116 protein-coding genes and 3 pseudogenes (2 of these 119 cut by a window edge) are annotated in these 108152 nt (G+C 68.0%); 38 read left to right on the top strand and 81 right to left on the bottom strand.

Translation table 11 applies throughout. The features are described 5' to 3' along the window. The 4 genes from mrdA to AC07YZ_RS21605 all read left to right on the top strand — a co-directional run. On the top strand, positions 1-689 hold the 3' portion of the coding sequence (mrdA, locus tag AC07YZ_RS21620; protein WP_494796297.1) for a penicillin-binding protein 2. It extends 1288 nt beyond the left edge of the window; only the last 689 of its 1977 coding nucleotides appear in the window; its start codon lies off the left edge, out of view; it ends in the stop codon at positions 687-689. 463 nt (positions 690-1152) lie between these two features. Continuing rightward, on the top strand, positions 1153-1536 hold the full coding sequence (locus AC07YZ_RS21615; protein ID WP_494796296.1) for a hypothetical protein: 384 nt from the start codon (positions 1153-1155) through the stop codon (positions 1534-1536). Between the two features lie 11 nt (positions 1537-1547). Beyond that, positions 1548-2162, top strand: coding sequence for a hypothetical protein (locus tag AC07YZ_RS21610; protein WP_494796295.1), 615 nt, complete (start codon positions 1548-1550; stop codon positions 2160-2162). Between the two features lie 62 nt (positions 2163-2224). Beyond that, positions 2225-3850 carry a TrbL/VirB6 family protein gene (locus AC07YZ_RS21605; protein ID WP_494796294.1) on the top strand — a complete coding sequence of 542 codons (1626 nt, stop codon included), beginning with the start codon at positions 2225-2227 and terminating at the stop codon, positions 3848-3850. 67 nt (positions 3851-3917) lie between these two features. On the opposite strand, the gene AC07YZ_RS21600 is transcribed toward AC07YZ_RS21605, so the two are convergent. Together AC07YZ_RS21600 and AC07YZ_RS21595 are read right to left on the bottom strand one after the other, a co-directional pair. Further along, the gene (locus tag AC07YZ_RS21600; RefSeq protein WP_494796293.1) at positions 3918-5396 is read right to left on the bottom strand and encodes an alpha/beta hydrolase family protein; all 1479 of its coding nucleotides are present in this window, start codon (positions 5394-5396) and stop codon (positions 3918-3920) included. Positions 5397-5398: 2 nt separating this feature from the next. Then, positions 5399-6079 carry a hypothetical protein gene (locus AC07YZ_RS21595; protein ID WP_494796292.1) on the bottom strand — a complete coding sequence of 227 codons (681 nt, stop codon included), beginning with the start codon at positions 6077-6079 and terminating at the stop codon, positions 5399-5401. 222 nt (positions 6080-6301) lie between these two features. On the opposite strand from AC07YZ_RS21595, the gene AC07YZ_RS21590 reads away from it, so the two are divergent. Both AC07YZ_RS21590 and AC07YZ_RS21585 read left to right on the top strand, forming a co-directional pair. Beyond that, positions 6302-6496 (top strand): hypothetical protein, encoded by a 195-nt coding sequence (locus AC07YZ_RS21590; protein WP_226490937.1) that lies wholly within the window; start codon positions 6302-6304, stop codon positions 6494-6496. 12 nt (positions 6497-6508) lie between these two features. Further along, on the top strand, positions 6509-6709 hold the full coding sequence (locus AC07YZ_RS21585) for a hypothetical protein (RefSeq protein WP_226490936.1): 201 nt from the start codon (positions 6509-6511) through the stop codon (positions 6707-6709). A gap of 22 nt (positions 6710-6731) precedes the next feature. On the opposite strand, the gene AC07YZ_RS21580 is transcribed toward AC07YZ_RS21585, so the two are convergent. The 30 genes from AC07YZ_RS21580 to AC07YZ_RS21435 all read right to left on the bottom strand — a co-directional run bounded on the left by AC07YZ_RS21580 (position 6732) and on the right by AC07YZ_RS21435 (position 34850). Further along, positions 6732-7490, bottom strand: a complete 759-nt coding sequence (locus tag AC07YZ_RS21580) for a sulfite exporter TauE/SafE family protein (protein WP_494796291.1) — start codon at positions 7488-7490, stop codon at positions 6732-6734. 147 nt (positions 7491-7637) lie between these two features. Continuing rightward, the gene (locus AC07YZ_RS21575; RefSeq protein WP_494796290.1) at positions 7638-8981 is read right to left on the bottom strand and encodes a sensor histidine kinase; all 1344 of its coding nucleotides are present in this window, start codon (positions 8979-8981) and stop codon (positions 7638-7640) included. A 1-nt stretch (position 8982) separates the two neighbouring features. Further along, on the bottom strand, positions 8983-10440 hold the full coding sequence (locus AC07YZ_RS21570; protein ID WP_494796289.1) for a nickel-dependent hydrogenase large subunit: 1458 nt from the start codon (positions 10438-10440) through the stop codon (positions 8983-8985). A gap of 7 nt (positions 10441-10447) precedes the next feature. Next, entirely contained in the window at positions 10448-11443 is a 996-nt protein-coding gene (locus AC07YZ_RS21565) for an NADH-quinone oxidoreductase subunit B family protein (RefSeq protein WP_494796288.1), read from the bottom strand. Continuing rightward, positions 11440-11916 (bottom strand): hydrogenase maturation protease, encoded by a 477-nt coding sequence (locus AC07YZ_RS21560; RefSeq protein ID WP_494796287.1) that lies wholly within the window; start codon positions 11914-11916, stop codon positions 11440-11442. Before AC07YZ_RS21560 ends, AC07YZ_RS21565 begins: the two co-directional genes overlap by 4 nt. Beyond that, on the bottom strand, positions 11913-13433 hold the full coding sequence (locus AC07YZ_RS21555) for a Ni/Fe hydrogenase subunit alpha (RefSeq protein WP_494796286.1): 1521 nt from the start codon (positions 13431-13433) through the stop codon (positions 11913-11915). Before AC07YZ_RS21555 ends, AC07YZ_RS21560 begins: the two co-directional genes overlap by 4 nt. Positions 13434-13437: 4 nt before the next feature. After that, on the bottom strand, positions 13438-13965 hold the full coding sequence (locus AC07YZ_RS21550) for an NADH-quinone oxidoreductase subunit B family protein (protein ID WP_494796285.1): 528 nt from the start codon (positions 13963-13965) through the stop codon (positions 13438-13440). A gap of 61 nt (positions 13966-14026) precedes the next feature. Beyond that, on the bottom strand, positions 14027-14707 hold the full coding sequence (locus AC07YZ_RS21545; protein WP_494796284.1) for a 2Fe-2S iron-sulfur cluster-binding protein: 681 nt from the start codon (positions 14705-14707) through the stop codon (positions 14027-14029). Continuing rightward, complete coding sequence (locus tag AC07YZ_RS21540) at positions 14704-16527, bottom strand: NAD(P)H-dependent oxidoreductase subunit E (protein WP_494796283.1); 1824 nt, start codon at positions 16525-16527, stop codon at positions 14704-14706. Before AC07YZ_RS21540 ends, AC07YZ_RS21545 begins: the two co-directional genes overlap by 4 nt. After that, positions 16524-17984, bottom strand: coding sequence for a sigma-54-dependent transcriptional regulator (locus AC07YZ_RS21535; RefSeq protein WP_494796282.1), 1461 nt, complete (start codon positions 17982-17984; stop codon positions 16524-16526). Before AC07YZ_RS21535 ends, AC07YZ_RS21540 begins: the two co-directional genes overlap by 4 nt. Further along, positions 17981-19735 carry an enoyl-CoA hydratase-related protein gene (locus AC07YZ_RS21530; protein ID WP_494796281.1) on the bottom strand — a complete coding sequence of 585 codons (1755 nt, stop codon included), beginning with the start codon at positions 19733-19735 and terminating at the stop codon, positions 17981-17983. Before AC07YZ_RS21530 ends, AC07YZ_RS21535 begins: the two co-directional genes overlap by 4 nt. A gap of 7 nt (positions 19736-19742) precedes the next feature. Then, the gene (locus AC07YZ_RS21525; RefSeq protein WP_494796280.1) at positions 19743-20291 is read right to left on the bottom strand and encodes a hypothetical protein; all 549 of its coding nucleotides are present in this window, start codon (positions 20289-20291) and stop codon (positions 19743-19745) included. Positions 20292-20456: 165 nt separating this feature from the next. Beyond that, complete coding sequence (gene hypE / locus AC07YZ_RS21520) at positions 20457-21569, bottom strand: hydrogenase expression/formation protein HypE (protein ID WP_494796279.1); 1113 nt, start codon at positions 21567-21569, stop codon at positions 20457-20459. Next, positions 21566-22732, bottom strand: a complete 1167-nt coding sequence (hypD, locus tag AC07YZ_RS21515; RefSeq protein ID WP_494796278.1) for a hydrogenase formation protein HypD — start codon at positions 22730-22732, stop codon at positions 21566-21568. The genes hypE and hypD overlap by 4 nt, the downstream gene beginning before the upstream one ends. Continuing rightward, positions 22729-22968, bottom strand: a complete 240-nt coding sequence (locus AC07YZ_RS21510; protein WP_068169892.1) for a HypC/HybG/HupF family hydrogenase formation chaperone — start codon at positions 22966-22968, stop codon at positions 22729-22731. The genes hypD and AC07YZ_RS21510 overlap by 4 nt, the downstream gene beginning before the upstream one ends. Then, positions 22959-24107 (bottom strand): Kae1-like domain-containing protein, encoded by a 1149-nt coding sequence (locus AC07YZ_RS21505; protein WP_494796277.1) that lies wholly within the window; start codon positions 24105-24107, stop codon positions 22959-22961. The genes AC07YZ_RS21510 and AC07YZ_RS21505 overlap by 10 nt, the downstream gene beginning before the upstream one ends. A gap of 13 nt (positions 24108-24120) precedes the next feature. Beyond that, positions 24121-25098 (bottom strand): hydrogenase nickel incorporation protein HypB, encoded by a 978-nt coding sequence (gene hypB / locus AC07YZ_RS21500; protein WP_494796276.1) that lies wholly within the window; start codon positions 25096-25098, stop codon positions 24121-24123. Positions 25099-25117: 19 nt separating this feature from the next. Next, a complete protein-coding gene (locus tag AC07YZ_RS21495; RefSeq protein ID WP_494796275.1) occupies positions 25118-25465 on the bottom strand; it encodes a hydrogenase maturation nickel metallochaperone HypA/HybF in 348 nt (115 codons plus the stop codon). Further along, on the bottom strand, positions 25458-26678 hold the full coding sequence (locus AC07YZ_RS21490; RefSeq protein WP_494796274.1) for a hypothetical protein: 1221 nt from the start codon (positions 26676-26678) through the stop codon (positions 25458-25460). Before AC07YZ_RS21490 ends, AC07YZ_RS21495 begins: the two co-directional genes overlap by 8 nt. Continuing rightward, positions 26675-27217 (bottom strand): [NiFe]-hydrogenase assembly chaperone HybE, encoded by a 543-nt coding sequence (hybE, locus tag AC07YZ_RS21485; protein WP_494796273.1) that lies wholly within the window; start codon positions 27215-27217, stop codon positions 26675-26677. Before hybE ends, AC07YZ_RS21490 begins: the two co-directional genes overlap by 4 nt. Positions 27218-27392: 175 nt before the next feature. Then, positions 27393-27629 (bottom strand): rubredoxin, encoded by a 237-nt coding sequence (locus AC07YZ_RS21480; protein WP_494796331.1) that lies wholly within the window; start codon positions 27627-27629, stop codon positions 27393-27395. Between the two features lie 80 nt (positions 27630-27709). Next, a complete protein-coding gene (locus AC07YZ_RS21475) occupies positions 27710-28591 on the bottom strand; it encodes a hydrogenase expression/formation protein (protein ID WP_494796272.1) in 882 nt (293 codons plus the stop codon). A gap of 25 nt (positions 28592-28616) precedes the next feature. Next, the gene (locus tag AC07YZ_RS21470; RefSeq protein WP_494796271.1) at positions 28617-29117 is read right to left on the bottom strand and encodes a hydrogenase; all 501 of its coding nucleotides are present in this window, start codon (positions 29115-29117) and stop codon (positions 28617-28619) included. A 31-nt stretch (positions 29118-29148) separates the two neighbouring features. Continuing rightward, entirely contained in the window at positions 29149-29442 is a 294-nt protein-coding gene (locus tag AC07YZ_RS21465) for a HypC/HybG/HupF family hydrogenase formation chaperone (protein ID WP_494796270.1), read from the bottom strand. A 13-nt stretch (positions 29443-29455) separates the two neighbouring features. Continuing rightward, complete coding sequence (locus AC07YZ_RS21460; protein WP_494796269.1) at positions 29456-30127, bottom strand: HyaD/HybD family hydrogenase maturation endopeptidase; 672 nt, start codon at positions 30125-30127, stop codon at positions 29456-29458. A 20-nt stretch (positions 30128-30147) separates the two neighbouring features. Then, on the bottom strand, positions 30148-30474 hold the full coding sequence (locus AC07YZ_RS21455; protein ID WP_226490911.1) for a HigA family addiction module antitoxin: 327 nt from the start codon (positions 30472-30474) through the stop codon (positions 30148-30150). A gap of 5 nt (positions 30475-30479) precedes the next feature. Then, the gene (gene cybH / locus AC07YZ_RS21450) at positions 30480-31211 is read right to left on the bottom strand and encodes a Ni/Fe-hydrogenase, b-type cytochrome subunit (RefSeq protein WP_226490910.1); all 732 of its coding nucleotides are present in this window, start codon (positions 31209-31211) and stop codon (positions 30480-30482) included. A gap of 41 nt (positions 31212-31252) precedes the next feature. Continuing rightward, the gene (locus tag AC07YZ_RS21445) at positions 31253-31855 is read right to left on the bottom strand and encodes a HupE/UreJ family protein (RefSeq protein WP_494796268.1); all 603 of its coding nucleotides are present in this window, start codon (positions 31853-31855) and stop codon (positions 31253-31255) included. Positions 31856-31877: 22 nt separating this feature from the next. After that, positions 31878-33737 carry a nickel-dependent hydrogenase large subunit gene (locus tag AC07YZ_RS21440; RefSeq protein WP_494796267.1) on the bottom strand — a complete coding sequence of 620 codons (1860 nt, stop codon included), beginning with the start codon at positions 33735-33737 and terminating at the stop codon, positions 31878-31880. Positions 33738-33761: 24 nt separating this feature from the next. After that, positions 33762-34850 (bottom strand): hydrogenase small subunit, encoded by a 1089-nt coding sequence (locus tag AC07YZ_RS21435; protein WP_068170743.1) that lies wholly within the window; start codon positions 34848-34850, stop codon positions 33762-33764. 550 nt (positions 34851-35400) lie between these two features. On the opposite strand from AC07YZ_RS21435, the gene AC07YZ_RS21430 reads away from it, so the two are divergent. Together AC07YZ_RS21430 and AC07YZ_RS21425 are read left to right on the top strand one after the other, a co-directional pair. Next, complete coding sequence (locus AC07YZ_RS21430) at positions 35401-36750, top strand: ammonium transporter (protein ID WP_494796266.1); 1350 nt, start codon at positions 35401-35403, stop codon at positions 36748-36750. Between the two features lie 206 nt (positions 36751-36956). Beyond that, positions 36957-37391, top strand: coding sequence for a hypothetical protein (locus AC07YZ_RS21425; protein WP_494796265.1), 435 nt, complete (start codon positions 36957-36959; stop codon positions 37389-37391). Positions 37392-37401: 10 nt separating this feature from the next. On the opposite strand, the gene AC07YZ_RS21420 is transcribed toward AC07YZ_RS21425, so the two are convergent. The 7 genes from AC07YZ_RS21420 to AC07YZ_RS21390 all read right to left on the bottom strand — a co-directional run bounded on the left by AC07YZ_RS21420 (position 37402) and on the right by AC07YZ_RS21390 (position 42637). Further along, positions 37402-37662 carry a hypothetical protein gene (locus AC07YZ_RS21420; protein ID WP_226490907.1) on the bottom strand — a complete coding sequence of 87 codons (261 nt, stop codon included), beginning with the start codon at positions 37660-37662 and terminating at the stop codon, positions 37402-37404. A 94-nt stretch (positions 37663-37756) separates the two neighbouring features. Further along, a complete protein-coding gene (locus AC07YZ_RS21415; RefSeq protein ID WP_494796264.1) occupies positions 37757-38608 on the bottom strand; it encodes a dioxygenase family protein in 852 nt (283 codons plus the stop codon). A gap of 57 nt (positions 38609-38665) precedes the next feature. Next, positions 38666-39313: a dioxygenase family protein gene (locus tag AC07YZ_RS21410; protein WP_494796263.1), complete on the bottom strand. Its 648-nt coding sequence runs from the start codon at positions 39311-39313 to the stop codon at positions 38666-38668. A gap of 111 nt (positions 39314-39424) precedes the next feature. Then, entirely contained in the window at positions 39425-40603 is a 1179-nt protein-coding gene (locus AC07YZ_RS21405; RefSeq protein WP_494796262.1) for an ATP-binding protein, read from the bottom strand. Continuing rightward, entirely contained in the window at positions 40600-41322 is a 723-nt protein-coding gene (locus AC07YZ_RS21400) for a response regulator (protein ID WP_494796261.1), read from the bottom strand. Before AC07YZ_RS21400 ends, AC07YZ_RS21405 begins: the two co-directional genes overlap by 4 nt. Before the next feature lie 35 nt (positions 41323-41357). Continuing rightward, complete coding sequence (gene otnI / locus AC07YZ_RS21395; protein WP_494796260.1) at positions 41358-42176, bottom strand: 2-oxo-tetronate isomerase; 819 nt, start codon at positions 42174-42176, stop codon at positions 41358-41360. A gap of 35 nt (positions 42177-42211) precedes the next feature. Beyond that, on the bottom strand, positions 42212-42637 hold the full coding sequence (locus AC07YZ_RS21390) for an Lrp/AsnC family transcriptional regulator (RefSeq protein ID WP_226490901.1): 426 nt from the start codon (positions 42635-42637) through the stop codon (positions 42212-42214). A 199-nt stretch (positions 42638-42836) separates the two neighbouring features. On the opposite strand from AC07YZ_RS21390, the gene ocd reads away from it, so the two are divergent. From ocd to AC07YZ_RS21365, 5 genes are read left to right on the top strand one after another with little or no spacing between them, the layout of a single operon-like run. Continuing rightward, positions 42837-43961 (top strand): ornithine cyclodeaminase, encoded by a 1125-nt coding sequence (gene ocd / locus AC07YZ_RS21385; protein ID WP_494796259.1) that lies wholly within the window; start codon positions 42837-42839, stop codon positions 43959-43961. Continuing rightward, positions 43958-44908: an arginase gene (rocF, locus tag AC07YZ_RS21380; RefSeq protein WP_494796258.1), complete on the top strand. Its 951-nt coding sequence runs from the start codon at positions 43958-43960 to the stop codon at positions 44906-44908. Before ocd ends, rocF begins: the two co-directional genes overlap by 4 nt. Before the next feature lie 51 nt (positions 44909-44959). After that, the gene (locus AC07YZ_RS21375) at positions 44960-45724 is read left to right on the top strand and encodes an ABC transporter substrate-binding protein (protein WP_494796257.1); all 765 of its coding nucleotides are present in this window, start codon (positions 44960-44962) and stop codon (positions 45722-45724) included. Positions 45725-45760: 36 nt separating this feature from the next. Beyond that, on the top strand, positions 45761-46549 hold the full coding sequence (locus tag AC07YZ_RS21370; RefSeq protein WP_226490897.1) for an amino acid ABC transporter permease: 789 nt from the start codon (positions 45761-45763) through the stop codon (positions 46547-46549). Continuing rightward, complete coding sequence (locus tag AC07YZ_RS21365) at positions 46546-47289, top strand: amino acid ABC transporter ATP-binding protein (protein ID WP_494796256.1); 744 nt, start codon at positions 46546-46548, stop codon at positions 47287-47289. Before AC07YZ_RS21370 ends, AC07YZ_RS21365 begins: the two co-directional genes overlap by 4 nt. Before the next feature lie 31 nt (positions 47290-47320). Here the strand turns inward: AC07YZ_RS21365 and AC07YZ_RS21360 are convergent, their stop codons facing one another. Further along, positions 47321-48991: a GMC family oxidoreductase gene (locus tag AC07YZ_RS21360; protein ID WP_494796255.1), complete on the bottom strand. Its 1671-nt coding sequence runs from the start codon at positions 48989-48991 to the stop codon at positions 47321-47323. A gap of 7 nt (positions 48992-48998) precedes the next feature. Beyond that, on the bottom strand, positions 48999-49283 hold the full coding sequence (locus AC07YZ_RS21355) for a putative signal transducing protein (RefSeq protein ID WP_494796254.1): 285 nt from the start codon (positions 49281-49283) through the stop codon (positions 48999-49001). 146 nt (positions 49284-49429) lie between these two features. On the opposite strand from AC07YZ_RS21355, the gene AC07YZ_RS21350 reads away from it, so the two are divergent. Further along, positions 49430-50371 (top strand): LysR family transcriptional regulator, encoded by a 942-nt coding sequence (locus tag AC07YZ_RS21350; protein WP_494796253.1) that lies wholly within the window; start codon positions 49430-49432, stop codon positions 50369-50371. 33 nt (positions 50372-50404) lie between these two features. Here the strand turns inward: AC07YZ_RS21350 and AC07YZ_RS21345 are convergent, their stop codons facing one another. Beyond that, positions 50405-50791 carry a VOC family protein gene (locus AC07YZ_RS21345; protein ID WP_226490892.1) on the bottom strand — a complete coding sequence of 129 codons (387 nt, stop codon included), beginning with the start codon at positions 50789-50791 and terminating at the stop codon, positions 50405-50407. A gap of 625 nt (positions 50792-51416) precedes the next feature. Here AC07YZ_RS21345 and AC07YZ_RS21340 point away from each other — a divergent pair. Further along, a complete protein-coding gene (locus AC07YZ_RS21340) occupies positions 51417-52886 on the top strand; it encodes a hypothetical protein (protein ID WP_494796252.1) in 1470 nt (489 codons plus the stop codon). Between the two features lie 229 nt (positions 52887-53115). Continuing rightward, a complete protein-coding gene (locus AC07YZ_RS21335) occupies positions 53116-53598 on the top strand; it encodes a hypothetical protein (protein WP_494796251.1) in 483 nt (160 codons plus the stop codon). A gap of 118 nt (positions 53599-53716) precedes the next feature. On the opposite strand, the gene AC07YZ_RS21330 is transcribed toward AC07YZ_RS21335, so the two are convergent. The 4 genes from AC07YZ_RS21330 to AC07YZ_RS21315 form a co-directional block, all read right to left on the bottom strand. Further along, positions 53717-54142 carry a VOC family protein gene (locus AC07YZ_RS21330; protein ID WP_494796250.1) on the bottom strand — a complete coding sequence of 142 codons (426 nt, stop codon included), beginning with the start codon at positions 54140-54142 and terminating at the stop codon, positions 53717-53719. Beyond that, on the bottom strand, positions 54142-54720 hold the full coding sequence (locus AC07YZ_RS21325) for a helix-turn-helix domain-containing protein (RefSeq protein WP_494796249.1): 579 nt from the start codon (positions 54718-54720) through the stop codon (positions 54142-54144). The genes AC07YZ_RS21330 and AC07YZ_RS21325 overlap by 1 nt, the downstream gene beginning before the upstream one ends. A 10-nt stretch (positions 54721-54730) precedes the next feature. Beyond that, positions 54731-55204 carry an acyl-CoA thioesterase gene (locus tag AC07YZ_RS21320; RefSeq protein ID WP_068170750.1) on the bottom strand — a complete coding sequence of 158 codons (474 nt, stop codon included), beginning with the start codon at positions 55202-55204 and terminating at the stop codon, positions 54731-54733. Positions 55205-55346: 142 nt separating this feature from the next. Then, positions 55347-55997, bottom strand: coding sequence for a LysE family translocator (locus tag AC07YZ_RS21315; protein ID WP_494796248.1), 651 nt, complete (start codon positions 55995-55997; stop codon positions 55347-55349). A gap of 95 nt (positions 55998-56092) precedes the next feature. Here AC07YZ_RS21315 and AC07YZ_RS21310 point away from each other — a divergent pair, with 95 nt between their 5' ends. Continuing rightward, positions 56093-57067, top strand: coding sequence for a helix-turn-helix transcriptional regulator (locus tag AC07YZ_RS21310; protein ID WP_494796247.1), 975 nt, complete (start codon positions 56093-56095; stop codon positions 57065-57067). Positions 57068-57076: 9 nt separating this feature from the next. On the opposite strand, the gene AC07YZ_RS21305 is transcribed toward AC07YZ_RS21310, so the two are convergent. The 4 genes from AC07YZ_RS21305 to AC07YZ_RS21290 all read right to left on the bottom strand — a co-directional run bounded on the left by AC07YZ_RS21305 (position 57077) and on the right by AC07YZ_RS21290 (position 59784). Then, entirely contained in the window at positions 57077-58300 is a 1224-nt protein-coding gene (locus AC07YZ_RS21305; protein ID WP_494796246.1) for an extracellular catalytic domain type 1 short-chain-length polyhydroxyalkanoate depolymerase, read from the bottom strand. 142 nt (positions 58301-58442) lie between these two features. Further along, the gene (locus tag AC07YZ_RS21300) at positions 58443-58865 is read right to left on the bottom strand and encodes a CopG family transcriptional regulator (RefSeq protein ID WP_494796245.1); all 423 of its coding nucleotides are present in this window, start codon (positions 58863-58865) and stop codon (positions 58443-58445) included. Between the two features lie 187 nt (positions 58866-59052). Continuing rightward, positions 59053-59454 (bottom strand): DUF2251 domain-containing protein, encoded by a 402-nt coding sequence (locus AC07YZ_RS21295; RefSeq protein WP_494796244.1) that lies wholly within the window; start codon positions 59452-59454, stop codon positions 59053-59055. Between the two features lie 45 nt (positions 59455-59499). Then, the gene (locus tag AC07YZ_RS21290) at positions 59500-59784 is read right to left on the bottom strand and encodes a hypothetical protein (protein WP_494796243.1); all 285 of its coding nucleotides are present in this window, start codon (positions 59782-59784) and stop codon (positions 59500-59502) included. Positions 59785-59870: 86 nt separating this feature from the next. Between AC07YZ_RS21290 and AC07YZ_RS21285 the strand changes: the two genes are divergently transcribed. Further along, entirely contained in the window at positions 59871-60242 is a 372-nt protein-coding gene (locus tag AC07YZ_RS21285) for a hypothetical protein (RefSeq protein ID WP_494796242.1), read from the top strand. A 45-nt stretch (positions 60243-60287) separates the two neighbouring features. After that, positions 60288-60833: a DUF488 domain-containing protein gene (locus tag AC07YZ_RS21280; protein WP_494796241.1), complete on the top strand. Its 546-nt coding sequence runs from the start codon at positions 60288-60290 to the stop codon at positions 60831-60833. On the opposite strand, the gene AC07YZ_RS21275 is transcribed toward AC07YZ_RS21280, so the two are convergent. After that, complete coding sequence (locus AC07YZ_RS21275; RefSeq protein WP_494796240.1) at positions 60790-61614, bottom strand: DUF8758 domain-containing protein; 825 nt, start codon at positions 61612-61614, stop codon at positions 60790-60792. The genes AC07YZ_RS21280 and AC07YZ_RS21275 overlap by 44 nt on opposite strands. A gap of 190 nt (positions 61615-61804) precedes the next feature. Here AC07YZ_RS21275 and AC07YZ_RS21270 point away from each other — a divergent pair, with 190 nt between their 5' ends. The 5 genes and pseudogenes from AC07YZ_RS21270 (at position 61805) to AC07YZ_RS21250 (ending at position 64990) form a co-directional block, all read left to right on the top strand. After that, positions 61805-62134 (top strand): YegP family protein, encoded by a 330-nt coding sequence (locus AC07YZ_RS21270; protein ID WP_494796239.1) that lies wholly within the window; start codon positions 61805-61807, stop codon positions 62132-62134. A 68-nt stretch (positions 62135-62202) separates the two neighbouring features. Next, positions 62203-62784, top strand: a pseudogene (locus AC07YZ_RS21265) (HEPN domain-containing protein); the annotation flags it as partial. A 162-nt stretch (positions 62785-62946) separates the two neighbouring features. Next, positions 62947-63284 (top strand): annotated as a pseudogene (locus AC07YZ_RS21260) (YegP family protein). Between the two features lie 341 nt (positions 63285-63625). After that, positions 63626-64447: an AraC family transcriptional regulator gene (locus tag AC07YZ_RS21255; protein ID WP_494796238.1), complete on the top strand. Its 822-nt coding sequence runs from the start codon at positions 63626-63628 to the stop codon at positions 64445-64447. Positions 64448-64537: 90 nt separating this feature from the next. Beyond that, entirely contained in the window at positions 64538-64990 is a 453-nt protein-coding gene (locus AC07YZ_RS21250; protein ID WP_494796237.1) for a VOC family protein, read from the top strand. A 21-nt stretch (positions 64991-65011) separates the two neighbouring features. On the opposite strand, the gene AC07YZ_RS21245 is transcribed toward AC07YZ_RS21250, so the two are convergent. Beyond that, entirely contained in the window at positions 65012-65611 is a 600-nt protein-coding gene (locus AC07YZ_RS21245; protein WP_494796236.1) for a short chain dehydrogenase, read from the bottom strand. Between the two features lie 110 nt (positions 65612-65721). Here AC07YZ_RS21245 and AC07YZ_RS21240 point away from each other — a divergent pair, with 110 nt between their 5' ends. Beyond that, positions 65722-66615, top strand: a complete 894-nt coding sequence (locus AC07YZ_RS21240; protein WP_494796235.1) for a LysR family transcriptional regulator — start codon at positions 65722-65724, stop codon at positions 66613-66615. A gap of 28 nt (positions 66616-66643) precedes the next feature. Here AC07YZ_RS21240 and AC07YZ_RS21235 read toward each other — a convergent pair whose 3' ends face one another. After that, entirely contained in the window at positions 66644-67531 is an 888-nt protein-coding gene (locus AC07YZ_RS21235; RefSeq protein ID WP_226490875.1) for a LysR substrate-binding domain-containing protein, read from the bottom strand. A gap of 100 nt (positions 67532-67631) precedes the next feature. On the opposite strand from AC07YZ_RS21235, the gene AC07YZ_RS21230 reads away from it, so the two are divergent. Together AC07YZ_RS21230 and AC07YZ_RS21225 are read left to right on the top strand one after the other, a co-directional pair. Next, the gene (locus AC07YZ_RS21230; RefSeq protein WP_494796234.1) at positions 67632-68312 is read left to right on the top strand and encodes a Bax inhibitor-1/YccA family protein; all 681 of its coding nucleotides are present in this window, start codon (positions 67632-67634) and stop codon (positions 68310-68312) included. Positions 68313-68369: 57 nt separating this feature from the next. Continuing rightward, entirely contained in the window at positions 68370-68759 is a 390-nt protein-coding gene (locus tag AC07YZ_RS21225) for a TerB family tellurite resistance protein (protein WP_494796233.1), read from the top strand. A 64-nt stretch (positions 68760-68823) separates the two neighbouring features. On the opposite strand, the gene AC07YZ_RS21220 is transcribed toward AC07YZ_RS21225, so the two are convergent. From AC07YZ_RS21220 to AC07YZ_RS21180, 9 genes are all read right to left on the bottom strand, one after another. Further along, entirely contained in the window at positions 68824-69585 is a 762-nt protein-coding gene (locus AC07YZ_RS21220) for a sulfite exporter TauE/SafE family protein (protein ID WP_494796232.1), read from the bottom strand. A gap of 192 nt (positions 69586-69777) precedes the next feature. Beyond that, a complete protein-coding gene (locus AC07YZ_RS21215; RefSeq protein ID WP_226490871.1) occupies positions 69778-70086 on the bottom strand; it encodes a metal-sensing transcriptional repressor in 309 nt (102 codons plus the stop codon). A gap of 20 nt (positions 70087-70106) precedes the next feature. Further along, the gene (locus tag AC07YZ_RS21210) at positions 70107-71156 is read right to left on the bottom strand and encodes an SLAC1 anion channel family protein (protein ID WP_494796231.1); all 1050 of its coding nucleotides are present in this window, start codon (positions 71154-71156) and stop codon (positions 70107-70109) included. Positions 71157-71201: 45 nt separating this feature from the next. Then, positions 71202-71441: a YgaP family membrane protein gene (locus tag AC07YZ_RS21205; RefSeq protein ID WP_226490869.1), complete on the bottom strand. Its 240-nt coding sequence runs from the start codon at positions 71439-71441 to the stop codon at positions 71202-71204. Between the two features lie 107 nt (positions 71442-71548). Beyond that, complete coding sequence (locus AC07YZ_RS21200; protein ID WP_494796230.1) at positions 71549-74845, bottom strand: efflux RND transporter permease subunit; 3297 nt, start codon at positions 74843-74845, stop codon at positions 71549-71551. Between the two features lie 123 nt (positions 74846-74968). After that, positions 74969-76162 carry an efflux RND transporter periplasmic adaptor subunit gene (locus tag AC07YZ_RS21195; protein ID WP_494796229.1) on the bottom strand — a complete coding sequence of 398 codons (1194 nt, stop codon included), beginning with the start codon at positions 76160-76162 and terminating at the stop codon, positions 74969-74971. Positions 76163-76537: 375 nt separating this feature from the next. Then, on the bottom strand, positions 76538-77665 hold the full coding sequence (alr, locus tag AC07YZ_RS21190) for an alanine racemase (RefSeq protein WP_494796228.1): 1128 nt from the start codon (positions 77663-77665) through the stop codon (positions 76538-76540). A 239-nt stretch (positions 77666-77904) separates the two neighbouring features. Next, positions 77905-78927: a DUF6976 family protein gene (locus AC07YZ_RS21185; protein WP_494796227.1), complete on the bottom strand. Its 1023-nt coding sequence runs from the start codon at positions 78925-78927 to the stop codon at positions 77905-77907. 8 nt (positions 78928-78935) lie between these two features. Next, a complete protein-coding gene (locus AC07YZ_RS21180; protein ID WP_494796226.1) occupies positions 78936-79664 on the bottom strand; it encodes a hypothetical protein in 729 nt (242 codons plus the stop codon). 484 nt (positions 79665-80148) lie between these two features. On the opposite strand from AC07YZ_RS21180, the gene lplT reads away from it, so the two are divergent. Then, positions 80149-81432, top strand: a complete 1284-nt coding sequence (lplT, locus tag AC07YZ_RS21175) for a lysophospholipid transporter LplT (RefSeq protein ID WP_226490863.1) — start codon at positions 80149-80151, stop codon at positions 81430-81432. A 28-nt stretch (positions 81433-81460) separates the two neighbouring features. Here the strand turns inward: lplT and AC07YZ_RS21170 are convergent, their stop codons facing one another. Next, a complete protein-coding gene (locus AC07YZ_RS21170; protein ID WP_494796225.1) occupies positions 81461-82462 on the bottom strand; it encodes a response regulator transcription factor in 1002 nt (333 codons plus the stop codon). Positions 82463-82636: 174 nt separating this feature from the next. On the opposite strand from AC07YZ_RS21170, the gene AC07YZ_RS21165 reads away from it, so the two are divergent. The 9 genes from AC07YZ_RS21165 to AC07YZ_RS21125 all read left to right on the top strand — a co-directional run bounded on the left by AC07YZ_RS21165 (position 82637) and on the right by AC07YZ_RS21125 (position 88837). Then, positions 82637-83119: a glutathione peroxidase gene (locus tag AC07YZ_RS21165; RefSeq protein WP_226490861.1), complete on the top strand. Its 483-nt coding sequence runs from the start codon at positions 82637-82639 to the stop codon at positions 83117-83119. A 484-nt stretch (positions 83120-83603) separates the two neighbouring features. Beyond that, a complete protein-coding gene (locus AC07YZ_RS21160) occupies positions 83604-84005 on the top strand; it encodes a hypothetical protein (protein ID WP_494796224.1) in 402 nt (133 codons plus the stop codon). A gap of 2 nt (positions 84006-84007) precedes the next feature. Continuing rightward, positions 84008-84565, top strand: coding sequence for a GTP-binding protein (locus AC07YZ_RS21155; protein WP_494796223.1), 558 nt, complete (start codon positions 84008-84010; stop codon positions 84563-84565). Continuing rightward, the gene (locus AC07YZ_RS21150; RefSeq protein ID WP_494796222.1) at positions 84558-85958 is read left to right on the top strand and encodes a phosphatase domain-containing putative toxin; all 1401 of its coding nucleotides are present in this window, start codon (positions 84558-84560) and stop codon (positions 85956-85958) included. The genes AC07YZ_RS21155 and AC07YZ_RS21150 overlap by 8 nt, the downstream gene beginning before the upstream one ends. After that, the gene (locus AC07YZ_RS21145; RefSeq protein ID WP_494796221.1) at positions 85945-86352 is read left to right on the top strand and encodes a roadblock/LC7 domain-containing protein; all 408 of its coding nucleotides are present in this window, start codon (positions 85945-85947) and stop codon (positions 86350-86352) included. Before AC07YZ_RS21150 ends, AC07YZ_RS21145 begins: the two co-directional genes overlap by 14 nt. A 17-nt stretch (positions 86353-86369) precedes the next feature. Further along, positions 86370-86765, top strand: a complete 396-nt coding sequence (locus tag AC07YZ_RS21140) for a roadblock/LC7 domain-containing protein (RefSeq protein WP_494796220.1) — start codon at positions 86370-86372, stop codon at positions 86763-86765. A 7-nt stretch (positions 86766-86772) separates the two neighbouring features. Next, positions 86773-87882, top strand: coding sequence for a 2Fe-2S iron-sulfur cluster-binding protein (locus AC07YZ_RS21135; RefSeq protein WP_226490855.1), 1110 nt, complete (start codon positions 86773-86775; stop codon positions 87880-87882). A gap of 39 nt (positions 87883-87921) precedes the next feature. Beyond that, complete coding sequence (locus tag AC07YZ_RS21130; RefSeq protein ID WP_226490854.1) at positions 87922-88479, top strand: hypothetical protein; 558 nt, start codon at positions 87922-87924, stop codon at positions 88477-88479. Position 88480: 1 nt separating this feature from the next. After that, positions 88481-88837, top strand: coding sequence for a roadblock/LC7 domain-containing protein (locus AC07YZ_RS21125; RefSeq protein WP_494796219.1), 357 nt, complete (start codon positions 88481-88483; stop codon positions 88835-88837). Positions 88838-88847: 10 nt separating this feature from the next. On the opposite strand, the gene AC07YZ_RS21120 is transcribed toward AC07YZ_RS21125, so the two are convergent. From AC07YZ_RS21120 to glnK, 12 genes are all read right to left on the bottom strand, one after another. After that, entirely contained in the window at positions 88848-89558 is a 711-nt protein-coding gene (locus AC07YZ_RS21120; RefSeq protein ID WP_226490852.1) for a helix-turn-helix transcriptional regulator, read from the bottom strand. 5 nt (positions 89559-89563) lie between these two features. Then, the gene (locus AC07YZ_RS21115) at positions 89564-90169 is read right to left on the bottom strand and encodes a DUF6151 family protein (protein ID WP_494796218.1); all 606 of its coding nucleotides are present in this window, start codon (positions 90167-90169) and stop codon (positions 89564-89566) included. A gap of 200 nt (positions 90170-90369) precedes the next feature. Beyond that, positions 90370-90852, bottom strand: a complete 483-nt coding sequence (locus tag AC07YZ_RS21110) for an EVE domain-containing protein (protein ID WP_494796217.1) — start codon at positions 90850-90852, stop codon at positions 90370-90372. A 118-nt stretch (positions 90853-90970) separates the two neighbouring features. Next, positions 90971-91348 carry a VOC family protein gene (locus tag AC07YZ_RS21105; RefSeq protein WP_226490849.1) on the bottom strand — a complete coding sequence of 126 codons (378 nt, stop codon included), beginning with the start codon at positions 91346-91348 and terminating at the stop codon, positions 90971-90973. A 105-nt stretch (positions 91349-91453) separates the two neighbouring features. Further along, positions 91454-92224: an LrgB family protein gene (locus tag AC07YZ_RS21100; RefSeq protein ID WP_494796216.1), complete on the bottom strand. Its 771-nt coding sequence runs from the start codon at positions 92222-92224 to the stop codon at positions 91454-91456. Continuing rightward, positions 92221-92613 (bottom strand): CidA/LrgA family protein, encoded by a 393-nt coding sequence (locus tag AC07YZ_RS21095; RefSeq protein WP_494796215.1) that lies wholly within the window; start codon positions 92611-92613, stop codon positions 92221-92223. The genes AC07YZ_RS21100 and AC07YZ_RS21095 overlap by 4 nt, the downstream gene beginning before the upstream one ends. Positions 92614-92631: 18 nt before the next feature. Then, positions 92632-93048 (bottom strand): DUF3597 domain-containing protein, encoded by a 417-nt coding sequence (locus AC07YZ_RS21090; RefSeq protein WP_494796214.1) that lies wholly within the window; start codon positions 93046-93048, stop codon positions 92632-92634. A 158-nt stretch (positions 93049-93206) separates the two neighbouring features. Further along, on the bottom strand, positions 93207-94460 hold the full coding sequence (gene glcF / locus AC07YZ_RS21085; protein ID WP_494796213.1) for a glycolate oxidase subunit GlcF: 1254 nt from the start codon (positions 94458-94460) through the stop codon (positions 93207-93209). 6 nt (positions 94461-94466) lie between these two features. Next, entirely contained in the window at positions 94467-95600 is a 1134-nt protein-coding gene (glcE, locus tag AC07YZ_RS21080) for a glycolate oxidase subunit GlcE (protein WP_494796212.1), read from the bottom strand. A gap of 80 nt (positions 95601-95680) precedes the next feature. Then, complete coding sequence (locus AC07YZ_RS21075; RefSeq protein ID WP_494796211.1) at positions 95681-95935, bottom strand: hypothetical protein; 255 nt, start codon at positions 95933-95935, stop codon at positions 95681-95683. 161 nt (positions 95936-96096) lie between these two features. After that, on the bottom strand, positions 96097-97671 hold the full coding sequence (gene amt, locus AC07YZ_RS21070; RefSeq protein ID WP_226490841.1) for an ammonium transporter: 1575 nt from the start codon (positions 97669-97671) through the stop codon (positions 96097-96099). A gap of 30 nt (positions 97672-97701) precedes the next feature. Next, positions 97702-98040, bottom strand: a complete 339-nt coding sequence (gene glnK / locus AC07YZ_RS21065) for a P-II family nitrogen regulator (protein WP_056264790.1) — start codon at positions 98038-98040, stop codon at positions 97702-97704. A gap of 383 nt (positions 98041-98423) precedes the next feature. Here glnK and AC07YZ_RS21060 point away from each other — a divergent pair. Then, positions 98424-99344: pseudogene (locus AC07YZ_RS21060) on the top strand (YifB family Mg chelatase-like AAA ATPase); the annotation flags it as partial. Between the two features lie 255 nt (positions 99345-99599). On the opposite strand, the gene AC07YZ_RS21055 reads toward AC07YZ_RS21060, so the two are convergent. From AC07YZ_RS21055 to AC07YZ_RS21030, 6 genes are all read right to left on the bottom strand, one after another. Further along, entirely contained in the window at positions 99600-99950 is a 351-nt protein-coding gene (locus AC07YZ_RS21055; protein ID WP_494796330.1) for a putative Ig domain-containing protein, read from the bottom strand. 125 nt (positions 99951-100075) lie between these two features. Then, positions 100076-100927, bottom strand: a complete 852-nt coding sequence (locus AC07YZ_RS21050; protein WP_494796210.1) for an efflux RND transporter periplasmic adaptor subunit — start codon at positions 100925-100927, stop codon at positions 100076-100078. Beyond that, positions 100924-102993 carry a preprotein translocase subunit SecA gene (locus AC07YZ_RS21045; RefSeq protein WP_494796209.1) on the bottom strand — a complete coding sequence of 690 codons (2070 nt, stop codon included), beginning with the start codon at positions 102991-102993 and terminating at the stop codon, positions 100924-100926. Before AC07YZ_RS21045 ends, AC07YZ_RS21050 begins: the two co-directional genes overlap by 4 nt. After that, positions 102905-105052, bottom strand: coding sequence for a PqqD family protein (locus AC07YZ_RS21040; RefSeq protein ID WP_494796208.1), 2148 nt, complete (start codon positions 105050-105052; stop codon positions 102905-102907). The genes AC07YZ_RS21045 and AC07YZ_RS21040 overlap by 89 nt, the downstream gene beginning before the upstream one ends. Positions 105053-105058: 6 nt before the next feature. Further along, a complete protein-coding gene (locus AC07YZ_RS21035; RefSeq protein ID WP_494796207.1) occupies positions 105059-106912 on the bottom strand; it encodes a GAF domain-containing protein in 1854 nt (617 codons plus the stop codon). Beyond that, positions 106909-108152, bottom strand: the 3' portion of a protein-coding gene (locus AC07YZ_RS21030; RefSeq protein ID WP_494796206.1) for a TolC family protein. It continues 283 nt past the right edge of the window; 1244 of the gene's 1527 nt are visible here — the last part of the coding sequence; the start codon falls outside the window, past its right edge; its stop codon occupies positions 106909-106911. Before AC07YZ_RS21030 ends, AC07YZ_RS21035 begins: the two co-directional genes overlap by 4 nt.

Below are 108152 nucleotides of genomic sequence, written 5' to 3'. Positions count from 1 at the left end.
CCTGGAAACGCAGCACCTACAAGCGGCCCGAACACCAGCGCTGGTACGCGGGCGAAACCATCTCGCTGGGCATCGGCCAGGGCTACAACAACTTCACCATGCTGCAGCTCGCCCACGCCATGGCCACCCTGGCCAACGGCGGCACCAAGCACACGCCCCACGTGGCGCTGGCGATCGAAAACGTGTTGACGCGCGAGCGCAGCCTGCTGCCGGCCCAGGAGACCGTCAACCTGGGTTACAAGCCCGAGAACGTGCGCACCGTGCTGCGCGCCATGCAGGGCGTGACCATCGAAGGCACCTCCACGCGCGTGTTCGCCGGCGCCGGCTACGCCAGCGGCGGCAAGACCGGCACCGCCCAGGCCGTGACCATCGGGCAGAAAGACCGCTACGACGCGCGCAAGCTCGAAGAACACCAGCGCGACCACGCGCTCTACATCGCCTTCGCCCCGGTCGACAACCCCCGCGTGGCGATCGCCGCGGTGGTGGAAAACGCCGGTTTCGGCGCCGCCCACGCCGCCCCCATCGCGCGGCGCGTGTTCGACTACCTGCTGCTCGACCAGTACCCCAACCCGCAGGACCTGGCGGCGGTGCAACGCGGCGAGGCCAGCGCCCCCATCGGCACGCCGCTCAAGGCCAGCGCGATGCCGTGGCCGCCTGCGCCATTGGCGTCACCCGCCACGGCCCCATAGCGGCCCTCTCGCCAGGCCCGGGCGAGCGGGGTGTGGGTGGCGGCCCGGTGCCCGCTTCCGGCTCAAAATAGCAACAAAAAGTATTCTCTTCGCCGATCTCACCATCGGCTGGGATACGATCCTGCCCGGCGTCGCCATGACGTCGCACAGCCGCTGCACGACGGTTTCGATGCAGGGTTGCAGGGAGGAAAACGATGAAACGACCAAGCATGGGCGCGTGTCTGCGGGCGCTCGGCCCAGTGGCGCACGCTGCGGGCCCATGGGGCTGCGGCCGCCCCGTCGCACGGACAGCGGGCGACGCGGATCGCCCCACAGCGCCCCTTGGCGCTGATCTTCAGCACATGGCGCCCTCCCCGCCCATACCCGTCCAGAAACCCAGATGCGCACGCCGGTGATGGCGCGCGTCGGCACCCTGCTCTTTCGAACAACACCACCCATCCACACAACATCAGGAGGACTCACCATGGATCACCCAACCACCCGGACACCCCACCACCATCCCATCCACCGGCGGCAATGGGCGCGCCTGGCGCTCGCCGGCGCAGCGGCACTGGCGCTGAGCGCTTGTGGCGGAGGCAGTGGCGGAGACGACGGGGGGTCTTCGAGCAACCTGCGCGAGGCCTTTGACAAGCTGGAGCCGGGCATGCTGAAGGAAGACGTGATCGCGTTGGTGGGGTTTGCGCCATATAGCGGAAACACCGACTCCAGCGGCGGTGTCTTGCGCTGGCAAGCCGGCTCGGAGTTGCTCGACGTTAGCTTTGACGTACAGCAAGGTGACACGGTTGCCGTCATCACTTCCGCATATTGGGACAACCGCGCCAGTTCAGAGACGCGGCTCTTTGTTTGAAGGGGAATCTCATGTTGAAAACTCTGCTGCCCCTTTTGGCGCTGGTGGTGACTTCATCGGCATCGGCACAGTGGGCCGTCTATGACGATGCGGTCAAGAAAGAGCTCATCAAAATCAACAAGGTCGCATCCATCGGTGACAAGAAGCTTTCCGAGTTCGACAAACAGGCGATTCTGAGCGAAAAGTTCGAGACCAAGGCACCCACCGACCCCACCAAGTACATCGGCACCGTCGCCGACTGCGGCGACCCGAAGCTCAACGCCAACCACCACAACGCCTGCCTGGGCCTGCGCAACCTGCGCCTCAAGACCCTGGAACAGACCGAGGCCATCCTCGTCAAGATCGACGCACGGCGCACCGAGATCAAGAACCTGATCTCCGCATCGAAGGAAGCAGAGAGCGAAGCGGGTCGTCTCCAGCGCTACGAGTTCGAACTGCAGGGCCTGCAGGCCCACATGCAGAACGACGCCATGCAGCTCGAGGCCCTGCGCGACGGCTACCAGCAGCGCGAGAAGATGTACGAGATGCAGATGGCCGAGGCGCGTCGGGCCACCGATACCCGCCCGCCCAATGCCGCGGTCAGTTTCGGCGCGGTCCCCTTCGTCAAGCCCCCCAAAAGCTGGTGAGGGTACGGCCCGGCCGCTTCCACCAGATTCTCATACACAACAACATCAGGTGAGGTGATTCCATGACTTGTGGCGATGCCGCTGTTCCGGGTTTTTTGCTGGCGGCGCTGGGCCTGCTGGACCCCAAGTACGTCAAGATGATCGACGACGCGGTGTTCATGTGCAGCATCCGCGAGTACCTGATCGACGACATGTTGATCGGCACCTACCGCGAGCTGGTCGCGTCCCGGCTGGGAACGGCCCTGGCGTATCTGTCAACGGCCATCATGACGGTCTGGGTGATGGTCCAGGGGTTCACGCTGATTTCCGGCACGAATCGCCAGCCCGTCCTGGCACTGGCGTTCAAGACGGGCAAGATGGTGTTCATCCTGTCGCTGGTGACCCTGTTGGCCACCAAATCGCCCGTGATCGCCGACACCGTGCTCGATATCCAGGGGTTGATCACGGCGGCCATCGTGGGCGAAGGGAACGACGTCTACCAGATCATCGACTTCAACCTGGCCCTGGCGCAGGTGTTCAACGTGCTGGTGAACAGCCTGGTGGGCGGCCAGCAGGTGGGGGCGAATGGCAATGTGCTGACCTCCTTGTCCGGGATGATCGGCCAGAGCGGGCCGGCCATGCTGGTCTCGGTGCTGGCGATGATGGCGGAGATCTCGATCACGCTGGCCGTGATGCTGTCGCCGCTGTTCATCTTCTTCCTGCTGTTTCAGCAGACGGCCAGCATGTTCTGGTCGTGGGCGAAGTTCCTGCTGGGCACGATGGTGTCGCTGGCGGTGCTGGCCCTGCTCTCGGGCGTGCTGCTGAAGATGACGATGTTCTACGGCGGGTCGGTGCTGGCGGCCTTCTACATCAACGGCGCCCTGGGTGACGCGGGGTCGATCGATATGGCGAACAGCGCCTTGCGCATGAGCGCCATGGGCGTGTTGTCCAGCATGCTGGTGATGCTGATCCCGCCGCTGATCATGCAGTTCTTCAACTCGGGGGCGTCGTTCGCGGCCGGCGCGATGGCGGGTGCCATGGGCGGCGGCAGCGCCATGGCGGCGCAGACCTCACAAGGCGCGGGGCTGATGGGCGCGCTCGGTGGCATGCCGGGCGGGCAACCGGCCCTGGGGAATGGCACCCCAGGAAGCCGTGGCGACCACAACGAGACCGCGGGCCAGGGCAACTTTGCCGCCCTCAACAACCAGGAACTGCTTGCGCGCTCCAGAAGCCTGGCGGGGCCCGACGCCGAGGCCGGCGGTGGTGCCCGTTCGGGGGCGATGTTGGGCCAGGGCTTGCGGGGTCTGGCGAACCAGCCCTCGGACCACACGACGCTGGCGGGGCTGCATCAACGGCAAAGCACGAACGAATTCCGCGGCGGCGCATCCGGCGGCCGGAGCGAGTCCAGCCGGGTTTCGTCGGCGGACAGCATTGAAGATGCGGTGATCCGCGATCCGGCGCTCGGCAGCGGCGGGCATCTGGGCGTGCACGGAGGAGCCGGTGGTGCGAGGGCCCCGGCCCAGGCACCGGCGGGGTCCACGGCGACTGCGGCAGCCCCTGTGGGCCATCCGTCAACGGCCAGCGGTCCAGCATCCACGACGCCCGTGCATGCCACGCCAGCGACCCTGGCCCGGAACGCGAATCAGGCGTCGCCGCAGCGACCGAACATCCGCCACGCGCCGAACGTGGGGACGGTGCGCCGACCCTGACGCAGCGCCTCCTGCGGCCCCACACGATGCAAGGGCCCCTCAGGCCCTTGCCCGCGTTTGGGCAGGCTCACATCGCGCGCAACTGCGGTTCGTGAACAGGCGTCTGCGCCCAACCCGCTTGCATCCCGTTGCGGGGCTCCAGGCTGGCCTGCTGGTCCAGCACGGCCAGCCGCGACAGCGATTCGGTGGCCGGCGTGTTGGCCGCTTGCCGGGCGTCGAGCACGCCGTCCTTGAGCAGGCCGTGCTCGTGCTGGCCAAACCGGATCTGGCCGTTGTTCACCCGCAGCAGGTTGATGCCGCTCAGGCCGTTTTCCCGCGCGCAGCAGGCCAGCGAGCACACGGTGTTATCCAGGCCCCGGTCCCAGGGCAGGTGGTGGGTGGTGGCCAACCGGCGCACTTCGCGCTGACTGTCGCTCAGCAGGGCCTGGGAAACCCGTGAGAGCTCCGGCCCGGCGGCCAGGGTCCGCTGCTCGGGGACACCGGCCGCGGCTTGGCCTTCCAACGCCGGACCCTGGTCCACCGGGCCCGCAGCCCGGGGGCGGGTCACAGAGGGCGATGGCTGGGCCGACGGCGCATCGGTTTCGCGCTCGCGCCGGGCGGGCTCACCGGGAGGCAGTGGGCCACGCAGGGCGTCCACGGCATCCAGGGCGTTGCCCACGGGCCCTCGACCGACGGCGGTGATGACGCCGCGCATGCCCTGCACATCGCGCCGGTACTCGCCGATGCGCGTGGCGTTGTCCTGCGCGCGCTGCACGGTGGCCGGGTCTTCCAGCACAGAGCGGTCGGGCCGGCCTTGGGCATCCACGCTGGCGAAGTGGTGCATCTTGTGGCTGTCGGCCATGGCAATGGCGGCGGCCGTGGTGGTGGGCGGGGTGAATCCGGTGGCCAACTGGATGGGACCGCGGCCACGCAGGGGGTCGCTCCAGTGGGTCTTGTTGTCGTAGCCATGGGCGTCCAGGGTCTGGATCTCCTGGGGCGTGGCGTGAACCTTGACCTGGCCGTAGTGGGCGCTGGCGGCGCTGACCAGATCGCCGGCCATGACGTGGTTGGTGACCGAGTGGCCCCCGGCCGGGATGCGCAGGCCCAGGCTGGTGGCGCCGTAGGCGTTGAAGGTCTCTCCGCGCAGGTCGAAGTGGTGGGCTGTCACCTGGGCCAGCGTGCCGCCCAGGGAGTGGCCGGTGACGGTGACGGGGGGCGCGGAGCCACCTCCTCCGACTGCTTTTTCTTGCGCAAGCTGCAGCGCTTTACGGGTCAGCGCGATTGCATCGGAAGCCTGCAAATTGGAGCGGTTGAGCACCATGCCGCCGTCGGCCAGCAGTCCGTCTTTCAGGGCTTCGCGGTCGAACTCGGTGCCCCGGTGGGCGACGATGATTTCGTTGGTGTCCACCCGTTGGTAGATGCTGCCCTGATAGCCGGTGCGCGGGTTGTCGTGGTGCTCGAGGACTTTATATTGATGTCGCCCGATGGGCACGGGGTCATCGCGGTCGCTCACCTTGCGGCTGTTGTATGCATCTTTCGCAAGATCGGCATAGTCTTGACTGCTCATGCTCATGGCTGCACCTTTTTAGGCGTCAGCGTCATGGAGAAGAGGTTATCGCGGGCCTCCAATGCAAACTTCTCCCGCGTGTTGTTGCCCCACGTCCTGAATCCATCGGTCTTGCTTCGAGGGTAGTAGCCCTTCCAGTAAAACAACTGCACCGGTTGCTCAGCCACAACCTGATCCGGTTGCAAACTGGCTCTGAATGAGGACTCGGCAAGAGTTCCCGTTGCCATGACCCCCGCCCCCACCCCGACCATCTGCCACTGGCACACCCCATTGCCGTAGTAGTCCTCGTCGAGCATGGCGTCGAGGTAGACCGTGGCGGCATAGCTGCCGTCGGGCCGCTCGGTGAAGGGCAGGACCACCGTGTGTTCCGGCTCCCCCCGCACACCGGCGAAGTCGTTGACGACGTAATTGCAGCCCTTGGCCTGGTACAGCGCGCTCCAGCCCATCTTCTTGAACGGCCCCGGCGCGTCCTGGATGGTCAGCACGATCTCGTAGCCCTGTTTGGGCGTGGGGTTGAGGCGGTAGAGGTGTTGTTGCGCGGACTTGTCGTTCTTGCCTGCGCCGGGACTCGCTGGGACAGCCGGTGTCATCGTTGGCTCCGTGGTGGGTTGGGGTTGGCAGCCCGTGGCCCACAGCGTCAGGCTCAGGCACAGGGCGAGTGGCAGTCGGTGTTTGAACAACAAGGGGCCTCCTTTGAGAACTTTTGAACTCAGTCTACCTGTGTTCAGGAACGGCACCCGGGAAGGCCTGCTTAAAACGACGCCGGTGGCCACGCAGCCCTCGTCCCCTTTCATGCCTTGGGGAGTGGCACCCGATGCTCAATTAGCATGACTTATGACATTGGCTTTCATGGTGAAGATCTTTATGATTAGGGTAAACCCTAGTCCAATACAGAAAGAAGCATCATGAACACCAACACCGAATCCCTGTGGTCCCGCGTGACCCGCACCATCCGCGACTTTTTCAACCGCGCCACCGCCGGCACGTCCGACGAGTTGGAGACTTACCTCAGCACGGCAACCAGCCTCACCCAGCTGGAAGACATGCAGCGCCGTTGGGACCAAGCCCACTGTGGGCACAACAGTTCTGGTGCTTACTGAGCGAGAAATGCCATGCTGAACTTCCTCAAATCCCTGTTCGACACCAAAACGCCCCGGTTTACCACCGGAGCCCGCGTCAACCGCTTCAACAAAGGCAGCATCGACCGCCTGGACGGCCGCGTCATGGCCCAGACCGATGAAGGCGTGCTGGTCGACTGGCCGCGCTACGGTTCGGGCTGGGAGCAGCCCCACATGCTCTGCCAGCAGGTCTGAAGCCCCCACCGCTTCGCGCGGCCTACCTCATCCAGGCGTCGTAGCCGGTCTTCAGGATCAGCGCGGTGACCACCACGATGAAGGCCGCGCGCACGAAACCGCTGCCGTGCTTGAGCGCCAGCCGCGTGCCGAGCAGGCTGCCGACCACGTTGGCCACGGCCATCACCAGCGCGAAATGCCACCAGACGTGGCCCTTGGCCGCGAACAGGATCAGGGCCGCCAGGTTGGAAGTGGTGTTGAGCAGCTTGGCGCTGGCGCTGGCGTGCAGGAAGTCGTAGCCCAGCCAGCGCACGAACAGGAACACGAAAAAGCTGCCGGTGCCGGGGCCGAAGAAGCCATCGTAGAAACCGATGGTCGCGCCCAGCGTGGCCGCGGCAAAAGCCTCCTGGCGGCCGGTGAAGTGCGGCGTGTGGTGGCGGCCCAGGTCCTTGCGCGCCAGGGTGTAGGCCAGCACACCCAGCAGCACCAGCGGCAGCGCCCGGCGCAGGAAGTCGGGCGAGATCACCGTGACGGTCCAGGCGCCCAGCATGGAGCCCGCGAAACACACCAGCGCGGCGGGCCACAGCGCGCGCCAGGGCATCTGCACCCGCTGCGCGTACTGGACCGTGGCCACCCCCGTGCCCCAGATCGACGCGCCTTTGTTGACGCCGAACAGCGTGGCCGGATGGGTGTTGGGAAACACCGCGAACAGCGCCGGGACGAGGATCAGGCCACCGCCGCCGACGATCGAGTCAACAAAACCGGCGAACAGCGAAGCAATAGAAACGAGCAGCAATTCCATGCAAGGATTGTCACCCCCCTGCGCCGCTGCGCGGCTTCCCCCCAGGGGGACCACGCCCTTGGACCGGCGGAGCCGGATCTTCGGCGTGTGCTGGGTTCGGACACGTGCTCCGGTGAAGGGTTGGCTGCTGCCGTACGGCGTTCAGCGTCACTGCGCCTGGGGCAGCTCCAGCACGAACTCGGCCCCACCGCCCTCGGCGTTGCGCGCGCTCAGTCGCCCGCCGTGTTGCTCGACGATGCCGTAGCTGATGGACAGGCCCAGGCCCGTGCCCTTGCCGACCGGTTTGGTGGTGAAGAAGGGATCGAAGATGCGCAGCAAGTGTTCGGGCGGAATGCCCGGTCCGTTGTCGCGCACGCTCACCCGCACCGGGTCCGCGCCACCGACCAGGCTCACCCAGACGCAGGGCGACACCACCCCGGGGGCGCTCACGGCGTCGAACGCGTTCTGCAGCAGGTTCATCATCACCTGCTGCAACTGGCCCGCGCTGCCCATCACGGTACAGGGCGCGCCCGCCTGCCAGCGCACGTCCACCGGCGTCGGCCGGCCCTTCTGCACCCAGTGGATGGCGCGCTCGATCACCTCGACCAGGTTCACCGGCACACGTTCTTCCGAGTCCATCGCCGAAAAACGCTTGAGGCCGTGCACGATGTCGGCGGTGCGCTGCGCGCCCTCGAGCGTGCCTTCGATCAGCGAGGGCAAGTCGCTCATCAGGTGTTCGATGCGCAGCTTCTGCCGCAGCGCCTGCAGCACCGGCTCGGGCTCGTGCGCGTGCAGCGCGGCCATGTAAGTCTGCAGACGGTCGCAGTACTTGCGCAGCGCGTGCACGTTGCCGAGCACGAAGCTGATCGGGTTGTTGAGCTCGTGCGCCACGCCGGCCACCAGCTGGCCGAGCGAGGCCATTTTTTCCGAATGCAGCAGCTGCTGCTGGGTGCGCTTCAGGGCCTCGTGCGCGGCGCGCATCTCGTGGTACGCGCGCTTGAGCTCGGCCGTGGGCCGGCCCACCCACACGGTGCCCACGCGCCGGCCGTTGCCGCCGATGCGCGGCGTGCAGTTCGCGTCCACCGAGATCGCCTGGCCCTGCTGATCGAGCAGGTTGAGCTCGATCGCCTCGCCCGCGCGCGGCGCGTCGGCTTTCTCCATCGCCGCGCGCGCCGCGCCCACGCTGGCGTCATCGGCCAGCAGCTCGTAGAGCCGCGTGCCGCGCAACTGCTCCTCGGAGCGGCCCACCAGCTCACACAGCGCGGCGTTGGCCTGCTCGATCAGACCGCCCTCGTCGCACACCACCAGCACGTCCGACATGGAGGTGAGCACGCTGAAGATGAACTGCTGTGACTGTTCCAGCTCGGTGTTCTTCTTCTCCAGCTCCACCTCGTCGTCGATCAACCGGGTATAGACCTCGTCCATCTTCTGGATCACGTCCAGCCAGGTGGACTCGTCCACGCCTTCCATGGGGACGGTGGGCAAAGGACTGGGAGAACGGGGCTTGCTCATGTCAGTGCACCGTGCAGACCATGCAGGGGTCGAAGGAGCGCACGATGTGCTGCACCGCGACCGGTGTCTGTTCGCCGTCGCGCACCGGCGCATCCACCAGCGCCTGCTCCAACGCACCGGGGATGCCGGCGGCGTCGCGCGGGGAGAAATTCCAGCTCGTGGGCGCGACGATCTGGTAGTTGGCGATGCGCCCGCGCCGCACCACCAGCCAGTGGCCCAGGCTGCCGCGCGCGGCCTCGCTCAGGCCCACACCGTTGCCCTCGTCGGGCAGCGCCGTCGGCACGCAGAAGGCCTCGGTCGGCCGGATCGCCTGCAGCCAGTCTTCCATCAGCGGAACCACACGCGCGAGCTCGATCAGCCGCGCCAGCACGCGCGTGTAAACCGTGCCACCGTGGCGCGCCACCGCGTCGCGCACCAAGAGCATGCCGCTGGTGAGCTGGCGCGCGATGGCGCCGGTCTCGACCACTTCGCCACCCAGCCGCGGCGCCTTGTTCCAGGTGTAGGCGCCGGGCTTGTCGGGTTCGGGGCGGGTGATGCCGTGCAGCGGGTGCAGCGGCTCGCGCGCGTGGGCCAGCCAGGTGTGGGTGGCGTCTTCGGTGATGACGCGCGGGTTCAGCACTTCGACCTCGCCGGTCTGCGTGCGCCACACACCGCCGGGCAAGGCCCAGCCACCCCCGGGCTGGGCGTAGGCGCCGTAGCTCAGGTAGCGGCCCGGGCCAGGGCCCAGCGTGTCGAGCTGCAGGTCGCGCACGAGCGTGAGGAAGAAGCGCAGGTCGCCGCCCAGCGGGTCTTGCGCGTGCCAGTCCCAGAGCGCGGCCTCGGTCTCCAGCGCGGCCACCGTTTCGAGCGGCGCCGCGAACAGCTGGCGCTCCAGGAAGCCGCGGAACTCGCGCACCTTGGCCAGCAGGCGCACGCGCTCGGCCGCATCAATGGCGCGGGTGGAGCCCCCCGGTTCGACCGATTGCGTGTGCGGCCACTTGCCGCCCAGCGTGCCCAGCAGCGTGAGCCAGCGCTGGCGCGCCGCGGTGGCCGCGCGCACCTGTTCACCATGGTCGGGCGCGAAGCGGCGCACCGCTTCGGCGTGCCAGGGGTGGGCGGCGTAGACCGGGCGGGCGAAGTCCGGCATGAAGAACAAATAGAAGTGCGTCAGGTGGTCGGCCAGGTTTTCGGTCGCCAGGATCAAGTTGGTCGCGTGCTGTCCGTTGGCCGGCATGCTGATACCGCCCAGATCGGCCAGCGCACGCGCCGAGGCCACCGACTGCGACACCGAGCAGATGCCGCAGATGCGCGGCACATAGACCAGCGCGTCGTGCGGCGCCTTGCCCTGCAGGATCTGCTCGAAACCGCGGTACATGGTCGCGTTGACCTGGGCCGAGGTCACGCGGCCGTCGGCGATGTCGAGCGAGACTTCAAGATCGCCTTCGACGCGGTTGAAGGGTCCGACCAGCAAGCGGCTCATGAACGGCTCATTTCAAACGTGTCTTCCGTACGGCGGGCTTCACAACGAGATGGTCCGCCACCGCATTGTTCTTCACCCGCTTGGGCGTGGCGCTCTTGGAGAGTGATGCCAATGCCACAAACCAGGCCTTGGGCATGTCGGTCGGCAGGCCGATGGGGATGCCGGCGAGTTTGGGCGTTTCGTGGAACGGGTGGCCGGGCTCCTGGAAACCCGGTTCGGTGCAGGCGATGCAGGCGTAGCCGCCGCGCGTGCAGCTGCCCTCGCCGTTCCACAGGCGGGTGTTGCAGTCGGCGTGCACCTGCGTGCCCTTGCAGCCCATGTGTTCCATCATGCAGCCGAGGTCGGACGGCTTCTCGGCGCTAGCCTTGAACTCGTAGTACTCGTTGCGCGTGCAGCCGTGGTGCACCAGCTGGTCGGCGTAGAAACGCGGGCGGTTCAGCGGGTCGAGGTCGTCGGCCGCGAAGCCGTCGGCGGCCAGCGCCATGATGGTGTCGATCACCCAGCTCGGGTGTGTCGGGCAGCCCGCAATGTTGATCACTGGCAGGCCGCTGGTTGAGCGAAAGTCCGCGCCGAGCAGGCCCCCGAGGCGGTCGTCCTCGTACTGCAGGCCACAGGCGTCGGTGGGGTTGTCGCCGCCCGCGGTGATGCCGCCCCAGGCCGCGCAACTGCCCACGGCCAGCACGTGGTGCGCCTTCGCCGCGAGTTCGCGCACCCAATGGATCATGGGCAGGCCGGTGCCCGCGAGCATGTGGAAACGCCCCGTGCCGTGGGGGCCGCGCAGCAGCGAGCCCTCGACGCACAGTGCGTCGAGCCGGGTGCCACCGTCCAGCACCGAGTGCAGCAGCGCGATCACCTCTTCACCGCTCGCCATCGACAGCGAGGGGTGCCACAGCAGGTGCACGCCACCGTCGCGCAGGTGGCCCTGGAAATCGGTGGTATCGGCGCACAGCAGCGACATGCTGCAACCGCCGCAGCCGCCGCTTTGAAGCCAGAGCACGTTCATGCGGGGATCTCCTCGGGCAGCTGTGCCCACTCGGTTGCCCAGGCCAGGGCCAGGGCCAGATCGGCCAGCGCCTGTTCGCCTGGCGCCTCGCCGAGCTCGAAGCGCTGGGCGCGGATGGCGAGCAGCGTGCAAGGCGGCAGCTCGGCACGTTCGAGGTCGCGGTAAACCTGCAGCAGCGCCTCGGGCGGGAGTGCGTGGGTGGTGAAGCCAGCATTCGGTGCGGGCCTCACGGTACTCACTGCGAACGGGGTCTGCAGGCCGATGGCGGCGTCCACGAACAGCACCCGTTCGCGGCCGACGAGATCGAGCGCGTGTTCGACCTGCAGCTGGAAGTCGGTCAGGCATTCGAGCCGGCCCGACGACATCTGCCCCAGCCCGGCCAGCTGTTCGACCAGCAACGGGCCCAGCGCGTCGTCGCCCCGGCTAGGGTTGCCCCAGCCGAACACCAGCAGCGGCGCCACCTGGGAACTCATTGCGCCGCCTCCGCCGAATGCGGCCGGGTGCCGCGCACGGTGTCGCCGCGGGACGAGCGGTGCACGTGGTCGAGCACCTCGCCGCGGGCGTTGCGCAGCGTCACCGCCAGCGGCATCTGGCCCAGCGCGTGGGTGGCGCAGGACAGGCAGGGGTCGTAGGCGCGGATGGCGACCTCGATGTGGTTGAGCAGGGGTTCGGTGATGGTCTGACCGTCGAGGTACCGCAGCGCCACCGAGCGCACCGCCTCGTTCATGGCCTGGTTGTTGTGGGTGGTCGAGACGATCAGGTTGCAGCGCGTGACGAGGTCGTCGTCGCCCACTTCGTACTCGTGGATCAGCGTGCCGCGCGGCGCCTCGATGATGCCCACGCCGCCGCGCTGGTGCTCACCGGTGGCCAGCAGCGGTCCACCGAGGATGGCCGGGTCGTCCAGCAGATCGGCCACCACTTCCACGCCGTGCAGCAGCTCAATCATGCGCGCCCAGTGGGTGGCCAGCACCGCGTGCACCGGCCGGCCGCCGTGCGCCGCCACAAAGGCCTGGCGCCGCGCTTCGGCGCGCGGCGTGGGGATGAAGTCGCAGTTCTGCAGCCGCGCCAGCGGGCCGACGCGGTACCAGCCGGCGTCGGGCCCCAGGGCCAGGCGGTAGGGAAACTTCATGTAGGTCCAGGGCTTGACGCCCTCGCCGATCAGCTCGCGGTAACGCTGGTCCTCGAAGCAATCCACCGCCACGCGGCCGTCGGCCTCGCGCACACGCAGCGTGCCGTCGTAGAACTCCAGCGCGCCACCGGGACCGACCAGCGACATCATGGCCGCTGGGGTGTCGGCGAAGCCGACCAGGTGCTCTGGCAAGCCGGTGTGCAGGCGCTCAGCCAGATCCACCGCCGCCTCGGCCCAGGCCAGCACCTGGGGCAGCTGCGCGCGCAGGGTGTCGCGCTCGGTCGGGTCCACCGCGCGGTTCGTGCCGCCGGGCACCGAGCCCGTGCCGTGCACCCGCTTGCCCGCCGTGATGCGGATCACCTCCTGGCCGAACTTGCGCAGCATCACGCCCTGGCGCGCGGCCTCAGGGTGCGCCATCGCCACGCCGACGATGTTGCGCTGCGCGACGGCGGCGTCGAAGCCGAACAGCAGGTCGGGCGACGACAGGTGGAAGAAATGCAGCGCGTGGCTCTGCACGATCTGGCCGTGGTGCATGAGCCGGCGAATCTTGTCGGCGGCCTCGGGCACGGGCCAGCCGCCGACCACGCGGTCCAGCGCCTTGGTGGCGGCCAGGTGGTGCGAGACCGGGCAGATGCCGCACAGGCGCTGCACCATCACCGGCACCTCCCAGTAGGGCCGGCCGACGATGAACCGCTCGAAGCCGCGGAACTCGACGATGTGCAGGCGCACCTGCTGGATGCGGTTGTCGTCGCCCAGCAGCAGCGTGACCTTGCCATGGCCTTCCACGCGCGAGACCGGGTCGATCACGATGCGGCGCAGGCCCTGCGGGTCGGCGGCGGTTTCGAGAGAAGGGGTGGTCATGGTCTCAGTCGTAGCGGATCAGGCCGTGCGCGGGTTCGCGCCCGGCGATGAGGTCCTGCAGCAGATGCCAGAAGGCATCGGCCGACGGCGGGCAGCCGGGCAGCGAGTGGTCGATGCGCACCACTTCGTGGATGGGGTGCACCTTGTTGAGCGGCAGCGGGAGTTCGGGGTCGTCGGGCACGGTTCCGTACACGGCCTGCAGCATGTCCCCGACGTCGAGGTGGTTGCGCAGCGCCGGCAGGCCGCCCGTGATGGCGCAGGCGCCCACCGCCACCAGCACGCGGCAGTTGGCGCGGAAGGCGCGCAGCACCTCGACGTTCTCGGCGTTGCAGAGCCCGCCTTCGATCAGGCCGATGTCGCACGGCCCCACGGTCTTGATGTCGGTCAGCGGCGAGCGGTCGAACTGAATGTGTTCGATGAGCTCGAACAGGCGCTCGTCGATGTCGAGGAACGACATGTGGCAGCCGAAACAGCCGGCCAGCGAGACGGTGGCCACGCGCAGCTTGGCGGGGGCGGGGTTCGCGGTGCTCACTGAACAACCCTCCGTGCTGCGCACTGCGGGACTGAGCGCCTTCGGAACGGCCGGGCGGCGCTCATCCTCGTGTCTCCGCGTCGTCGAAGGTCCGCTGACCGATGGGCACCGCAAAGCCGACCCGCTTGGGCAGCAGCGCACCGACCGGGCAGATGTGGGCGGCGCGGTCGGTCACAGCCAGCGCGCTGTCGCCCAGCCGGCCGCTGGCGCTGTTGATCAGCAGATGCGTGGCTATGCCGTGGCCGCCAATGGCGAAGACCTGTTTGCCATCGAGTTCGTCGCTGGCGCGCACGCAGAGCTGGCAGAGGATGCAGCGGTTGGGCTCGAACAGCACGTCGGGGTGGCTGGCATCGACCGGGCGTTCGGGGTTGAGGGTCTCGTAGTGCAGGTCGGTCATGCCGGCGCGTTCGGCCTGGTGCTGCAGCAGGCAGTGGCCGCTTTTTTCGCAACCGGGGCAGAAGTGATTGCCCTCGACGAAGAGCATCTGCAGCAGGTGCAGCCGCTGCGCGCGCAGGTCGGCGGTGTGGCATTCCACGCGCTGCCCCGCGGCAGCGGCCGTGGTGCAGGCGGCCGCGGGCCGGCCATCGACCCGCACCGTGCAGACCCGGCACGATGCGCTGGACGACACCTCGGGGTGCCAGCACAGGTGGGGCACCTCGTGGCCGGCGCGCTGCGCGGCCTGCAGGATGGTGTCGCCGGGCTGCAGGGGAACGGGCTGGCCGTCGAAGCTGAAACTGCTCATGGCTTGTGCTCCGTGTGCAGGTGGGCACCGGCGTCGGTGCGGCCGGTCACGCGCCGGGCCGCCGAAAGCTCGGCGTCGAGATCGAACTCGGGCTCGAACTGCGGCGTGGCCGTGCGCGACGCGTAGACCTCTCCGAAGTGGGCCAGCGTGTCGCGCAGCGGGTTGCAGGCCGAGCTGCCCAGGCCGCAGTGCGTGCCACTGTGCAGCAGGGCGTCGAGCTCGTGCAGGCGTTGCAGGTCGAAGGCCGAACCGCGACCGGCGCCACGTACCAGGGCGAGTTTGTCCAGCCGCCGCACCACCAGCTCGGTGCCCACGCGGCAGGGCGTGCAGAGTCCGCAGCTCTCGTGCGCGAAGAAGCGGGCGAAGTGGCGCGCCACCTCGAACAGGTCGCGCGATGGGTTGAACACCATGAAGGCGCCGGCGCTGGGCACGTCGTCGAAGGCGATGCGCCGGTGGAACCCCGAGACGGGCACGCAGGCGCCCGAGGGGCCGCCCACCTGCACCGCCTGGGCGTCCATGGCGCCGCAGTCGGCCAGGATCTGTGCGATCGGCGTGCCCAGCGGGTATTCGTAGAGACCCGGTCGCTCGCAGTCGCCCGACACCGAGTGGATCTTGGTGCCGGTGGACGACGCGGTGCCGATGCCGGCCCACCAGGCGCCGCCGCGCCGCGCGATGTGGGCCACGGCACAGAAGGTCTCGACGTTGTTGACCACGGTGGGGCGACCGAGGTAGCCGCGCTCCACCGGGAACGGCGGGCGGATGCGCGGCGTGCCGCGTCTGCCTTCGAGCGACTCGATCAGGGCCGACTCCTCGCCGCAGACGTAGGCCCCGGCGCCGAGGTGGATGCGAATGTCGAAATCAAACCCGGCCAGGCCGGCGGCGTTGGCGCCGAGCAACCCGCTGGCGCGGCGGCGCTCCAGCACGGTCTGCAGATGCGGCAGCAGGTAACGGTATTCGCCGCGCAGGTAGAGCCAGCCCTGCTGTGCGCCGATGGCGCGCGCCGCGATGGTCATGCCGTCGAACACGGCGTCGGCGTGCTCGCTGAGCAGCGCGCGGTCCTTGAAGGTTCCGGGCTCGCCTTCGTCGGCGTTGCAGACCACGCAGCGCAGCGGGCCACTAGTGCTGGTGTCGGCGTCTCGGCAAGCCTGCCATTTGCGTGCGGTCGGAAAGCCAGCGCCGCCGCGCCCGCGCAGGCCGGCGCGGGCCAATTCGTCAATCAGCGCCTGCGGTTCACGCGCGAGCACTTCGGGCAAGGTCGGCGCGTCCGCCGACAGCCCGCTCAGCAGCACATCGGCGCGGAGCACCTTGTTGTCCACATGAAACCAGTCGGCGGGCCACTGGTCCGCCGGCACCTCGGACAGCATGAGCGCGGCGAGCGCGTCCACCCGCGCGGTATCGAGCCGGGTGATGACCTGGTGGTGGTTGATCAGCAGCGCCGGGCCCTGGTCGCACAGACCGGTGCACGAGCAACGGTCCACGCTGAACCGGCCCTGGACATCGGGCTGGCCCGGCGCCACGCCCAGGCGCTCGCAGAGCCGGGACAACAGGGCTTCGCTGCCGAGCAAACGGTCGGTGATGTTGTCGGAGAACAGCACCCGCAGGCGACCCACGGGCCGGGTGTGGAAGAAGCGGTAGAACGTGGCCACCCCCTCGACCTGAGCCAGCGGCAGGTGCAAGGCTTGCGCGATGTGGGTCAACAAGGCGCGCGGCAACCAGTGGGTCAACGCCTGCGTTTCGCGCAACACCTGCACCAGCGCGTGTGGGTCGTGGCCCCAGCGGGCCAACGTCTCGTCAGCGAACGCCTGGTGATCTGTGCTCATGGCTTGTCCAGTCCGAAGCGTTGCATCTTGGACCTGAGACCCACTCGCGAGAGTCCGAGTTCCTGCGCCGCGCGGGTCTTGTTCCAGCGGTGGCGCAGCAGGGTTTCGCGCAACAGCATGGCCTCGATCACGTCCAGCCGTTCGCCCAGCGTGCCGCTCTGCGGGATGGCGGCGGTGAGGTCGTCGGCCGAGCCCGCGGCGCGGCCCTGCAGCACGCGGCTGGAGAAGGCCGCGGCGTCCAGCCGGGTACCGTCGTGCAGCGCGAGCGCGCGCGCGATCTCGTTGCGCAGCTCGCGGATGTTGCCCGGCCAGGGGTAGGCCACGAGGCAGGCCATGGCTTCATCGGGCAGGGTCGAGCCCGGGTGCCCCAGTTCGGCGGCCACGTCCAGAACCAGCTGGTGCGCGATGGGCGGGATGTCGGCCACGCGCTCGCGCAGGGGCGGCACGGTGATGGTGATGCCGGCAATGCGGTAGTACAGGTCTTCGCGGAACAGGCCGTCGCGCACGCGCTGTTCCAGCTGGCGGTGGGTGGCGGCGATCACGCGCACGTCCACCGGCACCGGGCGCGCGCCGCCCACGGGCCGCACCTCACCCTCCTGCAACACGCGCAGCAACTTCACCTGGAACGCCGGCGAGGTCTCGCCGATCTCGTCCAGAAACACCGTGCCGCCATTGGCGCGTTGGAACAGGCCGGGGTGGTCTTCATAGGCGCCGGTGAAGGCGCCGCGCTTGTGGCCGAAGAGTTCGGATTCGAGCAGCGAGTCGGGGATGGCGGCGCAGTTCTCCACCACGAAGGGGCCGGTCAGGCGCGGCGAGGCGTAGTGGATGGCGCGCGCCAGCAGCTCCTTGCCGGTGCCCGACTCGCCTAGCACCAGCACCGGGATGTCGTAGCGCGCGGTGCGTTCGGCCATGGCGCAGACAAGGTCCAACGGACTGCCCGGCGCGCGCACGATGCGGTCAAACCCGAAGCTGCTGCGCGCCTGCGCCATCTGTGTGGCGGTGCGCTGGCGCAGCACGCGGGTGCTGGTGCGCAGCTCCAGGTCGAGCCGGCTGGTCTGGCGCTGCAGGGCCTGGGCCTCCACCGCGTTGCGCACCGAGTCCAGCAGGTGGTCGGGCGCCCAGGGTTTGAGGATGTACTGGTAGATGCCGGCCTCGTTGATGCCAGCGATGATGTCTTCGGAATCGGTGTAGCCCGAGATCACGATGCGCACGGTCTCCGGCCACTGCTCGCGCACCTCTTTCAGAAAGGCCACACCGGTCATGCCGGGCATGCGCTGGTCGCACAGGATCACGCTCACCGGCTGGCGCTGCAGCAGGCCGCGCGCCTCCTCGGCGCTGCTGGCGGTGAACACCGTGAAATCCTCGTCCAGCGTGCGGCGCAGCGCGTCCAGCGAACGCACCTCGTCGTCCACCACGAGCACGGTGGGCAGGGCTTCGGGAAGGAGGGGAGGTGTCACGGCCGGTGCACCGCGAGGTGCCTCGGGGTCCACGCGTGCGGCTGCTTGTGCACAAAGTGGTGGCGCGCCACGTGGTAGCTGGGATCGAAACCGTAGAAGTTGCGGTGCATGCGCGCCAGTTCCTGTTCGCGGTAATGGGCCAGCGGTCGGCGGGCTTCGTCCTGCTCGCGCCGGGCCTGTTTGGCCGCCAGCTGCTCGGATCGATTGTAGGAGCCGGCCAGGGCCAGCGCGCGTTCCAGACACCGTGTTTCGAAGCCCTCGCGCGGCCCCGCATCGTTGTGGTCGATCAGGCCGATCTGCAGCGCTTCGGCCGCCAGCAGCGGCAGGCGCTGCGCCATCAGCGCCTTCGCGCCGGCCTCGCCCAGGCGGCGCGGCAGCAGGTAGGTCCAGTACTCGGAGCCGTAGAGGTTGCCCATGTTCTTGTAGTGCGGGTTGAGCACCACGCTGCCGTGCGCCCACACCTGATCGGCCGCGAGCGCGAGAAACGCACCGCCCGCGCCCGCGTTGCCGCGCAGCACGCTGACCGTGAGCCGGTCGGTGGTCTGCAGCACACCGAGCGCCACGTCGTTCATGGCCTGGATGTTGCGCCACGAGGCATCGGCCGCGCTGTCGCCCGGACGGTGCGCGGCGGCCTCGATGCTGTTGAGGTCGATGCCGTTGCTGAAGAAGCCTTCACCGCCCATCAGCAGCAACACCTGCGTGTCGCGCTCGCGCACCTGTTGCAGCGCGGCGCGCAGGCGCTCGCAGCGCGCGGTGGACATGGCGCCGTTGTAGAAGTCGAAGCTCAGGCAGCCCACGCGCGCGCCCTCGGGGCCGTGTTCGGTGTAGCGCAGCTCGCCCCATTCGTCGGGCGAACGCTCCAGCGGCACGGGGCGCTGCGGCAAGCCCGCCGCTTCGTCGGCGAACAGCTCGGCCGCCACCTGCTTGAAGCTGCCCTGCACGGGCGGTGTGCCGGGCGGGTCGGCACGGCGGGCCTGGCCGATCCAGACGCCGCCGCCCACGGTGCGGCGCAGCAGCGCGCCGTCGCGCACGGCCAGCAGGGCGCCGGGGTCGGCATCGCTGAACTCGGCCATGCTCGCGGCACTGGCCGGGTGGGCGTCGCCCAGGTAACAGGGCTGGCCCCAGAGCGCGTCGAGCACGCCGGGCTGACCGTCGCCGCTGCGAATCTTGGCGAGCACGGTGGCGGTGTTGTCCTCGGCCCAATCGATCGCGCGTTCGCTCTGGCGCAGCAGCGGCTGCCAGCGGATCACCGGCGCCCCGTCGGTCCACGCCAGGGCTTCGCGCTCGCCACCGGCGAAGCGCTGCACGGCCTCCAGCGTGGCCTGCAGCGCGGCCTGCGTGACTTCGCGCCGGTACAGGCTGCCCTTGGCGGCCCCGCGCATGGGAAATACCGCGTGCGCCCAGACCGGGCCGGCGTCGAAATCGCCATTGGCCTGCAGCACCGTGACGCCCCAGTGCGGCTCGCCGCGCCGGACCGCCCAGTCCAGCGCCGACGGCCCCTGGTCGCCCGGCGGGCCGGGGTGCACCACGAGGCAGGTCACGCGCTGCCACACCGTGGCCGGGATGCGACGCTTGAGGAACGGCGCCAGCACCAGGTCGGGCCGGAACAGGGCCACGGCCTCTTCGGTCACGCTGTCGGCGATGTCGAGCTCCACGCTCAGGGTGTGGCCCGCCGCGCGCAGCTCGGCGAACAGCCGCTGGGTGAGGCTGTTGAAGCTGTGGCAGAGCAGGAGGATGCGCAAAGGGTTCATCGGGTTTTCAGAGGGCGGGGCGCAGCGCCAGCAGCTCGCGCGCGGCCTGCTTGCGCCCCATGTAGATGGCGAGTTTGGACTCGATGCCGTCCAGTGCCGCATTGAACTCGCCCACGCTGCGCGCGGCCAACAGGGCCTGGGCGACCAACGGCGTGTCGGGTCCGAAGTGGTTGCCCAGATGGGCCAGGGCTTTGCGGCGCAGGGCGTCGAGGTTCAGGCTGGCGGGCGCCACTTGCGCGGGCGCAGCGGCCGGTGTCGGCGCGGCCAGCGGCGCCTCGCTCGCGTGTGGTGCCACGGGCGACAACGCGACGGTCGGCGGTGGTGAAGACAAGGCCGCAGGCGCAGCACGCGCCACCACCGGCTCGATCAGCCCCAGCGCCAGCAACGCATCCAGATGCCCCTGCAGCTGCGACAGACCACGCGCCATCAGGGCCGACACAGCATCACTGCCATTGACCATGATCAGCACGGTGCGCGTGGCGGGCGACAGCCCCGCCTGACGCCGGGCGATCTCGGCCTTGCCGCTTTCGGTCTTTCGAAACACCTGACTCGACATGCCCTGTCTCCTCGTCTCTTTTTTTATGGCCCCGCGAAAACAATCACTCGTCCAACATGCCCTCTCCGAAGCGCGTGCAGCGCCCCACCCAGGACACCGCCGGGCCGGCTTTGCCGGACGGCTGGTGTCGCCCCCTGGGGGGTGACGCCGCAGGCGGCGCGGGGATCAACAGATCCTTGGCAATTGTTCTCCGCTGAGCCAGTCCACCACCCGCCGCCCGCCGAAGCGCGTGGCCATCTGCACGAAGTGGTGCGGGTCGGCCGTCACTTCGCCGATGCGCGCCGCGTCCTGCCCCAGCGGGTGCGCGCGCATCGCGGCCAGCACCGTCTCGGCCGCTTCGGCCGCCACCACCGCGATCAGCTTGCCTTCGTTGGCCACGTAGAGCGGGTCCAGGCCCAGCAGCTCGCAGGCCGCGTCCACCTGCGGCTTCACGGGAATCGCGGCCTCCTGCAGCAGCAGGCCCACGCTCGACTGGCGCGCGACCTCGTTGAGCGTAGTGGCGAGGCCGCCGCGCGTGGGGTCGCGCAGCACACGCACCGCGCCCGGGGCGGCCGCGAGCATGGCGGCGACCAGGGTGTGCAGTGCGGCGGTGTCGCTCTCTATCGTGGTCTCGAAGGCCAGCGACTCGCGCTGCGACAGCACGGCCACGCCGTGGTCGCCGATGGTTCCAGAAAGCAGCACCACGTCGCCCGGCCGTGCGTTGCGGCCGCTGATGGACACGCCCGGCGCCAGCACGCCGACGCCGGTGGTGCTGATGAACACGCCGTCGCCCTTGCCTTTTTCCACCACCTTGGTGTCGCCGGTGACCACGGGAACACCGGCCTCGCGCGAGGCAGCAGCCATGGACTGCACGATGCGCTGCAGGTCGATCAGCGGGAAACCTTCTTCGATGATGAAGCTCGCGCTCAGGTACAGCGGCTTCGCGCCGCTCATGGCCACGTCGTTGACCGTGCCGTGTACCGAGAGGCAACCGATGTCCCCGCCGGGAAAGAACAGCGGCGAGATCACGTGGCCGTCGGTCGCCATCACCAGCCGCCCCTCGGCGGGGTCGAAGGCCGGCAGCGCCAGCACGGCGCCGTCGTCGCCCTGACGCAGGAATGGGTTGTCGAAGGCCGCGAGGAACAGCTCCTCGATCAGCTGCGCCGCGGCCTTGCCGCCCGCGCCGTGGCCCATGTCGATGCGGCCGTGTTTGATGTCGAGCGGGCGGATGTAGTTTTTCTTCACGGGCTTGGAGGCGGGCGCCTCGCCGGCACCGGCCTGGTCGTGTTCGGTTCTCATGGGCTGACCTCTTCGGTGTTGGCGGAGGTGGCGACGATGGGGATGTCGCGGAAGCGCCCGTAGGTGTAGTGCGCGGCGCAGGCGCCTTCGCTCGACACCATGCAGGAGCCGACCGGGTTTTCCGGCGTACAGACGGTGCCGAAGATCTTGCAGTCGGTCGGCTTTTTCACGCCACGCAGGATGGCGCCGCACTCGCAGGCCTTGTTGTCGGCCACGGGCGTGTAGCTCAGGTCGAAGCGGCGCTCGGCGTCGAAGGCGGCAAAGGCCTCGCGGATCTTGAGCGCGCTGTAGGGCACCTCGCCCAGGCCGCGCCACTCGAAGCTCGGTCGCAGCTCGAACACCTCGGACACCAGGGCCTGGGCCTTGAGGTTGCCCTCGGGCGTGACGGCGCGGGTGAACTCGTTTTCCACATGGGCGCGGCCTTGATTGACCTGGCGCACGAGCATCAGGATGGCCTGCATCACGTCCAGCGGCTCGAAGCCGGCGATCACCACCGGCTTGCGGTACTCCTCGGCGAAGTGGTCGTAGGGCGCGGAGCCGATCACGATGCTCACGTGCGCCGGGCCGATGAAGCCGTCGATGGGCACGGTGCCGAGCTGGCGCACCTCGGGCGATTCGAGGATGTGGGTGATGGCCGAGGGCGTGAGCACGTGGCAGCACAGCACGCTGAAGTTGGCCAGGCCCTCGCGCGCCGCGTCGCGGATGGCGAGCGCCGTGGGCGGCGTGGTGGTCTCGAAACCGATGGCGAAAAACACCACCTCGCGCTGCGGGTTGGCGCGCGCGATGGCCATGGCGTCGGCCGCGGAATAGACCATGCGGATGTCGCCGCCGCGTGCCTTGGCCTTGATGAGCGACAGGCTGTCGCTGGCGGGCACACGCATGGTGTCGCCGTAGGTGCAGACGATGGCGCCACGCTCCAGCGCGAGGCGGATCGCGAGGTCGATGCGGCCGATGGGCAGCACGCAGACCGGGCAGCCCGGGCCGTGGATCATGCGCACGTTGGGCGGCAGCAGCTCCAGCACGCCGTAGCGGCTGATGGCGTGCGTGTGGCCGCCGCAGAACTCCATGAAACTGTAGTTGCGGTCCGGGTGCGCTTCGGCGGCGATGCGCGCGCCGATCTGGCGGGCGAGGTCACCGTCGCGGAATTCGTCGATGTATTTCATGGCTGAACCTCCGCGCCTTCAAGCGCCTGCATCTCGGCAAACAAGGCCAGGGTCTTCTCAGCTTCCTCCGGGTCGATGACGCCGATGGCGTGGCCCACGTGCACGATCACGTAGTCGCCCACCTGCACGTCGGCCACCAGGGCGATGGAAATTTCCTTGCGGATGCCGCCGAGGTTCACCACAGCCTGGTCGTTGGGGCGCAACTCCACCAGGAGTGCGGGAATGGCTAGACACATGGTTCGGTTTCCTTTGTGGTCTGTTCTTGTGGGGCAGTCACGGCCAGCTGCTGGGCCGCGACCCAGGCCTGGCCGAGCGCGAGGCCGGCGTCGCCGCAGCCTTTGTCGATGGGTCGGTGCACGCGCAGGCTCGCGGCCTGCAGGCGCTCGGTCACACGCTCGCGCAGGATGCGGTTGAAAAAGCAGCCGCCGCCGAGGCAGACGTCGCGGCTGCCGCGCTCGCGTGCGGCCTGCGTGGCCCAGTCGGCCAGTGCGTCGGCCAGCGCAAGGTGGAAGCCCGTGGCGGCGGCGTCCACGCCATCGGCGCGGGCGTCGAACAGCGCGGGCATGAGGCCGCGCAGGTCGAGTCGGTTCTGGGCGTCGATGCGCGCGCCGGGCAGCGGGGCGGTCTCGGGGTGCTGGGCGAGCCAGCGCGCAGCAGCGGCTTCGAGCGCGATGGCGGCCTCGGCCTCGTCGGTCTGGCGCACGCTCAGACCCAGCGCGCCGGCGGCCGCGTCGAACCAGCGGCCGGTGCTGCTGGTGGTTGGGCAGTTCAGGTTTTTTACCAGCATCTGCTGCACACCCGTCGCCACGGCCTCGCTGACCTGCGGCGCGAAACGGGTGGTGATCTCATCGCCCCGGCCGAGCGCGTGCAAGGCGCTCGCCGCCATGCGCCAGGGTTCGCGCGCGGCGCGGTCGCCGCCGGGCAAAGCGAGTGGCGTCAGGTGGCCCAGGCGCTGCCACTGTGCGCCGTCCACCCAGAGCAGTTCGCCGCCCCAGGCCTGCCCGTCTGTGCCCAGGCCCACGCCGTCGAGCGCGAGGCCGATGACGGGGCCTTCGATGCGGTACTCGGCCACGACGGCAGCGATGTGCGCGTGGTGGTGCTGCACGCCGATGGCGGGCACACCGAGCGAGGCGGCGAGTTGCACCGCGAGCTGGGTGCTGAAGAAGTCGGGGTGCAGGTCGTGCGCGATGGCCTGCACCGGCGCACCGGCTGCGTCGGCCTGGGCCAGCAGCGCCTGCACCGATCGCTCCAGCGCCTCACAGGCCGCCGGGTCGCTGAGGTCGCCGTGCACCGGCGACCAGTGCGCGCGCCCATCCAGCACGAGGCAGGCCGCGTTCTTGAGCCAGGCGCCGACGGCGAGCACGGTGGTGGACATGGCGTCGGTTCCGTCAGGCGGCCGATCCGGTCGTCAGCGCGGCTTGCGCCTGCGCCAGCTCGGCTTCGAGCTGCTGCACACGCTGGCGCAGCGCGGCCTCCTCGGACACCGGTTCATCGTGGTGGTGATGATGTGCACCCATCGCGTGATCGAGCCAGTGCAACCAGGCGTCCATGCCCTCGCCCGTGGTGGCCGAGAGCTGCAGGATCTCGATCGTTGGGTTCACACGCCGCGCGAGCGCTATGCAGCGCGCCACGTCGAACTTCACGTGCGGCAGCAGGTCGATCTTGTTCAGGACCATGAGCTGCGAGGCCGCGAACATGTCGGGGTATTTGAGCGGCTTGTCTTCGCCCTCGGTGACCGAGAGGATGGCGACCTTGGCGGCTTCGCCCAGATCCCACACGGCGGGGCAGACGAGGTTGCCCACGTTCTCGATGAACAGCAGGCTGTGCCCGTCGTCGTGGTGGCCGTGATGGTGATCGTGGCTGTGGTGGTCGTGGCTGTGCAGTTGCGCGAAGGCCTCGCTCACCATGGGCGCGTCGAGGTGGCAACCCTTGCCGGTGTTGACCTGGATCGCGGGCGCACCGGTGGCGCGGATGCGGTCGGCGTCGAAGCTGGTCTGCTGGTCGCCCTCGATCACCGCCACATGCAGATCGGGCGCATGTTTTTTCAGCGCCTCGATGGTCGCGCACAGCAGCGTGGTCTTGCCCGAGCCCGGGCTGGACACGAGGTTGAGCGCGGTCACGCCGTGCGCTTCAAAGTGGGCCCGGTTCTGCAACGCCACGCGGTTGTTGGCGCCGAGGATGTCGGTCTCCAGCTTGATGGCGCGCGCCTGGCTCATGCCGGGCACCGAGACGCGGGCCGCGCCGGCACCGAAGTGCAAGTCGCCGTTGCCGGGGTTCACCTGCACCACGCCGGCCTCGCCCGCATGGGTTTGTACATGCCGGGCATGGGCCGGGCTGTTGTCACTGCATCCGCAAACGACACACATGGTCTGTCTCCTGGTTCACTCAATCATCACTGACTTGCATGTCAATCACCCGAAGCTCCTGACCACCGGTCGGCTGCAGTTGGTAGCCGCCGCAGGCCGGGCAAGTATCGCCGCGCTGGGCGATGGCCACGGTCTGGGCGCAACCCATGCACCAGGCCTGGCCGGGCGGTTCTTCGATCTGAATCTCTGCACCTTCAAGCACGGTCCCGGGCGCGAGACTCTCCAGCGCGAAACGCAGCGCGCGCACGTCCACGCCCGCGAGCTGGCCGGCTTCGAGCCGCAGCGACAGCAGACGCGAAAAACCTTCGCGCACGGCCGTGTCTTCGACCAGTTGCAACACACCGCCGGCGAGGCTGGCTTCATGCATGGTGCACCTCCTGAACAGCGGGCAACGTGTGCGTCACGTCAAACGGCACGCAGGGGTCGAACGCGGCCATGAGCAGGCGCACGCGGCGCGCGGCGTCTTCGGCGGGCCGACCCGCATCCAGCGCGGCGATGCGCTGCGCCACCTCACCCTGCGGATGGAAATTCCATTCGGTGGGCGCGAGCACACGGCAGGCGGCCACACGTGCCGGCGCATCGCCCACGGGCGCATCGATCTCCACCTGGTGCACCAGCAGGCCACGCGCCATTTCCACCCACGCCAGACCTTGGCGCTCACCGGTGGTCAGCGCCCCAAACGACAACCAGCCCGCGCCGCTCTGGCCCGGTGCGTCGGGTTGGCACAGGCGCACCAGCTCGGCGATGCGGCCGCCCAGCAGCGCCCAGGGCGTGAGCGGCAGGCCAACGGGTTGGTCGTTCAGGCGTGTCCAGCTGCCGGTGTGCGCGCTGGCGCCCTGCCAATGCGGTTGCAGACAGAAGCCGGCCTCTTCCGCCATGGCGGCGGACAGGGTGCGGACATCCGAAGCCCCGGCGTGGACACGCAGCGCGTTGGCGGGTCTCAGCGGTCCCGCGCTGTCGGCCTCTCGCGCGGCGCGCAGCAGCGCGGGCAGCCAGCCCGCGTGGCGGCGGCTCCAGTCGTGCAACCAGTCGGCGCCACAGGCCTGCCAGGCGCGAAGCCAGGTGGCGGCCGGCATCTGCAGCAGCTGATCTTGCAGCCAGGTCAGCGTGTCGGGCCAAGGGTCGGCCACGGCGGTGGCAGCGGGCGCGAGCAGCGGGCAGGATTTCAGCGCGGCCTGTGCCTGGGCGGCCCACGGCCCCTGCGCGTCGGCGGCCAGCAGGCGCGGCCAGTCCAGGCCGATGCGGCGGATGTGTTCCTGCGCGGTCTCGGTGCGCAGTCGCTGCGCCACCTGCTGCGGCGCGGGCATCAGGCCGGGCGCGGCGGCGTCGATGGCGAGCATCGAACACAGGCGGTGCGCGTGGCCGCAGAGGTTGAACAGGCTGGCCATCAGGCCGGGCAAGGCGCTCACCGCCTGACCGCGGGCCAGGCGCGGCGCCCAGTCGGGGCGGCTGCTGTGCAGGGCCAGCGGCAGCGGCGCGCCCGGCGCCACGCGCAGGCAGCCGGCCAGCGAGGTGGTCATTGGCTCCACCCCACGGGTTGCGGTGCGGGCCCCCGTCGGAACGGTCGTGCGGGTGCTCATGCCGCCGCTCCCGCGTCTGGCCGGCGCGCCATGAAGAAGGCGCGACGCGCGGGCAGCGGCTCGGTCGCGATGGGCGCCACCGCCTCGGCTTCGGGCCGGGGACGGACCAGCGCCAGCGACGCCAGCGCGGTTTCGCGCGCCAGGTCCTGGCTGGTGAAACCGTTCATGGGTGAAAACAGCGCGCAGGTCTCGTGGTAGCCGATGGCGGGGTCGTGCGCGCCGATGAAATCGAAGCGCTCGCTGCCGAAATCGCGCACCGCCTTGCGCCCCACGCGGTTGCCGTGGGGCCCGTTCACCGCAGGCAGGCGCAACAGGCTCATGAACCAGGGGGTGATGAGCACGCCTTCGGCCACGGGTTCGGCACCCTCTTCTCCTTCGGTCCACTCGAAGCCCACGGCTTCGACATGCAGCGCTGGGTTGAGCAAGGGGATGCCCTGCATGCGCTCGGTCTGCACGTGGCGGTAGAAGTCCACCAGGGTTTGCACGCGCGCGGCCAGCGGGTTGGATGTGGTGGTGTCCATGTGGGCGAGCGGGCTCATGGCTGTTGTCCCTCGTGCGGTGCGCGATGGGTGACACCGGCCGCTGGGTTGGCGGGCCCCTCACCCCAGCCCTCTCCCCAGAGGGGCGAGGGAGTGAAGCCCCCTCTCCCGCTCGCGGGAGAGGGTTGGGGTGAGGGCCGTTGACCGCAACGGCGCAGGGTGTGAGCCATGTCCATCATTCCAGCATCAGGAACTGCTCGGCATCGCCGTCGCAGTTCGGACAGCGCCAGTGCGCGGGCAGATCGGCGAAGGGGGTGCCGGGGGCGATCTGCCACTGCGGGTCGCCGAGCGCCGGGTCGTAGACCCACCAGCAGATCTTGCATTCGAGGCGCGAGCCGGGTTTGAGCACGTCCCGGTTGCCCAGGTACGAGCCTTCAAAGCCCTCGGAACCTTTGGGGCGACCGGCGCTCACCCGATCCGGCGCCGGGCCGCCCCAAGCCGGATCAGCCCCCTCGGGGGGCAGCGACCCGCGCAGCGGTGGAGCGTGGGGGCTCATGCTTGTTCGAGATAGGTCATCACGTCGAGCAGGCGCTCGTGCGAATCGCGCAGGTCTTCGGGCGCGGCCATGGCCACCTCGGGCATGTCCACCACCTCGACCGTGTTGAGGATCACCTTGTCCATCGAGTTGTAATACACCACGCGCCAGCAGTTCGGCAAGCGCGTGTTGGAGATGCGGCAGTTGCCATAGCCGCGCGAGAGCATGAGCACGCGGCCGGTGCCCAGGTGGTGGTCGAGGAAGCCGATGTCTTCGGGCGTGACCGGCAGCAGCGTGAGGTTGACCACGTGCGACACCTGGCCGGGTTTCCATCCGGCGACCTGGTCGCGGATCTCTTCCACCAGCAGGGGCGCGTTCTGCACGTTGGGCGGCAGCGGACCGGCCCAATGCGGCATGGCACCCTGGGGCCACACGTCGTCGACCGCGATGGCGCGCAGCAGCGCCGGCACCGGGCCGACCTCGATCACGTCGTCGATCAGCGTGCGCTCGCCGTCCACGGTGCGGAAGGTGATGAGGCGCCACACGCCCGCGAGCACCGACTCCTGGATGCGCACTTCGAGCGCACCGTCTTCCTCGCGCACCAGAGCGCTGGCCTCGCCCTCACCCATGATCTGGTTGACCAGGCGCAGGTCGGCGGCGGGCAGCGCGGTCAGCGACACCTGGCCGCCGGGGCCACGCTCGGCCGTCCGGTCCAGCAGCGCCAGCACCTGGCCCAGCACCGCGCGGGCGGCGTCGCGGCCGGCCAGCTCTTCGGGCTCGGGCAGCACCGGCGGGCGGTAGGTGTCCATGTCTTTGGGCATGGGCAGGTAGTCCAGCGACTCGTCTTCGGACTGGGTGCCCGGGCCGAGGGCGACGAGGGGAATGGGGAAGTCTTTCATGGGGTGTCCTTGGTGGTCTGGCGGTTCAATGGCAGCCGCTGTCGCTGGCCGTGGCACCCTGGCTCACCACGGGGATGCCGATGGTGGGCGGGCGCGAGGGTGGCATGGCGAGCGCGGCGGCGACGCCGTTCAGGTACACGTCCCAGTCCTGCATGCCGGCGATGGCGGTGACGTACTGGCCGTCGCGGAAGAACAGCAGCGTGGGCCAGCGTTGCGAGCCGTAGCGTCGCGCCACCGCGTCCTCGTGGTCGCGCGGCACCACCGCGATCTGGAAGCGGTTCGGGAAACTTTTCATCAGCTCGGGCAACACGGCCGCGACGTCCTGGCCTTCGGGGAAACGCACCGGGTCGCCGGCCAGCAACACGACGCGGTCGCCGCCGCCCGCGCTCCACGCGGCCACGGTGGTTTCATCCACCCAGGCGGCACCGAAGTCGCGCGCCAGGCGCATCACCAGCGGTGGCGCGGGGTTGGTGTCGGGCACGGGCAGCGCAAAGGCGCGGCTGGGGGTTTCTGTGGCGGTGTTCATGGGGTCTCCTGTGTGTTTGTCCGGTTGAATGTCAGTGCTGTCCAGAGAGCTGCTTCAGCTGCTCGGCGGTCATCTGTGAGGGCAGCACAAAGCCCGCGTCGCCGCTGGCATCAAAGCCCTGCATGGCGCCGAGCACGAGGTCCAGTGCGCTGTTGACTTCCGTCGCTCGGTCGGCCGTGATGCGTTCGCGCGCATCGCCCAGGAACACCAGCAACCAGTCGCCAGCCTCCAGCGGGCCGACCAGCGCGGTGCTGACGCGGCGGCGCTCGCCACGGCCTTCGCACCAGGCGTGGCCGGGCTCAGTGGCGGTGACTTGCATGGGCATGCCAATGCACATATCAAAGGTCCTTGGGGAAAAAGCGTTCGTCGCCTTCGCGGCAGGCTTGCTCAGGGGCCGGGCGCTGCGTTTCATAGGCGGTCAGCGCGAGCTCATCCATGGTCACCGCCTCGCGCTCGCCCAGCGGCGTGCGGCGCGGTGCGGGCTCACCGCCCCAGCGCGCAATCTGGTCCACGCCCAGCGCCAGTGCCTCTTCCATCGCGGCCTTCACCACCGGGCGCAGGCTGCCGCCGTAGTCCTCCAGCTCCTGCGGCTGGCAGCCGATCAGCAGCACATGGGCCGGGTACTTGCCCGTGAGCTGCGCGAGCGAGAGCACTTCCTGGAAACCGGTCTGGTGCAGGCTCATCTTCTTGGCGCCCATGAAGCGCGGCACGGCATCGTCGCGCACCTGTTTCAGGGTGCCGGGTTCGAGGCCGTAGTCGATGGCGTCGAAGATCAGCAGCGCGTCGGCCGCCTGCACATGCTGGATCAGGTACAGACCCTGGGTGCCGCCGTCGATGAGCGACACGTGTTCGGCGAACTCGAAGCGGCGTTGCAGCGCTTCGATGCAGCGCACGCCAAAACCTTCGTCGGCCCAGAGCAGGTTGCCGATGCCGAGCACCACGATGGTCTGCGGCCGGGCGGGGGTGTCACCACCGGGGTGACAGGTGGATTCGGACGGATGGGCGCTCATGGTGGGTGGTCCCGAAAAACTCAAAGGGAAGAAGGGGTGACCGAGCTGGAACAGAAGCGCTTCCAGGCGTGGAAGCTGTCCCAGGCGGCCTGGTGCGCGAGCCAGAAACCGGCGTCGATGCCGAACTGGCGCGCGCAACGGATGGCGGTGTCGGGCGACATGGCCCGCTGGCCATGCACCAGCTCGTGCAAGCGTCGGCGCGAGAGGCCCAGCACCCGCGCCGCCTCGCTTTGGCTCAGCCCCAGCGGCGCCAGGCAGGTGTGCGCCAGCAGCCGCCCCGGGTGCATGGGCGTGCGCACCGGCACGCCCCGCGGGGGGATGGTCCAGCTGGCGGCGACCGGCTTCATGGTGCTCAGTCCTTGAACGTTCTACGGCCGGAGATCATGGTCGACACGATCGACTGGCGGCCCATGATGTCTTCGCGGATCGCGGCGTAGATGTGCAGCGTGATGAACATGATCAGCGCCCACATGCCCATGCGGTGCCAGGTGTGCACGTCCTGGCTCTGGCCGAACAGCGGGATCACCCAGCCAAACATCCGTTCCTGCCACGAGCCCATCTGCGAGCCTTCGCCATACAGCGCAAAGCCGGTGATCACCATGAAGATCGAGAGCATCAGGAAGCCCGCGAACATGGCCAGACGCGCCAGCGGGTTGTGGCCCACGTAACGGCCCGGCCGCGGGATCAGGAAGGCGTACCACTTGAACATGGTGAGCACCTCTTTCCAGTAGGCCTTCTGGAAGATCGGCACCCAGAAGATTTCGCGCGCGTGGTGGTTGCCCACCAGCGCCCAGTAAGCGCGACCGATCAGGCCCACGGCCAGCAGGTAGCCCGCCGTGAAGTGCGCGAAGCGGATGTAGCCCATGAGGTAGTGCGCGCTGGCCTCGCCCGGCATGGTGGGCAGCGGCTGACCGATGAAATAGCCGGTGAGGGCCAGCACGGTGATGGACGCCGCGTTGATCCAGTGCCAGAGGCGCACGGGCGCTTCGTACACATAGACCGATCGGGTGGCCTGGCCGTGTGAGACGGCGCTCTCGTCGATGCCGGTGACATCGGCGAGGCGTTCGGGGGACGTGGTGGACATGGTGGCCTCCAAATAACGGTTGCCGTTGATCGGGGTGGCCGTCAGGCCGTCAACTGACCGAAGAGCACCAGGCCGGATGCGCCCAGCACCGCGCCCAGGCCACCCAGTGCCCAGCCGCTGCGCTCGGCCAGCGCTCGGCGGATGCCGAGGCCCGCGAACACGCCGCCGATGTGCAGCGCGGCCGTGGTCAGCAAAAAGCCCGCGGCGTAGCCCGCGAAGCCCGTGGCCGGTGTTTCAGCGCCGTGGGCCAGGCCGTGCAGCGAAGCCGCCGCGGCCACCAGCCCCAGGCCGAGGGCGGCCGGCATCGGCTGGCGGGCCAGCACCAGCATGGCGCCGAACAGCAGCACCGACAGCGCCACGCCCTGCTCCAGGAACGGCAGGCTCACGCCGGCTGCGCCCAACGATGCGCTGATGACCAGCGCCAGCAAAAACGTGGCCGGGCCTTGCCAGGCCTTGCCTTTCGGCAGGGCACAGACCGACCACACGCCCACGGCCACCATGGCCAGCAGGTGGTCCAGGCCGAAGGGGTGAGCCAGGCCTTCCATGAGGCTGGTGGCGCCGTGGCCCGGGTGGGCCTGGGCCACACCGGCCAGACCGGTCAGCAGCGCGGCGGTAGTCAAACGGCGGATGTATTTCGATTGCATGTGTTTCTCCTCGTTGTGGGGTTCAGCGCACAGTGACTCTGCTCATCTCCTGCCCGTCTTCGCTCATCACGTGGGTGGAGCAAGCCAGACAGGGGTCGAAGCTGTGCAGCGTGCGCAGGATCTCCAGCGGCTGCTCGGGGTTGACCATGGGCGTGTTCATGAGCGAGGCCTCGAAGGCGCCGATCTGGCCCTTGGTGTCGCGCGGCGAACCGTTCCAGGTGGTGGGCACCACGCACTGGTAGTTCTCGATCTTGCCGTCCTTGATCTTGATCCAGTGGCCCAGCATGCCGCGCGGTGCGGCGACCGTGCCCACGCCCTTGGCCTCCTTGGGCCAGGTGGACGGGTCCCATTTGTCGGCGTTGACGGTGCTGGTGTCGCCGGCCTTGATGTTGCCGATCAATTGCTTGAAGTCGTCCATCATCATCTCGCCGCAGTACTGGCCTTCCAGCGCGCGCGCCAGGGTGCGGCCGATGGTGGTGGGCAGCAGCTGCTTGAGCGTGAAGTTGGTTTCCGGCAGGCCGAGGGCTTTGGGGATCGCGCTGTTGATCGCCACCGCCGCGCCGTCCACCTGCTCCTTCACACGTTGGCAATGTTTGTTGCCCTGCATCGCGTGGGCATAGCCCAGGATGTAGCGCGACAGCGGGCCGACCTCGACCGCGTGGCCGCGCCAGCGCGGGCTCTTGATCCACGAGTACTTGGCGGACTCGTCCAGGTTCTCGATCTGGGTGCGCGTGCCCTTGAAGTTGGGGCCTTCGGGGTGGTAGTTGGCTTCGGTGACGCCGTCCCAGGGGTGCAGGCCCTTGGTTTCGTCGCCGTACTTGTACCAGCTGTGGCTCACGAATTCCTGCACCTGCTCGGGGTCGCGCGGGTCGATGGCGTGGATCTTGTCCCAGTTGCCGTCGAGGATCACGCCGCCGGGCAGTTGCTGCGTTGTGGCGTCATAGGGCACCTTCTCGTAGGTGCCGTAGTCGGCCACGTTGGTGGCGCTCAAGCCGCCGCCGTACAGCCAGCCGGCGTTCTTGTAGATGGTGCCGATGGCCAGCACGTCCGGGATGTAGACGTTGTTGTTGAAGTCGATCATTTCCTGGATGCGGGCCTGCACGAAGTTCAGCCGCTCCATGTTGATCGGGGCGCCGGCGGCGCCGTTGCCGTCGAGGTTGATGGCGCAGGGCACGCCGCCCACCAGGTAGTTGGGGTGCGGGTTCTTGCCACCGAAGATGGTGTGCACCTTGACCCACTCTTTCTGCAGGTCCAGCGCTTCGAGGTAGTGCGTCACGGCCATCAGGTTGGCCTCGGGCGGCAGCACATAGGCCTTGCTGCCCCAATAGCCGTTGGCGAAGGGGCCGAGCTGGCCGCTCTCGACGAACTTCTTCAGGCGGTTCTGCACGTCGCGGAAGTAGCCGGGCGAGCTCAGCGGGTGCGCGGGCGACACCAGTTGCTGCAGCTCGCTGGTCTTCTTCGGGTCGGCCTGCAGGCAGGACACGACATCGACCCAGTCGAGCGCGTGCAGGTGGTAGAAGTGCACCGCGTGGTCGTGCACCTGCAGCGTCTTGGCCATCATCTCGCGGATCAGGTGGGCGTTCAGCGGGATGCGGATGCCCAGCGCATCTTCCACCGCGCGCACGCTGGTGAGCGCGTGGCAGCCGGTGCACACGCCGCAGATGCGTTCCACAAAGGCCCAGGCGTCGCGCGGGTCGCGGCCTTTCAGGATCACTTCCAGACCGCGCCACATGGTGCCGGTGGAGACCGCGTTGCGGATGACGTTGTTGCTGTCGAGGTTGACCTCGCAGCGCATGTGGCCCTCGATGCGCGTGACCGGGTCGACGACGATGCGCCGGCCGGTGTTGTCCATCTTGAAGCCCTGTGTTTCGTAAGCACCCATGGTGTTCTTCCTCGTGTGTCTGGATCAGCTGTTGGTGGACGCCGCTTTTTTCTCCGCGGCCTTGTCACGCGAGCGCTTGGCCACCGAGATGGCGGCGTGCGCCGCGACCGCGGCCCCCACCACACCGGCCGCCGTGCCGCCGATCTCGTCGGCGTTGGCCTCGATGCCGAAGGCGTGGATGTCGGTCAGGCGGTCGTAGAACGAACCCTTGTCCCAGAAGCCGTCTTCACTGCAGCCGATGCAGCCGTGGCCGGCCTTGATCGGGAAGCTGGTGCCCTCGTTCCACATCACGGTGGAGCAGGCGTTGTAGGTGGTCGGGCCCTTGCAGCCGACCTTGTAAAGGCAGTAGCCCTTGCGCGCGGACTCGTCGTCCCAGGTCTCGACGAACTGGCCGGCGTCGAAGTGCGGGCGGCGGTAGCACTTGTCGTGGATGCGCTGGCTGTAGAACATCTTCGGCCGGCCCTGGCGGTCCAGCTCGGGGATCTTGTCGAAGGTCAGCATGTAGGTGATCACGCCCGTCATCACCTCGGGGATGGGCGGGCAGCCCGGCACCTTGATGATGGGCTTGTCGGTGATCACCTTGTGGATCGGCGTGGCCTGCGTCGGGTTGGGCTTGGCGGCCTGCACGCAGCCCCACGAAGCACACGAACCCCAGGCGATGATGGCCTTGGCATCCTTGGCCACGTGCTTGAGCTTGTCGATGAAGGGCTTGCCCGACTGGATGCAGAACATGCCGTCTTCGTTCAGCGGCGGGTTGCCTTCCACCGCCAGGATGTACTGGCCCTTGTACTTGGTCATGATCTCTTCGAGGATGGCCTCGGCCTGGTGGCCGGCGGCGGCCATCAGGGTGTCGTCGTAGTCCAGGCTGATCATGGAGAGCACCACGTCCTTGGCCAGCGGGTGCGCCGAGCGGATGAAGGACTCGGTGCAGCAGGTGCATTCCAGGCCGTGCAGCCAGAGCACCGGGGTGCGCGGCTTGGTTTCCATGGCGTGCGCGATCTGCGGCACGAACGAGGGGGCCAGCCCCAGCGAGGTGGCGGTGAGCGAGCAGTACTTGAGAAAGCTGCGGCGCGAAATGCCCTTGCGGCGCATCACCTCGTAAAAGGTTTCCATCATGGGTTGTCTCCGTTGGCTTGTGTGGGTCGGGCCGGCTCTCACCGGTGGGTCCCCCTGGTCCCGCCGCTCGTGCAGGCAGGTGATCTACCGTTCGCAAGCCGCAGGCCATCACAAGCCATCCCCGGGAAAACACCGAGAATGCTCCGTAAGCACTTGATTTTCATCAAGTTTTTTTGACTTCAGAGACCTCGCTTCACTTCGGTCATTTCAGAACTGGAAAACAGAGTTCCACTTGATCAGACAAACCGGACAATCAAATTCCGTTTCGTTTTGAAAAATCGGTGGCCCAAACGGGCAAAAAAAAGCCGACCCTCGTGAGGTCGGCTTGTGATCTGGGTGCATCTCTGGGGACGCTGAAAAACCATTTTCTGGTTGGACTGGGTTGTCTCCTCGGTCCCCCGCGGTCGACAGCGGCAAGGCCGCTGTGAGCGAGTGACAGCACTGTAGCCGCTCGCACCGTTGTCGTGCATACGGGCTTTCCCTTGGTTCCGGGGCCCACTGGCACAGGAAATGCTCTGGGCCGTGGGTCGTTGGAAAAGGTAACAAGATGCACCAAAACCGTAGATTGTTCGCGGCTCTGACCTGCGGTCTGACGCTCGCCACCCCTTCCCTGCTCTGGGCACAGGCCACGCCCGAGCCGCTCACCGCGCCCGCCCTGGTGGCCGTGAGCAACATCCACAACGCCGACACCGCCTGGCTCATGGTGAGCACCGCCCTGGTGCTGCTCATGACGCTGCCGGGCATCGCTCTCTTCTATGGCGGCATGGTGCGCCGCCACAACGTGATCAACACCATGGCCAGCGTGGTTGGCATCGCCGCCGTGGTCAGCGTGTTGTGGTTCGCGCTGGCGTATTCGATGGCGTTCACCCCCGGTAACGGTGCGCTGGCGGGCTGGGTCGGCGGCCTGCAGCGCATGGGCTTTGCGGGGCTGGACTACCTGGGCGCCAGCGGCCAGGTGGCGGTGAGCCACATCGCGCCGCACGTGCCTGAGTCGGTGTTCGCCATGTTCCAGCTGACCTTCGCCATCATCACCTGCGCCCTGGTGGTGGGCGCGCTGGTCGAGCGCATGCGCTTTGGCGCCCTGCTGCTGTTCGCCGGCCTGTGGCTGCTGCTGGTGTACGCGCCCGTCGCGCACTGGGTCTGGGAGCCGGGCGGCTGGCTGGCCCGGCTCGGTGCGCTGGACTTCGCCGGCGGCGCGGTGGTGCACATCAACGCCGGTGCGGCCGCCCTGGTCTGCGCCTACGCGCTGGGCCCGCGCCAGGGTTACGGGCGCGAGCCCTTCATCCCCTTCAACCTGGGCCTGACCATGGCCGGCACCGGCCTGCTCTGGGTGGGCTGGTTCGGCTTCAACGCCGGCTCGGCGCTCGCCGCCGACGGCCGCGCCGGGCTGGCGCTGGCCGTGACCCATATCGCCGCCGCCGCGGGCGCGGTGGCCTGGATGGGCGCGGAGTGGCTGGCGCGCAAACGCGCGTCGCTGCTGGGCCTGTGCTCAGGCGTGGTGGCGGGCCTGGTGGCCATCACGCCGGCCGCGGGCTTCGTCACACCGCGCTCGGCGCTGATCATCGGCCTGGTGGCGGGTGTGGCCTGCTACTGGGGCGCCACCGGCCTGAAGCGCCGGCTGCGCGCCGACGACTCGCTCGATGTGTTCGGCGTGCACGGCGTAGGTGGCCTGGTGGGCGCGCTGCTCACCGGCGTGCTGGCCGACCCGGCGATCTCGGGGGTCGAAGGCAGCCTGCTCAAGCAGCTGATCGCCTGCGTGGCGGTGCTGGCCTACAGCGTGCTGATGACGGCGGTGGTGCTGTGGATCACCTCGTGCTTTGCACGGCTGCGTGTGCGCGAGAGCGACGAGCGCGCCGGGCTGGACCTGGCGCTGCACAACGAGCAGTTGGGACACTGAAATGGAACACCCCCGCCGCGCTGCGCGCAACCCCCAAGGGGGCGGCACTGGCCGTCCGGCAAAGCCGGCCCGGCGGTGCCCTGGGGTTTGCACCACTTCGCTCGTTGTGGATCGAGCTCCGGCGTCATCGACAACCCAGGGCCCGCACACTATTTTTCCAGGCCGAATAGGCTGAACAGGCCCCAAGCCATAGGAAGGACGCAGCCATGACCTCCACCGAAAGCTTTGCCACCGCCGCCCACCTGCATGTGTTGCTGCGCCGCAAGACCGGGCGCGTGACCGACACCGAGTGGATGGCCACCAACGCCGACTACGCGCACGAGATCGTGCGCTACGCACGCGAACAGGCGGCCACCGAAGGCCACACCGAGCTGCTGCCCTGGGCCGAGAAGCTCGAAGCCCTGATTCCGCAGCTGGGCGCGGTGGTGCGCAAGCCCTTGCTGGTGGTCGCCAGCGAACGGCTCAAGGCCGGCCAGCCCCCCGCCAGAGCCACCGGCGCCGCGCCGGGGCGCCGCAGCGGCTTTTCAGACTCGGCGCAACCCAGCGGCTTTCTGGAGTCCACGCTCAACTCGGTCTTCGGCACCCCGCGCAAACACGAGGGCGACGAGCCGGGCCCACGCTACGTGGGCGGCATCCGCTGAGGCATGGCACTCAGCGCGGTGGCGGTCCACCGTTGCCATGGGACGGCCGCAGCGCCAGCACGCCGTCCACGTTTTCGCAGACCCCGGTAAAGCTGCGCCCGTCGCGCCCGGTGAAGCTGGCCTGGGCGCCAGCGGTCTTGCCCTGACAGGCCTGCACCGCTTCGGGCGGTGGTCCGGGGGGTTTGCCGCCGGGGGCGGACTGGGCTTGGCAAGCCCCCAGGGTGCTGGCCAGCACGCAGGCGCTGGCGGCGCGAAACACGAACGACGTCATGACGAACTCCTGATGTGAAACAACGAAAAAGGGGAAAGAGCATGGGAAGCCGTTCAGGCGCCACGGCGCCCCGGGCCTGAGCGCGGGGCTTCGCTCAAGCCGCCACCCCCACCTCCAGCGTGGCCACAAAACCCTGCGTCACGCTGCCGCTCACGCTGGCCAGCTGCTGCGCCGCGCTGTCGTTGCCGAACACGCCGTCGCTCGCCAGCGAGATGTTGGCGAAATTGCGCACGCTGCTGCTGTAGCCGGAGGCCACGCCATAGACCTGGTTGCACACGCTCGCGGGCAGGGCCAGCTGCGACACCGTGAGGTGGTCGCCCACGCTGTCGCTGCCGGTGGCCGCGCTCAGGCTGGGGTAGATCTCGAAGTGGATGTGGGGCCAGCGCCCGCTGTAGCAACCGGGAAAGATGGTGCTGAAACTGACCTGCCCGTTGGCGTCGCTCACCTGCACACCGCGCAGGAAGTTCTCGCCCGTGTAGCCGCTCGAATACATCGAATACCCGCCGTCGCGCGTGCAGTGCCACAGATAGACCGCGTAGCCCTCCAGGCTGTTGCAGCTGTCGGAGGTGTTGACGAGGTTGAGCGTCACCGTCAGCGGCACGCCCGGGGCCGTGCCGCTGGCGCCCCCGACGCTGCTGCGGATGTCGCTGCGCACGATGCCCGAGAGCGTCAGCGCGTTCAGGCGCTGGTTCGACGCCGTGGTGCCGTCGGCCGGGTACGGGCCCGCCGTCTCGCGCGGGATGGTGCTGCAGCTGCCGCCCGAGGCGGCGCTCACGGCGTCTTCGCTCTCGTCATCGCCGCCACCGCCACAGGCCACCAGCGAGAGCGGCGCGAGCGAGGCGCAGGCGCCCGCGGCGAGCCAGCGCAGGGCGCTGCGGCGTTCGCGGATCTGGCGGGCCAGGGTGTCGAGGTCGTGGTTCAGACCATGCGGGTGGTGTGGGGTCAAGGCAATGTCCTTTCAGTGGGGGAGTGGGAAGGGGTTCGGGCGCCAAGCGCCGCGCCGTCAGAGATCGATGCCGATCCGCACGTCACCGCGCAGTCCGCCGGTGTCCAGATCGACCGACAGCCGGTCCAGCGTCAGCAGCACCGAGTCGCCGTCGTCGCTGAAGCGCGGCCGCGTGGTGCGCGCCGGCAGCGGGTCGGCCAGCGGCACGCCTTTCAGGGGGCCGTCGGCCTCCTCGGGCAGGAGCAGGCAGACGTCGGAGCGCGCCGTGACCTGCCGACCGTTGTTGAAATAGATCTGCAGGTAGACCGGCACGGTGTTGTCCCGGTACTTGCGTGGGTAGACGGTGTGGAAGCCGACCGCGCCGTCGGCATCGCTGATCTGCACGCCGCGCATGCAGGTGATCGCGTCGAGCTCGTCGCCCTGGAAGTCGATGGTCCAGCAGCGCGCGTCGTAGTGCCAGATGTAGACCGCCGCGTGCTCGATGGGACGGCCCCGCGCGTCCACGATCCGCATGTTCAGCGTCAGCGACAGGCCGGGGCTGCCCCGCGCAATGTCGCGCCGCAGCAGCGGCGAGCGCTGCAAAAACTCCAGCAGCGGGTACGGCCGCTGCGTGGGCTGCACACGCAGCAGGGTCCGCGACGGCACCGCGTCATCGCAGGCGACAGCGGGTGTGATGGCATCGGAGGGAGCAAGCGTTTGAAGCATGTCCACGATTCTGTGGAGGGCCTGTGAACGCTGCGTGGGCGATTTGTGTCGGGCCTGACACAAACGCGGCGCGCTGTCGTGGCCTCGCGGCGCCATGGCGCCGCAGGCGCCTCAAGCCACCGGCAACACCAGGGTCGCGCGCAGCCCGCCCGTGGGCCGATTGCCCAGGGCCAGCGTGCCGCCTTCGCGCTGCGCCAGGTCGCGGGCGATGGCCAGGCCCAGCCCGCTGCCGCTGGGGCGCTGCTCGCCGGGCAGGCGCACCCAGGGCTGGAACACGCGCTCCAGCTGGTCGGGTGGTATGCCCGGCCCGTCGTCGTCCACGTGCACCGCCACGCCCGCCGCTGCGGGCTCCAGGCTCAGGCGGGCGCGCTGGCCGTAGCGCAGCGCGTTGCCCACCAGGTTGCCCAGGATGCGGCGCAGCGAGGCGGGGTGCACCCGCACGCGCGCCGCGGGCGGCTCGGCGAGTTCGACCGCCTGGCCTTGCTCGCACAGGTCGTCCACCAACGACTGCAGCATCGCGCCCAGGTCCACCACGCGGGGCTCGGCCCCGTTTGACTGCTCGCGCATCACGGCCAGCGAGGCGTCGATCATTTCGTCCATTTCGCGGATGTCGGCGATGGCGGCCTGGGCCACGGCCTCGGGCAGGCGCTCGATGCGCAGCCGCAGCCGCGTCAGCGGCGTGCGCAGGTCGTGCGAAAGCGCGGCCATGTGCAGGCTGCGCTGGTCGAACTGCTCCTGCAGCCGCTGCGTCATGTGGTTGAACACGCGCGCGGTCTCGCGCACCTCCACCGTGCCACGGTCTTCGTCGAGCGCGGGCGGGCGGCGCCCCTGGCTCAGACCCTGCGCGAGCTCGGCCGCCGCGCGCGACAGGCGCTGCATGGGCGCGGCCAGCCAGCGCGCGCCAAGCAAGGCGCCCAGGCCGATGAGCAGCGCGCGCAGCGCGTAGTCGAACCACAGGGTCTGGGCCGGCAGCGCGGGCGGGGCGCCGGTCTCGCTGCCGGGGCGCCCTGTCGGTGGCGGGCCGGGCGGCGCCATTCCGTCCGGCCGGGGCCCCATCGGGGCGGTCGGCGCAGCCGGTGGCCCCGCATCGCTGCGCGCCGTGAGCGGGTTGCCCGGGGGCAGCGACGGCAGGGTGGCCAGGTTGGCGCCGCTCATGCGTTCGACCGGGCTGCCGCCCCCGGTGGTCAGCGGGATCGAGAGCACGAAGGCCGTGAAGTGGCTCAGGATCAGCGTCACCCACATCAGCACGAACAGGCGCCAGAACAGGGTGTTGAAGCGCGGCCACTTCATGGCTGGACTTTCGCGGTGAACAGGTAGCCCGCACCGCGCAGGGTGCGGATCAGGCTGGGCGCGTGGCCGGTGTCGCGCAACTTGCCGCGCAAGCGCGAGACCGCCAGATCGATGCTGCGCTCGCTGACCTCGACCCCGGGTGCGCGGGTGAGGTCGAGCAGGCGCTCGCGGCTCAGCGCCTGGCCGGGGTGGTCCACGAAGGCGCACAACAAACGGTATTCCGCCGCCGACAGCGGCACCACCAGGCCGTCGGCCTCGCTGAGCTGGCGCTGCACGCGGTCGAAGGTCCAGCCCTCGAAGCGCAGCACGGTGGCCGCGGGTGCCGCCGCGCCCGCCCCGCCCCGGCGCAGCACGGCCTTGATGCGCGCCACCAGTTCGCGCGGCTCGAAGGGTTTGGGCAGGTAATCGTCGGCACCCAGCTCCAGCCCGAGCACGCGCGAGAGCGCGTCGCCCTGCGCGGTGAGCATGATCACCGGCAGCGCCGGCTGCGTCTGCCGCACCCACTGGCACAGCGTCAGGCCGTTTTCATCGGGCAGCATCAGGTCGAGCAGCAAGACGTCGATGCCGCCGCGCGGCAGGCGCTGGCGCAGGCCCGCGCCATCGGCCACCGTGTCCACCACCATGCCGAAGGGCGCGAGGAAATCCACCAGCAAGCTGCGGATCTCGGGGTCGTCGTCCACCAACAGGCAGCGGGTTGGGGTCGGAGAAGGGTCTTGCATGGCTGGGGCACCGCGTCGTGGAAGGCGCGGCCAGTTTACGCAGGAAGCCCGGCAGCGCGCAGCCAGCCCAGCCCGGCGGACGTGCCGCCGGGCACCGCGCCGCGTGCCGGGCGGTACTCGCAGCCCACCCAGCCGCTCCAGCCGCAGGCCGCGGCCACCTCGTCGATCACACTGAACAGGTAGGGGTGATTCAACTCGCCCAGGTCGGGCTCGTGGCGCATGGGCACGCCGGCGATCTGGAAGTGGCCCACGCGGCCGGTGGGCAGGTACTGGCGGATCTTCATGGCCACGTCGCCTTCGACGATCTGGCAGTGGTACAGGTCGAACTGCACCTTGAGGTTGGGCGCGCCGATGGCCGTCACGATGCGGTGCGCCTCGTCCTGCCGGTTCAGGAAGAAGCCCGGGATGTCGCGCGGGTTGATGGGTTCGATCAGCACGTCGCAGCCCGCGCTCGCGGCCTGCCCGGCGGCCCAGGCCAGGTTGTTTTCATACGTGGCCTGCAACGCAGTGCGCTCGGCCCCGGCGGGCGCGAGGCCGGCCATCACGTGGATGCGCGGGCAGTTCAGCGTCTGCGCGTACTCCAGCGCTTGGGCAAACCCGGCGCGGAACTCGGCCTCGCGCCCGGGCAGGCAGGCCAGGCCGCGTTCGCCCGCGTCCCAGTCGCCGGGCGGGGCGTTGAACAGCACCTGCTGCAGGCCGTGGTCGGCCAGGCGCTGGGCGATGTCCTTGGCCGCGAAGGCGTAGGGAAACAGGTACTCGACGCCCTGGAAACCGTCGGCCGCAGCGGCGACAAAACGGTCGAGGAAGGCGTGCTCGTTGTAGAGCATGGTGAGGTTGGCGGCGAAGCGGGGCATGGGTCTGGTGGGAAAGGTGGGCGCTGAACGGTGGCTCAGGACAACCGGTAGGTTTCCAGGTGGATGCTGGTTTCGGTGCTGCTGATGCCGCGCACCAGGCGGATGCGCTCCAGCACCTGGGACAGCTCTGAAAGGTTGGCCGCGCGCAGCTCGGCCAGCAGGTCCCAGCGGCCGTTGGTGTCGTGCAGCGCGGCCACGCCCGGCTCGCCCAGCAGGCTGGCGATCACGGCGCGGGTCTCGTTGCCTTCCACCGCCACGCTCATCCAGGCGCTGATCTGGTGGGGCTGGGCGTCGGGCCGCAGGCGCACCGTGTAGCCCACGATCACGCCCGTGTCTTCGAGCTTGGTGATGCGGTTGGTCACGGTGCCGCGCGAGACCCCGAGCTTCTTGGCCAGCGTGGCCACGTTGGTGCGGGCGTCCTTGCGCAGCAGGGACAGCAGTTGTTGGTCGGTGGCGTCCATATTGGTCATTATGGCAATGAACATTGGCATTTGTTCAAATATTTGACATAAAGCTCGCACAGTTGCCGATTTACATTGCCATGGGCGGTTGAGACACTGAATGCCGAGTCGTTCGCCGGGCCGCCCCAAGAACGACTGCACCCCCTCGGGGGGCCTGGCGCAGCCAGGGTTGGGGGCGGCCATTCCACCGGAACACCCCATGACCACGCATCTTTCCCCCCTACCCACCCAGTTTCTGAGCGCCCAGGACGTGGCCAACGTGGTCCACCGCCTGGGCCTGCCCACGGCCCTGGCGCGCATGGCCGACACCATCCACGCCGACTACCTGCGCTGGCCCGCGTTCGACAAATGCGCCCGCGTGGCCAGCCACTCGGCCGACGGCGTGATCGAGCTGATGCCCATCGCCGACGCCAAGACCTACGCCTTCAAGTACGTCAACGGCCACCCCAAGAACACCCAGGGCGGCCTGCCCACGGTGATGGCTTTCGGCGTGCTGGCCGACGTGGACACCGGCGTGCCCGAGCTGCTGAGCGAGCTCACGCTCACCACCGCGCTGCGCACCGCGGCCATGTCGGTGGTGGCCGCGCGGGTGCTGGCCCGCCCGAGCAGCCGGCGCATGGCCCTGATCGGCAACGGCGCGCAAAGCGAGTTCCAGGCGCTGGCCTTCCACCACCTGATGGGCATCGAAGAGATCCGCCTGTTCGACACCGACCCCACGGCCACCGCCAAGCTGATGGACAACCTGAGCCACACCACGCTGCGCCTGCGGCCCTGCGACAGCATCGCCCAGGCGGTGCGCGGCGCCGACATCGTCACCACCGTGACGGCCGACAAGACCAACGCCACCATCCTCACGCCCGACATGATCGAGCCGGGCATGCACATCAACGGCGTGGGCGGCGACTGCCCGGGCAAGACCGAGCTGCACCCCGACGTGCTGCGCATGGCCTCGGTGTTCGTGGAATACGAGCCGCAGACCCGCATCGAAGGTGACCTGCAGCACCTGCCGGCCGACTTCGCCGTGACCGAACTCTGGCGCGTGCTGGCCGGTGAAACCGCCGGCCGCGACGGCGATGCCCAGGTCACCGTGTTCGACTCGGTCGGCTTCGCGCTGGAAGACTTCTCGGCGCTGCGTTTCCTGCGCGACGCGGCGCGTGAACTCGGCCTGGGCCAGCTGTTGCCGCTGATCCCCGGCCTGGCCAACCCCAAAGACCTGTACCAGCTGATCCGCGCCAGCGCCCCGCAGCCGCGCGCCGCCACGGCCCCGACCGCCGCCCAGGCGCCGCGCCACCCGCGCGCCAAAACCCCCGCCCTGAGCGCATGACGGCGCCGCGCACAGGCCACTTCGCAGCGGGCGGAGTGGGCCTGATCGGCGTGCCCACCGACATCGGTGCGGGCGCGCTGGGTTCCCGCATGGGTCCGGAAGCGCTGCGCGTGGCCGGCATTGCCGAAGCCCTGCAGGCGCTGGGCGTGGCGGTGCGCGACCGCGGCAACCTGCAAGGCCCGGCCAACCCCTGGCTGGCGGCCGTCAACGGCTTTCGCCACCTGCCCGAGGTCGCGCTGTGGAACCGCCTGCTGCACGACGCCATGCACGCCGAACTGCAGGCCGGCCGGCTGCCCATCATGCTCGGCGGCGACCACTGCCTGGGCATCGGCTCCATCAGCGCGGTGGCGCGCCACTGCCGCGCCACCGGCCAGCGGCTGCGCGTGCTGTGGTTCGACGCCCACGCCGACTTCAACACCGCCACCCTCACGCCCAGCGGCAACATCCACGGCATGCCGGTGGCCTGCCTGTGCGGCCAGGGCCCCGAGGCGCTGACCGGGCTGGCCGACCGCGTGCCCGCCATCGACCCCGCGGACATCCGCCAGATCGGCATCCGCAGCGTGGACGCGGGCGAGAAGCGGCTGGTGCACGACATGGGCATCGAGGTGTTCGACATGCGCTGCATCGACGAGTGGGGCATGCGCCACGTGATGGAGCGCGCGCTCGACGGCGTGGACGCCAACACCCACCTGCACGTGAGCCTGGACGTGGACTTCCTCGACCCCGACATCGCCCCCGGCGTGGGCACCACCGTGCGCGGCGGCCCGACCTACCGCGAAGCGCAGCTGTGCATGGAAATGATCGCCGACACCGGGCGCCTGGGCTCGCTCGACGTGGTCGAACTCAACCCCGCGCTGGACCTGCGCAACCAGACCGCCGAACTCGCGGTCGACCTGATCGAGAGCCTGTTCGGCAAATCCACCCTCATGCGCCCGGCCGACGGCTGACGCCCCGTTTTTCCCCCCGCCCCCGTTCATCACAACCACAGGAGACAAACCATGAAACGCATTTCCCAATGGGCCCTCGCCGCCCTGCTCGTGCTCGCCAGCCTGGGCGCGCAGGCCCGCAGCCTGGACGCCATCCGCAAGGACGGCAAGATCGTCATCGCCACCGAGGGGCAGTTCGCCCCGTTCAACTATTTCCAGGGCGCCAAGCTCAGCGGTTTCGAGGTCGAGCTGGCCAAGATGGTCGCCAAAAAAATGGGCCTGGCCGTGGAGTGGAAGGCGCTGAGCTTTGACGCGCTGTTCGCCGGCCTCGGCCAGGACCGCTGGGACCTGGTGATCGCCTCGCACGGCATCACCGAAGAACGCGCCAAGGCCGTGACCTTCACCGCCCCGCACTACTGCTCGGGCGGCAGCATCGTCTCGCTGGACCCGGCGATCCGCCAGCCGGCCGACCTGCAGGGCAAGGTGGTGGCGGTGCAGACCGGCAGCACCTACCTGGACAACGTCAAGAAGCTCCCGGGCCTGAAGGCGGTGAAGAACTTCCCGCAGGACACCGACGCGCGCAGCGCCCTCATGAGCCGCCGGGTGGACGCCTGGGTCACCGACAAGTTCGTGGTGCTCGCCGCGCTCAACGCCAACCCGGCCTCGGGCCTGAAGGTGGGCGAGTTCCTGTTCGTCGACCGCATCGCCGCGGCCGTGACCAAGGGCAACGACAGCCTGGCCCAGGGCTACAACGCCGCCCTGGCCGCGCTGCTGGCCGACGGCAGCTACAGCGCGCTCTCGCGCCGGTACTTCCAGGACGACGTGCGCTGCCGTTGAGCGGCGTGACCCCTTCCACCGAACACGGGACACCCCATGAACGCCCAACTGCTTGCCTGGCCCGGCCACTGGAGCCGCCAGCAGCGCGCCACCGCGACCATGGCCAGCGCCGGCGCGGTGCTGATCGCGCTGCTCTGGCTGATGGCGCTGCCACTGTCGCTCGCCCCCGAACCGATCGGCAGCAACGCCGTGCTGTTCGCCGAGGGCACCCTCATCACCGTGCAGCTCACGCTCACCGCCGGTCTGGCGGGCATCGCCATCGGCGTGCTCGCCGCCGTGGGGCGCACCTCGCGCGTGCTGCCGCTGCGCTGGGCCGCCTCGCTCTACATCTGGGTCGTGCGCGGCACGCCGCTGCTGGTGCAGATCCTGTTCGTCTTTCTCGCCCTGCCGGCGCTGGTGCCGGGCTTGCAGCTGGAAGACTTCGCCTCGGCCTGCGTGGCGCTGGCCTTCAACGTCGGCGCCTACAACGCCGAGGCGATCCGCAGCGGCTTGCTGGCCGTGCCCAAGGGCCAGGCCGAGGCCGCGCGCTCGCTCGGGCTCTCCAGCTGGCACACCTTCATGGACGTGAGCTTCCCGCAGGCCTTCAAGGTCGCCCTGCCGCCGCTGGTGAACAACACCGTGGCCCTGCTCAAGGACTCGTCGCTGGCCTACGCCATCGGGGTGGTAGAGCTCACCAACGTGGGCAACCGCATCCAGGCCGCGAGCTTCCAGCCGCTGCCCACCCTGGCCACCACGGCGCTGATCTACCTCACGCTCACCACCGTGTTGACCCAGATCTCGGGCGCCGTGGAGCGCCGCTACGACGTGGAAGGCCGCCAGCCATGAACACCAGCCCCCCGCTCATCACCATCGACAACGTCAACAAACACTTCGGCGCGCACCACGTGCTGCGCGGCATCAGCACGGCGTTCCACGCCGGCCAGGTCAGCGCCATCCTGGGCGCCTCGGGCTCGGGCAAGAGCACGCTGCTGCGCACGCTCAACCGCCTGGAGCGCCACGACTCGGGCCGCATCGTGGTCGACGGCATCGAGGTCAACGACGACCTCCGGCACCTCGAAGCCCTGCGCCGCGAGCTGGGCATGGTGTTCCAGCAGTTCAACCTGTTCCCGCACCTCACCGTGCTCGACAACGTGACGCTGGCGCCGCGGCGCATCCGCAAGACCCCACGCGGCGAAGCCAACGAGCAGGCCATGGAACTGCTGCAGCGCGTGGGCATGGAGGCCCACGCGCACAAGCACCCCTTCGCGCTCTCGGGCGGGCAGCAGCAGCGGGTGGCGATCGCGCGCGCGCTGGCCATGCAGCCCAAGGCCATCCTGTTCGACGAGCCCACCTCGGCGCTGGACCCGGAGATGGTCAAGGAGGTGCTGGACGTGATGAAGCGGCTGGCCCAGTCGGGCATGACCATGATCATCGTGACGCACGAGATGGGTTTCGCCCGCGAGGTGGCCGACCGCATCCTGTTCGTGGACCAGGGCCAGGTGGCCCAGGACGCGCCGCCCGCCGAGTTCTTCCACGCCCAGAACAACCCGCGCGTGCGCGCCTTCCTGGGGCAGGTCAGCCACTGAGCGGCGCGGGGCTGCGAGCGGGGCTGCGGCCTCAGTCCCCGCGCAGCATCCAGCGCGCCGCCTTCTCCGCGATCATCAGCGTGGGGCTGTTGGTGTTGCCGCTGGTGATGGTGGGCATGACGCCCGCGTCCACCACGCGCAGGCCGGCCACGCCGCGCACGCGCAGGTGGCTGTCCACCACCGCCAGCGGGTCGTCGGCGCTGCCCATCTTGGTCGTGCCGACCGGGTGAAAGATGGTGCTGGCGATGTCGCCGGCCAGGCGCGCGAGCTCTTCGTCGCTCTGGAACTGCACGCCGGGCTTGAACTCTTCGGGCTGGTAGTTGGCCAGCGCCGGCTGCGCCACGATGCGCCGCGTCACGCGCAGGCTGTCGGCCGCCACGCGCCGGTCTTCGGGCGTGCTCAGGTAACACGGCGCGATGGCCGGCGCGTCCGACGCCTGCGCCGAGGTGATGCGCACATGGCCGCGGCTGGTGGGGTTGAGGTTGCACACGCTGGCGGTGAAGGCGGGGAAGCTGTGCAGCGGCTCGCCGAACGCGTCCAGGCTGAGCGGCTGCACGTGGTATTCGAGGTTGGCGTAGGGCTGGGCCGGGTCGCTCCGGGTGAAGGCGCCGAGCTGGCTGGGCGCCATGCTCATGGGGCCGCTGCGCGTGAGCGCGTATTCCAGCCCGATGGCGGCCTTGCCCCAGAGCGAGTTGGCCAGGGTGTTGAGCGTCTTGGCGCCCGTCACCTTGTAGACCGAGCGGATCTGCAAGTGGTCCTGCAGGTTGGCGCCCACGCCGGGCAGGTCGTGCTGCACCGCGATGCCGTGCCGCTGCAGCAGCGCCGCCGGGCCCAGGCCCGAGAGCTGCAGGATCTGCGGCGAGCCGATGCTGCCCGCGCTGAGCACCACTTCCTTGGCCGCCACCACCGCCACCTTTTGCCCGCCGCGCAGCAGCTCGGCGCCGGTGCAGCGCAGTGCGCCGTTGGCCTCGCGCCGCAGCGTGAGCCGCTGCACCTGCGCCTGCGTCCACACCGTGAGATTGGGCCGCTGCCGCACCGGCCGCAGAAAGGCTTTCGAGGCGTTCCAGCGCCAGCCCGCCTTCTGGTTCACTTCAAAGTAACCCACGCCCTCGTTGTCGCCGGTGTTGAAGTCGGTGGTGGCGGGGACGCCGGCCTGCTGCGCGGCCTTGGCGAACGCGTCGAGCACGTCCCAGCGCAGGCGCTGTTTTTCAATGCGCCACTCGCCCGTGCTGCCCAGGCTGCGGTTGCCGTGCAGCAGGGCCAGCGCCGGGTTGGTCATGCTTTCGTTGGCGGCGTCGAGCCGGTAGTGGTCTTCGTGCGCCTTGAAGTCGGGCAGGCACTGGCTCCAGGCCCAGTTGTGGTCGCCCGTGAGCCGCGCCCACTGGTCGTAATCGCGCGCCTGGCCGCGCATGTAGATCATGCCGTTGATGCTGGAGCAGCCGCCCAGGCCCTTGCCGCGCGGGTAGCGCAGCCGGCGGCCGTTGAGGCCCGGGTCGGCCTCGGTCTGGTAGAGCCAGTCGGTGCGCGGGTTGCCGATGCAATACAGGTAACCCACGGGGATGTGGATCCAGTGGTAGTCGTCTTTGCGGCCGGCTTCGATCAGCAGCACGGTCTTGCCCGCGTCGGCGCTGAGGCGGTTGGCCAGCAGGCAGCCGGCCGTGCCGGCGCCGATGACGATGTAATCAAAGGTGGTTGGGCTCATGGTGGGTTCACTCGGGGGGCAAGGTGTCGTCGGGCAGGCTGAAGTCGCCACGCTGGTAGGCCGCGACCACCGCCTCGGCCTCGGCGAAGCGGTGCGCGGGCACCAGCACACGCACCTGGATCGCGCCGGCCAGCAGGGTGTGGGCCTGCACCAGGTGCGCGTCGGCCACCACCGCGGGCACCCCGGCCGACTGCAGGCAGCCGCGCAGCAGGTAGGCCTCGGTCGGGCTGAAGAAGGTGGCCAGCGTCTGCCAGTCGCCTTCGGCCGGGTCGTAGGGGCTGTCGCCGTGCATGGTCAGGGGCGTCGGTGAAGGCGCTGGGTATTTGCAGTGCTCATGGTCTTCTCACAGGAATGGCGCGAGTTTGTGGACCGGCCGCGCAAAAGTCCAATGAAATCGCCCGAGGCTTGGTATAAGTCTGGCAAATAATGAAAGCGCCCATGCCCCCACCCACACCCCCCACCGCCGCGCCCGGCCGCCTGCCCACCGTGGACCCGCAGACCCTGCGCGCCTTCGTCGCCGTGGCGCGCGAAGGCAATGTGTCGCGCGCCGCCTTGCGCCTGCACCTGAGCCAGCCGGCGGTGAGCCTGCAGCTGAAAACCCTGGCCGAGGCCACCGGCCTGGCGCTGTTCACCCGCACACCCCAGGGCATGGCGCTCACGCACGACGGCGCCGCCCTGCTGCCTGTGGCCGAACGCGCGCTCGCCACCCTGGCCGACTTCGGCCAGGCCGCCGCCGCCCTGCACACCACCGTGCGCGGCACGCTGCGCATCGGCACCATCCTCGACCCGGAGTTCACCCGCCTCGGCGCCTTTCTGAAACAGCTGGTCGAATCCAGCCCGCAGGTGGGCACCGAGCTGCGCCAGGGCATGAGCGGCGACGTGCTGGCGCAGATCGCGCGCGGCGAGCTCGACGTGGGCTTCTTCCTCAACCTGCCCGACGACCCGGTGGGCGCGCCCTACCGGCTGCGCCCGCTCACCCGCTTCACCTACCGCGTGCTCGCGCCCGCCGGCTGGGGCCCGCAGGTGCGCGGCAAAGACTGGAAAGCCCTCGCCGCCCTGCCCTGGCTCGCCACCCCACCGGCCAGCGCCCACCACCGGCTGCAACGCCGCGTGTTCGGCCCCGGCTCGCTCACCGGCCTGGAGCCCCGGCGCGTGGCCCTGGTGGACCAGGAAGCGTCCATGCTCGACCTGGTGAAAAGCGGCGTCGGCCTGAGCCTGGTGCGCGACGCCATCGCCATGCGCGAAGCCCAGGCCCGCGGCCTGGTGGTGGCCGACAAGGTCGCGCTGGAATGCGACCTGAGCTTTGTTTGCCTGGCCGAACGGGCGGGGGAACCGGTGATTGCGGGTGCTTGGGGGGCGTTGGAGGCGGTTTGGGGGTGAGGGGTGTTCGCCCGAGCGCCATGGGCACGCAGGCTACGACTCCGGCAGGTCTTCGTGGAGACAGAGGTAGTTCCCCTCCGTGTCCTTGAACCATGCCGCCTTCTCGGCCCCCAGCACGCAGACGTGGTTCACCGTCTTCAGCCCCGGGAAATCGTAGTCCTCGAAGGTCACCCCAGCCTGCTTCAGCTCTTCAATGCTGGCGGCAATGTCCGCCACCTGGAAGCTGATCGCCGTGTGGTCGGCCTTGGTCCCTTCGGGCTTCGGAAACAGTGCAATCGTGGTGCCACCCACCGTGTAGATGAACTTTCCATCGGGCCTGAACCCACTGGGCTTCAGACCCAGGCAGCCCTCGTAAAAGGCGCGGGCGCGGTCCATGTCCTTGACCGGCAACATCGTTGTGACAGAGGCATCGGACAACATATGCAGTCCTTTCGCTCAACCCGGTCCTGTCCCAGCCACCAGATACCCGGTACGCCGTCCGCCGGGGCTCAAGCTTATGCCTCTCGGCGCTGCAGCGCCAGTGCATGAGACAGGGGCTACGCGCCAGCGCGGGTTCCACGATGACACGAACTCCTTGCTTGATTTGGTGAGAAGCGGTGTGGGCCTAAGCCTGGTGCGCGACACCATCGCCGTGCGCGGAGCCCTGGCCTGCGGCCTGGCGGATGGCCGATAAGGTGGCACTGGAGTGCGACCTGAGCTTTGCTTGCCCGGAGGAGCCGGTGATTGCGAGTGCTTGGGGAGCTAGAGGCGGCTTGGGGGGTGAGGGAGGTGTTTCTGGACTGGCACCAAGGCAAATACAAAATGCGCCCCTTCAGTCATGGGGCTATAGTGCCTGTAACAATTTGCTTGCGTGCTCGTCCCGGAGGCTGCTTCCTCCGCGACCGGGGCAGGATGCGCGACAGGCTCTATGGAGGGCATATGCGCGAAGGCACAGCACTACAGGGGAACGCCTGCGTCGAAGGGCTCTTGGCGCTCTTCGATGACTGGCTACTTTCTGTATACCTATGTTTATCTCGTCGCCTAATCAGGCTTTCAAGATTAGACGATGATCAATTACGTTAGTCTTATCATGATAACAACCATCGATATCAGCCTTCCAGATCGCTACGACATGCTGGCGCGAAAGGCGGTCAATCAGTTGACTCAGATCATCGCACCAGTTGATTCTGCACTCGAACATATTGACGCACTCCACTCCGACATGCGCGCATCATCTCGTGGAGCGTTCCTGATCATTCGAGGCGACTCAGGCACCGGCAAATCAACCTTTATTCACACCATTGGCTTGTTTCGAGATGAGGTTGAGACAATAACGTTTTCCAAGGATCAGGATGTCGGAGACGTACTTAAGTCACTTAGTCCGACAGAGAAGAAGTTACGCGTTGTAGTTTTTGAAGGACGTGAAGCGTTGACCGACGTATCAAAGGAGCTACTTGAAAAGTCAATTCATGCGATAAATAGCTTCGTTCGAACGCCCGCCGGCGAGCTGACAATTGTTGCATGGCCTGCAAATCGTGATGACCTCGCAGCCTCACTTTCATCGCTAGCAACTGAGATCGGTGCCGAAGCACTTGTCGGACTCGGAGATCCAGTATTTCGATTTCAAGGACCGCCAAAGGAGCAATTCATTCCAATCGTCAACAGGACTCTCGCACTCCTGAATCAAGGTGAGACACTGCACGATCTGGGAATCTCCGACGATCGCTCCGAACAATTGGTGAAAGAGTCCACGACCATCGGCGTCTTTCTTGCAAAGGTGCGGCGAGATTTGCTTTCCAACCAGAGCCAACTTGCAACACTAGCCAAAAAGGAGGTCTGCCGAGTCTGGATTGTGGTACTGGCCGGCAATGAACCCGAGGGGGACATTGACGCGCTGACACGCGGCACGATGTACTCCGCCGACATTGACCGAATGCTATCGGTCACAAACGCAAACATTGTCAAAGACTTGAAGGAGTTCCCTGAAAAACTTGGTCTGCTCGGCACGTACTTAGACGCGCGGGTTCTTCACGTCCCCGTTCTGGCAGCACTCGCAGCTGTTCGCACTTACGCAGGGGACGGCCTGCGCAATACCATGAAAATGGCCGGCATGTCTGCAGCACCTGAAAGGGGTGCGAAGGAGCGACTAAATGAGACAAACCTACTGGCATCGTTTAGAGATGAGCCGATTGGTGCACGCAAAGTCGGCGGCAAGGTTGGACCCAACTCAGTAGCGGCATTTGAAAAGTTGACGAACATCGCATCCACAAACGACGTACAACTAAATCGAGCGATCGCCGATTGCCTGAAAGACTTGGGAGTCATTACAGACTATGAAGTTGAGAAAGACTTTGGAAATGGAATGACGCGACGCACCGACATAGTGGCAACCACGCCAACTTCTTCCATACGCTTAGAGATGATGTGGCGCCGAAAGACCGGCCGCGCAGAGATTGCGAACTATATCTTGGGAAAGCTATACAACTACGGCAAGGCAATTGGATATCTAACTCCCTCGTCGCGCACAGAGGTCTAGCCCTATATGGGCTTCCTCTCGACGGCAAGGCCCTGACCGATTGCGGACCTGGGGCAAAGCATCTACAGTCGTATATCTATCACATCCGGATGATTACATAGACTCCAGGTGGCACCCATTTTTCATAATGATCGATCAGACCTGTCGAAAGTAGAAGCAGGAAAAAGCGTGACGTAAGCGGTCAGTATCTAGTTAACCTGCATTAAGCTGCGAACTTTGAGGAGCAAACATGAATTACTGGCGAATGCAGCTTCATCCGTCGGACCAGATGCAAGCGGTGGCGCACACGATGAAGTCACTTGGTCTAGGCTATATCGGTCTTGACTTTGCGAATCCACCTGGCGATCTCACTGACGTTCCCCGCGAAGACATAGATAAGTCCCAGCGCGACTACTGGGACTTCGCCCACAAAATGCAAGTTGGCGACAAAATCTTGATCATCGCGCATCACTATCCATGCGCCTTGGTCGATGTGATCGGTGAATACAACTACATCCGCCGCCCGCAAGAAGAGCTGAAGGTCTGGTTCCGTCATCTCCGTCGCGTCAAGGTGCTCGGTTACTACGCGGACTTCCGCACGAATCCAAGCGCATGGGAGAAAACCACTATGACCGACACCATTTCTGTTCTTAAGGCAACTGACGGCGTGTCGTATCAACTCATTGAGCGGTGGCTAGCTAGCATAAAGCCCAAGGGGAACAGCGGCGCGTAGGTCACCCAGGGTGGGGGCTCGCCCTGCCCTTGGGCGCGGACGGCGAAGTTGGCGATGACCGTCGCCGTGAAGGCCATGGACACCCAGCGGTGGGCCCGCCGAAACCAGGCGCTGCCGCTCATGTCGCGCTCCCTGCGGCGGCCTGGATCATCTTCCAGCCGTTGCCCGCCGGGTCGCGGAAACCGGCGTCCACGTTGCCAAAGCGTTCCACCGGCTCCTGCGTGAACTCCACGCCCCGGGCGCGCCATTGCGCGTAGGTGGCCCGGCAGTCGGCCACGGTCAAGACCAGCGGCGGCATGGCGCCTTTGGCCACCATGGCGCGCAGGGTCTGCGCGGTCGCCTCGTCGTGCATGGGCGACCCGGGCGCGAACAGGCCGAGCTGAAAAGATGGCTGCTCCGGGTGTTGCACCGTCAGCCATCTATAGGCGCCATTGCGCACGTCGGTGTGCACGCGGAAACCGAGCTTGTCGACGTAGAACGCCAGCGCCTCGTCCTGGTCGTTCACGTACACGCCCACCACATTGACACTGATACCTTGGCTCATCACATCTCCTTGGTTGAATCCTTGAGGGATGGCCGGTTTGTACCCTTCGCCACGCGGCGGCGCTTCTCCGAAACTGCTGTGGTGAGGTCTGGCCGCTGCGCGGCCTTCAAAACGCAGGCGGGCACGCGGTCGAGGGGCCCCGTGGTGGCTCTGGCGTGGCGGCGCAGGGCACTCGGGCTTTGGCCGGTGACGTCGCGGAAGGTTCGCCCGAAGGTGCCCAGGCTCTCCCAGCCGGTGGCGAAGGCGATTTCCGTGATGGGCAGCTCGGTGTCGCGCAGCAGCGTGCTGGCCTGCTCGATGCGCCGCGTCAACAGGTAGCGGTGTGGCGGGATGCCGAAGGCCTGCCGGAACGAGCGCGCGAAATGGGCTTCGGAAACCCCGCTGACCTCGGCCAGCCGCTGCACGGGCCAGGCTTCATGCGACGCGGCGTCCATGCGGTCTTTCGCGCGCAGCAGGCGCCGCAGCAGGGCTGGGTCTTGAAGCCCGCTGGCGTCTAGCGGCGCAGCGGGCGATGCGTCGGGGGCCTCGCCCAGCGGTTGGCCCGATCGGGCCTCTTCTGGCCGGCGCCTGTCCACCATCTGGAACGCTCTACCGCACCGCCCCGAACCGCTGCTCCATCTCGCGGCGCATGGCCTTGCGCACCTCGGCCGCGGCGTGGCGGCGGCGTTCGTCGGGGGAGAAGGGGCGCAGCGGGGCCACGGGGACGGGTTTGCCGGTGTCGTCCACCGCCACCATGGTGAAGAAGCAACTGTTGACGTGGCGCTTGGCCTGGGTGCGGATGTTTTCCGCGATCACCTTGATGCCCACTTCCATGGACGAGCTGCCGGTGTGGTTGACCGAGGCGAGGAAGGTGACGAGTTCGCCCACGTGGATGGGTTGGCGGAACATGACCTGGTCGACGCTGAGGGTGACGACGTAGCTGCCGGCGTAGCGGCTGGCGCAGGCGTAGGCCACCTGGTCGAGCAGTTTGAGGATGGTGCCGCCGTGCACGTTGCCGGAGAAGTTGGCGGTGTCGGGGGTCATCAGCACCGTCATGCTGAGCTGGTGGGCGGGCAGTTCCATGGGGTCTTCGCGGGGGTGTGGGGGTTGAACGGGCGCCCGGCCCTGCGCGGGCGAGCAGCCGCGATGGTGCCACGCGGCGCAAGGGCCCGCCAGCCGGCGGGGCTTGGCGGGCCGTGGCGGGCCCGGTGCCGGGGCGCCATGTTCAAGCGGCTTGCCAGCCTTGCCAGAGCGTCCACACCCCGCCGAGCACGAGCAGCCAGCCCAGGCCTTGCCCGGCCCGCACCTGGGCGCGCCCGCTGCCGCGCAGCCAGGTTTTGACGCGCACGCCGCCCAGCGCCACGGCGCCGTACACCGCGAACTGCGTGGCCGCGATGATGGCGCCCATGGCCACGGCCTGCGCCGCCAGCGGGCCGTATTCGGGCCGCACGAACTGCGGGAACACGGCGACCATGAAGAGGTAGGCCTTGGGGTTGAGCAGGCAGCTGAGCAGGCCGCGGCGGAAGGTGGTGGGCCAGGGCCGCGAGGGCGCGGCGCTCACCTCGCCCAGCGCGGCCGCGCCGCGCACGAGCTGCCAGCCGATCCACGCGAGGTAGAGCGCGCCGGCGCTGAGCAGGGCGTTGAACAGCTGAGGCAGCGCCTGCAGGGCGAGGCCGACGCCGAGGCCGGCCATGACGGTGTGCACGACGCCGCCGGTCACCACGCCCGCGAGCGCGGCCAGGCCGCCCTTGAGGCCATCGACCAGCGTGCTGCCGAGCACGAAGGCCATGTCCAGGCCCGGCAGCACGATGATGCCGAAGACCAGCAGAAAGAAGAGCCAGAGGTGGGCCGTGTGGGCCAGGTTGAACCATTCCATGGGGGTGCGGGGGTTTGGTGGAGGGGTTTGCATGGTGCCTGCCGTAACATGCCACCTGATGTCATGTTTGAATCCCACCGCACGAAAAATCTGAAATGAAAGCCAGCCGCTTGTTGTCGATCCTGATGCTGCTGCAGGCGCACGGCCGGCTCACCGCGCCGGCGCTGGCGCGTTCGCTGGAGGTGTCGGTGCGCACCATCCTGCGCGACGTGGACCAGCTCTCGGCGGCGGGCGTGCCGCTGTGGGGCGAGCGGGGGCGCCAGGGCGGGTTTCAGCTGCGCGAGGGCTGGAGCACGCAGCTCACGGGGCTGACGGAGCCGGAGTCGCAAGCGCTGCTGCTGGCCGGGCTGCCGGGCGCGGCGACCGACCTGGGCCTGGGCGCGGCGGCGGCTTCGGCGCGGCTGAAGATGGTGGCGAGCCTGCCGGCCGAGTGGCGCGAGCAGGCCGACCGCGTGGGCGCGCGCCTGCACATCGACCCGGTGGACTGGTACCGCGCGCAGGAGACGCCGGCGCATCTGCGCGAGGTGGCCGAGGCGGTGTGGCACACGCGGCGCATCGCGCTGCGCTACGAGAGCTGGCGCGGCCAGGCCGAGCGCGAACTGGAGCCGCTGGGCCTGGTGCTGAAGGCGGGCACCTGGTACATGGCGGCGCGGGCGTCCGGGCAGGACGCCGTGCGCACCTACCGGCTCGGCGCCGTGAAGACCCTGCGCACGCTGCCCACGAAATTCCGCCGGCCCAAGGCGTTTGACCTCGCGGCCTACTGGCAGGCCTCGGCCGCCCGCTTCGAGGCCGAATTGCGCACGCTGCAGGCGCGGGTGGCCGTTTCGCCGCGCGCCCTGGGCTGGCTGCACAACGAGCGCACTCCCTTCGCTGCGGACGCGGCGCCGGGCGGCGACCCGGCCCGCGCGGGCTGGACCACGGTGCTCATGCCCGTCGAGTCCATCGAGCACGGCGCGCGCCGGCTGCTGTCTTACGGGGCCGAGGTGGAAGTGATCGGGCCGCCCGCGCTGCGGCAGCGGCTGCTGGACGAGCTGGCGGCGACGCGGGCGCTGTACCCAGCGGCGGGTTGATCGGGCGCTTCAGCCGGCCGGCTGCGCCATGAAGAAGCGCAGCATCTCGGCCGAGGCGTCGGGGCCGTTGCTGTCGGTGTAGCTGCCGGCCGCGTCGCCGCCGGACCAGGCGTGGCCGGCGCCGTGCAGCGTCCAGACTTCCACGCGGGGCTGGCCGCTGGCGTCGCTGTGCACGGTGCGGGTGTAGCCGCGGCCGCCGGGCGCAACGCCTTGCTCGGTGCGGCTGCGCAAGCCGGCTGGGCCCGCCGCGGCGGGCTGGGCGGCGTGGGCACCCAGGGCCTGCTGCTCGATGTGTTCGGCGTTGCTGGGCTTGACGGTGCGATCGTGGTCGCCGTGAAACACGATGGTGGGCACGGCCTGCGTGGTCTGGCGGCGCGGGTCGTCCGCGGTGCCGGGGAAATGCGGCATGCCCATCACGGCGTGGCCTTTCATGGCGGACAGGGCCGACGAGATGTCGTGCGCGGCGGCGTAGGGCAGGCCCGAGTGGGCGCCCACGGCGGCGAACAGCTCGGGGTAGGTCTCCCCCAGGATCACGGCCATGGCCGCGCCGGCCGAGAGCCCGGCCACGAAAACGCGTTTCGCGTCCACCGGGTATTCGGCCACCATGGCCTGCACCATGTCGGCGATCAGCTCGGCCTCGCCGCCCTCGCGCGCCTGGCTTTCGGCGCGAAACCAGTTCCAGCAGCGCGAGGCGTTGGCGGCCACGGCCTGCTCGGGGTAGAGCACCAGGAAGCCGTGTTGGTCGGCCAGGCGGTTCATCTGCGTGCCGGCGGCGAAGTCGTCGGCCGACTGGGTGCAGCCGTGCAGCATGACCACCAGCGGCATGGCTTTGGCCTTGGCCTTCGCGGCCTGCGGGGGCAGGTAGAGCTTGTAGGCGCGGGAGCCCACGGCGGCGCTGAAGCTGCCGGCGAGGAACTGGCCCTCGGCGGGTTGGGCGGCTTCGGCCGTGTCTTCTGCCTCGGCGGGTGGGGCGGGCTCGGTGGCGGGCCGCTTGGCCGCCGGGGCTTCGGCATCGGGCGGCGTGGCCACTTCGCGCGCCACCACGTCGATGGTGTCGCCCTTGCCGGTCGCGCGCGGCGCGGGCGCGGCGTTGGGCGGTGGCGTCACCCCGCCACCCAGCCCCGCCGACGACAGGGCCCGGCGGATCGTCTCGGTCACGCCGCGCATGGGGCCGCTGCGGGTGTTCAACCCGGCGGCCTTGAGCGCGCGTTCGATGGTGTCTTGGATGTTCATGGCAATGGCACTCGGGACGGAGGTGGGGTGGGCGGGCGGTGGGTTGCGGGGTTTCAAATTCAAATCGGGGGTTTGCTTTCGGCGTGCGCGGGCGCGTGGGAGCGTCTGCGGATGGGTTGAATCGGTTGATGAAAAGGAGGCGTCAGAGCATGCGGCCGGCCAGCGCCAGCCGCACGGCAGCGCTGGCATGGAAAGCGCCCAGCACCGACACCGACGCGATGGCCGCGAGGGCCAGTTCGGGCGACACGTCGTCGGCGATGCGCGCCAACCCGACCACCTGGATGTTCAGCTGCTGCCCGGCGGCCACGGCGCGTTCCAGATCGGTGCGACTCAGGTGCTGCAGGCCCAGCATGAGCATGCGGCGTGCCACCGTCTGGCGCAGCGTGTCCGCGTGGGAGGCGAGCAGGTTGCGCACGGCGGTGCGGATCAGGTCGGAGCGGTTGGAATAAAAACCCTCCTGCACCAGCAAGTCCACCTGCCCCAGGTCCACCACACCGAGGTTGATGGTCATCTTCTCGGTTTCGCCGACCCGGGCTCTGGGGTCGGTCAGTTTGTTCTCGGCCATCTTGGCACCATCCTTATGGAATCCATATGGATGGCATTTGAGCACGTTTGGTAGGAGGGCGGGTTTTCAGCTCGGCGGCCTGGGGGCTTTGCGGTGAGTTGTCATGCCCGGAGATCACACACACGGGCCTGCTCGATGCCTGCCCACACAGTCACCGTGCCAATGACGGGCAGCAGCCAGACCGCGACTATTCAAATAGGTTCAAAGCACTGTCATTCCAGTCATGGCCTGCCCAATCGCCATCCTCTTGCACGGGCGGGAACCCCGTTCGGCAGTACCCACGTTTGCAGCTGAAGTCAAAAACAGCATGTGGATTTCCATTGATCAACAACACCACCTTTTGACCGTCCATCGACCAGCCAATCTGGATCAGAGACGGTTTGTCTTTGTCAACGACCTCCGCAACGTCATAGATATGAACCGCATCAAGGATGGGCTGCTCCTCAACGGCGTTGTCCAAGGCGTAAAAGTACCCGGTATCACCGTCATCTTCAAACACTGCCGCATAGCTGCCTTCTGGCGCACATCCTTGCACCACATGCAGGCAGCCCACCGTGATTTCCTCTTTTGCCGTGATTCGTATTGGCATCCGTCTTCTCCCAAAAAAGTGTTCCATCGAGGCCGCGCAACAAGTTCAGTCGCTCGCGTCCATCGGCCCCCGGTTGAAATGGGAACCAGTGCCCCCGCCGGTGTCATCACCAGGATTGGGAAGCTCTCGGTACCGTAGGGGCACGGACTCATCTCCCCGGTGAACGCCCCACACGATCACCGAGCCGACAACGGGCAACAGCCAGACCAACAGCAATTGCAGCGCCTTCTGCCCAGGCTCGGACAGACCGTCCCGAACCACCAGACGCGTGGCCCACACATTGAGCGCCGGCGGTACGGCCAGCGCCAACAACAAGATGAACAGGTCCATGTGCTCCTCCTCTGGCAATGGAATCCGATTTTGAACCACCTCGGAGGCGCTCAGTCCACCAGCTACAACTGGACAACCGCCAACGGATGGCGGTCGACTTCATCGAAACTCCGGGTCTCGCCAATGATGCTGCCGGCGCGCCCCAGGGCACACTTGCGCTGCAGGCACAGACCCAAGGAACCCCATTGATCGACCCCACCGACTGGTTTGACACCCCCAAGAGCATCGTCCTCGGCGTGATGCGCACACTCTGGTGGCTGGCCTGGGATTTCTGTATCCAGACCGTCGGCTGGTCGGTCGGGTGGTGTGTGCTGCGGGTGCTGACGCTGGGCCACTACCCGGGAGAGCGGCTGGGTGGGGTCGATGAAGCCGGGGCCGGCACGGCGATCTTGGTTGAGGTGGTCGGACTAGTGGTGTTGGCGGCAGGGATCCGGGTGTTGGCGGGGGCTTTGCCTTGAGAGGTGCATGCGGCAAAGCGCAATGACCTTTCTGCACCGAGGTGCATGAGACAATTTACGCTGCGGGACCGTCAAAATTTGCTCGACCCCGATCCATCATCTTTCCCCGTGAACCATCCAGCACTTTTCACCTTCGGCTATGAAGGGCTGTCCATAGACGACTTCATCGCGCGCTTGAAAGACGCGAAGGTGGAAATGGTCGTGGACGTGCGTGAACTTCCGCTGTCGAGGAAGAAAGGGTTCTCCAAGACGGCATTCCGCGAGGCCTTGTGCGCTGCGGGGATCGGCTATCAGCACGTCCCGGCATTGGGGTGCCCCAAGAGCATTCGGGATCAATACCGGCTCAACGGCGACTGGCGCACCTATACACAGGGGTTCCTGGCCCACTTGGACACCAAGAAAACGGAGATACGTGCTTTGGCCGTTGCTGCCCGCGCGTCACAAGCATGTCTGGTCTGCTACGAGGCAGATCACAACTTCTGTCATCGCACCTACGTCGCTCGAGCGGCCCGGGTCGCTGGTGCACCGGCTGTGCATCACCTGTCCGCTAAAACAGTCCTTTCTGACCAGCCAGATCGGCTTGCGGCTTAGGTGGGTACAGCACACTGACGATCAGCCATTGCTCCGGAAACCGGTGGATGGTTCCCATGAGAAACAAGACGTCCTTCTCGGCGAACTCTGAGAGAAACTTGTTGCGAAATGCCGCTTCCCAGTCGGACTTGCGGTGCACATTCCAATACAGCGCCCCGGCCTCCCAGTCCACCAGCTTGTGCTTATATGTATGGGCAACATCGCCCACATCACATTCATAGTGGTAGTGGAAGTCGTAGGGGAGCTTTTTCAGAAGCTTCAGCGAACGCTGTTCCTCAGCCTCGTCAAACAAGGACCCCTGCATTTGGTCCTGCATGAGCTTGGCCACCTCGTCGTCTGTCCAATCCGGATTCCCCGCTTTCGCGATGGCAAGACCCGTAAGGCGACTCGGTCGCAGGAGCGCAAGTGAGATGCCCCGCTCGGCCTGTGCGACCTGCAAGGCACCGAAATCGTCGAACACTTCAAGATCAGCCAGAACGCGACGCCGCTCAAGCCAGTCGTGATCGGTTGACAACGGGGCGCCTTGAAGTTCAATCGTGTCCACCGAAATTCGATGGCTCTCGGGACGACGGTCATCACGTGACCGCACCACACGGGCTTCAATCCACTGCCACTTCTTGAACTTCTGAGGATCTTCAACCAGTCTGAACGGGACGGGAAAGAGACGAACCAGTTGCCCGTTTTCGTCCACCCCAGCAACGCACGAGGTTTCCACGTACCTCGCGCTGGGCGAGGGGTATGTCTTGCAAAGAATCAGGACGCGCTTGCGGTCATTCGCCACGATTTCTCCTCCCTAAATGCGCTCTTTTGGGCAACTTGTCGTTGTGAAGGCAAGCCCCCCGCCAAATGCAACCTGCGGAAAAAGCCTGCCACCCGCGCAGCTTACAGCGCAACGAGGGCTGTTCAAAGCGAAACCCCCGACCTATCATCCGCCTGCTTCGGCACACTTCTTTCAACAAACAGGAGCGAACATGGCAGGCAGCTACGAACTGGGTTCGAACGGCAAAGGGCAGTTTTCCTTTGTCCTGAAAGCGGGCAACGGCGAGGTGATTCTGCGCAGCGAGCAGTACGACACCAAGGCATCGGCGGAGAACGGCATCAAGTCCGTCCAGACCAACTGCGGCACCGACGCGCGCTACGAGCGCAAGGACGCCTCCGACGGGCGCTGCTACTTCAACCTCAAGGCCGCCAACCACCAGGTGATCGGCACGAGCCAGATGTACAAGGCGGCGGCGGGCCGCGACGCGGGCATCGACTCGGTGAAGACCAACGGCACGACGACGACGGTCAAGGTGGTTTAAGGTCGTCACAAAATTCCAAGCACTCTTCTGAGATACATCAACTCGGACCGTGGTCATCAACAATAAACATGACTGACTTCACCAACGGTGAATTCGCTGAGAACATAGTCCGAGTTGAGAATCTTTTGCAGTCTTCAATCGAGTTGAAGAGATTAGCGCCCAACAACCCATCTCTTTCGTCCGATGCTCTACGCGCCGCAGTTGTATTCCTTCACAGCTCTCTAGAGGAGGTTGTTCGCCATCTTTTCCTTGAAAAGCTGCCGAACGCGTCTAAAGAAAGCTTAGATAAAATTCCATTTCCATCCCATGAAGCAACGCATCGACCAAAACCAATACAACTGGGCGATCTAATCCCATATCGCGGTCAGTTTGTAGAAAATATAATTGCAGAGTCAGTCGAGAGCTACGTAAACAATCTCAACATCAACAATTCAACTCAATTGGTCGAGTGCCTCAAAGTTGTCAATATCGATCCTGCTCCCTTCAGGAGTCACCTCACCAGATTGGACGAGCTGATGAGACGGCGCCATCAGGTAGTGCACCAGATGGATCGCGCCTCCAAACTTGATCCCTTGTCCGAGCCTATCAACAAGATATCGTATCGAACGGTTGAAGCGTGGACGCTGGCCGTAAAACAGTTTGCGGACAAATTATTCAGCTTAGTCCCCAACGAGCTGAATGGGACAAGAAGGCCTCACAAACGTCCGGCGATTGACTCCAACAAGAGCGCACTGAGAAGTGCGGACGAGAGACGTACAGCGCGCGACAGATCACTTCTGGGAAATCCGCTCACTATCAACAAAGCAAGCCAATTGAAAAATGCGAATGGTTGGTTTGAGCTTTCGTCGAATGACAAGAGGCTGTTTTTTTCATTTTGAAGGCGGGTAATGGCGAAGTGCTTCTCCGAAGCGAGCTCTACGCAACTCAGCCATCGGCAGAAAACGGCATCAAATCCGTGCAAATTAATAGTCAGCAAGTCGCGCGCTACGAGCGCAAGGACGCGTCCGACGGGCGCTGCTACTTCAACCTCAAGGCCGCCAATCACCAGGTGATCGGCACCAGCCAGATGTACAAGGCGGCGGCGGGCCGCGACGCCGGCATCGAGTCGGTGAAGTCCAACGGCACGACGGCGACGGTCAAGGTGGTCTGAGCGGCTGGAGGTTTCAGCGTTTCATCAAAAAAGCGACCCGCGGGTCGCTTTTTTGCGGCCGTTCACATCACGCGGTAGACCCGGCCGGTCTGCCCGAAACGCTCAGACACCACTTCGCGCAGAGCATCCGAGGCGGCGACGGCGGCGCGAAGTGCGGTAGAGGTGGCTGCGTCTCAAGATGCTTCCAATGGTGATAGCCCTTGCCATGGCTGCTCGGTGGCCGCAGACTTGAACCGATCAATCACCCACGCGCTGCGGCTGGATCTGCGGCGCTGGATCCTTCCTTGGCAGCAAGATGCCCGCAGTCGTCTGCTGCCAGCTGCGGCACCAGCACAGAACCCATGTTCCTGAGTCTGCAACCATCCGCACCTCTGAACGCTTTCGTCGAAAGCCTTTGGTACAGCGAGCGTGGCGCGCTACCGCACACGCGCGAACGCAGCCTGCCGACCGGCTGTGCACACATCGTCGTGCCGCTGCTGCAGGATCATCTGATTCGCTACGAAGGCGCCAATGACACAGGTGCACGCCGGCTGCGCGGCCCCATCGTGCAGGGCCCCTCTGACCGCTTTGGCGTGCGTGGCACCGAAGGCCCGTCGGCCGTGATCGGTGTGCAGTTCAAGCCCGGCGGCGCGGCCGCGTTCTTCGGGGGTGCGCTGCCCCATCTGCGCAACCGCACCGAACTGCTGGAAGACCTCTGGGGCCCGGCCGTCCAGGCGTTGCATGAGCAGCTCAAATCGGCAGGGTCACCACAGCGTGCGCTGATGTGCCTGAGAGACCATCTCTTGCGCAGGCTTCGACAGGCGCCGCCGCCCGATCCGTTGGCCACTTGCGCCATCGAGGTTTTCGGTCAGGACCCGGCTCGTGCGCGGGTGCTGCCGGTGCAACACGCAGCCGGCTGCGCGCCAGCGCAGTTCATCCGCCGCTTCGAGGCGGCCGTCGGGCTCACGCCCAAGCGCTACGCGCGCGTGCTGCGTTTCGGCGTCTTGTTGCCGGCGCTGGTGCGGTGCGGGCCGCGTGACTGGGCGGATATTGCGGTGGGCGCCGGGTACTTTGACCAGTCCCACCTGATCCGCGAGTTCCGCCAGATGGCCGGAATGCCGCCCGGCCAATACGTGCCGGTGCACGCCGATAGGCCGACGCACGTGGCGCTGCAAGCGCGTTGAAGCAGGGCCGAAAAAATGTCCAATACGTGATCAGCCTCAGTCCCTAGACTGCGATCCTCGCGGCACGTTGCCGCTCAAAGGAGAGGTGCCATGAACCAGATCCACGAGGTTTTCCCCTACCTGATGGTGCGTGACAGCGTGGCCGCCATCAGCTTCTACCAGCAGGCCTTTGGTGCGGTCGAACTCTTCAGGCTCGTCGAGCCGTCGGGCCGCATCGGGCACGCCGAACTGCAGATCGGCCCTGCGGTGCTGATGGTGTGCGACGAGTTTCCCGAATACGGCATGGTGGGGCCGCAAGGCGATCAATTCACCGGATGCACCATCCACCTGCATGTGGACAACGCCGACGAAATGGGCGAGCGCGCGGTCGCCGCTGGTGCGACGATGCTGATGCCGCCCACCGACCAGTTCTACGGTGAACGCTCGTGCCGTTTGCGCGATCCGTTTGGGCACGCCTGGCTGATCGGGCACTCGATAGAGAAGCTGGAACCCGAGGAGATGCAGCGTCGCTACACCGCGATGATGGCTGGCGATGCCACCTGAAGGCGCAGAGACGCAAGCGACTCACATCACGCGGTAGACCCGGCCGGTCTGCGCGCCTTCGACGCTGCGCTGGTAGGCCAGGCCCACGCGCTGCGCCGGCACGGTTTCGAAGCCGGGGAAGAACGGGCCGTAGGTGGGCAGCGATTCGGTCAGCAGCGTCGGGCTGACGGCGTTGATGCGGATGCCGCGCGGCAGCTCGATCGCCGCGGCGGCCACAAAACCCTCGATCGCCGCGTTCACCGCCGTGGCATTGGCGCCGTTGCGGATCGGCTCGATGGCCAGCACGCCGCTGGTCAGCGTGATGGAGCCGCCATCGTTCAGGTAGCGGTGGCCGGCCAGCGCCAGCTGCACCTGGCCGAGCAGTTTGTCCTGCAGGCCGAGGTTGAACTGCTCGGCCGTCATCTCGGTCAGCGGGCCGAAGTGCAGGTTGCCGGCGGTGCTGATGATGGCGTCGACGCGGCCCACCGCTTCCAGCAAGGCCACCAGGCTGTCCGGTTGCGACAGATCGGCACGGTGCTGGCCGCTGTTGCGCCCGGCGCTGACGATCTCGTGGCGCGAGCCCAGCGCCTGCACGGCGGCCTGTCCGATGGTGCCATTGGCACCGATGAGAAGAATCTTCATGGCGGTTTCCTGTTCTGTGGAAGTTGAGAAGCCGCCATTGTTTGCCCAATGTTTCATGGCATAAAGTAGCAAACTCTTCTCACACTACAAACCACTGGTTAGGAATACGCATGGACAAGCTGCGCTGTATGGAGGTGATGGTGGCCGTGGTCGACGCGGGCAGTTTCGCGGCGGCGGCAAGCCGGTTGCAGATCTCGGCGGTGATGGTGGGCAAGCACATCCAGCAGCTCGAAGCCCACCTGGGCGCACGCTTGCTCCAGCGCAGCACACGCCGCCACAGCCTCACCGAAGTGGGCGCGGCGTTCTACGAAGACAGCAAGCGCGTGCTGGAGCAGGTGCGCTGGGCCGAGTCGTCGGTGGAGCGCAGCCGCGCGGCGCCCCAGGGGCTGTTGCGTGTGAGCGCACCGGTCACGCTGGGCAGCCACACGATCGCGCCGCTGGTGGCGCAGTTTCTGCTGCGGTATCCGAAGGTGCGGGTGGACCTGCAGCTCACCGACAGCGTGGCCGATCTGGCCGGCGAGGGCATTGACGCGGCCGTGCGCATCGGCCGCATTGCCGACGAGAGCCTGGTGGCCCGGCCGCTGCGGCCCTACCGCATGGTGATCGCCGCCGCGCCGGCCTACCTGCAGCGCCATGGCAGCCCCCAGAGCGCCGCCGATCTGGCGCGGCATGTCTGCCTGAGCCACTCGGTCTGGCAGCGCCGCACCGAGTGGACGCTGCACGAAGGCTCACAGTCGTTCCAATGGCCCGAGCAGGCCCGCCTGACCTGCAACCACGGAGACGGCCTGCGCCGCGCCGCCCTGGCCGGGCTCGGCCTGGTGATGCAGCCCGAGGTGCTGCTGGCCGACGACCTGGCCAACGGCCAGTTGGTGGCGGTGTTGCAGGCCTGCTCGCCACCGGCCCGGCCGGTGCACCTGGTCTATGCGTCTGACCGCCGCCAGTTGCCCAAGCTGAGCCGCTTCGTCACCCACGTGTTGCGCTCGATCGGGCTGCCGCCGCATTGACGCCCGCGCGATCAGGTGGCGGTGGCCTTCAGGGCACCACCACCTTGAGCAGCTTCTGCACCAGCGGATGCTGCACCTTGCGCGCGGTGCCGATGGCGTAGAAGTGTTCCTGCACGCCTTCGCAGGGCGCGAACCACTTCAGGCCATGGCCCTGCGAGAGCTGCTCGCGCATGCGTTCGGGCGCGGGGAACACGCCCATGCCCGAGGCGCCGAAGGTGGCCAGCAGGGCGCTGTCTTCGAACTCGCCCACCACGCGGGGCACCACGCCCTGCTGCTCGAACCAGTGGTCGATGCGCAGGCGCACCGAGGCGTGCGAGCTGGGCAGCAGCACCGGCACCTCGGCCAGGCTGTGCGGGAAGTTCTGGCGGGCCTGGGCCAGCCAGGCCTTGGGCGCGTACCAGCCCAGGGGCGATGACCCCATGGCGTGGCTGTAGAGCTTGAGGTTGGGATTGGCGGGCGCGGGCCGGTCGGACAGGACCACGTCGAGCCGGTGCAGGGCGAGGTCGGCCAGCAGGTCGTCGAAGTCGTCTTCGTGGCACACCAGGCGCAGGCGCGGCTCTTCGAGCGCGGGGGCGAGCAGTTCGCGCACGGCGAGCTTGGCCAGGCCGTCGGAGATGCCGACCACGAGGCGCACGCTGCCCTGGCTGGTGGCGTCGCGCACGGCGCTGGGCAACTGCTCACCGAGCAGGAAGATCTGTTCGGCCACCTGCAGGGCCGCCTGCCCGGCCTCGGTGAGGGCCAGGCCGCGCCCGGCGGGCTTGAACAGCGCATGGCCCAGCGACTGCTCCAGCAGGCGCACCTGGGCGCTGATGGTCTGCACCGCCATGCCCAGCCGGTCGGCGGCGTGGGACATGCCGCCCTCTTTGGCCGTGACCCAGAAGTAATACAGGTGCTTGTAGTTCAGGTCCTGGCTCATGGTTCTGTTTTCAGAGAGTGAATTTCCTGGATTGTCTGCTTTTTCAGAATCGAGTGCGGCCCTATCTTCCAGGCTCCCTGTTCACCTCTGGAGAACCCTCATGGAACGCATCACACGCCACCCTTCCCTGTCTGCCCGCCCTTCGCTCGCCCTGGACCGCCCGCAGGTGGCCCGGGTGCTGCGCAACACCTACGCCCTGCTCTCGCTCACGCTGCTGTTCAGCGCGGGCGTGGCCGCGCTGACGGTCGCCAACGCCTGGCCCGCGCCCGGGCTGGTGATCACGCTGGTGGGTTATTTCGGCCTGCTGTTCGCGGTGCACAAGCTGCAGAACAGCGGCTGGGCGCTGCCCGCGGTGTTCGCGCTCACCGGCTTCATGGGCTACACGCTCGGGCCGCTGCTCTCGCACACGCTGGCCCTGCCCGGCGGCGCGGGCACCATCGTGGCCGCGCTCGGCGCCACGGGTGCCAGCTTCGTGGCGCTGTCGGCCTACGTGCTGACCACGCGGCGCGACTTCAGCTTCATGGGCGGCTTCCTGTTCGCCGGCATGGTGATCGCGCTGGTGCTGGCCGTGGGTGCGTATTTCTTCCAGATGCCGGCGCTGGCGATGGCCGTGTCGGGCCTGGTGGCGCTGCTCTCGGCGGGCCTGATCCTGTTCGAGACCAGCCGCATCGTGAACGGCGGCGAGACCAATTACGTGCTGGCCACGGTGGGCCTATTCGTCTCGGCCTTCAACCTGTTCACCAGCCTGCTCGGCCTCATGGGCATCGGCGGGAACGACTGAGCCCGAGCGGACTCTTCCCTGGAAGGCACACATATATATAGAGATATGGAGACCTCCATGCAGACCTACCGCACGAACAGCCCGCAGGCCGCGGCCCGCCTGGTGGCGATGGCCCTGGTGTCCGACGGCCAGTACGCCCTGAGCGAGCTGCAGGCGCTGGCCCGGCTCGACGCAGCGCAGCGCCTGGGGCTCAGCACCGAGGCGTTCCAGGCCGTGATCGACCACTTCTGCCAGGAACTGCTGCAGGCCAGCGGCGGCGTCTGGACCGGCGTGGTGGACAACGCGACGCGGGCGCGGCTCATGGCCGAGGTCACCGACCCGGCCCTGCAGGACCTGATCGTGCAGCAGTGCGAGGCGCTGATGCTGGCCGACGGCCATCTGGCCGGTGGCGAGATCGCGCTGATCGACGCGCTCAGCGCCCGCTGGCGCCGGCCGGTGCGGCTGTGAGAATCGCCCGTCCATCGGCGGCTTGATCTGTGGAGCCGCCCCTGTGTGCGCGCCAGGGCGCCGGTCAGGCGCGCGCGAAGAACAGCGCGCTCATCACCAGGCCCACGGCGATCACGCCCAGGCGCACCCACGGCGCGGGCAGCCGGCGGGACCAGCGCGCGCCAAAGTAGCCGCCCGCCGTGGCGGCCACCATCATGAGCAGGCCTTCTTTCCAGGCGATGGCACCGGCGATGACGAAGGCCGCCACCGACAGCCAGGACAGCACCAGCGAGTTGAGGTTCTTCAGCGCGTTGACGGTGTTCAGCCGCGACTCGCCGGCCACCGTGTAGAGCGCCATGAGCAGGATGCCCAGCCCGCCGTTGAAGTAGCCGCCATAGATGGCCACGCCCAGCAGCGCGGGCTCGCGCCAGCCCGCCCGGCCCTGGCCGTCGTGCGGGGCCAGCGCAGCGCGCCGGGCGATCGCCGGGCCGGCCGCGAACAGCGCGGTGGCGAACAGCAGCAGCCAGGGCACGATGCCGGCAAACAGCTTCGCGGGCGTGACCAGCAGCAACAGCGCACCGGCCACGCCGCCCAGCGCCGCAATGGCCATCTCGCGCCGCAGGCGCCGCGCCGGCAGCGCGCGCAGCTCGGGCCGGAAGCCCAGCGTGCTGCCCAAGTAGCCGGGGCTGACCGCAAGCGCGCTGGTGGCGTTGGCCACGATGGGCGGCACGCCAGTGAACACCAGCGCGGGAAAGGTGAGAAAACTGCCCCCGCCGGCGATGGCGTTGAGCACACCAGCGGCAAACGCGGCGGCGGCGAGCAAAGGCGAGGCAGCGAGAAAGTCCATGCGCCGATTATTCCGGGCGGCCCGCCGCCGATTGCCTGCAGTGCAGGCAAAGCTGTTCAACAACAACCCCGCACTCTGCCGTACGCCTCCGGGGCGCGGGAGCCCCAACCCAGAACGCCGCGGAACTGGCTCCGCCAGGCCGCAGGCGTTGCCCCCTTTGAGGGGGTCGCGCGCAGCGCGGCGGGGGTGGGGTTACCGTGCCCGGCCGAGCTTGTGCTGCAGCCGGTCCAGCACCTCGCTCACCGCCTGCGACGAACCGCCCGCGCCGGCGGCCAGTTCCTGCTCCGCCAGCGACAGGTTGAGCCGCACGAAGGTGCTGTCGAGCGCGTGGCGCGTGGCCAGCAGCTGCTGCGCGATCTTGGCGCAGTCGGCGCCCTCTTCCAGCAGCTTCTGCAGCCCGCGCACCTGGCCCTCGGCCCGGCGCAGGCGGTGCATCAGCTCGGCCTTGCGCTCGCTGGGCAGCGGCTGTGGGCCGGGGGCGGCAGCGGCGTCGTCGCTCATGGTCTCGCGTGTTCGGCCGCTCAGGCCGACGCGGGGATGATGTTGGCCACCGGCTCGGGTGCCAGCAGCGAGCCTTCGCGCAGGCCGCGCACGGTGGCGAAGCTGAGCCAGAGCACGGTCATGGTGGTGGACGCGAGCAGCAGCACGCCGGCGGTCTGCAGCAGGCCGTGCCAGGCGCTGTCGGGCTGCAGTTCGGCCAGGCGCAGGGTGAGCGTGGTGAAGGCGGCGAACGGGAAGGACAGCGCCCAGAACGGCACGCCGAAAGGCTGGCCGGCGATGCGGCGCACGACCGGCAGCAGCCACAACACGAAGAACAGCGCCACGCCCCAGAGCGCCTGCACCGCCGCCACCGGCGCCTGCATCTGGATCAGCACCAGGCCGATCACGGCGGGCGGCGCGATGGTGATGAACCAGGCCGGCAACACGCGCTCGGGCAGCGGGCTGTGGGCCAGGCGCCGCGCCAGCACCAGCGTCAGCACCACCGGCCAGAAGAACGCACCGATGCCCATCTGCGCGGCCGACCAGCCGTCGATGCCCAGCGGCAGACCCGCCAGCGGCGCGAGCACGTTGCCCACCACCGGGATCAGCAGCACCGGCGTGACCGAGGGCCACAGCCCGGTGTTGCCCGGGCCCTGGCCGGGCTGGGCCGCGGCGGCCGGCGAGATCCAGCGGCTCAGCACCCACAGCGTGGCCCAGAGCTGGGTGAGGCTGCCCGCCCACCAGAGCACGCGCCAGAGCGGGGCCAGGCCGCCCTCGGCGCCCCCGAGCGCCACGCCCACGGTGGCCAGCAGCAGCAGCGACACCGGAAACGCGGCCACGAAGGCGTGGCGCACCGGGTGCTTGAGGTCCTCGGCCAGCGCGGCGGGGTAGCGCGAGATGCGCAGCAGCGAAGCCGCCAGCAGCGCCACGAACACCAGTAGCGCGAGCGCGCCGACCACCAGCGCGACGCCGCTGGCCATGTCGCCCAGCACGCCGTGCGCGCGGTGCCAGGCCAGCGCCAGGCCACACAGGCCCATGACCAGGGCGAACCAGCCGGGCATGAGGAATTTCAAGGGGGTGGGGCTGCTCATGGGTGTTCCTTGGCCGGGCGGGGGCCGGCGTTCAGAGGATGGTATTCAGTTGCACTTGCCCGTGCCGCACGAGCCGCCGTTGCCTTCGGGCACGCCGAGCTTGCGCAGCAGGATGCCGGGCGGGCAGAAGCCGGTGAAGCCGGACTGGAACAGGTTGAAGCCGACGAAGCCGGTGAAAGCCAGGAACCAGGGGCTGACAAAAATCGGGCTGCCCTCGATGCCCAGGGCCAGCGACAACATGACAAAAAAACCGGCCATGACGCGGATGTAACGTTCAACAGTCATTTCAGACTCCTTGGTAAAGAAACAAAACACATGTTGGGCCGGAGCGCAAGGCTCCAGCCAAGGGCACCCGTGGAACCGGCTTTGCCGGGCCACCAGGTGCGTCCCCCTCAGGGGGAAGACGCGAAGCGGCGCAGGGGGTCGTTTCGATACACCGCGTAGTAGAGAACCGGGATCACCACCAGCGTGAGCAGCGTGGACACCGCGATACCGAAGATCAGCGACACGGCCAGGCCGTTGAAGATCGGGTCGTCGAGGATGAAGAAGGCGCCCATCATGGCGGCCAGGCCGGTCAGCGCGATCGGCTGCGCGCGCACCGCGGCGGACTGCACCACGGCCTCGGCAAAGGGCACGCCGCGCTTCGTTTCCAGCTCGATGAAGTCCACCAGCAGGATGGAGTTGCGCACGATGATGCCGGCCAGCGCGATCATGCCGATCATGCTGGTGGCGGTGTACTGCGCGCCCAGCAACGCGTGGCCCGGCATCACGCCGATGATGGTCAACGGGATCGGCGCCATGATGATCAGCGGCGTGAGGTAGCTCTTGAACTGCGCCACCACCAGCAGGTAGATCAGGATCAGGCCGACGCCGTAGGCCGCGCCCATGTCGCGGAAGGTCTCGTAGGTGATCTGCCATTCGCCGTCCCACTTCACGGCGTACTGGCGGTACGGGTCCTGGGGCTGGCTGATCCAGTACTCGCCCATCTCGCCGGTGTTGGGCAGCGCGGCCTGGTCCATGGATGCGCGGATGCCGAACAGGCCGTACAGCGGCGAGTCCAGCGAACCGGCCATGTCGCCGAACACATAGGTCACGGGCAGCATGTCTTTGGTGTAGCGCGGCTGGTCGATCACGCCGCGCTCCACCGTCACCAGCTCGGAGAGCGGCACCATGGCGCCGTTGGCCGCCTTCAGGGGCAAGGCCAGCAACGCATCGAGGCCGACCTGCTGGTCCAGCGGCAACTGCAGCCGCACCGGCACCGCGAACTTGGCGTGGCCGTCGTGCAAGTAGGCCGCGTCCGAGCCCGAGAGCGCGGCGTACACGGTCTGCGCGATCACCTGCACCGGAATGCCCAGCGACTCGGCGCGCTGGCGCTGGATGCGCAGGAAGGCGCGCGGCGCGTGTTCCTTGAGCGAGGTGTCCACGCCCACGATGTCGGGCGTGGCCTTGTAGGCTTCGGCCACCCGCAGGGCGAGTTCGGCGCGACCCGCCTGATCGGGGCCATAGACCTCGGCGACGATGGGCGACATCACCGGCGGGCCGGGCGGCACTTCCACCACCTTCACGCGCGCGCCGTGGGTGGCCGCGATCTGCTCCAGCGCGGGGCGGTGGCGCTGTGCGATGGCGTGGCTCTGCTCGCTGCGGGCGTGCGCGTCGATCAGGTTGACCTGCAGGTCGCCGCCTTCGGCTTCGGCGCGCAGGTAGTACTGGCGCACCAGACCGTTGAAGGTGATGGGGCTGGCAGTGCCGGCGTAGCCCTGCACATTGGCCACCTCGGGCTGGGCGGCGAGGTAGGCCGTCATGTCCTGCAGCGCGGCGGTGGTGCCTTCGAGCGGTGTGCCGGCGGGCATGTCCACCACCACCTGGTACTCGCTCTTGTTGTCGAACGGCAGCATCTTGAGCACCACGCCCACGAAGGAGCTGGGCACCAGCGCCAGGCTCACCGAGAGCAGCAGCGCCCCGGCGATGCCGGCCGCCAGCAACCAGCGCTTCTTGGCGCTCTGCAGCAGCGGCGTGAGGATGCGCGTGAAAGTGCTCTGCAGCGTGCGCGTGATCTTGCCGGGGCCGTGGGCGGCGTGGCCTTCACCGGTCTTGGTCAATTTGAGTGCGAGCCAGGGCGTGACGGTGAAGGCAATGGCCAGCGAGATCGCCATGCCCATGCTGGCGTTGATCGGGATCGGGCTCATGTACGGGCCCATCAGCCCGGTCACGAAGGCCATGGGCAGCAGGGCCGCGATGACGGTGAAGGTGGCGAGGATGGTGGGGCCGCCCACCTCGTCCACCGCGCGCGGGATGATCACCGTGAGCGGATCGTGCGGCGTGAGCATGCGGTGGCGGTGGATGTTCTCCACCACCACGATGGCGTCGTCCACCAGGATGCCGATGGAGAAGATGAGCGCGAACAGCGAGACGCGGTTGAGCGTGAAGCCCCAGGCCCAGCTGGCGAACAGCGTGGCGGTGAGCGTGAGGATCACGGCCGCGCCGACGATCACCGCTTCGCGCCGGCCCAGCGCCAGCCCCACCAGGACGATCACGCTGCCGGTGGCGAAGATGAGTTTCTGGATCAGCTTGTTGGCCTTGGCGGCGGCGGTCTCGCCGTAGTCGCGCGTAATGGCGACTTCCACCTCGTCCGGGATCACCGTGTTTTTCAGGTTGTCCAGCCGCTCGCGCACGCCGGCGGCCACGTCAACCGCGTTCTCGCCGGGCTTCTTGGTCACGGTGATGGTCACGGCCGGGTGGTTCTGGCCTTGTTGTCCGGCGTGGGCCGCGTCGGCGGCGCCGGGCGTGAACCACACGTAGCGCTGCGGCAGCTGCGCGCCGGCTTCCACGCGCGCGACCTCGCGCAGGTAGATCGGGCGGCCCTCACCCGCCTTGCCAGTCACACCGACCACGATGTCGCCCACGTCCTGGGCGTTCTGCAGGAACTCGCCGGTCTCCACCGACAGCATGCCGGGCTCGCCCGCGGCGGGGCTGGGGTTGACCACCGAACCTGAAGGCATGGCCTGATTGGCCGAGGCGATCGCGCCCTGCAGCGCCTGCACGCTCACGCCGCGCTCGCGCAGCCGGGCCGGCTCCAGCCACACGTGCACCGCACGGCCCGGGCCGCCGATGGTGACCACCTCGCGCGTGCCGGGCACGCGCTTGAGCTCGGTTTCCACCGCGTGCGCCACCCGCTCCAGGTCCATCGCGCTCTGTGCGTCTTTGGTCCACAGCGTGGCCGCGAGCACCGGCACGTCGTCGATGCCCTTGGGCTTGACGATGGGGCTGAGCACGCCCAGGCCCTGGGGCAGCCAGTCCTGGTTGGCGTTGAGCACGTCGTACAGGCGCACCAGCGCCTCGGTGCGCGGCACGCCCACCTGGAACTGCACCGTCAGCACGGCCACGCCTGGGCGCGCCACCGAATAGCTGTGTTCGATGCCCTGGATCTGCGAGAGCACGTGTTCGGCCGGCGCGGCGACCATCTTCTCCACGTCGGCACTCGATGCGCCGGGGAAGGGGATGATCACGTTGGCCATGGTCACGTTGATCTGCGGCTCTTCCTCGCGCGGCGTGACCAGCACGGCGAACAGACCCAGCAGCAGCGCGACCAGCGCCAGCAGCGGCGTGATGGCGTTGGCCTGGAAGGCCCGCGCCACGGAGCCGGAGAAGCCGAGCTTCTCGACAACAGAGAGTTCTTGAGAGGAGTTCATGTCAAAGGTCCAGAACGCAACGATGGCCCGTGCGCCATCCGGCACGCGCCGCGCAACCGGCTTCGCCGGGGCGCTGGCGTGGTCCCCCCTTCAGGGGGGAAGACGCGAAGCGGCGCAGGGGGGTCATTCCGGCCTCGCGGCGGGCTGTGCGCCCGACAGACCGGCGCGCACCGGGTCGAGCGCCACGCGGTCGCCGGCCTTCAGGCCCGCCAGGACCTCGACACCGGCTTCGCCATGGGAAGCGCCCGTGCGCACCGCGCGCAGCGCAAAACCGGCCGGCTGGCCTTCGCCCCGGGTGGCCACCACGTACACGCCGGTGAGTTCGCCGCGGCGCAGCAGCGCCGACTCGGGCACCAGCAGGCGCTGGTCGCCGGGCTGGCCCTGGCCGCCCACGAAACGCACCCGCACCTGGCGGCCGGGCACCTGGTTGGCGCCGTCGGCCGTGCTCAGGTCAAGCCGCCATTCCACCGTCTGCGACACCGGGTCGGCGGCCGGCAGGCTGGTCTTGGCGGCGGGCAGCACCCATTGCCCGGTACCGGGCAATTGCACCTCGATGCGCTGTGCCTGCAGCGCCAACGCCTGCTGCGAGGCGGGCACGTGCACCACAGCGCGGATCGGCTGCGGCGCGTAGACCGTGAGCACCGGGGTGCCGGGCAGCGCCAGCGCACCGGCTTCGGCGTGCGTCTGCAGCACCCAGCCGTCGTACGGCGCGGTCAGGCGCGTGAAGCCCTGGGCCACGCTGGCCTGGGTCTGGCCGGCGCGGGCGGCGGCGGCGCCGGCCTGGGCGGCCCGGTACTGGGCCTGCGCCGTGTCCAGCGCGGCCTGGGCCAAAAAGCCCTGGGCGCGCAAATCGCGCGAGCGCTCGTAGGCCGCCTTGGCGTTGGCCAGGTTCGCGTCGGCCTGGGCGAAGCCCGCCTGGGCCTGGGCCACGCCGGCCTGGGTGGCGCGGTCGTCGATCACGGCCAGCACCTGGCCGGCCTTCACCGGGTCGCCGGCTTTCACCGACAGCGTGGCGATGCGGCCCGACGCCTGGGCCGAAAGCACGCTCTGGCGCACCGCCTGCAGGTTGCCGTCGATCAGAAAGCCCGCTCCCACCGCCTGGGCTCCCACCGCCATGACCGGCACCTGCGGGCCGGCGGGCGCCGCGGCCTCGCCCGCCGCACGCACACCCGCCGCGCCCAGCAGGGCAGCGCCCGCGACCAGAGCGAGCGAGCGCGCTCCCCAGACGGCGCGGCGCGGCGCAGGCCAGCCGCGCGCCGGTGCCGCCGCGGTGGCGTTGAGAGGCTGAAACGGGGAGCGGGGGGAACGGGCGGGCATGGTTTTCTCCTATACGGCCCGTAGTATACATATATACCCCTAGGGGTACAAGCAGATGGCCATGTGAACCAGGGTACGCCTCGCGCGGCTGTTCCGTGTTGATTTTTCTGATTCTGGGTTTTGGCGGGCGCCCGCCCTCACCCCTGCCCTCTCCCAGAAGGAGAGGGTGTGAAGGCACGCGGTTCAGAAGAAGAAAGGGAAGGAGGAGGCGCGCGGCCCCGCATCACTTCAAGGCCCTTCAGCGGGTCCACCGCACCGGAGCGCGGCCCGCAACGCATGAAGCGATCCAGCCCAGGGCACCGCCGGGCCGGCTTTGCCGGACGGCCAGTGCCGCCCCCTTGGGGGGGTAGCGCGAAGCGCTGCGGGGGGGTCTATTTACACCAGTGCAAAAGGCACCCGGGCCGCCACGGCGCACAGCAGCTCGTACGAGATCGTGCCGGCGGCGGCGGCCACCTCGTCCACCGGCAGCGCCGCGCCCGTGGCCGAGACGCCCCACAGCACCACCTCGGCCCCGATCCCACAGGGCACGCCGGCCACGTCCAGCGGTGACAGATCCACCGCGAGCATGTCCATGCTGACGCGGCCCAGCACCCGGGTGCGCACGCCCGCCACCAGCACCGGCGTGCCGGTGGGCGCGTGGCGCGGGTAGCCGTCGGCGTAGCCGCAGGCCACCACGCCCACCCGCATGGGGGCTTCGGCGGCGAAGGCCGAGCCGTAGCCCACGGTGTCGCCCGGCTGCAGCTGCTGCGTGCCGATGATCCGGCTGGACAGGGTCATGGTCGGCTGCAGGTTCCAGCCGGCCGCGGTGTGCTCGGGGTGGTCGGGCGCGCCGCCGTAGAGCGCGATGCCTTCGCGCACCCAGTCGGCCGCGAGCGTGGTCGCGCCGTCGCCACGCAGGGGCGAGCGGGCGTGGCGCAGGATCGCCGCGCTGTTGCACAGCGTGCGCTCGCCCGGCAGGTCGGTGGTGGCGGCCTCGAACGCGGCCACCTGATGGGCGATGCCGCGCGGCCCGTCGGCGTCGCTGAAGTGGGTCATGAGCGAGATTTCTTCCACCTGCGGCAGCGCGTTGAGCCGGGCCCAGGCGGCGCGGAAGGCGCCGGGCGCAAAGCCCAGGCGGTTCATGCCGCTGTTGAGCTTGAGGAAGACGCGGTGCGGCACCTGGGTCTTGTGCGCCGCCAGCCAGTCGATCTGCTCGTTGCAGTGCACCGCGTGCCACAGGTGCAGGCGCGAGCACAGCTCCAGGTCGCGCGGCTCGAACACGCCTTCGAGCAGCAGGATGGGGCCGCGCCAGTCCAGCGCGCGCAGGCGCTCGGCCTCGGCCAGGTCCAGCAGGGCAAAGCCGTCGGCGCTGCGCAGGGCCTCGAACACGCGCTCGATGCCGTGGCCGTAGGCGTTGGCCTTGACCACCGCCCAGACGCGGGCGTCGGGCGCGCGCTCGCGGGCCTGGTTCAGGTTGTGGCGCAGGGCCTCGGGGTGGACGGTGGCGAGGATGGGGCGGGGCATGGCGGGAGAACGAATGAGGACAGCGACGACTGTCGCACAAACCGGCCCGCCCGCCAGCGACCCGCACCGCGATTCATGCGCCTGCAGCGCAGCTACTACAAACACCCCACCCAGGTCATCACAGCAGAACAGCGTCCGAAGCGCGTGCCTTGTCCAGCACACACCGAGGATCCGGCTCCGCCGGGCCAAGGGTGGGGTCCCCCCGGGGGGGAAGCCGCGCAGCGGCGCAGGGGGGAGCCTTACACCGCCTCCAGGCTCACGTACACCAGGGTCTGGTTGAGCAGCTGGTAGGCGATCTCGCCGAAGGTCATGGGCCCGGTGAGCGGGCCGGTGCGCTGCCCTTGCAGGTTCGCGTGCAGGTAGTTGAGGATGCAGTTGCAGCTCCAGCCGGCGGCGCGCGCGTCGGCCGGCAGACCCTGGCCGAAGGCCCGGGCGGCGTCGGGCACGGGCTGGGCCAGCCGGTACTCCACGTCGTCGAACACCGGCGCGTAGAAGTCCACCTGCCCGTGGGCCGCGTCCACGCCCTTGAAGGACACGTTGACCAGGGCGCCCGAGTAGTCGGCCACCAGGGGCAAGCGGGTGTCGACGGCGCGCTCGCCCAGGTACTGGGCAAAGTCGCGCAGCTGGCCGTTGACGTAGGCCTCGCGGGCCGAAAAGCCGGTGGAGGGGAATCGGATCGTGTCGCCCGACCCGGGTTGGAACAGGTTGACGATGTCGATGCGCGGGTACACGTTCTCGGGCAGCGGCAGGTGCAGGGCCAGGGCCTGGTCGCTGCGGAACTCCAGCGTCTGGCCATTGGCCACCACGGGCGCGGTGCGGCCCAGGTCGTCGAGGTGCACGCCGGCGATCCAGCCCACCAGGGGCTTGAGGTACATGTCTTCGTAGCTCGGCGCCTGGCGCGCGTACAGCGAATGCACGCCGGAGAACGCCGGAACGATCAACACGCTCAGGCCGTGCGCGGGCGCCTCCAGCGCGACGCGCTCCAGGTTGTGTTCGCCGTACCAGCGCAGCGTGGGCGTGGCGTCCAGCGCGGGCAGTTCGCTCACGAACAGCTTCTCGCGCGTGGTCTCGCCGCCGTCCTGCCCCATGAAATAGGGAATGCTGCCGGCGATCCAGTTGCCGCGCGGCAGCTGGCGCAGCAGGGCCTCGTCGGCGGCCAGGCACAGGAAAGCGCCGCTGCGGATCGCCTGTGTGGCCTGCTCCAGGGTCATCAGGATGCCGCTGCCGACCGGCACGGCGCTGGAAGATGGGGGGATCGTCATGGGGGTCCTCAGCCTTGGCGCAGTTGCGCGAGTTCGTGGGTGAGCACGCGTTCGTTCTTCACGAAGTAGCGGTGCAGTTCGCGCAGCTTGAGCAGGCGGACTTCGTCGTCGTTGATGAGTTCGAGCTGGGAGCGCACGCGGGTGAGCATGAGCTTGAGGCTGAGCACCCTGATGTCCAGGCCCAGGTCGGCGTTGAGCAGGCGCAGCCAGACCGGATCGGTCAGGTCGGGCACGTTCGGGTGGCCGGGCTCGTCGACCCAGGGCGCGCGGGGCACCGCCGCCGCCGGCGCGGCCACCGCCGCTGGCGCCGCCCCGCTGGGCTTGCCGCTGTCGAGGGCGTAGCGGTAGCGCCAGACGTCCTGCAGGTTCAGGTCCATCAGCGTGCACACCGACTGCAGCGACACGCCCTGGTTGAACATGGCGAACACACGCTGCGACAGCCCCCGCGTGAAGGGCATGCCGGGCTCGCCGGTCCAGTCCAGGCCGGGCTGGTCCTGGCCCGGGGGCAGCGCGACGTGCAGATGGCACTGGATCGGGCCGATGGACAGGTGGCGCCAGGAGCAGGTCTGGGTGGGCACCGCCGGCTTGCGCTCGCGCCCGAACCAGCCACGCTCCACCTCCGGCGCCACCCAGACGTCGCAGCGCCGCTTGCGCGGATCGAACCGGTATTCGCGGACCTCCCAGGGGCGCTCGATCAACAGCAGTTGCCGCAGCAGCGCCTTGTCGATACTGATCATGGTGTTTGTCTCCTCGGTTGTTTGAGTGGGTGGCATCCGGGTGTGACACAAGCACCCCGGACGGGCCGGGATCGCAATTGCCGTTCCACGCCGGCCCGCAGGCCGCCACGGCAGATGGAAACGGCCCGGAACGGCCAGAAACGGCGCCCCACCGTGACGCTGTTCACGCCCACTCCACAAAGCGCAGGCGCCACCGGGTCGGCCCGGGCCCGGGGCAGGCCGGGGCAGGCGCCGGGCGTCGGGCCCGCCCCCCGTTGGCAGGGGGACAGCTGCGCCAAACTGACACACGCCGAGCGCCGCGGCGGGTACACCGCGGGGCCCAAACAAGGCCCCGCACAGCCTTTCGCAGTACGCACTTGGTATTACAAGCTGTCACATTTGGCGTGCTATAACCAAAGCCTCGTTGGAGACCAGAGGTCGCTCGCTCACCCACCACCACGGCGCCCAGCCTGGGCCGTCACGCCGCACAAGACCCCAAAAATCCATGAAGCGCGGCTTCTACACCATCATGACGGCGCAGTTCTTCAGCTCTCTGGCTGACAACGCGCTGTTCGTGGCCGCCATCGAACTGCTGCGCAACCGGCACGCACCCGAGTGGCAGAGCGCGGCGCTGGTGCCGCTGTTCGCGCTGTTCTATGTGGTGCTGGCCCCGTTCGTGGGGGCCTTCGCCGACGCGCGGCCCAAGGGCCAGGTCATGTTCATCAGCAACGCCATCAAGGTGGTGGGCTGTCTGCTGATGCTGGTGGGTGTGCACCCACTGCTGGCCTACACCCTGGTGGGCCTGGGGGCCGCCGGCTATTCCCCGGCGAAGTACGGCATCCTCACCGAGCTGCTGCCGCCGTCGCAGCTGGTCAAGGCCAACGGCTGGATCGAGGGCCTGACCATCGCCTCCATCATCCTGGGCGTGCTGCTCGGCGGCCAGCTGGTGGCACCCTGGATTTCCTCGCGCCTGCTCGCGATCGACCTGCCCATGCTGCACACCGGCATCCACCACCCGGCGGAGGCGGCCATCGGCGCGCTCATGGTGGTCTACGCGCTGGCGGCCTGGTTCAACACCCGGATTCCGCTGACCGGCGTGACGCCGCGCGCCATGCCGCGCAACCCGCTGGCCCTGCTGCCCGACTTCTGGCGCTGCAACAGCCGGCTCTGGCGCGACCACCTGGGCCAGATCTCGCTGTCCACCACCACGCTGTTCTGGGGGGTCTCGGGCAACCTGCGCTACATCGTGCTGGCCTGGGCCGGCGCGGCGCTGGGCTACAGCACCACGCAGGCGTCCAGCCTGGTGGGCGTGGTGGCGCTGGGCACGGCCGTGGGCGCGGTGGTGGCCTCGCTGCGCATGCGGCTGGACCAGGCCACGCGGGTGATGCCACTGGGCATCACCATGGGCGCGCTGGTAATCCTCATGAACTTCATCGACAACGTCTGGGTGGCCGCGCCGTTCCTGGTGCTGCTGGGCGGCCTGGGCGGTTTTCTGGTGGTGCCGATGAACGCCCTGCTGCAGCACCGGGGCCACAACCTGATGGGCGCGGGCCGCTCGATCGCGGTGCAGAACTTCAACGAGCAGGCCTGCATCCTGATCCTGGGCGCGCTCTACAGCTTCTCCACCGCGGCCGGGCTCTCGGCCTTTGCCGCCATCACCATCTTCGGCCTGGTGGTGGCCGGCTTCATGTGGGTGATCATGAAATGGCACCAGCACAACCTGCGCCACCACCCCCACGAGCTGGAGCGCCTGATGGAAATCGCCCGCCGCGACGACCTGCACGGGTAGCCGGCGCCAGCCGGCCGGGCGGAGCGGCTCAGAACCCGATGTTCGTGGGCCGGAAGTCGTCCTGGCTCACCAGCCGGTGCCGGGCCAGCACCTTGTAGAGCTCGACTTCGTTCACCGAACGGGGCAGGTAGGCGTCGCTGCCGGCCAGGCCCGCCTTGATGCGGTCCATGCTGCCCGCCGCGGGCGCGAACATGATCACCACCGGGCTCTGCCCATTGGCCAGCTTGCGCTGCTTGGCGCCACGGCAGATCTGGTAGGCGTCGGGCTGGCCGTTGAGACGGTCGATCACCACCGCCCGGTAGGCGTTGGCCTGCAACATGGCCAGCGCCTGGGGCGCTTCGCGCGACCAGTCGATCGTGAGCCCGTATTTCTTGAAACGCTTGTGCAGGATGCGGCCCTCGACCAGGCTTTCGGCCACCAGCAGCAGGTCGCCACGCGGCAACTCGGGCACCGCCGCCGCCGGGCTCTTGCCGTGGGTGGATTTCGGCGGGCGCGAAGCGCCCGGCGCACGCGAACCGGACACACGGGACGCCGCAGGCGCCTGGGGCAGCTCTTCCAGGCCGCCAAAGTCGCTCAGACCCATCACGCCGGGCCGGGCGAAACGCGCCGATTCCGCGGCGGTCGGCGCCACGGGTTTGCGCACCATGAGCCGCGTCGGAGGGAACCCGGTGGCGTCGAACCGGCGGGCGGCCACCGGCGCCCGGGCCGCGGCATCGCCCATGCGCACGCCGACCAGGGCGTCGAGCAGACCCAGCACCGACACCAGCTTGATCGGCTTGCGCTGCAGCGGCCAGCCGGTGCCGCCGTCGCTGTGCCCCACCAGCAGCACCTGGCCCGGCAGTTTGGCCTGACGCACCAGGTGCAGGGCCTGGGTGTTGTCGGCGTTGACGATCAGCAGCTGCGCGTCCGCCACCTCGTCCTGCACCCGGTACTCGGGTGGTCGCCGCGCCGCGAGCCGGAAAAACGCATCGAAGGTCGTGGACTCGCTGTCCGTGAACCCCACCAGAGCCACTGTGTAACTGTTGGCCATAGAACACCCAAAACGCATACCTATGAATTAGATTTTCCAAGGAGTATGCCGGTTTTGGCGGACCCCCTGGGGTACTGGCAACCACTATCCAGCGCCAGCGTGATCGATTTCCCCTTTACACGGCAGGCCTGTGCGATCTGCCATAGTGAGGCCCTCTCATTCAGGAGTGCCGACATGTCCAGCATCTACGACTTTGAAGCCCGCTCCATCGACGGCCAGCCGGTCTCGCTGCAACAGTTCAGGGGCCAGCCCATGCTGATCGTCAACACCGCCAGCGCCTGCGGCTTCACGCCGCAGTTCGGCGGCCTGGAGCAGCTGCACCAGGCCTACGGCCCGCGCGGCCTGGTGGTGCTGGGTTTTCCGTGCAACCAGTTCGGTCAGCAGGACCCGGGCAGCGACGAGGAGATCGCCACCTTCTGCCAGCGCAATTTCGGCGTCACCTTTCCCATGATGAGCAAGATCGACGTCAACGGCCCCGAGGCCCATCCGCTCTACCAGTGGCTCAGCGCGGAAGCCCCCGGCCTGCTGGGCAGCAAGGCCATCAAGTGGAACTTCACCAAGTTCCTGGTGGGCAAGGACGGGCGCGTGCTCAAGCGCTACGCACCGCAGGACGCGCCAGAGAAGCTGACCAAGGACATCGAGGCGGCGCTGCTCTGATCCCCCGCCGCGCTGCGCGCGGCCAGACGGGCGGCTCCCCCACTCCCGGTCTCTGAAGAAACCGCCGGGCGGCCGCCCGGTGCGGGTGTGCGCTCGCGCCACCGCCCCCCCTTTTCAATCTCCAAAACCCCTTGCGCGAACCGCATTGGAGCGCGCCTGCCTGCGCGCCAAGCACACCACGGACCCTCCATGTATGAAAGGTTTATTAAAACACTGGGGATTGCTGGCGGAACAACAACAAATTATTACCAATAATTAAATTTCCCTACAAATCGGCGAATGTCCATGATATTTTCCCCCCGCGCAACCGTTTGTTCTGGGTTTTTCTCGGGCCCTCCTTGACCGCCGTTCCGTCCCCCCAGAAGAGCCCGGGGGAGCCGGTCAAAGGCATTGAGGGGGTCCCACCAGACCGCCGGTACCCATGGGTACCCGTGTCGCGATTTCAGCTGCAACCCCATCGACAACACAACCGCGCCCGCTTTCCATGCGACACAGCCGCCCTTTGTCCACCAACGCCACCTCCCAGCTGGGCCCCCAGTTCGCCGTGTTGCGCCTGCGTTCCTGGCCGGACCTGCGCCATGTCTCGGACCACATGGTCCCTGACGTGATCCGCATCTGCGCCCTGCTGGCGGTCCGGCCCACGGGTGCCCCCCTGATCCACCGCCTGGTGGACATCCCGCGCGAGCGCACCCAGCACATCGTGGACATGCTGTACCTCCATGGCAACCTGGGCGATGGCGCCCCGGTTGCCAGCCCGGAAAAGAAGGAAGAGGCCCCGGCCACTGCGGCGACGCCCGAGGCCCGCTCGCCCAAGGAGGTCCCCAGCTCGGTGACGGGTTTTCTGGACCGTTTCCGGAAAAAGCTGATCCCCACCGGAGCGCACTAGACATGGAGTGCTCCGTTCTGTTCATGGGCCCGGTGGGCGCCGGCAAGACCATGGCCGTGCAGACCCTGTCGGACATCGACGTGCTCGGCACGGACGAACGTGCCACCGACGAGACCGCCGCCTACAAACAGAACACCACCGTCTGCATGGACGCGGGGGTGCTGGAGCTGGGGTCCGGCGACAAGGTGCGGCTGATCGGGGCCCCTGGCCAGGACCGCTTCGACTTCATGTGGGACATCCTGCTGCAACAGGCCCGGGCCGTCATCCTGCTGCTGGACCACAGCCGCGCGAGCCGGCTGGACGATCTCGACCATTTCATGGACCGCCTGGGCGAGCGCCTGGAGAGCCGCAAGCTGCCCCTGGCCGTGGGCATCACGCACGTCGACCTGCACCCCGAGGCGCCGCTGAACATCTACCGCAGGCGCTTGCGCGAGCGCGATGACCGCTTCCCCGCCTGCGTGGTGCCGGTGCTTCCGGTCGATGGGCGCGAGAAAAAGGACCTTCAGACGCTGGTGCTCACCGTGGCGGCCATGCTGGAGATGGTGCACCGCTATGGTTGAGGATGTGCCCGCCACGGCACCCTGCCTGCGTCTTCGCGGCTTCGGCTTGGCCTACAACGACCGCGTGGTCTTGCGCAGCATCGACCTGGACGTGCCCGCCCACGGCTGCACGGTGCTGCTGGGGCCGGCGGGCACGGGCAAGTCGTCGCTGCTGCGCACGCTGGCCGGCTACAACGACCACAACCCCAGCCTGCGGGTCTGGGGCGCCACGCTGTACCAGGGCCGTGAACGGACCCCCACCCACCGGCCCGCGCTGGTGGTTCAAAAGGCGCAGCTGCTGGTGTCCACGGTGCTGGACAACCTGCTGAGCGGCCTGCCCGATCGCTCCCGGCTGACGCGCGCGCAGCAGCTCGACCGCCTGCGACAGATCACCGGGGAGGTGCAGCAGGCCTGGGTCATGGACCGCCTGCACGCCTCGGTGCTCGACCTGAGCCCGGTGCAGCAACGGGTGATCGCCATCCTGCGCGAGTTCCTGGGCCGGCCGGCCCTGCTGATGCTCGACGAGCCCACCACCGGCCTGAGCGAAGACGATGCCGACGGGCTGGCGGCCTTCATCGAACACATTGCACGCCAGCAGGCCATCCTGCTGGTGCTGCACCACCTGCGGCTGACCCGCCGACTGGCCCGGCATGTGGTGCTCATCGCGAGCGGCGAAACCCAGGAAAGCGCTTCCACCGAGCGCTTTTTCGACAGCCCGCAGAGCGAGGCCACCCGCCAGTTCATCCGCACCGGCTCCTGCCCGGAATTTCCCCTGGCGCAGGGCTCGGACGCCCCCCAGGATGAGCCCGCAGTGCCGGCCCAGGCCCCCAGCCCTCCCACACTGATCAGCGCCGCCAGCGGCCCCCGCGGGTTTGCCTGGCTGCTGCCCGGGCAACTGGCGGGCACGCCATGGCCGGGCCTGATCCGCGAGACCGACGACGATCTGGACGCGCTGCGCCATGTCGGCGTGACCCGGCTGGTGAGCCTGACCGAACAGGCGTTTCCAGAAGCGCTGGCCGCGCGCTTCGGCATCCAGTGCGCCAGCCTGCCCATCCCCGACATGCAAGCCCCCACCCTGACCCGCGCGGCCGCCCTGTGCAACGACATCGACCGCTGGCTGGCGGCGGGCGAGGTGGTGGCCCTGCACTGCAAGGCCGGCCTGGGCCGCACGGGCACCCTGCTGGCCGCCTACTGGCTGTGGCAGGGCAACGGCCAGCGCACCGCGCTGGAGAGCATCGACCGCGTCCGCCGCCTGGACGCCACCATGATCCAGGCCCCCTCGCAGACGGCCTTCCTGTCTGGCTTCGCCGACTTTCTCGGTCGGCCACCGCATCCCCCCCTCACGACCTTGGGCAATGGTCGATTCCACAAAAACGATTCCCCTGAAAGGAAATTCCCTCATGAACAAACTTGACGACACCCTGCAGCGCGCCATGACCGGCATCCCCGAGTGCCTGGCCGCCGGTCTGGTGGACCTCGCCTCCGGCATGGTGCTGAGCATCAAGACCGTGGACTCCCACCCCTCCGAGGTGTTCGACATGCTCGCCGCGGCCACGGCCGATCTCTTCCAGGGCCCCAACGTCGTGGCCATCGAGAAGGTGTTCAAGAAGTCGCGCGGCCTGCCCGAGAGCGTGGACCACCACTACTTCCAGGAAATCATCGTCAACAGCGAGAACCTGATCCACGTGTTCCTGCGCGGCAAGCGCCAGCAACAGGTGGTCTGCTTCGTCTGCCGCAAGGGCGCCAACCTGGGCATGGTGCTGACCAAGGCGCGCTCGGCCATGCCGGCCGTCGAAGCCGCTCTGTGATCGGGTAAGGACGGCCCATGAACACCCCGTTGACCCATGAAATCCTGGCCAGTCGGGCCCGGGGCGTCCTGCGCGGTCTCCACACGAACCTCGCCGAGGTGGAGGCTTCGGCGGTGGTGACCCGCGACGGCTTCACCGTCGCCTCGTTGCTGTCCACGGGCACCGACCCGGACCGCTTCGGCGCCATGTGCGCGTCGCTGCTGGCGCTGGCGGCCCGGGCCAGCAAGGAAGTGGACCGCGGCAATCTGCGCCAGATCATTCTGGACGGCCAGCAAGGCCCGCTGCTGCTGACCCACGGGGGCGACTCGGCGGTGCTGGCCGTGGCGGCCACGCCCCGGGCCAACCTCGGGCGCCTGATTCTGGAGACGCGCCGGGTGGCGACCGATCTGGCCTCCCTCTGGGCGCAGACCTGAGCCCGCCATGCACCCGATCCAGTACCAGGGGCAGCCTCTTCGCTGCCGCGACAACGAGAGCCTGCTGGACGCGTTCGTGCGCACCGGCGTGGCGATCGACTTCTCGTGCAAGAGCGGCGTCTGCCGCCGCTGCCTGGTCAAGGTGGTGGACGGGGCGGCGCCGGCCGAGGCCGCCCGTTCACTGCCCCCACACCTCCAGTCGGCGGGCTATGTGCTGGCCTGCCAGTGCAAGCCCGCCGGCCCCCTGAGCCTGGCGCCGAAGTCGCCCGCGGACATGCTGACGCCGTGCATGCTGGTGCGGCGTGAACATGGGGCGGACGGTTCGTCCATCCTCTGGTTCGAGACCGCCACGGAACTGGCCTTCACCGCGGGTCAATCGGCCCAGGTGTTCGACGGCCCGTTCCCGGCACCAATCCACGTCCGCCTGAGCGGGCGGGACGATGCGCAAGGCCTGATCCAGGCCGAGGTGGCGCACGACGTGCTGCCGCAGGCCGCTTTTTCCGACGACGCGCTGTTCGGCGCCGATTTCCAGCTGCGCGGGCCGTTCCCGGTGGAACCCGAAGGCGAAGCCCCGCTGCCCGCCCCCGATCTGGCGCTGTGGCATCTGCTGGACCACGGCCGGCTGGTGCGCCGGGTGCTGGAGGCCTTCTACCGGAAGGTCTACGCCGACCCCCTGCTCCAGCCCTTCTTCGAGCGGGTCTCGATGGAGCGGGTCATTGGCAAGCAGTATGCGTTTCTCATGCAGTGCATGACAGGCGACAAGGTCTACATCGGCGAACGCCCGAAAAATGCCCACCACTGGATGGTCATCCCAGACACGCTGTTCGAGCACCGCCAGCGCCTGATGGCCCAGGCGCAACGCGAGCTGGGCCTGACGCCGGAGCAGATGGCCGGCTGGGCCCGCTACGAGGAACACTTCCGCGCCGACATCGTCAAGCACGCGCCCTGGCCCCGGCGCATGGGCGGGCAAGTCGTCGAAACCGAGCGCTACGACAGCGTCACCCTGGACGAGGGCACCGTCTGCGACCACTGCGGCGCCGAGATCGCCGCGGGCAGCACCGTGCGTTTCCACGTCCGGCTCGGGCAGGTCGGCTGCCCGAGCTGCGAGCGCGGCTGAACCGCTTTCACCCGTGCCCCTCAGCGCCCGGCGACACCGATGAACCCGCCCGCCCGCCACCTGCACGTCCGGCCCCAGGGCATCACCGAGTGGATGACGCTGGCGCCCGATGCGCGGCGGCCGGATCAGCGCCTGTTCCGGGCCCTGTTGCGGCAGTCTCACGACACCACGGTGGTGGACGTGGGGCGGCTGAGCCAGAGCAGCGGCCTGTCGCGCAGCGAGGTGGCGCGCTCGTTGTTCGGCCTGCATCGGCTCGGCAGCATCCACGTGTCCGTCGACGCACCAGCGGTGCCCCACGCAACGGGCCACCCGGCCGCGGACATCCACCAGCAGCTGCAACGGCTCTGCGGCGACACAGCCGGCGCGGCCGTGCTGGCCGACCCCGATGGCCTGTGCCTGGCGAGCCATGGCGTGGCGCGCGAGCACGCCCAGGGCCTGGCCGCCGGGTTTGCGCACTTTCGGCATGCCATGGTCCGGGCCATGCCGCTCTATATCGGACGCCGGCCCTGCCGGTTGCACATCACCTCTTCGGCGCTGGTCGCCCACGAGGCCCTCGTGGGCCTGGTGCGAAGCCTGCACACGCTGCTGGCCGACTGACATGCCCGATATCCAGGACATCCTCGACCAGATCACCGAGTGCCCCGGCAACGCCGGCGCGGTGCTGGCCACCGCCGACGGCCTGCTCATGGCGTCGTCGGGTGCGCTGCACGGCGACGTGGCCGCGGCCACCGCCGCCAGCCTGGTGCTGGCGGGGAAAGAAGCCTTGTCGGCGCTGGGCAAGCGCCCCTGGGTCGAGCAGCTGATCTGGTCCGACACCCAGGTCTGGTACCAGACCCAGCTGCACGGCACCCACGTGCTGCTGCTGGTGTGCGACGACCACGGCCACGCGGGTGCGCTGCGCTGGACCGCGCGCCGCATGGTGCAGCAGCTCGAACCCAGCCTGCATCAGCTGTGAAGCCGCTGCGCTACAGCGGGCAGCCCTTGCCCTCTCGCCCGTTCTCGGCCTGCACCTGCCGCAGCAGGTCGGCCAGCGTCTTGCCCGGCTCGTCCACAAAACGGCGCGGCAGCGCGCGCACGCCCTGGATGCGGTCGGCCCGGAAGCTGCGAAAGGCCTGCCGGGTTTCGCACCAGGCCGCCAGCGTCCACACCTTGCCCCAGAAGAAACAGCCCAGCGGCCGCACGGCGCGGGTGCTGGGCTGCCCGTTCACGTCGAGGTAGTCGAGTTCGAGCACCGTGCGCGTCTGCGCGGCCTCGCGCAGCACCTGCAGCGCCCGGGCCACAGCGGGCTTGAGCCCCAGCGGCGGCACCAGCAGCGGCATCTTCTCCACCTCGGTGCGCACCACCCCGGGCAGCACCGACAACACGCGCGACATGGCGTCGCCCGCGGCCAGCGCCAGCGCCGGGTCCAGCCACTGCTGGGCGATGCGCGTGGCCACGGCCAGCGCGCGGGCCTCGTCGGCCGTGAACATGAGCGGCGGCAGATCAAAGCCGCGCCCGAAGCGGTAGCCCACGCCGGCCTCGCCCTCGATGGGCACGCCCTGCACCTGCAGGTCGGCCACGTCGCGGTACACCGTGCGCGGCGACACCTCCAGCCGCTGCGCCAGCCAGGCGGCGGTGGACAGACGCCGGCCGCGGATCAGCTGCACCAGGGCAAAGAGGCGGTCGGCGCGCCGCATGGTGCTCAGCCCTGGCCCGGCGTGGGCCGCAGGCGCGCGCGCTCTTCGGCGGAGAGCACCCTGGGCTCGGCCACCGGCGCACCGGAAGCGGTGAAGAAAGGCGTGTCCCTGTAGCGGCCGGAGAGGCGACTGCTCAGCACCATGCCGAGGATGCGCAGCAGCGCACCGGCCATGCCGAACGCCCGGGGCTTGGGCTCGCCGATCGCGCTCGCGGTGTTGGCGCTTGCCCGCACCGGGCCGAACGCGGGCTCCAGCGGCGCGCTGTCCAGACACTGCGCCAGCAGGCCGGTGAAGGGCATGTTGCGGCTCGTCATGGTGTTGCCCACGGGAGTGCGGCAACAGGCGGCGTACCAGCGCAACATGCCCTGGTCGGACAGGCGCATCACCGCCAGCTGCGCCGCGCCCTGGGTGATCTTGATGCGGTGCGGCGCGAGCTGCACCACGTCCGAACCGCCTTGCGCGTCGAGCACCTGGTCGGCCGGCCCCAGGAACCGCGCAAAGGCCTGGCAGTCCTGGCAATAGCAGAGCATGCGGTTGCTGCGGCCGTTCAGTTCGACGTGGCCTTGCAGCGCGCCGCAACGGCAACGCAGGGGATGGACGGCAGGGGGCATGGTGGCTCCGGGAGTGGCGGGTGGCGGGTGGCGCTTATTGTGCGGTCGCCTCAGAGGCTGAGAGTTTTTCGGGCGTGTCCGAGCAACGCCCCAAAACGTGCCCGATCAAGGCGCAAAGCACAGCCATAGCTGGCTATGGCGCGCGTTTGCAGAGACTAGCGGGTGCGTTTTGGGGTGGTGAGCGGGCATGAGCGAAAGACTCACAGCCTCTCAGCCTGTACCAGGCCCAGGGGCACCAGATCCGCGCGCATGGCCCGCGCGATTCGCCGCATGTCGTCCGAACACACCTCGAACAGGCCGAAGCGGAACTTGTGGCCCCAGCGCTGCCGGTCCTCGACGAATTCGAATTCGTCGAGCAAGGGCGCGATGGGCGCGGGCTGCGCGCTCACGTAGCGCACATCGCGGCGGTGCGGCACGAAGCCGCCGCCCATGTCGAACGCGTAGGGCTCTCCCACCTGCACCACACCGATGCTCACGAAACTCTGCAGCCGGTCTTTGCCGTCCATGGTCTGGGCGGGTGCGTAGTAGGCCACCACATCGCCGGCGCGCAGCCGCTTGAGCGGCGCGCATTTTCCGTGGCAGACCTGCATGAACCCCACGGGTGCGTGGTCGCGCCCGCGCAGCGCGTGTTCGGCGCTGGCGACCGCGATCCAGTGGCGGGGCTGGTGCTCATGAGGACTCATGAAGTTTCTATGCACAGAGGTCTCCACTCTCATGGCGCCGAAGCGCCACCCAGACGCCTGAAACGGTGCAGCCCCCCTGGAGGGGGGTGACGCGAAGCGGCGCGGGGGGTGTTTCACTTCAGGCCATGGCGTGCAGGCCGACGCGGTTGCCTTCGCTGTCGATGATGTGGGCGAAGACCCCCATGCCGTCGGGCAGCGTCACCTTGGGCTGGGCGATGCTGCCGCCGGCGGCCGGCACCCGCGCCAGCCAGGCGTCGAGCGAGGGTGCGGCGTTCAGGTACACCAGGGTGCCGCTGGCGGCGGGTTTGAAGTCGGGGTGTTTCATCAGGGCGCCTTTGACGTCCTGTTCGCCAGCCACTTCAAAGACACCCAGCTCCTCGCCGGGCCCGCCAAAGGCTTCGCGGCGCAGCGCGCGGCCGGTGAGCGAGGCGTAAAAGCGCAGGGCGCGGTCCATGTCGGCGACGGGAATTTCAAACCAGTTCAGGGCGTGTGCCATATCGATCTCCAGGGGTTGTTGAACAAGCCCCGCATTCTGTGGACCCCCTGCTGACAACGCTGTGTCAGCAGGCTGTCACAGCCGCTCGAAACGGCTTGGGCGGGCTCAGATCCAGCGCAGCAACCAGCCCGCCACCAGCGGCAGCGCCGCCGCGCTGAACAGCGCCGTGAGGCCCATGGCCAGGCCGGCGAAGGCGCCCGTCTCTTCGCTCACCAGAAAGGCCCGCGCGGTGCCGATGCCGTGCGCCGCGGCGCCCAGCGCGAAGCCCCGCACCGACGGGTCCCGGATGCGCAGCGCGTCCAGCACGTAGCGCGCGCTGGCCGCGCCGAGCACGCCGGTGCACACCACCAGCACGGCCGTCAGCGTGGGCAGGCCGCCGATCTTTTCCGAGATGCCCATGGCCACCGGCGCGGTGACCGACTTGGGCGCGAGCGAGGCGATGGTGGCCCTGGACGCGCCCAGGGCCCAGCCCACGCCAACGCCAACGCCAACGGCCGTGACGGTGGCACTGAGCGTGCCCACCACCAGCGCCCCCGCCATGGGCAGCCACAGGCGCTTCACACGCGCGAGCTGTTCAAACAGCGGCACGGCCAGCGCCACGGTGGCCGGCCCGAGCAGGAAGTGCACGAACTGCGCGCCCTCGAAGTAGGTGGCGTAAGGCGTGGACGTGGCCCACAGCAAAGCGCCCAGCACGATCACCGACGTGGCCACCGGGTTGGCCAGCGGATAAAAACCGCTGCGCCGGTACAGCAGGAACGCGCCCTGGTACACCAGCAGCGTGACCGTGAGCCCCAGCAGCGGTGTGGCCGAGAGGTACACCCAGACATCGGCCAGCCGCCCCGCGGCGGCGCTGGCCAGCGGCAGGCCTTCGTTCATGGCGCCTGCTCCGGGTGGGGACCTGCGGGCGGGCGCGGCGGCGGTGGTGGCGCGCTGCGCTTCATCAGCCAGGCCATGGTGAGCGCGGCGCTGGCCAGGCCCACGAGCGTGCTGAGCACCAGGGCCACGCCGATGGCCAGCGCCTCGTCGCCCAGGCGCTGCAGGTGCAGCATGACGCCCACGCCCGCGGGCACGAACAACAGCGAGAGGTGTTGCAGCAGGGTCTGCGCGGTGGGCTTCAGGCCGGTGAGCAACGCCGGCCGCGCCACCAGCGCGAGCAGCAGCAGCGCCATACCCACCACCGGGCCCGGCACGGGCGCCGCCAGCGCGCGCACCAGCGCCTCGCCAAGAAGCTGGAACACGAGCAGGGTGGCGAGCGCGGGGATCATCCGCGGTTCATCCGCGCATCAGAGCAGCTCTTTGGGGATGTTGCCGCCGTTGGCCGCGATGTGGCCCAGCACGTTCTTGTGCAGCCACATGTTCATCTGGGCCGAGTCGGCCATCTTGTCGTCGGGGCAGTAGAGCTCCTTGGCCAGCTCCTTGCGGGCGGCCAGGCTGCTGTCCAGGCCCAGCAGCTTGAGCAGGTCGACGATGGAGGTTTTCCAGTTGAGCTTTTCCGGGTGGTGGGCGGCCTTCTCCGTCAGCAGGGCGACCACGTCCACCATGGCGATGGGATTGACCACGGGCTCGGCCGGGGCGGCCGCCACCGGGGCGGGGGCTGCGGCGGGCGTCGGCGCGGCGGCGGCGGGAGGCGGTGTGATGACGGGCGCCGCGGCCGCCTCTTTCATGCCCAGCTTTTCCAGGATGTTGCTGAAGAAACCCATGGTCAATCCTCCGATGGCGTCGTGAACAGAATGCGCGGCACCGGACGCCGACGGCGCCGCGCCCCCAGCTTATAGCCTGCGCATTCCATCACCGTGACATTCGGTGAGCGCCCACGGCGCGGTGGCCGCGCCCCGGCGTGCGAAAGTGCCGCCCGGTGTCAGGCCAGCGCGTCATCCAGCAGCTCGACCCAGTGCCGCACCGGCGTGGCCGTGCCGCTCTGCAGGTGGGTGATGCAGCCGATGTTGGCGCTGGCGATCACCGCCGGCCGCAGCTCGCCGAGGTGGCCGAGCTTGCGGTCGCGCAGCTGGTAGGACAGCGTGGGGTTGAGCACCGAATACGTGCCGGCCGAGCCGCAGCACAGGTGGGCCTCGTTCTTCGCCACCTGCACCGTGAAACCGAGCGCGGCCAGGTGCTGCTCGACACCGCCCTTCAACCGCTGGCCGTGTTGCAGCGTGCAGGGCGGGTGGAATGCGATCAGTTGGTCCGCGTCGGGTTGTTGCGCCAGCTTAGGCCGCAGCACCGGCACCAGCGCGGGCAGCAGTTCGCTCAGGTCTTTCGTGAGCGCGCTGATGCGCGCGGCCTTGTCCGCGTAGGCCGGGTCGTCGGCCAGGATGTGGCCGTACTCCTTGACCGTGACACCGCAGCCCGAGGCGTTCATGACGATGGCCTCGACCCCGGCGGGGGCGCCCGCCCCTTCGCCAGCCTGGATGTGCGGCCACCAGGCGTCGATGTTGGCGCGCATCTGCGCCCGTCCGCCGTCCTGGTCGTTCAAATGGAACTTCACCGCGCCGCAGCAACCCGCCTCGGGCGCGATCACGGTCTGGATGCCGGCGGCGTCGAGCACGCGCGCGGTCGCCGTGTTGATGTTGGGCATCATCGCCGGCTGCACGCAGCCCGCGAGCATCAGCACCTTGCGCGCATGCGTCTGCGTCGGCCAGCGCCCGGCGTTCTGCCTGGCCGGCACCTTGTTTTTCAGCGAGGCTGGCAGCAGCTCGCGCACCAGCTGGCCGAGCTTCATCGCGGGGCCAAAGGCCGGCGAGGTCAGCCCCTCCTTGAGCAGCCAGCGCACCGCTGTTTCGCCCGCCGGGCGCGGTACTTTTTGATCCACGATCTTGCGGCCGATGTCGATCAGGTGGCCGTAGTCCACGCCGCTCGGGCAGGTGCTTTCGCAGTTGCGACAGGTGAGGCAACGGTCCAGGTGCAGCTGCGTCTTGCGCGTCGGCTCGGCGCCTTCGAGCACCTGTTTCATCAGGTAGATGCGTCCACGCGGCCCGTCCAGCTCGTCGCCGAGCAACTGGTACGTGGGGCAGGTCGCGGTGCAGAAACCGCAGTGCACACACTTGCGCAGGATGGCCTCGGCCGCGCGGCCGTCGGCGCGCTGCTGGTATTCGGGGGAGAGGTTGGTTTGCATGTGAGTTCAGACCATCCTGCCGGGGTTGAAGATGCCTGCAGGATCGAACTCGGCGCGCAGGCGCTGCGTGATCGCCGCCAGGGTGGGGCTCTCGCGGTCGAAGCGCGGCACGCCGGGGGCGCCGTCGGCTGCGGCACGGAACAGGGTGGCGTGGCCGTTCACCGCGGTGGCGGCGCTGCGGATCTCGGCGGCGGCCGAGGCCGGTGCCCACAGCCAGCGCTGCGCGCCCTGCCACTCGATCAGCGGCGCATACGGCAGCGCAAGGACCGGGGCGGTCTGCGGCACGGAGAGCCGCCACAGGCAGAGGTCCGTCGATGGCGCCGTGAAAAACGGCAGGCGCTGGTCGCGGCAGGCGGCCCAGTCGGGTCCGGCCTGGGCGTTGTCCATGCGCTGCCCGCCGGCTTCGCGCGCCAGGCGCTCGCAGGCGGCTTCCACCGCCGCCACCGCGCCGCGCAGGCGCAGGAACAGCAGTTCGGGCGCGTCAACCTGGGTCTGGTCCTTCACCCAGCAGCTCGCGTTCAAAGGCAGCGGCTGGCCGCCCCAGCGGTGCAACTGCTCCAGCGCGTCGTGTTGGCCCATGGAAAACACGAGCGTGGCCTCGGCCGGCGCCACCGGCAGCACCTTGAGGCTGATGTCGGTGATGACGCCGAGCGTGCCCATGGCGCCGGCCATCACGCGACTGACGTCGTAGCCGGCCACGTTTTTCATGACCTGGCCGCCAAAGGTGAGCCACTCGCCGCGGCCGTTGATGAACTGGAGGCCGAGCAGGAAGTCGCGCACGCCACCGGCCGTGGCGCGGGCCGGACCGGCCAGGCCCGCCGCCACCACGCCGCCGATGGTGGACGCGGCGCCGAAGCGCGGCGGGTCGAAGGGCAGGCACTGGCCTTGTTCGGCCAGCGCGGCTTCCAGCTCGGCCAGCGGCGTGCCGGCGCGCACGGTGACGACGAGCTCGCTCGGCTCGTGGCTGACGATGCAGCGCCAGCCGGTGGTGGACAGGGTCTCACCCCCGGTGGGCTGGCCGTAAAAGGCCTTGGTGTCGCCGCCGGTGATGCGCAGGGGCCGGCGGGCGGCCGCCGCGGCCAGCACCTGCTGGATCAGGTCGCGCGGGGAGTCGTTGGGGCTGGAGGTCATGGCTGCCATGGTAGCGGCCGCCCTCCGCACGGCCGTTGAATTTTTTGCACGCCTCGCTGCAAATGCGCCGCACCGCGGCAAGCGGGTACCTACCGCGTATACCCGAGGCACGCGCCCGCGTTGGGCCGGCCCTTGCATTCACGCCGCAGGCGCTTTTCCCGCGCGGCGGGAGTTTCGCTGGAGGGCGCGTTGATGAAAGTGACCTTGGTGGGCACCTTTTTGCCCCCGGTGCCCGAGGGCGTGGCGCTGGCGGCGAAGGCCGTCGAACCGGGCAGGGCCAAAGCCCCGAGCAGTGCGGCGGCGACGAGCGGACGCGCCATGGCGCGCGGGAATGCCTGGGACATGGTTTCCTCCTGAATGTTGTGATGAATGTCCGGCGGCGATCATACGCAGCGCCCATAAAAAAACCCCGCGTGCCGGGCGGCAACGCGGGGTGAACATCCAAAGGAAACTCAGAAAATGGGGGGTGCGCTGTTGTCAGCAGCACCCCGGGGAGCGCTCAGGCTCAGCGGTTGTACGCGGTCTCGCCGTGGGAAGAAATGTCCAGACCTTCGCGTTCCTGCTCTTCGGTCACACGCAGGCCCACGGTCAGGTCGACGATCTTGAAGGCGATGACGGAGACCACACCCGACCACACGATGGTGATCAGCACGGCCTTGGCCTGGATCCAGACCTGGCCGGCGATGGTGTAGGCATCGGGGGCGATCATGGCCACCGTGGTCCAGTCGGCCACGGCGCTCGGGCCACCCAGGTTGGGGGAGTTGAACACGCCGGTCAGCAGGGCGCCGATGATGCCGCCCACGCCGTGCACGCCGAACACGTCGAGCGAGTCGTCCGCGCCCAGCATCTTCTTCAGACCGGTCACGCCCCACAGGCAGGCGAAGCCGGCGATGAAGCCGATGATCAACGCGCCGCCCACGCCGACGTTGCCGGCCGCGGGGGTGATGGCCACCAGGCCAGCGACAGCACCGGAAGCGGCACCCAGCATGGACGCCTTGCCTTTGGCCAGCGCTTCACCGATGCACCAGGCGAGCACGGCAGCGGCCGTGGCGATGAAGGTGTTGATGAAGGCCAGGGCAGCGTAGCCGTTGGCTTCCAGGGCGGAGCCGGCGTTGAAACCGAACCAGCCCACCCACAGCAGCGAGGCACCGACCATGGTCAGCGTCAGGCTGTGAGGCGCCATGGCTTCCTTGCCGTAACCGATGCGCTTGCCGACCATGTAGGCACCGACCAGACCAGCGACGGCGGCGTTGATGTGCACCACGGTACCGCCGGCGAAGTCCAGCGCGCCCATTTGCCAGATGTAGCCGGCCTTGGCCGTCATGTCGCCGGCCACCTCAGCGCTGGAGTAGGCGTCGGGGCCCATCCAGAACCAGACCATGTGGGCGATCGGGGCGTAGCTGAAGGTGAACCAGATGGCGGTGAACAACAGCACGGCGCTGAATTTGATGCGCTCGGCGAAAGCGCCGACGATCAGGGCACAGGTGATGCCGGCGAAGGTGGCCTGGAAAGCGGCGAACACGATCTCGGGGATCACGACGCCCTTGCTGAAGGTGGCCGCGTTGCCGAAGGTGCCGGCCACGTTGTCCCAGACACCGCTGAGGAGCAGCCGGTCAAAGCCGCCGATGAATGCGTTGCCTTCGGTGAACGCCAGGCTGTAGCCGTACACGACCCACAGCACCACGATCATCGAGAAGGTCACCATGACTTGCATCAGCACCGACAGCATGTTCTTGCTGCGCACCAGGCCGCCGTAGAACAGGGCCAGGCCCGGCACGGTCATGAGAATGACCAGCAGGGTGGCGACCATCATCCAGGCGGTGTCGCCCTTGTTGGGCACCGGGGCCGGTGCGGCTTCCGCAGGGGCGGCTTCGGCAGGCGCCGCCACGGCAGCGGCCGGAGCTTCGGGTGCGGCGGCCGGTGCAGCGGCAGCGTCGGCAGCCGGTGCGGCCGGAGCCGCTGCTGCGTCGGCGGCGGGCGCCGCGGCAGCGGCCGGTGCTTCGGTGGTTTGCGCCAGGGCGTTAAGTCCGCCGAATGCCAGGCCCGCGCCCAGCAACAGGGTTGCAAGTAGTTTTTTCATGTGCGTGATCTTTCTTGTGCTGCTCGTTGATCAGAGCGCTTCCTTGCCGGTCTCGCCGGTGCGGATGCGAACCACCTGTTCGAGGGAGGTGACGAAAATCTTGCCGTCGCCGATCTTGCCGGTGCGGGCGGCGCCTTCGATGGCCTCGATCACGCGGTCCACCAGGTCGTCGGAGACGGCGGCTTCGATCTTGACCTTGGGCAGGAAATCGACCACGTATTCCGCGCCGCGGTACAGCTCGGTGTGGCCCTTCTGGCGGCCGAAGCCCTTGACTTCGGTGACGGTGATGCCTTGCACGCCCATGCCGGAGAGCGCTTCGCGCACTTCGTCCAGCTTGAACGGCTTGATGATGGCTGAAACCATTTTCATGCTGTGATTCCTCTACTAGTACAGGGTGCTCAGACCGGGTGGCCGACACCGGGGGTGACACGGGCAATGCCGGCCGGAAGGGCTGACACCACTTTGGATGCGGACTGTTTCGTGGGAACTCCACGCCTTTGATTCAATCGCTTACAGCCCCAAGCACGGAACGTGCCAAGCGCGAGCCCACCCGGGCCGGCGGGCTGTCGCGAAAACACCGCGTCCGACGGGCTCGGCGCGGCGGTGCGGCGGCGCCTGTGCCATGATGAAAGCGCGTGTTTGCGCGCGAACTGTCACTCGAACAGCGCAAGCACCAAGGTTGTGCATCACCATCAGCGGGTTTTCCCTGATGAACAGGGCATGAAATGCACCGAAACAGGGAGGAAATGTCAATGAGTCTGTCATTGGTGCACAGCCGTGCACTGCTGGGCCTGCAAGCCCACCCGGTCTGCGTGGAAGTCCACCTGGCCAATGGCCTGCCCAGCTTCACGCTGGTGGGCCTGGCCGATACCGAGGTGAAGGAAGCGCGCGAACGGGTGCGCTCGGCCATCGCCAACGCGGGGCTGGAATTCCCCTCGACCAAGCGCATCACCGTCAATCTCGCGCCTGCCGACCTGCCCAAGGACTCGGGCCGTTTTGACCTGCCGATCGCGCTGGGCATCCTGGCCGCCAGCGGCCAGATCAGCGCCGCGCGCCTGGCCGGCTGGGAATTCGCCGGCGAACTCTCGCTGGGCGGCGAGCTGCGCCCGGTGCGTGGCGCGCTGGCCATGAGCCTGGCGCTCCATGGTGGTGCACACGCCACCGAAGGCCCCCCGGCCCGCCTGGTGCTGCCGCCCGACAGCGCCGAAGAAGCCGCGCTGGTGCCGCAGGCCCAGGTCTACCGGGCGCGCCACCTGCTGGACGTGGTGCGCCAGTTCCTGCCCGAAGGCGCCGCCGCCGCAGAGCCCGCGCCCGCGGACGACGATGACTGGGCCCGGCTGATGCCCACCCAGGTGGGCCAGGGCCCGTCCTACGCCGACCTGGCGGACGTGAAAGGCCAGGCCGCGGCCAAACGCGCACTGGAGATCGCCGCCGCCGGGGGCCACAGCGTGCTCATGGTGGGGCCGCCGGGCTCGGGCAAGTCCATGCTGGCGCAACGCTTCGCCGGCCTGCTGCCGCCCATGAGCACCCGCGAAGCCTTGGAATCGGCTGCCGTCGCCTCGCTGGCCGGGCGCTTCGCGCTGGCGCGCTGGGGCCAGCGCCCGACCTGTTCGCCCCACCACACGGCCAGCGCGGTGGCGCTGGTGGGCGGGGGCTCACCGCCCAGGCCGGGTGGACATCACCAAAGTTGCACTCTTTTTGAGTCCATATGGATCAATGACTTAGGTTTCACTTCGTCAAAATTACGATGACGAGATCTTCACAGTTGCGGTGATTTTGTGCGGTAGCCCCTCTACAACAACGAATAAGGTGACCTTGAACCTGAAAAGTGGCGTTCTCACCTGCTAGGGGTATCTAAATGTTCAGTACTTGACAGTGAAGGGATGTCGAAAACAGCTCAATTCATCCCATCAATACTCCCCCACCTTCTACTTCACAAGAACTGTAATTTCACGACTGCGAGGAGCAACCGAGGGGGCAAAGCTCTGGGACTGGTAGCCCTGAACCGCCGTGATGGATAGCTGCACCTTGAACTCCCCAGCCTCCGATGGGGATCCCTCCAGGTTGCCGTTCGCGATGTTCATTCCGGGGGGGAGCGAACCAGTTCGGACACCCACAGTCATTACTGATCTGCAACTCTCCGGGAAGACTTTGCTGGATATGGTCGTAACGTCTCCGACCGATGCTTTGTAGGAGGATTCCTCAAAATCGATGCTGAACGTCTGATTGTCGGCACCACACAACTCTTCTCCACCCCCACCACAAGCACTCAACAACATGCTTGCCGCTGCCACGATGATGATGGCGGTGTGTGGGCGCCGCTTCAAGTGACTCAACGAGCTCAATACCGAACACTTCATACATGGCCTCATGCTTCTATCACTTTCGCTCCTGAGAGCAACTATTAGGGGCGCTTGCCTTCGGTCTCTGCTTTGCAACGGATACCAGACGGGATACCGAAGTCCGGGTTAGGGAGCTCAAGCCAAGCCACAAACGTTCCGCTGGCGGCATTGATGATGCGGTCAACCGTCTTTACCGTTGCCTTCAGACGCTCCGAAACGGGCGATTCGGCTACCACCATTACGGTATCGCCGATCTTGATCTTGCCGAACTGGTCCTTGGGAAGAATCACATGCACCCGCAGCGGATGAATCTGGGCCAGCTTGAAAATACCCCGCTGCCCAGGCCCCGCTTCAACCGACTCTCCAGGATGGGCCATCTGTTCTACAACCACACCGTCAACAGGAGAGCGAACCGTGCGCAAGCTGACCTGTATCGAATGCTGCTCCAGCTCAAGCTTGGCCAGCTCCAGGTTCTCACCGGCCAACTTGAGCTCTGCTTCAGCAACCCTCAGCTCACCCTCGGCGTCGTCACTGTCCTGTGAGGCGATCAATCGCTCCCTGGCCAGGGCTTCCCTGCGATGGAACCGTTGTTGCGCGAACTGAATCTTGCGGGCGGCCAACTCCGCAGGGCCTGTTTGTAGCGCGCGGAACCTCGCGACACCCATCGCAGCACGCTCCGCCCTGTCGTCCAGCGTCGCCAGAACCTGCCCCTTTTTGACCCGATCACCTCGACGAACATTCACGCTGGATACCAATCCGGGCACAGCACTAGCGACCTCCACCGTCTGCGTCGGTTCAATCAAACACTCCGCTGCCCATGTAGGCATCGCCGCACACCCCATGGCCACGGACAAGACGCCTGTCCAAAGGCCGTGCCGGCCCGACACCTGCGACGCAGGGGATACGCATTTCATTTTTTGTGTCCTCCGACAAATCCCAATGACCGTTGCCACTTCTGATCCCTTGCGATGGTATCCAGTCGAATCCGCCTGTTACGCCGTTCTGCCCTACCCTGCACCGCAGAGACGAACGACGCAAAACCCTTTTGACTCCAGCGAAACTTTCCCAGCCACACCAACGCCAGCCGCTGGGAAACGACGGGAGCGTATTGCCTGAAAAGCTCATCCTCCAGCGACACCATCGCCTCCACAGAGCCCGGATTTCCCTGCCGCGCAGCGCGTCCAAATAACTGGCGATCGACCCGGGCGCTCTCATGGAACTCGGTCAGGATCACATGCAGGCCACCCTTGCTCTCCACATACGCATCCAGGCGAATGTCCGTACCACGCCCGGCCATGTTGGTCGCCACCGTGATGGCGCCAGGTCGGCCGGCCTGTGCGATGGCGGCGGCCTCCTCCTGATCCTGCCGCGCGTTGAGCACCACGTGCGGAACGTCGAGGCTCCCCAAGTGTTCACTTAGCACCTCGGACGCTTCGACCGAACGGGTTCCGACCAACACCGAACGCCCCTGCGCAGCCATTTCAGCGGCCCTGGTGGCCACCGCCTGCCAGCGCTCCGATGAAGTCGGGAATACTTGCGTGGGCAGATGTTGCCGCCGACTGGGGCGAAAAGTGGGGATACGAACCACACTGAGGTCGTACACCTGCCGCAGTTCGGCCCGGATTTCACGGGCGGTCCCAGTCATGCCACACAACAGCAGATAGCGCCCGAAGAACCTTTGGTAGGTGGTCTGGGACAGCGTTCGGCGTTGCCCAGTGATCTCGCACCCCTCCTTGCACTCGATCATCTGGTGCAAGCCGCGCTCCCAGGTCCGATCAGGCATCACGCGACCGGTGAACTCGTCCACGATCTGGACCTTGTCTTCGGCAACGATGTAGTGCTCGTCCTTTCGAAAGCCATGCAGCGCGGACAGTGCCTTGTTGACCAGTTCGCGGCGCCACAAATGAGACCGCCAGATGCCCTCCTCCGCGGACAGCACCGACTCCAGAAACTGCTCCCCCGCATCGGTCAGCCAAACATCCCGCCCGTGTCCGAAGCGGTAGTGCACATCCGCCTCCAGTCCTTCCGCCACCTCCAGTGCTTTCGCATAGACGGAGGGATCGAGGTCGTCGGGAATCGTTTCGGAAATGATCAACGGCGTCCTCGCCTCGTCGATCAGTACGCTGTCCGCTTCGTCCACGATGGCCACATGCAACCCGCGCAGTATGGGCGACGAACGTCCCCCTGATGAGCCCACCCGGGACAGCTTCAACTGGGCATCCAGTGTGGCCCCGAAACCGATCCGGTCCTTCAGGTAGTCGAAAGTCAGTTCCTTGTTGGACACATAGACCACATGCCGACCGTAAATCGCCTGCCGGTCCGAAATGCTCATGTCCTGCTCGACGGTTCCAACGGAAAAGCCGAAGAATTCGAACAAGGGCAGATTTTCTTCGGCGTCGCGCTGCGCCAGGTAGTCATTGACGGTCACCACATGCACGAGCGCACCCGCAGCCGCAGCAGCGCACACCGCCAGGGTTCCCGCGAGCGTCTTGCCTTCGCCGGTGGCCATTTCGGCGATCTGCCCGCGCAGCAACACACGTCCTGCGAGCAACTGAACGTCATGATGACGTTTCCCCAGGGTCCGCCCGGACGCTTCGCGAATGGCGGCAAAGGCCTGGGCCAAGGCTTGGTCACACATGCCTTCGCGCCGCATCAGTGCTGCGGCACGCCACAGGGTTCGCCGCACTTCCTCATCATCGGCGGCCTTGAGCGTGTCGCCCAATGCGTCCACCGCGCCGACGAATCGGTCGGTCCGGCGCGCTTTTCCCGACTTCAACCTCGCCACCCAGAACCGCAGCCAGCTCTCCACCTTGTGGGCAGGCTCGGTGAGGCGTTCGACGTAGACCCCGTCGGCGAGGGTCAGTCGCCGATCAGCCAGAAGCGCCCGGACATCAGACACCGAAACGCCCCAGGAAAAGCTGCCGCAATCGACGCACTCCTTGCCACCCAAGCGGCTCCCATCCCAGATCGAACCGGGCATAAGCACGCTCTCCGAAACCAGCCGGCTGCGCGGTGGCGGGCAGCGCCAGGTCAACCAGAAACACCCGCTGAAGCGTCTTGCGGCCCTGCGGGTCGTCAGGGCGGGTCGGTATCGATCCTCCGGCAGCCAAGCCCAGCGCTGCAGACGGCAACTCGTCCACACCGGCCACCGGAGAGCTCCACTGGGTCACCTGATGGGTTTCATCCATGGAGTCAACCAATTTCAGCTTGGCGCCCTTGAGACGTTCGCGCAACAGATCGATATCGTCCTGCGGCACCACGAACCGCGCGACCAAACGCTGACGGTCCAGGACGTAGCCGACCAACTCACCTTGTCGCAGATAGGTGCCAATCATGTCTTCGGGCCGGAACGCTGCCAGCACACCCTGCACCTGCGCCGGAACCTGCATCTTCTGCAAACGGGCCTCCAGGCTGGCCACCAAGGCGGCGGTCTCCTTCAGACGGCGGGCAGAGACGCTGGCCTTGCCAGGATCAAGATACTGCTCGCTGCGATGCAGGGCCTCGGCCTCGGCGAGCCGTGCGCGTGCGACTTCCAGTTCAGCCGAAAGATCGGCGTTCTCCAGCACGAAGGCGATGTCGTTGGTTTTGAGCACCGTGCCAGGTTGATGGGACCACGAGTGGAAGAATCCGGGTGTGCCCGCTCGCAGCAAGGACTGCTCCGGAAGCCAGACAACCCCTGTGGAGACCGATCGGAGCGGGACCGGCACCACGAACAGCAATGCCAGCACGCCAAGCACCAAGGACGCCGCCTTTTTCAGCGCACTGGAGCGCACACGCTCCAGATGGGGTGCCCGCGAAACGTGGCGATAGGCCTTGAGCGCCGGGGTGCCGATCAAGGTGGTGGCGCCCCAGAGGGCCAACAACACACCAACAAAGAAAAATTCGCCCGCCACAAACAGGATGATGGAGACCGTGACCATGGTCCGATAGACCCACGCCAACGGGGTGTAGAACAGCAGCCAGCGGCGCTCCGAGGGGGTCTCATCCGGCATCTCCGCTTCTTCCGACCGGTAGACATACCGGTCCCAAAGATACGTCAGGTACTTGTTGCCCCGCTGCCCGAGATTGGGCATCTCGATCAGGTCCGAGAGGATGTAGTACGCGTCGTAGCGCAGCAGTGGATTGCCGTTGACGATGAGGGTCGACACACCGGCCACCACCATCACGTTGTACGTAACGGCGCGAACCAGACCAGGCTCGGACAACAGCCAGACGTACATGGCCAGCCCCGCCAAGAACAGCTCGGCCAGCATGCCGGCTGCCGCCACCGTGGCACGCCGCAGCTTGGAAGGGAAAATGGCCGAGCCCGACGCGTTCACATAGGGCACCGGCGCAAACACCAGAAACATCAGACCCATTTCACGCACCGGCGCGCCCCATACCCGGGCGGCAAATCCGTGCCCCAACTCGTGCACCAGCTTGACGAGGGGAAACACCGCCGCCATCACCCACAAATTGCTCGACGAGAGCAGCTGGTCCGAAAGATTGTGGGTGAGCGTGTTCCAGTTCAAGCCCGCCAACACGGCAGCCGGCAATACCACGGCCAGCCACACCATCGCCCCGAGCGGGCCGAACAGCCAGCCAAAGGCGGGCATGGCCCAACGGATGAACGGCTCTGGATCCAGCAGCGGAAAACGCACGCTCAACGGGTTCAACAAGTACTGCTTGATGTTGCTCCACCGCTTCTTCTTGAAGCGTGAGAACAGGGCCGCCGAATCGGGGTCCAGGTTCACGGTGAGCAGATCCGCCGCGTGCATGCTCACCAGCAGCTCCACCACCTCCCCCTGCGTACACGCGTCACCGTGTCCTTCGAGGTTGGCCTGTTCCCAGATCTCCTGCACCGTCCGCCGGCCATCCATCTGAGCCAGCAGCCGGTAGGCGGTGGCGGTCATCCGGTGGTAGCGTCCTCCCGAATGGTCCTGCACCACGTACCAGACCTGCGCGCGGAACACTTGGCGTTGAACCACGGCCGTGGGCAACAACCGAGGCTTGAGCTCGGCCACCGAATGCCACGAGGGACTGAATAGCTGGCGCGACATCTCGGATCAGGGAAGCCAGGTCCACAGGTACAGGCGCAACCAGTCCGTGAAGCGGTGTGTGAAAACCCAGCCAATGGAATGGCGCTCGGTTTCAATCTTGCCCACCCCTTCCATGCCGGGGCGCAGCCGCGGCAGCTCGCCCGAGAGGCGCGCCTCGACACGGAAGAAATTCTGCCCGTCCTCGGCGGTCGCCACCGGCGTCACGGCATTGACGCTGAAATCCATCGGGTCCCCGGCCAGACCGGTCATCACGATGGAGCCCTGCTGCCCCAGACGGATGTGGCGGATATCGCGCTCGTCCACCTGCAGCACGATGCGGTAGCTCTGCAGCGGCGCCACCTCGAACAGGCGCTTGCCCACCTCGATCGAAGCACCCAGCTCCTGGGACAAGTCACCGGACACCACCACCCCATCAAACGGCGCACGGATCACGCTGCGCTCAAGCTTCTGCCTGACCAACGCCAACTGGGCCTCCGCCTGTCCCACCTGGGCCTGGATCTGAGCGATGGCCGCCAGGTCGTGATTGGCCATGGCCTCGCGCAACCGACTCGCGTTCTGGTCCTTTTCGCTGGACCAGCGGTCTTCTTCAATTCGCAGGTCCCGATCATCCAGAGAAGCCATGACCTGCCCGGTGCGAACCGTATCACCGGGGCGGACATGGACCTGCTGGAGAAATCCATCAAACGGTGCTGCCTGCACCCGATGCACCTCACCCTCGATCACCGTCTTCGCAGACACCCGGTACGGAATGGGCAAAGCCATCACCACAGCCAGCAGCAGCAACGCGAGCCCCCCGGCCTTCCACGTCAGGTACCCCGCGCCAAACAGCCGATGAAGCAGTTCCTCCAGCCGCCCTTTGGCTCTGCGCAGAACACCGTGTTCGGCCTGCTGGCGGAAACGGATCAAGGGAGAAGCCATTGCAGAAAACGCGTCTAACCACTCCAAATCCTGATCGCTCCAGGTCCCCTGGGTCCGCTCTAGGATGGCCACGGCGATCACCTGCCCTTCAAAGCGCAAGGGCTGGGCCACCAAGGCCTGGGCACCGGAGGCGGTGCGCAGCGCAGACAACCGCGAGAGGGTGTCCTGCTCCCGCTCGCTGTCACCGTCCGAACGCAGCGCCTGCCCGACGTCGAGCGCCTCGGCCATCGCCTCCACATAGGCTTTGCTGAGCGCCGAATGGCGGTCGAACTCGGCCGCCTCGGACAACGCCATCAAACGTACCTGATGCCCCTTCACCAGGCCCATGGCCACCCGGGTGCACCCGAAATGGACGCGCAAGGCATTGACCGACTCAAACAGGCCTTGCTGCAGCTTGCCATGCCGGGAAAGCCCGGCCATCTGGTCAAGCACGGCTGAGAGACGGTCTCTGGCCTTCGTCGCAGATTCGAGATCGCGACCACCGAGCAACTGGAGCATCCACGCGCTGCCCCAGTGCATCTCTTGCAACGCGAGCGAAGCCCTCGGGGCGCTGGCCTGGAGCTCTATGGCCACCACAGCCACCAGCTTGTCCACCCGCATGACGGGATACACCACGTGAAAGCGCCCGCCCTCCGCAGACATGACCTGTCCCCGGCGCTCCTTGAGACACGCTTCAATGGCCTTGCCCAGACGCCCCATGTCCGCGGCCGCCACGGGCCAGACCGCCAACGGGACAAAGGCCTTGTCTTGCGGGCTTTCCACCAACAGGGCGGCGGCATGCACCTGACCAATCCGATGCGCCAGGAATCCCAGCCAGGCACCGGCGAACGCCTGCGACTCGGTGGCCGAAACAAACCGCAGCCATTCGGCCGCAGCGTCGGCAACCTTATCAACGACCGGTGGCGCAGGGAGCTCGGCCTTGTCTTTCAGCACCTCGCTCATGAGGGTCGACCCAGCGCCACGGACTGCCCGTTGAACTTGGGCTGAGGCATCACCCAAAAGCGCTCAATCGCCGCCAGCCCCTCCATGTCCATGTTCGCCATCAAGGTCTTGATGCGTACGGCGGATCGTATGAGATCACTCAAGGCGCGCTGTTGGTCGCGCTGGGCGGTCTGCCACTGCACCCGTGCCTGAACGACATCAATCTCCGACTTCATCCCTTGCAACATCCCGCGTTCGGCCTGTTTGAGCAGCGACTCTGCGGCACGCAGCGCCTGTTCTCCCGCTGAAATGCGGGCGCGAGCCACCTCGGCCGCATACCAGGCCTGGTGCAATTCAGAAATCACCTTGCGACGCGCCCCTTCCAGCGCATGCTCGGCCGCCTCCAGCTTGGCGACCATTTCCCGAACCCGTGCTGAATCGGTGCCACCGGAGTAGATCGGTATGCGCAGCTCGAGCGCAACCGTGCCCACTTTGGAGCGGAAGCCAGCCTGTCCGGCCGAAGTCCCCAGCCCTTGGGAATTGCGCGCCGCCGTGGCCGTGAAATCCAGCGTGGGCAGATGCCCTGCCTGGGTTCGCTGGACCGACTGCTTGGCCGATTGGAGGGCCAGCGTAGCCGCCTGAATCGACGGATTGCGCAGCAGGAGATCGGCCTCCAGGGCTTCCAGCGGCTGTTCCGCCTCTTGTAGCCATTGGGTCATCAGTTGTTTCAACGTCGGGCCAGGCGAAGCAGGTGCAATGAGCGCAGGGACCTCCGCAGCCCCCCCCACCAGATGTTCCAGCGCCAGTTGCCTCAGGCGCTGCTGACCACCGGAGGCCCGGTGCTCCGCCTGCGCCGTCCGATACCTGGAAACCGCCTCCTCCTGGTCGGGCAACGAATAGGCACCTAGCGCAGCGCCTTTCTGAACCAGGGTCATCTGCTGCTCGGCCGCCAGCTCTTTTTCGCGGGTCATCCGCGACTCGTGGCGGGCCGACAGCACCTCCAGCCATGCATCGACCACCCGATGAATCACCTCCTGTCGGGTAGCGTCCAGCTCGCTCGTGGCCTGCTGGACCACGGTGGCAGATTGCCGCTTTTCGAAAATCACGGCGGGACGGAACACGGGCAAGGTCAGGGATATCTCTGCGCCCGACGCGTTGTAGCGCCCTCGCTCGATCTCCGCCTGGGCCCGGCCGCGAGACGGCGCCTTCTGCTCATCCTCGGTGCCCGGGTCTACTGCACGCGGGTCTTCCGGCTGGGGCA

This window comes from Hydrogenophaga sp. GW101-3F08, assembly GCF_059424585.1.
Note: the sequence above shows the minus strand (reverse complement) of the source record. Positions and strands in the feature narration are given on the sequence as shown.

What these genes read in the sequence shown, in the direction of transcription:
- AC07YZ_RS21305 (WP_494796246.1), bottom strand. Translation starts at nt 58,300, where the DNA reads ATGAACATCCAAGACACCATCGAACGCGCGCTCAAGGCCGCCGGGTTG.
- AC07YZ_RS21465 (WP_494796270.1), bottom strand. Translation starts at nt 29,442, where the DNA reads ATGCCCATGCAAGTCACCGCCACTGAGCCCGGCCACGCCTGGTGCGAA.
- glcF (WP_494796213.1), bottom strand. Translation starts at nt 94,460, where the DNA reads ATGCAAACCAACCTCTCCCCCGAATACCAGCAGCGCGCCGACGGCCGC.
- AC07YZ_RS21180 (WP_494796226.1), bottom strand. Translation starts at nt 79,664, where the DNA reads ATGATCAGTATCGACAAGGCGCTGCTGCGGCAACTGCTGTTGATCGAG.
- AC07YZ_RS21285 (WP_494796242.1), top strand. Translation starts at nt 59,871, where the DNA reads ATGGCGGTCGACTTCATCGAAACTCCGGGTCTCGCCAATGATGCTGCC.
- AC07YZ_RS21100 (WP_494796216.1), bottom strand. Translation starts at nt 92,224, where the DNA reads ATGAACGAAGGCCTGCCGCTGGCCAGCGCCGCCGCGGGGCGGCTGGCC.
- AC07YZ_RS21075 (WP_494796211.1), bottom strand. Translation starts at nt 95,935, where the DNA reads ATGTCCCAGGCATTCCCGCGCGCCATGGCGCGTCCGCTCGTCGCCGCC.
- AC07YZ_RS21215 (WP_226490871.1), bottom strand. Translation starts at nt 70,086, where the DNA reads ATGAGCGACGACGCCGCTGCCGCCCCCGGCCCACAGCCGCTGCCCAGC.
- cybH (WP_226490910.1), bottom strand. Translation starts at nt 31,211, where the DNA reads ATGTCCACCACGTCCCCCGAACGCCTCGCCGATGTCACCGGCATCGAC.
- AC07YZ_RS21475 (WP_494796272.1), bottom strand. Translation starts at nt 28,591, where the DNA reads ATGAAAGACTTCCCCATTCCCCTCGTCGCCCTCGGCCCGGGCACCCAG.
- AC07YZ_RS21405 (WP_494796262.1), bottom strand. Translation starts at nt 40,603, where the DNA reads ATGAAGTGGCCGCGCTTCAACACCCTGTTCTGGCGCCTGTTCGTGCTG.
- glnK (WP_056264790.1), bottom strand. Translation starts at nt 98,040, where the DNA reads ATGAAAATGGTTTCAGCCATCATCAAGCCGTTCAAGCTGGACGAAGTG.
- AC07YZ_RS21525 (WP_494796280.1), bottom strand. Translation starts at nt 20,291, where the DNA reads ATGTCGAGTCAGGTGTTTCGAAAGACCGAAAGCGGCAAGGCCGAGATC.
- AC07YZ_RS21310 (WP_494796247.1), top strand. Translation starts at nt 56,093, where the DNA reads ATGAAAGCCAGCCGCTTGTTGTCGATCCTGATGCTGCTGCAGGCGCAC.
- AC07YZ_RS21335 (WP_494796251.1), top strand. Translation starts at nt 53,116, where the DNA reads ATGAATTACTGGCGAATGCAGCTTCATCCGTCGGACCAGATGCAAGCG.
- AC07YZ_RS21145 (WP_494796221.1), top strand. Translation starts at nt 85,945, where the DNA reads ATGAACAAACTTGACGACACCCTGCAGCGCGCCATGACCGGCATCCCC.
- otnI (WP_494796260.1), bottom strand. Translation starts at nt 42,176, where the DNA reads ATGCCCCGCTTCGCCGCCAACCTCACCATGCTCTACAACGAGCACGCC.
- AC07YZ_RS21125 (WP_494796219.1), top strand. Translation starts at nt 88,481, where the DNA reads ATGCCCGATATCCAGGACATCCTCGACCAGATCACCGAGTGCCCCGGC.
- AC07YZ_RS21470 (WP_494796271.1), bottom strand. Translation starts at nt 29,117, where the DNA reads ATGAACACCGCCACAGAAACCCCCAGCCGCGCCTTTGCGCTGCCCGTG.
- AC07YZ_RS21605 (WP_494796294.1), top strand. Translation starts at nt 2,225, where the DNA reads ATGACTTGTGGCGATGCCGCTGTTCCGGGTTTTTTGCTGGCGGCGCTG.
- AC07YZ_RS21155 (WP_494796223.1), top strand. Translation starts at nt 84,008, where the DNA reads ATGGAGTGCTCCGTTCTGTTCATGGGCCCGGTGGGCGCCGGCAAGACC.
- AC07YZ_RS21230 (WP_494796234.1), top strand. Translation starts at nt 67,632, where the DNA reads ATGGAACGCATCACACGCCACCCTTCCCTGTCTGCCCGCCCTTCGCTC.
- AC07YZ_RS21570 (WP_494796289.1), bottom strand. Translation starts at nt 10,440, where the DNA reads ATGAGCCGCTTGCTGGTCGGACCCTTCAACCGCGTCGAAGGCGATCTT.
- AC07YZ_RS21575 (WP_494796290.1), bottom strand. Translation starts at nt 8,981, where the DNA reads ATGAGCAAGCCCCGTTCTCCCAGTCCTTTGCCCACCGTCCCCATGGAA.
- AC07YZ_RS21580 (WP_494796291.1), bottom strand. Translation starts at nt 7,490, where the DNA reads ATGGAATTGCTGCTCGTTTCTATTGCTTCGCTGTTCGCCGGTTTTGTT.
- AC07YZ_RS21270 (WP_494796239.1), top strand. Translation starts at nt 61,805, where the DNA reads ATGGCAGGCAGCTACGAACTGGGTTCGAACGGCAAAGGGCAGTTTTCC.
- AC07YZ_RS21495 (WP_494796275.1), bottom strand. Translation starts at nt 25,465, where the DNA reads ATGCATGAAGCCAGCCTCGCCGGCGGTGTGTTGCAACTGGTCGAAGAC.
- AC07YZ_RS21370 (WP_226490897.1), top strand. Translation starts at nt 45,761, where the DNA reads ATGAACGCCCAACTGCTTGCCTGGCCCGGCCACTGGAGCCGCCAGCAG.
- AC07YZ_RS21290 (WP_494796243.1), bottom strand. Translation starts at nt 59,784, where the DNA reads ATGGACCTGTTCATCTTGTTGTTGGCGCTGGCCGTACCGCCGGCGCTC.
- AC07YZ_RS21045 (WP_494796209.1), bottom strand. Translation starts at nt 102,993, where the DNA reads ATGCCCGGTTCGATCTGGGATGGGAGCCGCTTGGGTGGCAAGGAGTGC.
- AC07YZ_RS21430 (WP_494796266.1), top strand. Translation starts at nt 35,401, where the DNA reads ATGCACCAAAACCGTAGATTGTTCGCGGCTCTGACCTGCGGTCTGACG.
- AC07YZ_RS21590 (WP_226490937.1), top strand. Translation starts at nt 6,302, where the DNA reads ATGAACACCAACACCGAATCCCTGTGGTCCCGCGTGACCCGCACCATC.
- AC07YZ_RS21090 (WP_494796214.1), bottom strand. Translation starts at nt 93,048, where the DNA reads ATGGGTTTCTTCAGCAACATCCTGGAAAAGCTGGGCATGAAAGAGGCG.
- AC07YZ_RS21365 (WP_494796256.1), top strand. Translation starts at nt 46,546, where the DNA reads ATGAACACCAGCCCCCCGCTCATCACCATCGACAACGTCAACAAACAC.
- AC07YZ_RS21040 (WP_494796208.1), bottom strand. Translation starts at nt 105,052, where the DNA reads ATGTCGCGCCAGCTATTCAGTCCCTCGTGGCATTCGGTGGCCGAGCTC.
- lplT (WP_226490863.1), top strand. Translation starts at nt 80,149, where the DNA reads ATGAAGCGCGGCTTCTACACCATCATGACGGCGCAGTTCTTCAGCTCT.
- AC07YZ_RS21165 (WP_226490861.1), top strand. Translation starts at nt 82,637, where the DNA reads ATGTCCAGCATCTACGACTTTGAAGCCCGCTCCATCGACGGCCAGCCG.
- AC07YZ_RS21545 (WP_494796284.1), bottom strand. Translation starts at nt 14,707, where the DNA reads ATGAGCAGTTTCAGCTTCGACGGCCAGCCCGTTCCCCTGCAGCCCGGC.
- AC07YZ_RS21615 (WP_494796296.1), top strand. Translation starts at nt 1,153, where the DNA reads ATGGATCACCCAACCACCCGGACACCCCACCACCATCCCATCCACCGG.
- AC07YZ_RS21120 (WP_226490852.1), bottom strand. Translation starts at nt 89,558, where the DNA reads ATGCGGCGCGCCGACCGCCTCTTTGCCCTGGTGCAGCTGATCCGCGGC.
- AC07YZ_RS21565 (WP_494796288.1), bottom strand. Translation starts at nt 11,443, where the DNA reads ATGAACGTGCTCTGGCTTCAAAGCGGCGGCTGCGGCGGTTGCAGCATG.
- AC07YZ_RS21185 (WP_494796227.1), bottom strand. Translation starts at nt 78,927, where the DNA reads ATGACGATCCCCCCATCTTCCAGCGCCGTGCCGGTCGGCAGCGGCATC.
- AC07YZ_RS21585 (WP_226490936.1), top strand. Translation starts at nt 6,509, where the DNA reads ATGCTGAACTTCCTCAAATCCCTGTTCGACACCAAAACGCCCCGGTTT.
- AC07YZ_RS21345 (WP_226490892.1), bottom strand. Translation starts at nt 50,791, where the DNA reads ATGTTGTCCGATGCCTCTGTCACAACGATGTTGCCGGTCAAGGACATG.
- AC07YZ_RS21355 (WP_494796254.1), bottom strand. Translation starts at nt 49,283, where the DNA reads ATGCACGGCGACAGCCCCTACGACCCGGCCGAAGGCGACTGGCAGACG.
- AC07YZ_RS21200 (WP_494796230.1), bottom strand. Translation starts at nt 74,845, where the DNA reads ATGAACTCCTCTCAAGAACTCTCTGTTGTCGAGAAGCTCGGCTTCTCC.
- AC07YZ_RS21600 (WP_494796293.1), bottom strand. Translation starts at nt 5,396, where the DNA reads ATGAGCAGTCAAGACTATGCCGATCTTGCGAAAGATGCATACAACAGC.
- AC07YZ_RS21320 (WP_068170750.1), bottom strand. Translation starts at nt 55,204, where the DNA reads ATGGAACTGCCCGCCCACCAGCTCAGCATGACGGTGCTGATGACCCCC.
- AC07YZ_RS21425 (WP_494796265.1), top strand. Translation starts at nt 36,957, where the DNA reads ATGACCTCCACCGAAAGCTTTGCCACCGCCGCCCACCTGCATGTGTTG.
- AC07YZ_RS21510 (WP_068169892.1), bottom strand. Translation starts at nt 22,968, where the DNA reads ATGTGTCTAGCCATTCCCGCACTCCTGGTGGAGTTGCGCCCCAACGAC.
- AC07YZ_RS21160 (WP_494796224.1), top strand. Translation starts at nt 83,604, where the DNA reads ATGCGACACAGCCGCCCTTTGTCCACCAACGCCACCTCCCAGCTGGGC.
- glcE (WP_494796212.1), bottom strand. Translation starts at nt 95,600, where the DNA reads ATGGCAGCCATGACCTCCAGCCCCAACGACTCCCCGCGCGACCTGATC.
- AC07YZ_RS21505 (WP_494796277.1), bottom strand. Translation starts at nt 24,107, where the DNA reads ATGTCCACCACCGTGCTCGCCGTCGGCGCCTGGCTCAAGAACGCGGCC.
- amt (WP_226490841.1), bottom strand. Translation starts at nt 97,671, where the DNA reads ATGAAAAAACTACTTGCAACCCTGTTGCTGGGCGCGGGCCTGGCATTC.
- AC07YZ_RS21055 (WP_494796330.1), bottom strand. Translation starts at nt 99,950, where the DNA reads ATGTTGTTGAGTGCTTGTGGTGGGGGTGGAGAAGAGTTGTGTGGTGCC.
- AC07YZ_RS21400 (WP_494796261.1), bottom strand. Translation starts at nt 41,322, where the DNA reads ATGCAAGACCCTTCTCCGACCCCAACCCGCTGCCTGTTGGTGGACGAC.
- AC07YZ_RS21250 (WP_494796237.1), top strand. Translation starts at nt 64,538, where the DNA reads ATGAACCAGATCCACGAGGTTTTCCCCTACCTGATGGTGCGTGACAGC.
- AC07YZ_RS21170 (WP_494796225.1), bottom strand. Translation starts at nt 82,462, where the DNA reads ATGGCCAACAGTTACACAGTGGCTCTGGTGGGGTTCACGGACAGCGAG.
- AC07YZ_RS21225 (WP_494796233.1), top strand. Translation starts at nt 68,370, where the DNA reads ATGCAGACCTACCGCACGAACAGCCCGCAGGCCGCGGCCCGCCTGGTG.
- AC07YZ_RS21105 (WP_226490849.1), bottom strand. Translation starts at nt 91,348, where the DNA reads ATGGCACACGCCCTGAACTGGTTTGAAATTCCCGTCGCCGACATGGAC.
- AC07YZ_RS21340 (WP_494796252.1), top strand. Translation starts at nt 51,417, where the DNA reads ATGATCAATTACGTTAGTCTTATCATGATAACAACCATCGATATCAGC.
- AC07YZ_RS21560 (WP_494796287.1), bottom strand. Translation starts at nt 11,916, where the DNA reads ATGAGTTCCCAGGTGGCGCCGCTGCTGGTGTTCGGCTGGGGCAACCCT.
- alr (WP_494796228.1), bottom strand. Translation starts at nt 77,665, where the DNA reads ATGCCCCGCCCCATCCTCGCCACCGTCCACCCCGAGGCCCTGCGCCAC.
- AC07YZ_RS21420 (WP_226490907.1), bottom strand. Translation starts at nt 37,662, where the DNA reads ATGACGTCGTTCGTGTTTCGCGCCGCCAGCGCCTGCGTGCTGGCCAGC.
- AC07YZ_RS21150 (WP_494796222.1), top strand. Translation starts at nt 84,558, where the DNA reads ATGGTTGAGGATGTGCCCGCCACGGCACCCTGCCTGCGTCTTCGCGGC.
- AC07YZ_RS21220 (WP_494796232.1), bottom strand. Translation starts at nt 69,585, where the DNA reads ATGGACTTTCTCGCTGCCTCGCCTTTGCTCGCCGCCGCCGCGTTTGCC.
- AC07YZ_RS21455 (WP_226490911.1), bottom strand. Translation starts at nt 30,474, where the DNA reads ATGAAGCCGGTCGCCGCCAGCTGGACCATCCCCCCGCGGGGCGTGCCG.
- AC07YZ_RS21490 (WP_494796274.1), bottom strand. Translation starts at nt 26,678, where the DNA reads ATGAGCACCCGCACGACCGTTCCGACGGGGGCCCGCACCGCAACCCGT.
- AC07YZ_RS21325 (WP_494796249.1), bottom strand. Translation starts at nt 54,720, where the DNA reads ATGGTGGACAGGCGCCGGCCAGAAGAGGCCCGATCGGGCCAACCGCTG.
- hypD (WP_494796278.1), bottom strand. Translation starts at nt 22,732, where the DNA reads ATGAAATACATCGACGAATTCCGCGACGGTGACCTCGCCCGCCAGATC.
- AC07YZ_RS21235 (WP_226490875.1), bottom strand. Translation starts at nt 67,531, where the DNA reads ATGAGCCAGGACCTGAACTACAAGCACCTGTATTACTTCTGGGTCACG.
- AC07YZ_RS21115 (WP_494796218.1), bottom strand. Translation starts at nt 90,169, where the DNA reads ATGCCCCCTGCCGTCCATCCCCTGCGTTGCCGTTGCGGCGCGCTGCAA.
- AC07YZ_RS21350 (WP_494796253.1), top strand. Translation starts at nt 49,430, where the DNA reads ATGCCCCCACCCACACCCCCCACCGCCGCGCCCGGCCGCCTGCCCACC.
- AC07YZ_RS21440 (WP_494796267.1), bottom strand. Translation starts at nt 33,737, where the DNA reads ATGGGTGCTTACGAAACACAGGGCTTCAAGATGGACAACACCGGCCGG.
- AC07YZ_RS21240 (WP_494796235.1), top strand. Translation starts at nt 65,722, where the DNA reads ATGGACAAGCTGCGCTGTATGGAGGTGATGGTGGCCGTGGTCGACGCG.
- AC07YZ_RS21375 (WP_494796257.1), top strand. Translation starts at nt 44,960, where the DNA reads ATGAAACGCATTTCCCAATGGGCCCTCGCCGCCCTGCTCGTGCTCGCC.
- AC07YZ_RS21110 (WP_494796217.1), bottom strand. Translation starts at nt 90,852, where the DNA reads ATGAGTCCTCATGAGCACCAGCCCCGCCACTGGATCGCGGTCGCCAGC.
- AC07YZ_RS21035 (WP_494796207.1), bottom strand. Translation starts at nt 106,912, where the DNA reads ATGAGCGAGGTGCTGAAAGACAAGGCCGAGCTCCCTGCGCCACCGGTC.
- hypB (WP_494796276.1), bottom strand. Translation starts at nt 25,098, where the DNA reads ATGTGTGTCGTTTGCGGATGCAGTGACAACAGCCCGGCCCATGCCCGG.
- AC07YZ_RS21210 (WP_494796231.1), bottom strand. Translation starts at nt 71,156, where the DNA reads ATGAGCAGCCCCACCCCCTTGAAATTCCTCATGCCCGGCTGGTTCGCC.
- AC07YZ_RS21460 (WP_494796269.1), bottom strand. Translation starts at nt 30,127, where the DNA reads ATGAGCGCCCATCCGTCCGAATCCACCTGTCACCCCGGTGGTGACACC.
- AC07YZ_RS21205 (WP_226490869.1), bottom strand. Translation starts at nt 71,441, where the DNA reads ATGACTGTTGAACGTTACATCCGCGTCATGGCCGGTTTTTTTGTCATG.
- AC07YZ_RS21435 (WP_068170743.1), bottom strand. Translation starts at nt 34,850, where the DNA reads ATGGAAACCTTTTACGAGGTGATGCGCCGCAAGGGCATTTCGCGCCGC.
- AC07YZ_RS21530 (WP_494796281.1), bottom strand. Translation starts at nt 19,735, where the DNA reads ATGAACCCTTTGCGCATCCTCCTGCTCTGCCACAGCTTCAACAGCCTC.
- AC07YZ_RS21295 (WP_494796244.1), bottom strand. Translation starts at nt 59,454, where the DNA reads ATGCCAATACGAATCACGGCAAAAGAGGAAATCACGGTGGGCTGCCTG.
- AC07YZ_RS21195 (WP_494796229.1), bottom strand. Translation starts at nt 76,162, where the DNA reads ATGCCCGCCCGTTCCCCCCGCTCCCCGTTTCAGCCTCTCAACGCCACC.
- AC07YZ_RS21610 (WP_494796295.1), top strand. Translation starts at nt 1,548, where the DNA reads ATGTTGAAAACTCTGCTGCCCCTTTTGGCGCTGGTGGTGACTTCATCG.
- AC07YZ_RS21410 (WP_494796263.1), bottom strand. Translation starts at nt 39,313, where the DNA reads ATGCTTCAAACGCTTGCTCCCTCCGATGCCATCACACCCGCTGTCGCC.
- AC07YZ_RS21245 (WP_494796236.1), bottom strand. Translation starts at nt 65,611, where the DNA reads ATGAAGATTCTTCTCATCGGTGCCAATGGCACCATCGGACAGGCCGCC.
- AC07YZ_RS21050 (WP_494796210.1), bottom strand. Translation starts at nt 100,927, where the DNA reads ATGAAATGCGTATCCCCTGCGTCGCAGGTGTCGGGCCGGCACGGCCTT.
- AC07YZ_RS21095 (WP_494796215.1), bottom strand. Translation starts at nt 92,613, where the DNA reads ATGATCCCCGCGCTCGCCACCCTGCTCGTGTTCCAGCTTCTTGGCGAG.
- AC07YZ_RS21445 (WP_494796268.1), bottom strand. Translation starts at nt 31,855, where the DNA reads ATGCAATCGAAATACATCCGCCGTTTGACTACCGCCGCGCTGCTGACC.
- AC07YZ_RS21280 (WP_494796241.1), top strand. Translation starts at nt 60,288, where the DNA reads ATGAGACAATTTACGCTGCGGGACCGTCAAAATTTGCTCGACCCCGAT.
- AC07YZ_RS21315 (WP_494796248.1), bottom strand. Translation starts at nt 55,997, where the DNA reads ATGGAATGGTTCAACCTGGCCCACACGGCCCACCTCTGGCTCTTCTTT.
- rocF (WP_494796258.1), top strand. Translation starts at nt 43,958, where the DNA reads ATGACGGCGCCGCGCACAGGCCACTTCGCAGCGGGCGGAGTGGGCCTG.
- AC07YZ_RS21390 (WP_226490901.1), bottom strand. Translation starts at nt 42,637, where the DNA reads ATGGACGCCACCGACCAACAACTGCTGTCCCTGCTGCGCAAGGACGCC.
- AC07YZ_RS21330 (WP_494796250.1), bottom strand. Translation starts at nt 54,142, where the DNA reads ATGAGCCAAGGTATCAGTGTCAATGTGGTGGGCGTGTACGTGAACGAC.
- AC07YZ_RS21140 (WP_494796220.1), top strand. Translation starts at nt 86,370, where the DNA reads ATGAACACCCCGTTGACCCATGAAATCCTGGCCAGTCGGGCCCGGGGC.
- AC07YZ_RS21135 (WP_226490855.1), top strand. Translation starts at nt 86,773, where the DNA reads ATGCACCCGATCCAGTACCAGGGGCAGCCTCTTCGCTGCCGCGACAAC.
- hybE (WP_494796273.1), bottom strand. Translation starts at nt 27,217, where the DNA reads ATGAGCCCGCTCGCCCACATGGACACCACCACATCCAACCCGCTGGCC.
- ocd (WP_494796259.1), top strand. Translation starts at nt 42,837, where the DNA reads ATGACCACGCATCTTTCCCCCCTACCCACCCAGTTTCTGAGCGCCCAG.
- AC07YZ_RS21360 (WP_494796255.1), bottom strand. Translation starts at nt 48,991, where the DNA reads ATGAGCCCAACCACCTTTGATTACATCGTCATCGGCGCCGGCACGGCC.
- AC07YZ_RS21300 (WP_494796245.1), bottom strand. Translation starts at nt 58,865, where the DNA reads ATGGCCGAGAACAAACTGACCGACCCCAGAGCCCGGGTCGGCGAAACC.
- AC07YZ_RS21130 (WP_226490854.1), top strand. Translation starts at nt 87,922, where the DNA reads ATGAACCCGCCCGCCCGCCACCTGCACGTCCGGCCCCAGGGCATCACC.
- AC07YZ_RS21540 (WP_494796283.1), bottom strand. Translation starts at nt 16,527, where the DNA reads ATGAGCACAGATCACCAGGCGTTCGCTGACGAGACGTTGGCCCGCTGG.
- AC07YZ_RS21255 (WP_494796238.1), top strand. Translation starts at nt 63,626, where the DNA reads ATGTTCCTGAGTCTGCAACCATCCGCACCTCTGAACGCTTTCGTCGAA.
- AC07YZ_RS21555 (WP_494796286.1), bottom strand. Translation starts at nt 13,433, where the DNA reads ATGACCACCCCTTCTCTCGAAACCGCCGCCGACCCGCAGGGCCTGCGC.
- hypE (WP_494796279.1), bottom strand. Translation starts at nt 21,569, where the DNA reads ATGAGAACCGAACACGACCAGGCCGGTGCCGGCGAGGCGCCCGCCTCC.